Origin of the sequence: Paucibacter aquatile (assembly GCF_002885975.1) — a bacterium.
GTDB classification, from domain to species: domain Bacteria; phylum Pseudomonadota; class Gammaproteobacteria; order Burkholderiales; family Burkholderiaceae_C; genus Paucibacter_A; species Paucibacter_A aquatilis.
This window is the reverse complement of the sequence record NZ_POSP01000003.1, coordinates 3,686,615-3,801,957: the sequence shown is the minus strand read 5'-3', so window position 1 is coordinate 3,801,957 and position 115,343 is coordinate 3,686,615. Positions and strand designations below refer to the sequence as shown.

Below are 115,343 nucleotides of genomic sequence, written 5' to 3'. Positions count from 1 at the left end.
CGCCACGCTGGCACCGGCCCTGAACCTGGGCCTGCTGGCACTTGCCACCTGGTGCAGCCTCAAGTTCTTCCTGAGCCGCACCTTGCCCATGCCGCTGTGGCAAGACCTGCTGCTGCTGGGCCAGATGCTCTTGCTGCCGGCCCTGTCCAGCACCTTGCAGAACAGCCCCAGCCCGGCCACGGCAGCCTGGGCCGGCCCTTTGCACCAGTTCGCGCCGATCTGGCTGGCGCTGCAATCGCTGCTGGCCATGGCCAGCGGCTGGAAGCGGCGCGTGCGCCGGCCTGACGCTGAAGCCAAAGATGGCGGCAACGCTGCGGCCAGCCGTCGGCAGGAGGCCCGCTTCACACCGACTCTGCTGCTCGTCTGCGGCCTCGGTCTGCTGGCCGGCGCGGCGGCCGCAGCCCTGACCGGCGTGGCAGCCATCGAGCTTGGCTTGGCCCTGGGTCTGCTGCTGCCGCTGAGCCTGCTGGCCCTGGGCCTGCAGTACCTGCTGAGCTTCGCCCAGGACCGCCTGGAGGCCGAGAAGGAACATGCCCAGTTCGAGCACCGCATGCAGGAGCGGGTCACCGAAATGGAGCGCAATTTCGGTGCGCTGGCGGAGCAGCGTCTCGAGCAGGTCACCGAGCGCGAGCGCAAGCGCATTGCCGCCGACCTACACGACGACCTAGGCGCCAAGCTGCTGACCATCGTGCACACCAGCGAGTCGGACCGCATCTCCAGCCTGGCCCGGGAGGCGCTGGAAGAAATGCGCCTGTCGGTGCGCGGCCTGACCGGCAAGCCCGTGCATCTACTCGACGCTCTGGGCGACTGGCGCGCCGAGGTGGTGTCGCGCCTGGGTCAGGCCAATATCAATGCCGAGTGGAAGTCGCCGTCGGAAGACATCACCCACACCCTGCCGGCGCGTGCTTACGTGCAAACCACGCGCATCTTCCGCGAGGCGGTCAGCAACATCATCAAGCACAGCGGCGGCACCAACTGCACCATCAGCTGCAGCGTGCAGGACGGAGACTTCGTGGTGGTGATTCAGGACAATGGCCAGGGCATCCCGGCCGAGCTGGACGGCCGCCTGGACCGAGGCCACGGCATGGCCAGCATGAAGTCGCGGGCCAAGCAGATGCATGGCCAATGTCTGGTGGAGTCGGGCCCTGGCTGGGGAACCGTGATCCGCCTCACGATTCCCCTCTGACCCTTCAACCCCAAACCCGCGCATCATTCAGTTTGACGCTGCAATTGCCGAAATTGTCATACCGCTGGACCCATGTCCAGCCCAACCCTGAACGCCACCCTGCAGGCGCGCATACCGCGTGACCACAGGGCCGACCGAGAACGCCATGGACCACATCCTGCTGCTTGAAGACATTCCCGAGATCCGCGCCTGGTTGAAGGCGCTGGTGAAACAGGTGTTCGCCAATGCCCAGATCACCGAGTGCTCCCGCGTGCAGGATGCGCTGGCCTTGGTCAACAGCCAGCGTTTCAACCTCGCCCTGCTGGACCTGGGCCTGCCCGATGGCTCGGGCGTCGATGTGATTGCCGCGCTGCGCGAAAAGCAGCCCGAGGTGCAATCCGTCATCGTCACCATCCACGACGACGACGAGCACCTGTTCCCCGCCCTGCAGGCCGGCGCTTTCGGCTATCTGCTGAAAGAGCAATCGCGCGAGCTGCTGGTCGAGCAGTTGCAGCGCATGAGCCAGGGCGAGCCGCCGCTGTCGCCCTCGATCGCCCGCAAGGTGATCTCGCACTTCGCCAACCAGAAGCGCCCGCAAGCCGCCGCCGTGCTGCATGAAGTCTCCCTGACCGACCGCGAGACCGAGGTGCTGCTGCGTGTGGCCAAGGGCTTCACCCTGCCCGAGATCGGCGTGCAACTGGGCCTGTCGCGCCACACGATTGCCGATTACGTGAAGCAGATCTACCGCAAGCTCAATGTGTCTTCGCGCGCCGAAGCGGCACTGGAAGCGCAGCGCCTGGGTCTGTTCGGCCGGAACTGAGCTGCGAACCGCCGGCGACGGTGCGCTGCAAAATACTGGACGAACATCCAGCAGACGCGCGCCAAACGCGGATAATCCGCGCTCATGATTGGCAAGCTCAGCGGCGTCATCGCGGAAAAATCGCCCCCGCAGGTTCTCATCGATGTGCAAGGGGTCGGCTACGAGCTCGACGTACCCATGAGCACCTTCTACAACCTGCCCGCCCTGGGCGAGCGCACCAGCCTCCTGACGCACCTGAGCATCCGCGAGGATGCCCATGTGCTGTTCGGCTTCCTGACTGCCGAGGAGCGCGCCACCTTCCGGCAGCTGATCAAGATCAGCGGCGTGGGCCCCAAGATGGCCTTGTCCCTGCTGTCCGGCCTGTCGGTCGCGGAGTTGGCCCAAGCCGTGTCCAAGCAGGAGGCCGGCCGCCTGGTCAAGGTGCCCGGCATCGGCAAGAAGACCGCCGAACGCCTGCTGCTGGAACTCAAGGGCAAGCTGGGCCCCGATCTGGCCCTGCCGGCCAGCCTGGCCAACGACAACCAGGGCGACATCCTGCAAGCCCTGGTGGCCCTGGGCTACAGCGAGAAGGAAGCCACCGCCGCGCTCAAGCTGTTGCCGCCCGATGTGGGCGTCAGCGAGGGCATCAAGCAGGCGCTGAAGTCGCTGTCGCGTTGATGATCAAGGTGTTGATGGGCTGCGGCCGGAGACCTTTCGCATGAGCATTCAGACCGACGATTTCGCCAGCCAGGTCAGCCGCGTCATCAGCGCGGCGCCGGCCTCGCCGCGCGAGGAAGCCATCGAACGCGCCCTGCGGCCCAAGCTGCTGGACGAGTACGTGGGCCAGGCCAAGGCGCGCGAACAGCTGGAGATCTTCATCGGCGCCGCACGCAAACGCGACGAAGCGCTGGATCACGTGCTGCTCTTCGGCCCCCCGGGTCTGGGCAAGACCACGCTGTCCCACATCATCGCCGCCGAGCTGGGCGTGAACCTGCGCCAGACCTCGGGGCCGGTGTTGGAAAAGCCCAAGGATCTGGCCGCCATCCTGACCAATCTCGAGAAGAACGATGTGCTCTTCATCGACGAGATCCACCGGCTCTCGCCCGTGGTCGAGGAAATCCTCTACCCCGCACTGGAGGACTATCAGATCGACATCATGATCGGCGAGGGCCCGGCGGCCCGCTCCATCAAGCTGGACCTGCAGCCCTTCACCCTGGTCGGCGCCACCACCCGCGCCGGCATGCTGACCAACCCGCTGCGTGACCGCTTCGGCATCGTCGCCCGGCTGGAGTTTTACACCGCGGCCGAGCTGCAACGCATCGTCACCCGCTCCGCCGCCCTGCTCAACAGCGCCATCGATGCCGAGGGCGCGCTCGAGATCGCGCGCCGCTCACGTGGCACCCCGCGCATTGCCAACCGCCTGCTGCGCCGCGTGCGCGACTATGCAGAGGTGAAAGGCAATGGCCACATCGGCAAGGACATCGCCGACAAGGCCCTGGCCATGCTGGACGTGGACCCGCAGGGCTTTGACCTGATGGACCGCAAGCTGCTCGAAGCCATCGTCCACCGCTTCGACGGGGGCCCCGTCGGCCTGGACAATGTGGCCGCCGCCATCGGCGAAGAAAGCGGCACGATCGAAGACGTGATCGAGCCCTACCTGATCCAGCAGGGCTTTCTGCAACGCACCCCACGCGGCCGCATCGCCACGCTGGCCGCTTACCGCCATCTGGGCATGACCCCACCGAAAGCACACGGGCAGTTGTTCGGGGACGAATAACTTTGCGCTTGTCGCAAGGCTGGCGATGGCCGGACGACAACTTGCGGCATATCGCGGCCCCTCGTTGAGCCAATCGCTCACGCTGCGGTGGCACGGCCCGCCGCCGGGCTCATGGTTCCCGGGTCGGCTCTGCGAGCCGACTCCCCTCGGTGCTCACTGCGCGGCTCAGCGACGCCAAACTCCCTCCGTTCGCTGCGCTCACTGTGGTCAAACAGTGGCGCCGAGTCAGAGCTTGAAGCGCGCGATTACGCGCGCCAGAGCCGCTCCGCTGCGCCCTCGGCCGCGCACAAATCGCCCGTCGGCGGGCCGAACCACCTCCGGGGGTGGCGTGTTCCACCGTTGATGAGGCACATCGACCGCGATGCAAGCGCCCTGCAGCCCGTGCCGCTGCCGGGCGATTTGTGCCGGGCCGAGCAGCGCAGCGCCTCGGGGCGCGCACGTACTCGTGCGCTTCAAGTTCTGACTTGGCGCTTCTGTCTGAACGAAGCGAACGCAGTGAGCGAAGTGAGTTATGCGCCAGCCCCGAGGTGCGAGCAGCGCAGGGAAGTCGGCCCGCCAGGGCCGGCCCCGGAACCATGAGCCCGGTGGCGGCACGGGCTGCAGGGCCTCACGAGAAAATCGAGTCACTGCTTTATGAAGCAAGACACGCTCTAGCAAGCAAACACTCCAAAGCGTCGCGGATGTAAAAAAGCCGCCCGATCTCTCGATCGGGCGGCCTTTGTTTTGAATCCGGGCCCCTGTGGGCGCCCGGGTGTCAAACGCGGTGGATGGCTTACTCGGCAGCCGGCTCGGCGCCTGCGTCGACGCTGGCCATCTGTGCAGACGCCAATTCCTCGGCTTCTTGCTGAGCAATGGCGCGGCGCTCGGCGTCGTCCATCTTCTCCTTGGCATAACGGGCGCGGTGGAAAGCCATGCCGGTACCTGCGGGGATCAGGCGGCCGACGATGACGTTTTCCTTCAGGCCACGCAGCTCGTCGCGCTTGCCCATGATGGCAGCCTCGGTCAGCACGCGGGTCGTTTCCTGGAAGGAAGCGGCCGAGATGAAGGAGTCGGTCGACAGCGAAGCCTTGGTGATACCCATCAGCACGTCGGAATAGGTGGCCGGGACCTTGCCTTCCTTGCGCAGACGATCGTTGGTATCGAGCAGCTCCGAGCGTTCCACTTGCTCGTTGATGATGTAGCTGGAGTCACCGGCATTGGTGATCTGCACACGACGCAGCATCTGGCGAACGATCACCTCGATGTGCTTGTCGTTGATCTTCACACCTTGCAAACGATACACGTCCTGCACTTCGTCGACGATGTAGCGAGCCAGCTCTTCCATGCCCAGCAGGCGCAGGATGTCTTGCGGGTCGGCCGCGCCGTCCACAATCAATTCGCCGCGATTGACCACCTGGCCTTCGTGCACCAGGATGTTCTTTTCCTTGGGCACCAGCTCTTCGTGCTTCTTGCCATCGGGGTCGGTGATTTCCAGGCGGTTCTTGCCCTTGGTCTCCTTACCGAACGACACCGTACCGGTCAGTTCGGCCAGCACACCCACATCCTTGGGTGAACGGGCTTCGAACAGCTCGGCCACACGCGGCAGACCGCCGGTAATGTCACGGGTCTTCTGACCTTCCATCGGGATACGTGCCAGCACTTCACCCGGGGCCAGGTCTTGACCGTCACGCACCTGCACCAGCGCACCGACCGGGAAGCCAATGGTCACCGAGTGGTCGGTGCCAGGGATCTTCACTTCCTGGCCGTTGGCGTCCAGCAGCTTGACCTGCGGACGCACCACCTTGGCGGCACCGCGACGCTTGGGATCGATCACCACCAAGGTGGACAGACCGGTCACTTCGTCGACCTGCTTGGCCACCGTCACGCCTTCTTCCACATTCTCGAACTTCGCCTGACCGGCGAACTCGGTGATGATGGGGCGGGTCAGCGGGTCCCAATTGGCCAGGATGGTGCCGGCCTTGATGGCTTGATCCGGCTTGATGCTCAGGATCGCGCCGTACGGCACCTTGTGACGCTCACGCTCGCGACCGTGCTGGTCGGCGATGATGATTTCGCCGGAACGGGAAATCACCACCAACTCGCCCTTGCCGTTGGTCACATAACGCATGGTGGCGTTGAAGCCGATCAGACCGTCGGACTTGGCATCCACGCTGGAGGCCACAGCTGCACGCGAGGCCGCACCACCGATGTGGAAGGTACGCATGGTCAGCTGGGTACCCGGCTCACCGATCGACTGTGCAGCGATCACGCCCACCGCTTCGCCCACGTTCACCAGGCCACCGCGGCCCAGATCGCGGCCGTAGCACTTGGCGCACAGACCGTAGCGCGTGGCGCAGGTCAGCGGGGTGCGGACCTTGACTTCGTCGGCGCCGGCAGCTTCCAGCACGTCGAGGTTGTCTTCGTCCAGCATGGTGCCGGCAGTCAGCAGCACGGCCTGGGTTTCAGGGTGCAGCACGTCGGTGGCGGCAACACGACCCAGGATGCGGTCGCGCAGCGATTCGATCACTTCACCGCCTTCGACCAGGGCGCGCATGGCGATGCCGTTGTCGGTGCCGCAATCGTCCTCGATCACCACCAGATCCTGCGTCACGTCGACCAGACGACGGGTCAGGTAACCCGAGTTCGCAGTCTTCAGCGCCGTATCCGCCAGGCCCTTACGAGCACCGTGGGTGGAGATGAAGTACTGCAACACGTTCAGGCCTTCGCGGAAGTTCGCGGTAATCGGCGTCTCGATGATGGAGCCGTCCGGCTTGGCCATCAGACCCCGCATACCTGCCAACTGGCGAATCTGAGCGGCAGAACCCCGGGCGCCGGAGTCGGCCATCATGTAAATGGAATTGAACGATTCTTCGTCCACTTCCTTGCCATGACGGTCGATGGTCTTCTGCTTGGACAGCTGGCTCATCATGACCTTGCCGACTTCGTCGCCGGTCTTGCCCCAGATGTCCACGACCTTGTTGTAGCGCTCGCCCGCGGTCACCAGACCGGAGACATACTGCTGCTCGATCTCCTTGACTTCCTTCTCGGCGCGTTCGATCAGGCCCGGCTTCTGCGGCGGGACCAGCATGTCGTCCACAGCGATCGAGATGCCTGCGCGCGTGGCCAGCTTGAAACCGGACTGCAGCAGCTTGTCGGCCAGCACCACGGTTTCCTTCAGACCGCACTTGCGGAAGGAGGTGTTGATCAGGCGCGAGATTTCCTTCTTCTTCAGGGCCTTGTCGATGTTCGAGAACGGCAGGCCCTTGGGCAGGATTTCGCTCAGCAGCGCGCGACCGACGGTCGTGCTCACCAGCTTGGTCTCGGGGATCCATTCACCCGGGGTTGCGCCCTTGGTGTACTGGGTCATGCGGACATTGATCTTGGCCGTGATCTCGACGGCGCCGTTTTCCAGCGCACGGATCATTTCCGCGATGTCCGAGAACACCATGCCCTCGCCCTTGCCGTTGATGCGTTCGCGGGTCGCGTAGTACAGACCCAGCACCACGTCTTGCGACGGCACGATCGACGGTTCGCCCGAAGCAGGGAACAGCACGTTGTTGGAAGCCAGCATCAGGGTGCGGGCTTCCATCTGCGCTTCGATCGACAGCGGCACGTGAACCGCCATCTGGTCACCGTCGAAGTCGGCGTTGAAGGCCGAGCAGACGAGCGGGTGCAACTGGATGGCCTTGCCTTCGATCAGCACGGGCTCGAAAGCCTGAATGCCCAGGCGGTGCAGCGTCGGCGCACGGTTCAGCAGAACCGGGTGCTCCTTGATGACCTCTTCCAGGATGTCCCAGACCACGGGGGTGCCGGATTCGACTTCCTTCTTGGCGGCCTTGATCGTCGTCGCGATGCCCATGGCTTCCAGGCGCGAGAAGATGAAGGGCTTGAACAGTTCCAGCGCCATCAGCTTGGGCAGACCGCACTGATGCAGCTTCAGGGTCGGGCCCACGGTAATCACCGAACGACCGGAATAGTCGACGCGCTTACCCAGCAAGTTCTGACGGAAACGACCGCTCTTGCCCTTGATCATGTCGGCCAGAGACTTGAGCGCACGCTTGTTGGCGCCGGTCATGGCCTTGCCGCGACGGCCGTTGTCCAGCAGCGAGTCGACGGCTTCCTGCAGCATGCGCTTTTCGTTGCGCACGATGATCTCGGGGGCCTTCAGCTCCAGCAGGCGAGCCAGACGGTTGTTGCGGTTGATGACGCGGCGATACAGGTCGTTCAGGTCGGAGGTCGCGAAGCGGCCGCCGTCCAGCGGCACCAGCGGACGCAGGTCCGGCGGCAGCACGGGCAGGACTTCCAGCACCATCCAGCTCGGCTTGATGCCCGAACGCTTGAAGGCTTCCATGACCTTGAGGCGCTTGGAGTTCTTCTTGACCTTGAGCTCGGAGCCGGTCATGTCGTTGCGGAGCTTGTCGATCTCGATGTCGAGATCCATCTCTTCCAGCAACTTTTTGATGCCCTCGGCGCCCATCAGCGCGATGAATTCGTCGCCGAATTCCACGCGCTTCGCGTCGTAGTCGTCCTCGGTCATGATCGCGAATTTCTTCAGCGGGGTCATGCCCGGATCGACGATCACATACGCTTCAAAGTACAGCACGCGCTCGATGTCGCGCAGGGTCATGTCCAGCACCAGGCCCAGGCGCGAAGGCAGGGACTTCAGGAACCAGATGTGAGCGCAAGGCGCGGCCAGGTCGATGTGACCCATGCGGTCACGACGCACCTTGGTCTGGGTGACTTCAACGCCGCACTTCTCGCAGATGACGCCACGGTGCTTCAGGCGCTTGTACTTGCCGCACAGGCATTCGTAGTCCTTGATGGGACCGAAGATCTTGGCGCAGAACAGGCCGTCGCGTTCGGGCTTGAACGTGCGGTAGTTGATGGTCTCAGGTTTCTTCACCTCGCCGAAAGACCACGAGCGAATCTTCTCGGGCGATGCGAGCCCGATCTTGATTGCGTCGAAATGTTCGTCGGGTGTGAACTGCTTGAAAAGGTCCAGCAAGCCTTTCATGCATAACTCCTTGGTTTTTTAGTCGGATACGGAAACAGTCAGCTCAAGAGAAGGGGCCGCGCCGGGCGCTTCAAGCGCCGCGGCGGGCTGACCCCGCCCTGCCTCAGTTGCGCTCCAACTCAATATCGATACCGAGCGAACGGATTTCCTTGACCAGCACGTTGAACGATTCCGGCATGCCGGCTTCGATGGTGTGCTCGCCCTTGACGATGCTCTCGTAGACCTTGGTCCGGCCGTTCACGTCGTCGGACTTGACCGTCAGCATTTCCTGCAGGATGTAGGAGGCGCCATAAGCTTCCAGCGCCCACACTTCCATTTCACCGAAACGCTGGCCACCGAACTGGGCCTTGCCGCCCAGCGGCTGCTGGGTCACCAGGCTGTACGGGCCGGTCGAACGGGCGTGCATCTTGTCGTCCACCAAGTGGTGCAGCTTCAGCACGTGCATGTAGCCGACGGTGGTCGGGCGCTCGAAGCGCTCGCCGGTGCGGCCGTCCGACAGATAAGCCTGGGTGCGCGTGGCGGTCAGGCCCTTCTTGGCGGCGATGTCATCCGGGTAGGCCAGCTTCAGCATGGCGCGGATTTCATCTTCCTTGGCACCGTCGAACACCGGCGTGGCGAAAGGCACACCGTGGCGCAGATTGCGCGCCATTTCGATGACTTCGTCGTCGCTCAGCTGATCCAGGTCTTCAGGCTTGCCACCGGACTTGTTGTACAGCTCATCGAAGAACTGACGCAGCTCGGACACGCGGGCGTGTTCCTGCAGCATGTCGCCGATGCGCTGGCCAATGCCCTTGCCGGCCCAGCCCAGGTGAACTTCCAGGACCTGACCCACGTTCATCCGCGAGGGCACGCCCAGCGGGTTCAGCACGATGTCAGCCGGCGTACCGTCGGCCATGTAAGGCATGTCTTCGATCGGAGCGATCTTGGACACCACACCCTTGTTGCCGTGACGGCCGGCCATCTTGTCGCCAGGCTGCAGGCGGCGCTTGACGGCCAGGTAGACCTTGACCATCTTCAGCACGCCCGCCGGCAGCTCGTCGCCTTGCGTGAGCTTCTTGCGCTTTTCTTCAAAGCCCAAGTCGAAGCTGTGGCGGGTCTGCTCCAGGGAGTTCTTGATCGATTCCAGCTGGTTGGCGACTTCGTCCTCGGCGGGACGGATGTCGAACCAGTGGAACTTGTCGACGCCGGCCAGGTAGGCCTTGTCGATGACCGTACCCTTGGCGATCTTCTGCGGGCCGCCGTTGGCCACGCGGCCGATCAGCAGCTTTTCGATACGGTCAAAGGCGTCGGCCTCGACGATGCGCAGCTGGTCGTTCAGGTCCAGGCGGAAGCGCTTCAGTTCATCGTCGATGATCTGCTGGGCGCGCTTGTCACGCTGGATGCCTTCACGGGTGAAGACCTGCACGTCGATGACGGTGCCCGAGGTGCCTTGGTCGACACGCAGGGACGTGTCCTTCACGTCGGAGGCCTTCTCGCCGAAGATGGCGCGCAGCAGCTTCTCTTCCGGCGTCAGCGTGGTTTCGCCCTTGGGCGTGACCTTGCCCACCAGCACGTCGCCGGGGTTCACTTCGGCGCCGACGTAGACGATGCCCGACTCGTCCAGGCGAGCCAGTTGCTGCTCGGACAGGTTGGGAATGTCGCGGGTGATTTCTTCGCTGCCCAGCTTGGTGTCACGCGCGTTGACCACCAGTTCCTCGATGTGGATCGAGGTGTAGCGGTCTTCGGCGATCACGCGTTCGGAGATCAGGATCGAGTCTTCGAAGTTGTAGCCGTTCCAGGGCATGAAGGCGACCAGCATGTTCTGGCCCAGAGCCAGCTCACCGATGTCGGTGGAGGCGCCGTCCGCGATGATGTCTTCAGCCGCCACATGGTCACCGCGCTTGACGATCGGGCGCTGGTGGATGTTGGTGTTCTGGTTGGAACGCTGGTACTTGATCAGGTTGTAGATGTCGACGCCGACTTCACCGGCCACGGTCTCCGCGTCATTGACGCGAATCACGATACGGTTGGTGTCCACGTAGTCCACGATACCGCCGCGGCGAGCTGCCACCACGGTACCCGAGTCCTTGGCCGCCACGCGCTCGACACCGGTACCGACCAGGGCCTTTTCGGGGCGCAGGATGGGCACGGCTTGACGCTGCATATTGGCGCCCATCAGTGCACGGTTCGCATCGTCGTGCTCCAGGAAGGGCACGAGCGAGGCAGCGACCGACACGATCTGCGTAGGCGCCACGTCCATGTACTGGATGCGCTCGGGCGAGGTCAGCACCGATTCGCCGTTCTCACGGGCCGAGACCAGCTCGTCGATCAGCGCGCCTTCCTTGCTCAGCGAAGCATTGGCCTGAGCGATGACGTACTTGCCTTCCTCGATGGCGGACAGGTAGTCGATCTGCTTGGTGACCTTGCCTTCAACCACGCGGCGATACGGCGTTTCCAGGAAGCCGTACTCATTCAACTGAGCGTACAGCGCCAGGGAGTTGATCAGACCGATGTTCGGGCCTTCCGGCGTTTCGATCGGGCAGACACGGCCGTAATGGGTGGGGTGCACGTCCCGGACTTCGAAGCCGGCACGTTCGCGGGTCAGACCGCCCGGGCCCAGTGCGGAGACACGACGCTTGTGCGTGATTTCCGACAGCGGGTTGGTTTGGTCCATGAACTGCGACAGCTGCGAGGCACCGAAGAATTCCTTCAGTGCAGCCGAGATCGGCTTGCTGTTGATCAGGTCATGCGGCATCAGGGCTTCGGTCTCGGCCTGGCCCAGACGTTCCTTGACGGCCTTTTCGATACGAGCCAGACCCGAGCGGTACTGGTTTTCGGCCAGTTCGCCCACGCAGCGCACGCGACGGTTGCCCAGGTGGTCGATGTCATCGACTTCGCCGCGGCCATTGCGCAGCTCGACCAGGATCTTGACGACGTCCAGGATGTCCTCGTTGGACAGCGTCATCGCACCTTCGGGCGTGTCGCGGCCGGCACGGGCGTTGAACTTCATCCGGCCCACGCGCGACAGATCGTAGGTGTCGGCGTTGTAGAACAGGCGGTTGAACAGGGCCTCGACGGCGTCTTCCGTCGGCGGCTCGCCGGGGCGCATCATGCGGTAGATGGCGACGCGGGCAGCCAGCTGGTCGACGGTTTCGTCGGTGGCCAGGGTCTGGCTGATGTAGGCGCCTTCGTCCAGTTCATTGGTGAACAGGCACTGCACGTCCTTGATGCCGGCGGCGCGCAGCTTCTTCAGCAGCGCGTCGGTCAGCTCGTCATTGGCCTTGGCGATGATTTCACCGGTGTCGCCGTCGACCATGTTCTTGGCCAGCACGCGGCCGAGCAGGAAGTCTTCGGGCACGGTGACGTGCTGGGTGCCGGATTGCTCCAGCTGGCGGGTGTGGCGCGCGGTGATGCGCTTGTCCTTCTCGACGATGACGGCACCGCTCTTGTCGGTGATGTCAAAGCGAGCGACTTCGCCCTTCAGGCGATCGGCCACGAATTCCATCTGCGCACCCACGTCCATCAGACGGAAGTTGTCGAAGACGAAGAAGTGGGCCAGGATCTGCTCGGGGTTCAGGCCGATGGCCTTGAGCAGGATGGTGACCGGCATCTTGCGACGGCGGTCCACGCGGAAGAACAGGATGTCCTTGGCGTCGAATTCGAAGTCCAGCCACGAACCGCGGTAAGGGATGATGCGTGCCGAGAACAGCAGCTTGCCGGACGAGTGGGTCTTGCCCTTGTCGTGTTCGAAGAACACGCCGGGCGAACGGTGCAGCTGCGAGACGATGACACGCTCGGTGCCATTGACGATGAAGGAACCGTAGTCGGTCATCAGGGGCACTTCGCCCATGTAGACCTCTTGTTCCTTGATTTCCTTGACGGTCTTCGCCTGGGGCGATTCACGGTCGTAAATGATCATCTGCAGACGCGCGCGCACGGCGGCTGCATAGGTCAAGCCACGCTGCTGGCACTCACGGGTGTCGAACGGCGGCTTGGCAATGTTGTATTCGAGGAATTTCATTTCCACGAAACCGTTGTGCGAAACAATCGGGAACGCGGACAGGAAGGCTGCCTGCAGGCCTTCGGCCTTGCGCTTGGTGGGCGGCAGATCCTTCTGCAGGAAGGCGACATAGGCCTCCCGCTGCATGGTGAGCAAATAGGGAACGTTGAGAACGCTCTCACGCTTGCCGAAGCTCTTGCGAATCCGCTTGCGCTCGGTATAGCTATAGGGGGTTGCTTGCGCCATAAACACTCCGTGTCGAGAGCCCACCCCTGGCCGTGGGACGGGCTTCGTCGGCGACTGGCTACTCGAGCATTGCGCTCGCGCTTGGTGGTTGGCCACTACCAACCGCTGGCGGACAACCCCGGTCACATGCTCATGTGAACCGAAGTCCGACCAAACCGGCTCTCTGCAGTCGGATCAGAGAACACTTGAAAGAACCGCGCATCATACCTCGCGCGAAGCTTTCAACTATTCTCAACAGGACTAACCCCTAAAACAGCAAAAGGGGGAGGTCCTCAGACCTACCCCTTTCAGGCTCCAAGCCACCGTCTCGCGGTTCGCTGCCCTACCCCAATCCTCGTCAGGCAGGGGGCCAGCGCACATGCAAGACCCGCTTGCAGCCGGGTCGATGGGAGCGAAGCTGCCAGGCAGCTCACCCCCAAGCCAATTACTTGACTTCGACCTTGGCGCCAGCTTCTTCCAGCTTCTTCTTGGCGGCTTCGGCGTCGGCCTTGGCAACACCTTCCTTGACAGCCTTGGGAGCGCCGTCGACCAGGTCCTTGGCTTCCTTCAGACCCAGACCGGTGATTTCGCGCACGGCCTTGATGACGGACACCTTGTTGGCGCCAGCGTCGGTCAGCACGACGTTGAACTCGGTCTTTTCTTCAGCGGCAGCAGCGCCACCAGCAGCAGCGCCGCCAGCAGCAGGAGCAGCCATCGAAGCGGCGGACACGCCGAACTTCTCTTCAATTGCTTTGACCAGATCGTTCAGTTCCAGAACGGTCATGCTGTCCAGAGCGGCCAGGAATGCGTCTTTATCGAATGCCATGATAGTTTCCTAATAACAGATAGATTGCAGAGTACGGGGCTACGCGCTTCAGGCTGCAGCAGTTTCGGCCGGGGCTTCTGCGCCACCGCCCTTTTGCTGAGCCAGAGCTGCCAGCACGGCCGCGGTGCGTTGCACCGGCGACAGCAGCAGGCCAGCGATTTGCGACAGCAAGACTTCCTTGCTGGGCACGGATGCCAGGGCCTTGATGCCGTTGGCATCCAGAGCCTTGCCACCGTAGGCGCCACCCTTGACGACGAGCTTGTCGTTGGTCTTGGCGAAGTCAGCGATGACCTTCGCGGCAGCGACCGCGTCCTCGGAAAAACCGTAGATCAGCGGGCCGACCATGCTCTCCGCAGCAGCTTCGAACGGGGTGCCAGCGACAGCACGGCGAGCCAGGGTGTTCTTCAGCACGTGAAGATACACACCTTGGGCACGCGCGGTGACGCGCAGCTTGTTCAAGGCTTCAACGGTGAGGCCACGGTACTCGGCCAGCGCCAGGGTCTGCGACTTGGCTGCCTGGGCGGCCACTTCGGAGACGACGGTTGCCTTCTCGTTGCGATTGAGACTCAAGGTCTACTCCTCACAAAAACGTGTCTTCCGCCTTGCGGCATCCGACACACCGGGGTTCAGCGACCTTCTGTCAGGAAACCCAAGCCTTGCGGCTTTTCAATTCCTTTCAGCGGGACCGCCATCTGCGCTGGCCGTGAACCCGGGCTTGCACCCGAAATTCACCGATTAAGCAAAGCGCTGCAGCCACAAGGGCTCGCACTTCGCACCAGCGGTCTTGGATGACGCGCCAGCGAACCGGAATTCGCCGACGCCCCACCAATTCATCAATGCAGCGCCAGACCAGCGCCGCATTTCAATCGAATTCGCTTGCGACCGATCAGGCCGAAGCTTGTGCGTTGATGCTGGCCACATCCACGCGGGCGCCAACGCCCATCGTGGAGGAGATCGCCACCTTGCGCAGGTAGACGCCCTTGCTGCTGGCCGGCTTGGCCTTGTTCAGGGCTTCGATCAGAGCACGCAGATTGCCTTCCAGCTTGTCGTTCTCGAACGAGCGACGACCCAGGGTGCCGTGAATGATGCCGCCCTTGTCCACGCGGAACTGGACTTGACCCGCCTTGGCGTTCTTGACAGCGGTGGCCACATCGGGGGTGACGGTGCCGACCTTGGGGTTAGGCATCAGGCCACGGGGACCCAGCACTTGACCCAGGGTACCGACGATACGCATGGTGTCGGGCGAAGCGATCACCACATCGAAGGGCATGTCGCCCGCCTTGATGCGCTCGGCCAGGTCTTCCATGCCGACCACGTCCGCACCGGCGGCCTTGGCTTCTTCAGCCTTGGCGCCTTGGGCGAACACAGCGACGCGCTTGGTCTTGCCCAGACCGTGAGGCATCACGACCGCGCCGCGAACGACTTGGTCAGACTTCTTGGCGTCCACGCCCAGTTGCACGGCCACGTCGATGGACTCGTCAAACTTGGCAGTGGCCAGGCTCTTCACCAGGGCCAGCGCTTCACCCAGGGGGTACAGCTTGGTGGTTTCGACCTTGCCTTGCAGGGCCTTTTGGCGTTTAGTCAGCTTTGCCATTTCAGACACCCTCCACCAGCACGCCCATCGAGCGAGCGGAACCAGCAATCGTACGAACAGCGGCGTCCAGATCAGCAGCGGTCAAGTCCTTGACCTTGATCTTGGCGATTTCTTCCAGCTGGGCGCGGGTCAGCTTGCCAACCTTCTCGAGGTGGGCCTTTTGCGAACCCTTGTCGATCTTGGCAGCCTTCTTGATCAGGGCGGTCGCCGGGGGCGACTTGATCACGAAGGTGAAGCTCTTGTCTGCGAAGGCGGTGATCACCACCGGCAACTTCATACCCGGCTCGTGGCCTTGGGTCTGAGCGTTGAACGCCTTGCAGAATTCCATGATGTTCAGACCGCGCTGACCCAGCGCCGGACCGACCGGAGGCGAAGGATTGGCCTTGCCTGCCGCGACTTGCAGCTTGATAAAGCCGACAATTTTCTTGGCCATGATTTCTCCTGAAAGAGCCACAGCGGCCTCGCCGCAGCTCTTGAGTGCTAGCACAAGGGGCTGAAGGCATATCGCCTCTTACCCTTGCTCCTCTTGCCCGCGTCTCGTCGCAGGCTGACTACGGACAGGATGCGCTGCTCTTGCGAACGACGCGAGCCCTGTCAGGCTCTTGAACAGCAGATGTGGCTCAGACCTTCTCGACTTGCGAGAAGTCCAGCTCCACCGGCGTGGCGCGGCCGAAGATGGTGACCGACACACGAACCTTGGACTTGTCGTAGTTGACGTCCTCGATGGCGCCGTTGAAGTCCGTGAACGGGCCTTCCTTGACGCGCACGATTTCGCCGACCATCCACTCGACCTTGGGCCGGGGCTTTTCGACACCTTCCTGCATCTGGCTGACGATCTTCATCACCTCAGACTCAGAAATCGGCGCCGGGCGGTTCTTCGCACCACCCACAAAGCCCGTCACCTTCGAGGTGTGCTTGACCAAGTGCCAGGTGTCGTCTTCCATCACCATTTCCACCAGCACATAGCCGGGAAAGAAACGGCGCTCGGTCACGGCCTTCTTGCCGTTCTTCAGTTCTACCACTTCTTCGGTCGGCACCAGGATGCGACCGAACTTGTCTTGCATGCCGGCGCGATCAATACGCTCACGCAGATTGCGCTCGACGGCCTTCTCCATGCCTGAATAGGCGTGCACCACATACCAGCGCTTGGGAAGCCCGGCGGGGGCTGCAGCAGCCTCGGTCACGACAGTGCCTTGTTCTTCAGTCATTGCAATCCTTCAACGCTCTACAACGCTTGCCTTGCGGCTCAATTCCAGCGCGAAAGACGCCCGCAGGCGTCTGTTCACGATTCGGTCAACGCTTCCAACCCAGAATCAAGTCGTAAATCACCCATTCCAGGGTCTTGTCCGTGATCCAGAGGAACAAGGCCATCACCACGACAAAGGCAAACACATAGCCGGTCATCTGGCGCGCCTCTTTGTGCGTGGGCCACACGACCTTGCGCACTTCGCGACTCGAATCACGACCGTAAGCAATCAACGACTTGCCCGCTTCGGAGGTAAAAAACGCTGCCAACGCTGCCGCCAGCAAGACCAGCAAGGCACCCCACTGAACCCACTGCCCCTGCTTGGCCAGGTAGTAATACGCGAACAGCGCAGCAGCCAGCAACACGGCGGCGGCACCCAGCTTTGCCTTGTCGGCGCTGGTGGTCACGGTTTCGACTTGAGGATTCGACATTGATTCGGTTCCATGCCCAGCCTCACAGCTGCGCATTCAATTCTTCGGAAGTGTCGGTGGCGATACCCACCAGCAGCAAAGCCCGCCGGGATGAACTCCCGCGGGCCGATGCCTGGACCAACAAACCAGCTTCCGCGATCAACGGTGGCTGGCAGGGGCAGAGGGTCTCGAACCCCCAACCTTCGGTTTTGGAGACCGACGCTCTGCCAATTGAGCTATGCCCCTGTGGCCTTACAAATCTTAAGCGAGGATGGTGGCAACCACACCCGAACCCACGGTACGGCCACCTTCGCGGATCGCGAAGCGCAGACCGGTTTCCATGGCGATCGGAGCGATCAGCTTCACGGTGATGCCGACGTTGTCGCCGGGCATGACCATTTCCTTGTCGGCCGGCAGCTCCACAGCACCGGTCACGTCCGTCGTACGGAAGTAGAACTGGGGACGGTAGTTGTTGAAGAACGGGGTGTGACGGCCGCCTTCTTCCTTGCTCAGCACATACACCTCAGCGGTGAAGTGGGTGTGCGGCTTGATGGTGCCGGGCTTGGCCAGCACTTGGCCGCGCTCCACGTCTTCGCGCTTGGTGCCGCGCAGCAGGATACCGACGTTGTCGCCGGCTTGACCTTGGTCCAGCAGCTTGCGGAACATTTCCACGCCGGTGACGGTGGTCTTCTGCACGTCGCGGATACCGACGATTTCGATTTCTTCGCCGACCTTGATGATGCCACGCTCAACGCGACCGGTCACCACGGTGCCACGACCCGAGATCGAGAACACGTCTTCGACCGGCAGCAGGAAAGCACCGTCCACAGCGCGCTCAGGCGTGGGGATGTAGCTGTCCAGAGCGTCAGCCAGGCGCATGATGGCTTGCTCGCCCAGATCGCCGGTGTCGCCTTCCAGAGCCAGCTTGGCCGAACCCTTGATGATGGGGGTGTCGTCGCCGGGGAAGTCGTACTTGCTCAGCAGCTCGCGCACTTCCATTTCCACCAGTTCCAGCAGCTCGGCGTCATCCACCATGTCGCACTTGTTCAGGAACACGATGATGTACTTCACACCCACTTGGCGAGCCAGCAGGATGTGCTCGCGGGTCTGGGGCATCGGGCCGTCAGCGGCCGAGCACACCAGGATCGCGCCGTCCATCTGTGCGGCGCCGGTGATCATGTTCTTCACATAGTCAGCGTGGCCGGGGCAGTCCACGTGGGCGTAGTGACGGCCAGCGGTTTCGTACTCGACGTGAGCGGTGTTGATGGTGATGCCGCGAGCCTTTTCTTCAGGCGCAGCGTCGATCTGGTCGTAGGCCTTGGCCTCGCCGCCGAACTTCTTCGACAGCACGGTCGCGATCGCAGCCGTCAGGGTCGTCTTGCCATGGTCCACGTGACCGATGGTGCCGACGTTGACGTGCGGCTTGGTGCGTTCAAACTTGCTTTTTGCCATTTCTGCGCTCCTGAGAAGGACTCGATCAGACTAGAAGAAGAAAAGAGGTGGTGCCCATGACGCGGATCGAACGCGTGACCTCTCCCTTACCAAGGGAGTGCTCTACCACTGAGCCACATGGGCATCGGCACGGGTTTGCAGGCTGCTTGCAGAGAACCACAAACCCGTGACGACACAAACTGACACTGCTTCGCTTCTCACCCAACTCTGGAGCGGGAAACGGGAATCGAACCCGTGTCATTAGCTTGGAAGGCTAAGGTTCTACCATTGAACTACTCCCGCCCGGGAGCCCTGCCACTTGACTTGGGATCGAGCTGCCGGACCAGCCGACAGCTCGAATCAAGAAAAGCGTTTGCCTTGGTGGAGGAGGCTGGATTCGAACCAGCGTACGCGTAAGCGGGCAGATTTACAGTCTGCTGCCTTTAACCACTCGGCCACCCCTCCGAGGCAAGCCCGCTACTGTAGCACAGCATTTTTCCTGCGCCAACAAATTTTCTGAAAATCTTTCAGGGCCATGGCCGCGAGCGCTTGAACGCACCCAGACACCCATCCCGCAACGCCCCAGAACCCAGGGGGTTTACCGGTGGCGAACACGCTGAACAAAGGACCGTTGGTCGCAGCCGGCTCTTTTGGACACACTTCTCCGCACTAGCCTCCGCGACAGACCCCCCAATCAACTGAAGCCAAGCAGATTCACGAGCGAAAGATTCACGACCGAAGACAGGCACCACACACGCAGGCGTTTCGCGCAAACCCAAGCTCAAGCCCATGGCCAACCCTGTTCCAGCACAAAGCACACCGCCCGCCAAGCAATACCAATGTGCTACCAAGATTGCGTGACAGTGATCCGCAGTGCCAACTTCACCCCACTCCTCTCGACTCAGCACGGGCGGCATGAGCAAGTACCAAAAAACATGGTGGCACGCTCGCCACAGCAGGGAAAACACGAACCGAAAAGTGGTAGCAAAGTGGCACTAGCGGGCCGTATAGTGGCATGGCATTGGTTGCATTCGTACGTCAAAGGAGGCACCAGGCTCAGACCAATTTGCAGATTGGTCTGCTGCCGGTTCCGCGTCTTAACAGGCCGACTCATCCATACCGGCCATATCGAGGAGCAGTTATGAAGGTCAAGAAGAATCCCGTCGCCGCGGCGGTCACGCTGACGCTGTTGGGCGTGGCCATGTCGGCTTCTGCACAGCAGGCAGCGCCGAAGCAAGACACCGCTCAGCTGGAGCAAGTGGTGGTCACCGGTATCCGCGCTTCGCTGGAATCCGCGGTCAACATCAAGAAGAACGCCAGCGCCGTGGTTGACGCAGTGTCGGCAGAAGACGTGGGCAAGCTGCCCGATTCCGACGTGGGCGAATCGCTCGGTCGCCTGCCTGGTATCACTGTGGGCCGAGCCTTCGGCCAAGGTGCCTCGGTTTCGGTCCGCGGCTCTGACCCGCAGATGACCTACACCACCCTGAACGGCCAAACCGTGGCGTCGACCGGCTGGTACGACCAGGCCACCATCGACCGTTCGTTCAACTACTCGCTGCTGCCCTCCGAACTGATCGGCGGCATGGAGGTCTACAAGTCCTCCCAGGCCGACCTGACCGAAGGCGGCATTGGCGGCACCGTGATCGTCAAGACCCGCAAGCCCCTGGACCTGAAGGCCAACACCGTGTTCGGCAGCCTGAAGCTGGGCAAGGGCACCGTGAGCACCGATCTGTCCAAAGACGTGGCAGGCCTGTACAGCTGGCGCAACGACAGCAAGACCTTTGGTGTCTTGGTGGCTGGTGCCAAAGAAAAGAGCCAATACGTGCGCCGCGGCATTGAGTCCGACGCCGGCTGGGCGGGTGACGTGGCTCCCGCCACTTTCGTTCAGGACCGCAAGCGCGACGCCATCAACGTCACGCTGCAAGCCAAGCCTTCCGACGCCATCGAACTGGGCTTGAACTATGTGAACCTGAAGCTGACGGGCGACAACACCAACAGCAATCTGTATCTGTTCACCCGCCAGAACGATCCGAGCGCTGACAACCCGACTGCCATCTCGAACTGCACGCAGACGAATGCGGCCGGCCTGTGCGTCAAGGCCACCGCCGACGCCAAGAACCCGGTCAACACGTTCATGCAAACCTGGGGCCGTCAAGGCAAGATGTCCTCGGAAAGCTTGGTCCTGAATGGCACGCTGAAGACCGACATCGTCAAGGTGGACCTGGTCGCTGGCGAAACCAAGGCCAAGGGCGGCACCTCGCACACCATGAACTATCAAGTGGGCTGGTGGGATGCAGGTCAAAGCCTGCCCAAGTTCCAAGGCTCTATCGACGCCACCGGCAAGCAAGTCTCCATCTCGCCGAGCGTCAATATGGACGTCTCGCTTGCCAATATGCCCAAGCAGTTGGCACCGACTGGTTGGGCCACCGACCAACAACAACCCAACTCCGACAAGGAGCGCTTCGCTCAGGCAGACGCCACCATCGATCTGGACTGGAATGGCCTGACCTCGTTCAAGACCGGTCTGCGCGCAACCAGCCACAAGTACGAGCAAAGTGCCCTGCGCGGCACCTTCTCCAAGACCGTGGTGCTGGGCAACACCAGCGATCTGTACAGCGGCTCGATCAAGATGGGCCCGAACGGCTGGGCTTTCCCCGAAGCCAACCTCGGCGCCATGGCCGCGCTGTACGAAAAGAACACCGCTTCTTGGACCGTGCAGCGCTCCAGCTACGCAGCCATCGAAGAAGACAACCAAGCCGCGTACGGCATGTTTGAGTTCGAGAAGGCCGGCTGGCGCGGCAACTTCGGTCTGCGCTATGTGCACACCAAGGTGAACGGCAAGGGCTATCTGTTCGACGGCACGCCGCTGGCCGCCGGCGATGTGCCCAACAACGATGGCTGGAGCAACAAGATCCGCGAAGAGAAGTCGAGCTACAGCGACTGGCTGCCCAGCCTGAACGCAGCGTACAAGCTGGACAAGAACACCGTTCTGCGTGTGGCAGCCGCCAAGGCCATCACCCGCCCGAACTTCGAGTACATGTTCCTGACCAAGCAAGCCGGCTACAACGACGACCGCGCAGGCAACGAATCGCTGACATTCGGTACCGTGACCCTGAAGCCGCAATCGTCGAAGCAGTTCGACCTCGGCATCGAGTACTACTACGGTCGCGGCAATATGGTGTCGGCTGCCTTCTTCCACAAGTCGATCGACAACTTCGTGACCGCACAGGTCAAGACCAATCAAAAGGTCAACGTGATCGATCCGCTGAGCAAGGTGGACAGCTGGACCATCAACAACTACGTGAACGCCGGCGGTGGCAAGATCAACGGCCTGGAGACCCAGATCAACCACAGCCTGGACAACGGTTTCGGTGTGGCCGCCAGCTACACCTATGCGGACGCCAAGGCTCCGGCCTCCAGCTACCCCGATAACCTGGCTTTGTTCACGCAGTCCTCCAAGCACACGGTCAACCTGGTCGGCTTCTACGAGAACGCGAACTACTCGGCTCGCCTGGCTTACAACTGGCGCTCCAAGTACATGATTCGTGAGACCGGCTACTACAGCTATCGCATGCACGATCCCTACGGTTCGCTGGACTTCAGCGCTGGTTGGAACATCAACAAGAGCCTGCGCTTGACCTTTGAAGCCATCAACCTGCTGAAGCAAGACGATGTGCAGTACGGTGCGGCGGAAGCCACCAACACCAACGTCAAGCCCAGCATGCGGATCGGCTACCCGGCTTGGTCCTTCATGGGCGAGACCACCTATCGCCTGGGCGTCAGCGCCAAGTTCTGATCGAAAGCTTGGCCGCTCGTCGGCCCCAGCAAAAAGCCCGGCAGTGCCGGGCTTTTTTTATGGCCATCGCGTCGCTGCGCGGGCCCCACCCGCGAAGCCGCGCTCAGCCAGATTCACCGGTCCGGGACTGCCCCTCCACGGCCGCCCGCAAACCCTGCAACCAGGCACGGTGCCCAGGCAGATCCGCCATCAATTGACGTGTGAGCCCGTCGACACGCGCCAGCTGGCGCCGTGCCTCCGCATGCTCCTCGTCAGCGAGCTCGAAACCCCGGCAGGGATAACGCATGCCGTGGAGCACGTAGAGGTAGTTCTCGACGCTGAACAGATCGAAACGGCTGAAGAAGTCCGTCTGCTGCGGCGGCATGGCACGCCATTTGTCCAAGCGCAGGCGAAGCACATCAGACAGATGGTCGTTGTAGCGGTTGTCCCGCCAGAAGTCGGTGTCATCCCGGTCCGACAGGTGGTAGTGCAGTTGGACGAAATCGATGATGCGTTCCCAGGCATAGCGCACCGCCTGGTTGACATGCTCGCGCAGTGGCGGCGCATCCTCGCGCTGCCGCGGGAAGTTGCGCGCCAGCAAGCCGGCTGCAAAGTCGGTGAGCAAAATTGAAGTCGCCTCCAGAGGTTCAACAAAGCCTTGGGCCAAGCCCAGCGCCACGCAGTTGTGAGCCCACACCCGCTCGCGGTAGCCAATCTTCATGGCGATCTTGCGCGGAGAGAACTGATCCGGGTGGATGCCCAGATGGCGAGCAAATGCCAGCGTGGCTTGGTCCTGGGTCATGTACTGGCTGGCGTAGACAAAACCCGTGCCCCTGCGCTCCGTGACCGGAATGTCCCAGATCCAGCCGGCCTCATGGGCGCGCGCCAATGTGTACGGCGGAATTTCTGCGTCGGGTGCCAAAGGCACCTGCTGCACCAAAGCGGTGTCCGTCAGGATCTGATGCGACTTGTCGACAAAGGGAACTTTCAGGGACGTGTGTGTCAGCAAGGACGCAAAGCCGCTGCAGTCCACATAAAAATCAAAAGCGAGCCGTTCGCCTGATTTGCTGCGCAGCGCCAACACGTCGCCCGATTCGCCTCGGTCGGCGCCCACGATTGTGGCGATCAGATGCTTGACACCAAAACGCTGCCGGGCGTTGCGCGACAGCAGGGCCGCAAACTTGTGCGCATTGACGTGGTAGGCGTAATCCACCGCACCTGCATAGGCATCCGACTCGATATGTTTGGGTGACCGCCGGGCCTCGGCCAGGCGTGCGCTGCTGGACACATCGGCAAAGGGTCGCGCCTGCCCTTGACGCAACCAATGCGGCGTGACGTCCATACCCCCCGGAAACGGGGAGGAAAACGGGTGGTAATAGAAGTGTTCTGCCGCTCCCTGCGGCGCCGCCATCCAGTTTTGAAACTTGATGCCATGCTTGAACGTGGTTTCGCAGGACAGCAGCAGATCGGCCTCGCTGATACCGAACTTCTGCATCGACGTTTTGATGAAAGGCACCGTGCCCTCACCGACACCAATGACGGGCACCTCGTCCGATTCAATCAGGGTGATCTCAATTTCCGGATCCCCCTGCAACCCCCGGCCCAAATGGTTGGCCGCCAACCATCCGGCGGTCCCACCGCCAATGATGGCAATCTTCTTGGTTTTCATGATTAAGACCTTTTTCTTTCACTGCGATTGAATTCCAAGATTCAAGCGCACAAACCCCAGGCAAGCAATCCGACGCCGGTCACCAAGAGGCGCCAGAACCCGGCTTCCGACCTATCTTTTCAGGTGCTCATGATACGGCGGGAGCCCCAATCTCGCTGCACTGAAGCGCCTTGCCAAGGGGTTTCCCCGGGTATCGTGAAGCGCCAGCGCTGCGCTGAAGTCGGCGGCCAAGCGCCTCAGCGGGGCCCATGCTTCAAGCATTGAGAACGTCCCTTCTTCGGCTCCGGGCCAAGAATTCGTTCGCCATGCGCCCGGTGTACCTGCAGCGGGCGCATTTGGTTGCGGTTAAGTGAATTTGAACTGGTTTTCTCGAATATATTTTGGGCCCAGTTTGGGGCACAGTACTGAGCGTTGATTCCAAGCAATGGCCCCGCGGATGCGCACCAGAAACTAGAGTGAGTCCAGCCCGATACATTTTTCAATCTGGGTGTCCAGAGCGTTTCATGGAGTTTCAACACGGGGCTCGAAAGTTCAGGCGCTGGAGACCTGCCTGTGCCTTCGGTCGCACTTGCTGCTACTTCTTGAACAGTATCTGGCGGACTCAGAGAAACCATCGACCAATACCTATGATCTCCCGCCTGATCTCCGGCGCAAACCCCGCAACACCCCGCCATCAAAATATTTCCAGGGAGTCTCATGAAACAGTTATCCATGGTGACAGCACTGCTGGCATTGCTTTTGACATCGGCTTGTTCCAGCCTCAAATCGACCTCCAAGCATGGTTTGGGCGTCGAATCAGAGGAGATTGAAGCGTGCAAGGCCTACAGCCTGGACATGGTGAAACCCAATATGCGGGTGATCACGCCAGCGCTGACCATGCCGGACCGTACCGTTTGCACCACCGGTACTTCGCAGGGCTCGACTTATTGCACCCAGATTCCCGGAATCCGCTATCCCGCGGTCGAGGAAGACATCAACACCGACGCGCGCATTCAGGTGCTGGCCGAATGCCTGTTGGCGAAGCAGGAAACCGCCCGAATTGCGAGACTGGCCGCCCTGGGTGAGTCGATCAAGGCCGACAAGTCTCAATCCACGCCACAGGCGGTCACAGCGCGTTTCGCTGAAGCGGAGGCCCTGGCGCGACAGGTGCTCACGGCCAAGTCCGACGCCCCCGCCCATCTCAGGGCCAAATCAATGCCCGCACGCAAGGACTGCGACTACTGCCCAGCCCTGATGCTGATACCTGCGGGCAGCTTCAAGATGGGCAGCAACAGCCACCCGGCCGAGCAACCCGTTCGCGCGGTTTCCGTGCCCAGCTTTTTACTGGGCAAGTACGAGGTGACCCAAGGCGAGTGGAAGGCCGTCATGGGCAGCAATCCCAGCGCCAACACCGCCTGCGGCGACCACTGCCCTGTGGAACGCATCAGCTGGTACGAAGCCAAAACCTTTGTTCAAAGGCTCAATGAGAAAACCGGCCTGCACTATCGCCTGCCCAGCGAGGCCGAATGGGAGTACGCCGCACAGCTCGGCAGCAACGGCCCCTCCACCCCAGAGGCCGCGCTGGAGCGGCTCCACCGCAGCGCCTGGTTCAGTAGCAACAGCCAGGGCCAGGTTCACCCCGTGGGCCTGAAAGCACCGAATCGATTCGGCCTGCACGATATGCAAGGCAATGTCTGGGAATGGGTCGAAGACGCCTTCCACGAGAGCTATCAAGGCGCTGGCAACGACGGCCGCGCTCGCCCCGGCGGCAGTGAGCCGAGCAAGCGCGTGTTGCGCGGTGGCTCCTGGTTCAATGAGCAAAAGCTGCTGCGCCCCCAGCATCGCAATGCCGAAGTGCCCGAGGCCAGCTATGTGTTCTTCGGACTGCGCCTGGCACGCGACCTGAGCGCCGGCGAGTTGGCACAGACCGCGGAACCCAAGGCCGTCGCAGGGGAGTCCGGCGCGGCGCCAGGCGCGTCCGGCCTCGCGCCCTGAACAAGACGGCACGATAGGGTCTGTCAGGCACAGCTCACGCTCCCTTCCGCGGCGCAAGCTTGTGCGTGCGACCACCCTCGGTACCGCCCCGCGGCCACCCCGCCTGACCGCCTAGCGCAAGACCGGCACCATCTGCGGCTGCAGCTCGATCACCCGCCCCGCCATGGCGATGGTCTCCTGGCGATGGGCGATCACCACGCGCGTCAGCTGGAGTGCGCGGATGGCGTCATTGACCTGCTGCTCGCGCTGGGCATCGAGATGGCTGGTGGCCTCGTCGAGGAACAGGATTCGGGGCTGCTTGTACAGGGCTCGCGCCAGCAGCAGACGCTGTTTCTGCCCGCCGGAGATGGCTGCGCCCATATCGCCGATCAAGGTCTGCCAGGCCATGGGCATGGCCAGCACATCGTCCTCGACGGCGGCCATGCGGGCGCACAGGCGCACGCGATCGAGGTCCAGCTCGGCCGCGCCGAAGGCGATGTTCTCGGCAATCGAGCCGGCAAACAGCTGGTCGTCCTGCATGACCGCCCCCAGGCACTCGCGCCAGGCCTGCGGCCCCACCGCCGACAAGGGGCGGCCCATGACCAGGATCTCGCCCTCGGTCGGCACCAGCAGGCCCAGCATGATCTTCAGCAAGGTAGTCTTGCCGCAGCCCGAGGGGCCGACGATGGCCACCGATTCCCCGGCGGCTATGCGCAGGTTGACGCCGTCCAGCACCCAGGGCTCGTTGGCACCGTAGCGGAAGCGCACCTGGCGCAGCTCAATGTCAGGCACGGCCGCCTCCGGCAGGCCCACACCGCCCGAGGGCTCGGGCTCGCTGAGCACGATATCGGCCAGCCGCTCGCGCTGGATGCGCAGCATGCGCACCTGAAACGCCAGGTCAACCAGCGCGCTGATGCGACCGCTGAACTGCAGCTTGTAGGCCGCGTAGGCAAAGCTCATCCCGATCGACAGCTCACCGCGCATGACCAGCAAGGCGCCGAGATAGATCACCGCGATGTTCTCGACGCCGAACACCAGGGCGTTGGCCGATTGGTACAGCGTCGACAGGCGCTGGGTCGCCAGCTCCCGGTTGCTGGTGTTGACCAGGAGGTTGAGCCAATGCGCGCGGCGTTCGTCCTCACGGTTGAACAGCTTGATCGATTGCACCCCGCGCACCGATTCCAGCAAATGGCTGTCCTGGCGCGCGGCATGGACGATCTGCTCCTCGTTCGCACGCCGGAACGGCGCGTAGGACAGCACCCGGATCAAGACATAGATCACCAGGGCGGCCAGGGTGACCAAGGCCAGCTTGACGCTGTAAATCAGCATCATGGCAAAGGCCACGCCGGCCATCAGCCCGTCGAGCGCCGCGTTCAGTGCGGCCGAGGTCAAGGTCTGGCGGATGTTCTGGATGGCGCCGAAGCGTGACATCACATCGCCCAGATGCCGGCGCATGAAATAGTCCATGGGCAGGCGCAAGAGCTTGCTCAAGACCCCGGAGGCCCATTGCAGATTCAGCTGGGTCGAAAAATAGATCACCATCCAGCTGCGCAAGGTGCTGAGCAGCAGCTGCAAAAGCATCAGCATGAAGAAGCCCAGGGCGATGACCTGCAGCAGGTCGGTGTCCCGCTGCACGATCACGCCGTCCAGCACCCACTGCTGGAAAAACGGCGACACCACGGCCAGGATTTCAAGCGCCAGGGACAGCATCAAGACCTGGGCCAGGGAGCGTTTGAGCCCGCTGATCTGCCCGACCAGCTGGCCCAGCCCGACCGCCGGCCGGGGCTCGCTGCGCTCGAAGCTGGGCATGGGCGAAAGCTCCAGCGCCACGCCGGTGAAATGGCGTGAGGCTTCCGCCAGGCTCAGCTGGCGCACGCCGCTGGCCGGATCGTGCACGGTGATGTGGCGCGAGCCGGCCCGGCCCAGCACCACGAAATGATTCATGTCCCAGTGCAGGATGCAGGGCGTCTGCAGCTGCGGCAGATCTTCCAGCTCCAGCTGCACCGCTCGTGCCGCTAGGCCGATCTCGCCGGCAAAGCCCATCAGCTGCTTCAGCGTCACGCCCTTGGCGGAGGCCTGCAGCCGCTGGCGCAGATCGGCCAGCTCCAGCCATTGCCCGTGGTAGCTGCTGACCATGGCCAGGCAGGCCAGGCCGCACTCGGCCGTCTCGGTCTGCTGCACCAGGGGCAGGCGCGCCCCGAAGCCGAAACGAAGGCCTTGCAGCGCGCTCACAGCCGGCCTTTCAAGGCCAGCATGGGCTCGAAAATCCACTCGATCAAACGGCGCTCGCTGAGCATCACATCGGCCTCCACCTGCATATCGGCCTGCAAGGCCACCGGCTGGCCATAGGCCATCACGGTCTGACTCAAAGGGCGCACCAGCACCCGGTAGCTGCGCTCAGCCGCCGCGCCTGCCCCACCCGCCCCGCCTGCAGCAGGCGGTTGCACGGCGGCACGCGAGACCTCTTGCACCACACCCTCGTGCTGACCGAACTTCTGGTACGGAAAGGCGGCATAGCGCAGCGCCACTTTCTGGCCCGGCTGCACAAAAGCGGCCGCACTGGAGGGCAGCTGAAGCTGTGCCTGCAAGGCCGCCCCCGAGGGCAGCAGCAGGGCCAGCAACTGGCCGGCAGCTACGGTCTGCCCCGCATGGGCTTGCAGCGAGGTCAGCCGGCCATCGACAGGCGCTGTCAGCACCCACTCGTGGCGGCCCTGGGCCTCGGCAATCTCCTGCTGCAGGGCCGCCAGCTGGCGCTCGGCCTGGGCACGCGGGCTGCCGTCACGCAGGCCTTGTGCGCGCAGCTCGGGCACCAATGCGGCCAGCTGCGAACGGATGTCTCGCTCATTGCGCTCCAGAGCCGCCAGGCGCGCCTGCTGATCCAGCACCTCGTCCTGGCGCTGCTGAACCTGCAGTCGCGACGCGAAGCCCGTGCCCTGCAGCGCCTCGAAGCGGGCCAGAGCCTCCTGGGCGGATTGCAGGCGGCGACGCAGCAGTTGTTGCTCGGCCTGCGCCCGTGGCAGTTCGGCTTCCAGATCAAGGCGCTTCTGGAGCAGCGTCTCGGTCTGCGCAGCGGCAAAGGCATCCAGGCGCTGCAGCTCGGCCCGCCAATGGTCCCGTTGTTGCTCGAGGCTGCGCACCGCCCCCTGAGCCAGCTCGCCCGCCGCAGACGGCCGCTCAGCCCGCAGGCGAAACAGGGCCTGGCCCTGGCGCACCTTCGTGCCCTCGTGGACCAGAACCTCAGCCACCACGCCGGTTTGCAGCATGGCCAGGTTCACCAGCCCGCGATCCGGCACCAGATGGCCGCTGACGCGCGCACGCTGCGTGTAGCTGACCAGGAAGAGCATCAGCAACACCGCCAGACCCAGGCCCAAGGCCGCCACCGACATGAACCAGAAGCTGCGCGGGCTGCGCAGCAAGACATGGCCCTGCCCGTGGCCGCGGCGCAGATGATCCAGGGCAGCTTGACGAAACAGCATGGGAGCTTCTCCAGCAAAAGCACAGGCCCGAAAGGCCGAAGCCTCTCGGGCGCCTGTCAGGCGCGGACCGGGAACAGCCCGGGCCGAGCCCTCCAGTCGGCCATCACGCCATCAGCAGTAGGCGCTGGCACCGCCACCGCAGCGCGGGGTGCGCGAGGCCGGCGGGCAGGCGTTGGTGGCGCAGTTGCCGGTCGCCGGCGGGCAGCCCTGGGTCTGCGGCACACCGGTGGGGCAGCCGGTGGCTGCGTTGACGGTGATGCAGGGGCGGTTGGTGGGGTCGTCACCGCAGGCGGCGATCGAGGTGTAGCCACCGGCCACTTCGTTGAGCTCCGAGGGGCTGAGCTGGCGCACCGAGGTGGTCGCCAGGGAGAGCTTTCTGCTTTGCTTCATGATGATTCTTTCCGTTAGGGGAATGTGACCGCGAGGTCATGCGGGAACAGATCGACCGGTCCGCCCAGCTGCGGGCGGCACCGGTTCGGCGAGCCTTCAGAGGCTCAGATGCACCAACCCTTGGTCGCCCAGGGCGGAAGGGTGGTCGTCGGCTGCGGTGGGCAGCCGGTCGATTCCGGCGGCGGGCAGTTCCGGGTCTGGCAGGGGTTGTTCGAAGGACAGGGGCCGCAGTAGGCGTTGGACAGCGAGGTGTTGCCCGTGGGGCCACCATCGGCACCGACCACCTGGTCGACTTCGCTGGGCGACAGGCTGCGCACCGAGGTGGTGTTCAGCTTCAGTCGGTCTGACTTGTTCATGGAGATTCCTTGTCGAGTTGAAGGGCGGCCCGCAGGCCGCAAACGAAGGACGGGGCTGTTCACGGCAACCCCGTGTCGGCATCAACTTCGCGCCTGCGCTCCGTGCAGCACAGGTGACGGTCAACACCGCGATCGCTGCCATACCGTCCGGCCTGGCCGAGCCTTCGGGTACCGCAGTCGAATTCAAAGCAGCGCAGCCAGCGCGCCATGGGTTTCAGGACACGGGCGCCGGCTGGCCTTGCACCCGCAGGGCTCGGCGGCCGGCCAGGAAGGGCAGGCACCAGGGCAACGCCAGCGCACCGCGGCGGCGCTCCTCCAGCACCAAGGCCAGGCCGGCATAGCCCTCGAGCAAACTCAGATTGGCCGCTTCGGGCTGCGCCAGGAACTGAGCCAGCAAACCCGTCTCACCCGCCAGCGGATGGAACTGCTCGAATCGATGCACGAGCAGCGCCTGGTCCGGCGCCAGCTGATGCAACAACCAGGCCGAGCCCAGGCTGCCGTGGCAGAGCCAGGCATCCACAAAACCCAGCCCAAGGATCGGGCGCTGACCCAGGGACTGCAGCAGCCGCTGCGCCCAGACATCCAGCGCCGGGCGATCCAAGGCTGCCGCGGCCAGCTGCAGGGCGGCCGCGGTGCCCAGATCCCCGTAGCACCAGGCACAGCGGGTCGGGCCCGGGGCTTCGGCCGCCGCACCGAAGTGCCAATGGCCTTGTGGCGACTCATGCCGGCGCAGATGCGAGAGCGCGCCCTCCAGCAAACGGCGCCCGGGCGCCTGCCCGCTGTGGCCGCGAGCCAGGGCATAGGCCAGGGCGGCCAGAACGCCGGCCTGGCCATGGGCCAGGCCGAGATCGGCGCAGCCGGTTGGATGGGCGTCGCCCATGGGGAAGCCTCGAATCCAGGCCGGCGGCGTGAACCAGAAGAACTCCTCGCCGGCGTCGCCAGCCCGGATCTCGGCGCTGGCCTGCAAGCGCTCGACACAGGCCGCCACCAAGGGCAAGCAGCTGCCCTGCCTCTCCCGGTAGGCGGCATAGACCAGGAGGCCCGCCAGGCCGCTGATCACGTCAAAGTGCTGGTCCGACGGCTCGGGCTTGGCACGCAGATGGTCCAGGAGCAGTTCATCGGCCTCGCTGGCGGCCTCCTCCACCACGCCCAGCTGATAGCGCTGGTCCAGCTCCAGGGCCGCAAACAGCATCCCCTGCGCGCCCTGGAACAAGCCCTGCGGATAGCGGGGCAGCGGCTCCAGCACGCGCATCACCATCTCCTCCACCCAGCCGCTCGCCAGCGCGGCTTCGGGCGCCTCGCGGTGGTCCAGCGCGGCCAGGCAGAGCAGCTGGCCCGCGGCTCCGCAGGCATAGCTGGCATCCAGCCACGGGCCGTCCAGCTGGCGCCGCAGCTGCCGGCGTACGGCCGCGATCAGGCGGCCCGCCTCGTCGTCCTGCGTGCTCATGCCGCCCCCATCGGCGCGGCGGGCTTGCGTGCTTGCCGGGCCCGCTCCAGGCGCCGCGCAAAGTCATAGAGCAAGGTCTCGTGCCGGCGCGGCTCGCTCGGTGCGAGCCGGTTGCAGTGCATATGGAGCAGGCTGTGCAGCACCACCTCAGCCTGACGCGCCGGCAGGCTTGGCAAATGCGCGTGCAGCGCAGCCAACCATGGGGCGCGGCTGTGCTCGCTGCGCGCCAGCTGCTGCTGCCATTCGCCCAGGCTGCCAAGGCCTCGCTGCAAGGCGTCCAGCTCGCGGCGGAACTCGCGAAAACGCGAGCCGATGGCCACCAGGGCGGCCGATCGTCCCTGCGCCCCCGCCTGCTCATGCAGGAACTGGCGCGCCAGCTGCTCCAGCAACGCCTCTCTTTGCACGGGGTCCGGGCTCAGCTGGCGTGCATAGCTGTCCAGCGAGGCCAGGGCATACAGCCAACGGGGCGGCGCACTCTCAGCCTGGCCCTCGGTAGCGGCTTCGAGGTCGAGCAAGCAGAGCGCATCGTCCGAATCGATGCCGAACAGCTGTTCGCTGAGCGACAAGCCCACCCTGCCCCCATAACGGGCCAGTTCCGGGACATAGTCATCGCCTTGCACCCGCCACAGCAGGCCTTGCCTTTGCGCGTCCGCCAGGCCCGCCAGCAACTGCGCGTGCACCGCAATCAAGGCCGCCCGATCGCGCCCCTTCACGCGCAGGCGCAGATGCTCGAAGCTGTCCTGGTAGCGCACGAAGAACCAGCCGCTGAGCAGGCCCTCGGCGCGAGCCTGGCGAAGCCGTGGCGCCACCCACTCGCGCAAGACTCGGTCGGCATAGCCCGCGCCGGTGTAGAGGCGCAGATAGGCCCATTCTTCCAGCGCGGGATGGCGCTCCCCCTCGCCCTGCAGGTGGCAGCGCTCCGGGTTCCAGGGCACGGGCGATGGAGGGGAGGCAGGGGGCGCTGCCGCCGCAGACTCGGCGGCGGGTGCCGGCAAAGGCGGCGTGGGTCTGCGGCGCAAGGGCAGCACCCATTCCTGGCTGTGCTGGGCCATGCAGCCATGCTCTGACGCGGCGTTCAGCGCCAGGCACTCATGCAGGGTGGCCTGCGGCAGCTTGATGATGTCATCGAGCAGCAGGCCCACGGAGGCCGGGTTGTCGAGGTCCACCGGCAGGTGGTTGTCGTGCTGGTCCCAGGTGACATAACGCGGCAAGCCCATGGCTTGCCACCAGGCGCGCAAGCCATCGCTGACGGCGGCCTGGTTGAGCGCCGCGATCTGCGCCGCATCGAGCAGCCATCGGGCCCGCGCCAGCACCAGGCCATCGAGTTCCACCCGGGGCAGCTGCGGCAAGTGCTGCACGGCGGCCGGCCAGCTGAAGCCCAGCCAGGGCCCGTCGTCATCCTGCAAGCCGGCCAGGAACTCGTAGGCCCCAAGCTGGCGCGCGTGGTAGTTGTGCGCGCTGCTCAGGCGCGGAATGACCCGGCGGCCGCTGCGGCGCTCCCGCAGCACAAAGCGATCGCCGAGCAACTGGATGCTGAGGTCCGACAGCCACAGCTGCTGCTCGCGGGGCTTGTCGCTGCTCCCTGCGTAGACCAGCTCGTGCGTGGCCAGCGAGGGCCGGCGCAGGATGTTGAGCAAGCGGTCCTGCGGGTGGTGGATGATCTCCGCGTAGATGCAGTCGGGATGCTCGTCCCGGTGCTCGCGGGCGTAGTGCGCGGCGGCCTCGCTGAGCTCGGGGCTCAGGTGGCAGAAGCGGGCGATCAGCTCCAGGCCGTTGCGCCCGCCCAGGCCGCGCAGCTCGAACTTCGGTGCCACGCCCGGCGGACTGGGCAGCACCGACAGCTGGGCGAAGCCCCCTTCCGGCAGGGTCAGCGCGGGCGGCGACGGGAGCGCTTGAAGATCGGCCTCCGTCAGCGCGATGCAGGCACCCTGCGCGCCCTGTCCGAACAGGCGGCTCAGCAGCAGCCGCTCCAGGGGCAGCAGTCCGCCCGGTGCCCCCGAACTGTCGGCCTCAGCAGGCGCGCCCAGGCGCAGGCCGTCCAGCAGCGGGGAGACCAGGGGCCCGCGATTGGGATAGGCCAGGCCCAGCTCGGGATGCAAGGCATAGGCCAGATTGACTTCGCGATCCTCGAAACGCTCGCGGAACAGCCGCTTGTAGGACTGCAGCGCGCCCGCCGGCCGGGCCGTGTGCCGCATCAGCAGCTGGATCCGGCCGAGCAGCGCCTGCAGCTGCTGCGCATCGACCGGGGCCGGCCGCGCATCCAGGGTGTCGATCTGCAAGACGCCCCGGCTCAGATCCTCGGCGCCGATCTGTGCCTCGATGCGGGCACGCAAGACCTGGTACTGCGGCACCAGGGACTGGCGCTGATCCGCCGCGTGTCGCAGCGAATGCAGCTGCTGCTGGATCTCGCGAATCGGCGCCAGGACCGGATGGTCCGGTGACTGGGCCAACGCCAGATCCAGGCTGCAGGCCGTGCTCGCAGTGGGCGCCAGGCAGGGCAGCAAGAGCCGGCGATCGATCAGCTGATGCAGGTAGTCGCCGGCCTCTTCGGCTTCGACGTCCAGGCGGCGAACCAAGGCCTCGCACAGCTCGACAAAGGGCCGAGGCGATTGCGCCGCCTCGAGCACCAGGCTCAAGGCCTCGTCAAAGCTGACCTCCACGGCGCGGTAGCTGCGCTGGCGATTGGCCTGGTAGACCCAGTCCACGTAGTTCAGATGCGCACCGCTTTGAAAGGCGGTGTTGCTGATCTGCCATTTCAGCAGCTCGCGCCAGCTGCGGTCCTGGAGTGCGGTTTCGATCAGCCAGGCTTCGACGCCGCTGTCGAGATGGATGCCCCGGCGCAGCGCCGGAGCGGTTTCGCCCTCGGCCGGGGCCGTCGCGCCGACACGGCCCAGCTGAACCTGGGCAAACAGGCCGAAGGGCGTGCATCGATACGCCGCGCGGCTGAGAAAGCGCGCCAGGCTTGCGAGGAACTTGCGCCGCTCGCTCGGGTGTTCATGCAGCTCGCCCACGCCGGCGCGCAGCTCCTGCAGGCGCGCGTGCAGCGAGGGGCTGGACACATACAGCGCCTCGTCCAGCCAGGCCTGCTCGTACTGCGCGAGGATGTATTGCTCCCGGTCCGCGCTCTGACACCAGGCCTCGAACTGCTCCAGCGGCAGCAGCGGATGGCGCAGCAGCACAAAGTCAGGTGCGCTCACAAGATCACTCATTGCCCCTCCATCGCGCCCGCCCTGCGTTCCCGGGCGGGCTCGGTTCGCACCCGATGATTCACATCACCAGGCAAGCCATCGAAGGCCTTGGCGGCCGCGGTCTCGTCGCCTGGACGATCCGCCGCTCACACGATGGACGGGTTCCTCTACCCGAGACCACCACAATTCCTGTCGCCGTTATTGAGATACCAATTAAGTACCTAACAAATACCAATATACGGCGCTGGACTGAAGTTGTGGGCAGGTGCTGACGGCACCCTGTCAGACCTTACAGGATCGGGTAACGAGGGAGTTACACGGCATGCCGCAGCATGCGGCCGGGGTGAGAGGTCGGCTTCCGCCAGGCCCGCTCGGAGGGTCGGGCTTCGCGCGGGGCACGGGGCTTGGGGTGGGGCTGCATCGCGCCGTATCGGCTTGTACCGACAGCCCGGGCGGGTGCACGGTTGGCGCGGCACAAAAACGCACAGCTGACTGCGCGATGAAGTAGATCGTTAGGGGAGCCGACGGCCCGATCAGGGACGCACAGCGTCTGAGGCCCGCATCTGACGGGCCTTGGGCCTCACACCTTGAAGTAGATGCCGCGACGATCCAGCCATTTCACGATCACGGCCCAGACCGCGACAAAGGCAATGGCAAAGGCCAGGGAGGCGTTGAACGGCCCGGCCAGGCAATCGATCCAGCCGAAGGCGCCGGCATAGAGCGGCGCCATCAGGCCGAAGCCTTCGAGGATGACGGTGCACATCCAGGCGCCGGCATACGCGGCGATGGCGTTGACACCGAAGCTGCGGCCCAGGGCCGGCCAGCCGGCCTGGTCGATCAGGCGGTGAGCCAGGGCCAGGGCCAGGGCGCCGAGGCCGCCGGTCCAGAGCACAAAGCTCGGCGTCCAGAGCTGCTTGTTGAGCGGCTGGAATTCAGCCACCAGCAGGCCCAGACAGGCACTGCCCAGACCGAGCAGCCAGAGGTTTTGCCACTGGGCGCGGCGCAGGTACTGGCCGGCTTGCAGGCCCAGCAGGCTGGTGGCCAGCGCGCCCAGGGTGCTGACCAGGCCTTCCGGATCGTGGCCCAGGCCGGTGGCCGCATTCCACTCGTAGCCGAAACGGCCGAACAAGGCGGCGTCCCACCGCGAGGCGATGTTGCCGACCTTGTCGAGGCTGCCGCCCCAGGCCAGCAGCAGGCCGTAGCCCAGCAGCAGCAGCGCCAGCAAGCCCCATTGCTGGGCCGAGCGGCGCAAATGCAGGACCACCAGGCCGCTGAGCGCAAAACAGATCGCGATGCGCTGCAGCACACCTGGGATGCGCAGCTCGGGCTTGCCCATCAGCCACCAGGCCAGCAGGTGCAGCACCATGCCCAGGGCCAGGATGCGTGCCGCGCGGACCAGCACCGTGCGGCGCAAGGGCGCGACCGGCGCCTGCGCATCAAGCCGCGGCCCCAGGGCCAGGGCCAGCGAGACGCCGACGATGAACAGGAAGAAGGGGAAGATCAGGTCGGTCGGCGTGCAGCCATGCCAGGCCGAATGTTCCAGAGGCGCGTAGACATGGCCCCAATCGCCGGGGTTGTTGACCAGCAGCATGGCGGCCACGGCCAGACCTCGCAAAGCGTCCACCGACGCAAACCGTTGGCTAGCGCTCATCGCGGCCCGCCCTTTCCATCACACTCACACAAAAACACCCGGTCACCGCCCCGACCAGCTGGGGTGCGGGGTCGCTGCACCCGGAATCAGAAATCACACAGGCTGCTGAGCGCCGGCTCAGCCGCCGGCACGGTGTCCAGCTGCGCCACGCCGCCGGCGCGCAGGCGCTTGACCTCGGCATCGACCTCGGCCGGGCTCAGCACCTTGTTGCGAGCATGAAAGACCCAGTCCACATCCTGCTCGTACGCGCGCGCCTGGCTGCTGGCCGGCAGCAGGCCGCCGGGCGAGAACCAGAGGTTGAAGTTGATGGACATCAGCGAGACCGGGTAGTTGCGGCCGCCATGCGTGGCCAGCTGCCGGCCATCGAGGAAGAGCTTGACCTGGCCCCCTGACACCTGCATCAGCAGCTGGTGCCAGCCATTCAGGTTGGTGAACTCTTCGTGCGACTGGTTGTAGCTCTTCCAGGGCTCGAGCTGCACGGTCTGCCAGGCGATGCCATAGAGCCGCGTCTTCTCGCTGCCCCAGCCGCCGTTGGGCAGGTATTCCCAGTCGATCTCGCTGAACTCAGGATCGAAGTCATGGCGCAAGGGCGCCACCACATAAAAGGTCTGGATCACTGGGTCGCCATCGACACCGCGCACCGGCGCATCGCTGAAGCGCAGGCGCGCCGCATACGTGCCTTCCAGGTATTTGCGCTGGTGGCAGATCTGGGCCTGTGCCGTGCCGGCGCCGCTGCCGTCGGTCTGCGCGGCCAGGCGCAGCAGGCGGTTGCCGGCTTGCTGAGGATCATCGACCAGGCTCAGCTGCTCGGCGCTCCAGCGCGCACCGGTCACGCCGGGATGGCCGGCCTTGCTGCGCGGCGTCCAGCCCTGGGCCCAAAGGCCGCTCAGGTCGCGGTAGCTGAAGTCATCGAAGAACAGGCCGGCCGGTGCTGGCGCAGGACTCGTTGCCGGAGCCGCCACAACCGGCGCCAGCAGCGAGCTCAATCCCAGCGTGAGCGCGCCGATGCGCAAGCCCACGCGCACCGCAGAAACGGTCTTCATGCTTCGGGCGTGGGCTCAGCCGCTTCGTCCTCGCGAATCGGCAGCACCTTGAGCATCAGGAACACCGGAATCGCCGAGAGCACCACCCAGAGGAAAAAGTTCTGATAGCCCAGCAACTTCTGAACATCGCCGCTGATGGCCTTGAAGATCACATAGCCCAGGGCCATGAAGCCCGTGGCGATGGCGTAGTGCGCGGTCTGGTACTTGCTCTTGGCCACGAACTGCATCATGAACAGGATCACGGCAACGAAACCGAAGCCATAACCGAAGGTCTCCAGGCTCACGGCCAGGGAGATCCACCAGAGGTTGGTGGTCTGGCTCACCGCCAGCGCATAGAAAGCCAGATTGGGCAGATTCATCGCCAACAGCAGCCAGATCATGGCGCGGCGCAGACCCAACCAGGCGGTGAAGTAACCCGAGGCAATGCTGCCCGCCAGAAAGGCCAGGGTGCCTGCCGTGCCGTAGGACAGGCCCACCTCGGTGGTGGCCATGCCCAGGCCGCCGAGTTCGCGGGCGTCCTTCATGAACAGCGGGCCCATGGCCTGCACCTGGGCCTCGCCAGCGCGGAACAGGATGATGAAGGCGATGGCCACCCACACGCCTTCGAGCTTGAAAAAGCTGCGAATCACATCGCCCAGGGTGCCGGCCACTTCGATGCTGCCGCCGGCCTCGACGCTGCTGCGCGTGTCGGGCAAGGCCCAGACGTGGTAGGCCGCCAGCACCGCCATGGTCACGGCCGCGATGCCGAAGACCGTGGCCCAGGCCACCACCGGGCCGGCGCTCTTTTCCAGCGTGCCGGCGAGGATCACCAGGCCGCCCATGGCAAAGAGCTTGGAGCCATTGAAGCAGGTGCCCAGCCAGCCCGCCCACACGGCGCGTTGCTTGCCGCTCAGAGTGGCGATGTAGAGGCCGTCGCAGACGATGTCATGCGAGGCGGAAGCGATCGCGGCCACCGCCAGCAAGGCGATGCAGATGACAAAGAAGCTCGGCAGATTGAGCGAGAGCGCGATCAGGCCGAGCGCCGCCGCACCCAGGGCCTGGAAGCTGATCACCATCCACTTCTTGCTCGGGGCCAGTTCCAGCAGCGGGCTCCACAGGGGCTTGAACACCCAGGCCAGACCGAGCAGACCGGTCCAGCGCGTGATGTCCTCGTTGGACACACCCAGGCTCTTGAACATCAGGGCCGAGACCAGATTGACCATGAAGAAGGGCAAGCCCTGCAGGAAGTACAGGCTGAGCACCCAGGTGCCGGGCGCGCGGGCCTTGTTCTTCGTGTCGGCTGGGCTCATGGAGGTCTCGGTGCGCTCGGCGTTCAAGGTGGTGGTGTTCATGTCTCAACAAGCCCCAGGGTGGAGAGGGAAAGGGCGTCAGTCCAGACGCACAGGCGACTGCGCAGCGGCCACATGCTCGCCCTGCAACCATGCCTGCAGGCCGGCCAGAGCGCCATCGGCATAACCCCAGCTCACCACGGTCGGTCCCGGCACATCGAGGGCCTGGAAAGGGTTCCAGAGCACCAGATGCAGGTCAGGCGTCCAGGCGCGGGCGTTCTGGCCGTAACGCATGCGGTGGGTGGAGGCGACGATGTTCAGGCACCCATCCTGCGGCACCGTGGCCCAGTCCAGGGCCAGGATGTCCTCGACGAACTCAATCTGGGCATTCGGGAAGGCACGGAAGAGCTCGACGATTTGCGCGCCCGAGGGGCCGGCTTCCGAGACGCCATCGGTCGGCACCTCGGGCTGCACGAACACGCGCAGCGCCGCGTCGCGGACCGGCGGCGTGGCGCCGCGCAAGGCGGTCAGGCCGGCGGCCCAGGCTTGGCGCATCAGGCGGTCATCGGCGCCGCGCGGCTCGCCCTGGTAGTCGTCGTGACGCACCGGGTAGGCGGCGGCCAGCTTGTCCAGGCGGGCGGCGGCGATGCGGCCCTGCTCCAGGGTCAGCTCGCCGCGCTCGAAGGCGTCTTTCAAGGCCTGGATGGACTGGCCCTGCTCGTCCAGCGAACCCTGGGCCAGGATCATGTCGGCACCGGCCTGGATGGCCATCACGGCGGCGCGGGCGTAGCCGTAGCGCTCGAAGATGGCCTTCATCATCAGCGCGTCGGTGATGACCACGCCGTCGTAGCCCCACTCACGGCGCAGGATGTCGCCCAGGATCTTGGTCGACAAGGTGGCCGGGTGATCGGGGTCGATCTTCGGGTAGACGATGTGGGCCGTCATCACGGCGGGTGCCGCATCACGCAAGGCCTTGAAGGGGCGCAACTCCAGCGCATCCAGCTCGGCGCGGCTCTTGTCCACCGTCGGCAGGGCCAGGTGCGAGTCCACATGGGTGTCGCCGTGGCCGGGGAAATGCTTGACGCAGCAGGCCACGCCTTCGCGCAGCGAACCGGCCATCCAGGCGCCGGCCAAACGGGTCACATCATCGGCATCTTCGGAGAAGCTGCGCTCGGCGATCACCGGGTTGGCCGGGTTGTTGTTGATGTCCAGCACCGGTGCGAAGTTCCAGTTCACACCGATGGACGCCAGGCCGCGAGCGACCGCGGCGCCGACCTTCTCGGCCAGGGCGGCGTCATCGGCCGCGCCCAAGGCCATGGCCGAGGGCGCCTGCGGCAGAAAGGTGGCGCGCACCACCGAGCCGCCTTCCTGGTCGAGGCCGATCAGAGCGCCGGGGCCCATGACCTCGCGCAGATCGCGGGTCAGCTGGCGCACTTCGGCTTCGGTACCCAGGTTCTTGCGGAACAGGCAGACGGCGCGCACCTGGTTGGCGCGCAGGAACTCGGCGGTGGCCGCGTCCAGGGACTTGCCCTGGATGTCGACCATCACCAGCTGGCCGGGATGAAAAGCAGTCATGACAGCCGGCCCCGATCAGTTCGTCTTGGTGACCTTGGCCAGATGCGGCGGCGCATCCGGGTTGCGGCCGCGGGCGCGGGCCAGGGCTTCCACCATGGGGTAGAAGCTCTGCACCACGGCGATCGGGTCCAGGTCTTCATTGCCGGTGCAGGCCAGGGGCAGCTCGGCGCCGGGCGTGCCGGCCGGCGCAGCCAGCAGCACACGGGCACCACGGCCGCGCATTTCCTCGGCCAGGGCAATCAGGCCGGCCTGGGCCGGGCCACGCGGCGCGAACACCAGCATGGGGTAGCCCTCGTCCACCAGGGCCATGGGGCCATGCTTGACCTCGGCGCCCGAGAAGGCCTCGGCCTGGATGCCGCAGGTTTCCTTGAACTTCAGCGCCGCTTCCATGGCGATGGGCAGGCCCGTGCCACGGCCGATGACGAAGAGCTTGTCCGCGCCCTTGAGCACGTCCACCGCCACATCCCAGCGCTGCTTGGCTGCTTCTTCCAGGGCCGAGGGCAGCTGCTGCAGCGCGGCCTGCAGGTCTTCATCACCGCTCCAGGCGGCCACCACGCGGGCGCCGGCCACCAGCTGGGCGATATAGCTCTTGGTGGCGGCCACGCTCAGCTCGGGGCCCGAGCGCAGCGGGAACACGAATTGCGCGGCATCGGCCAGCGGCGAGCTCTCGGCATTGACGAAAGCCACGGTGCGGGCACCGCCTTCACGGAAGAACTTGGTCGGTGCGACCAGATCGGGGCTTTGGCCCGATTGCGAGAAGGCAAGGGACACCAGGCCGTCGCAGACGATCTTGCTCTGGTACAGCGTCACCAGCGACATCGGCAGCGAAGTCACCAGGCGGCCCATGCGCGCCATCATCAGATAGGCCATGTAGTGGGCGGCATGGTCCGAGCTGCCACGGGCCACGGTCAGCAGCGCCGTGGGCGGCTGCTCGCGCAGGGCCTCGCCCAGCTCGGCGTAGGCGTTCTGGTCATGGGCCAGCTGGTGTGCGACAGCGGCGGGGGCACTCAGGGCTTCTTGCAACATGCGCGAGGCATGCACCAACTCAGGCGAGGTCAATTTTTTCTCCTTCAACGACCACGCCTTGCAACTGCAAATCACGGTCCAGTACAACAAAATCCGCCCAAGCACCAGGCTGCAGGCGACCGCGATCTTCCAAACCCATGTAGTCGGCAGCAAAGGTCGACACGCGCCGCGAGGCGTCTTCAATCTCCAGGCCCAGACCGACCAGATTGCGCAAGGCCTGATCCATGGTCAGGGTGCTGCCGGCCAGGGTGCCGTCGGGCAGGCGCACGCCGCCCATGCACTTGGTCACGCGGTGGCGGCCCAGGCTGTACTCGCCATCGGGCATGCCGGCCGCGGCCGTGGAATCGGTGACGCAGAACATGCAGGGGATCGCGCGCATGGCCACGCGGATGGCGCCGGGGTGCACATGCAGCAGGTCCGGGATGATCTCGGCGTACTTGGCATGGGCCAGGGCCGCGCCCACCATGCCGGGCTCGCGGTGGTGCAGGCCGGACATGGCGTTGAACAAATGGGTGAAGCCACCGGCGCCGTGCTGCAGGGCCTGCACGCCGTCCTCGTAGGTGCCGGCCGTGTGGCCGATCTGCACCTGGAATCCTTCGGCGCGCAGCTCGGCGATCAGGTCCAGCGTGCCGGGCAGTTCCGGCGCCAGGGTGATCAGGCGGATGGGCGCCAAGGCATGCAGGGCATGGATCTCGGCCAGGGTCGCGGGCTTGGCAAAGTCGGGCTGGGCACCGAGCTTGCCGGGGTTGATGTAAGGGCCTTCCAGGTGCACGCCGAGCAGGCGGGCCGAGCCCGGCGCGCGCTGGGCGCAAAACGGGCCGAGGGCGCTGAGGGCCGAGCGGATCTCGTCCAGCGGCGCCGTCATGGTGGTGGCCAGCATGGAGGTGGTGCCGTGGCGCACATGCAATCGCCCGATCTGGCCCGCGGCGTCGCCGCCTTCCATGGTGTCGCGGCCACCGCCGCCGTGCACATGCACATCGATGAAACCAGGCAGCACGATCTGGCGCTCGCCGGCATCGTGCCGGACCTGGCTTTCCGTGACCGGGCTGCCGTGGATGGCGCTCACGCGCCCTTCAACATAGTCCAGTCGACCCCGTACAAAGCCTTGCGGCGTGAGGATGTCTGCGTCGATGTGCTGTACTGAGGTCATCCTTCGCCTATCCCTCGCGCCGCATCTCGGCGACAAAGTCGTAGTAATCGCTGCGGCAGTAGGAATGCGTCAGCTCGACGGCATGACCCGATTCCAGATAGCCCACACGGGTGATGAACAAAACGGCCTGGCCCACCGGCACTTCCAGCAGACTGGCGAGTTTGGTGTCGGCATTGATGGCCCGGATGTGCTGCAGCGCGCGCACCGGGGCGCCGCCGAGCTTGGCCAGGTGTTCGTACAAAGAGGCCTGCACGCTGGCCGGATCGGGCAGCACGGCCTCGGGCAGCACGCTGACCTCGTAGGCCATGACCACGGTGTCGGCCAGACGCAAGCGCTCCAGACGCGCCACGCGCTCGCCGGTGGACAGGCCCAGGCTCAGCTGCTCGTCCGGCGCGGCCGGCGTGAAGCTGCGGGTCAGCCAGCGCGAGCTGGGCTTGAAGCCGCGTTGCTGCAGCTCTTCCGAGAAGCTGGTCAGGCGCGACAGCGGCTGCTCCAGCTTGGGCGCGATGTAGTTGCCCGAACCGCGCTTGCGGATGATCAGGCCTTGCTCGACCAGGCGATCGATGGCCTTGCGCGCGGTCACGCGCGACAGGTCCAGCGATTCAGACAGCACCCGCTCCGAAGGCAGGGCCTCGTCGGCGTGGTACACGCCCTCACGGATGGCCTGGGCCAGCTTGTGGGCCAGCTGCATGTACAGCGGCGAGGCGGCGTCCGGATCGGGCTTGAATTGAAATGCGATGCTCATCACGAAATCCTCAGCGTTGCAGTGCGCTGCGCACCAGGTGCAGCGCACCTTCGGCGGAATCACCCCGAGGTGACACGCAGCGGGCACGAATGGTGCCTGAGAATTCGGAACTCAAACGCAAAGCGATGCTTCCGCACAGTGCCAGAGGCAGTTCAGCCTGGGGATCCAGGGCGTGGGCCAGGCGTTCCAGCTCGCTCACGGCATCGGCGACAAAGCCGGCCGCCACCGGATCGTTCGGCGCGTGGTCGAAGACCAGGGGCGCCAGGCTGGCATAACCATGCTGACCGGCGGCAGCGCACCAGGCCAGGATGGTGGCGCGGTCCTGGCCGGCCACGGCCCAGACAGCGCGGGCCAGCGCGCCGGCTTCAGCGCGGCCGTCCAGGGCCTGCTGGGCATGGCGCATGGCCTTCAGGCCCAGCCAGGCGCCGCTGCCCTCATCGCCGCAGACCCAGCCCCAACCGCTGATGTAGGCGCGCTCGCCATTGCGGCGCAGGCCTTCACCGATGGTGCCGGTGCCCGCCGCGACCACCGCGCCGGGCTCACCGCCATGGGCGCCCAGCAAGGTGGTGAAACCGTCGTTGTCCAGGGCCACCAGGGCATAGCCAGGCTGCAGGGCCGAGAAGGCCTCGACCTGCGCCTCGACGCCGGTGCCCGACAGGCCCAAGCCGATGGCGCAGCGCGACAGATCCAGCTCACCCAGGCCTGCTTGCGCAGCCGCGGCCTGCACGGCCTGCTGGATGTGGCGCCAGGCTTGCTCGGCGCCTTGACCCAGGGCCGAAGGGCCGGACTCGCCCTGCCCCAGCAGCACGCCGTCCCGGTCGCTCAAGCGCACGCGGGTGCCGGTGCCGCCACCGTCCACCCCGATCAGGTACTGCACCGCTGCCGAAAGATCGGAAGCCGTGGCGCCCTGCAGGGCTTGTGAACGAAGGATGACCGTTTTCATATTAATACCAGTTTAGTACCAAAAATGAAGACCCGTCAATGGCTGGTCTACCCTGGTTGCAGCCGTGCAGAAACGCCACATGGGCGCCTTGTCAGTGCCGAGTCAGAGGTACAGAACTGCACAGCACCCTGGGCAAACACCATACCAGTTTAGAACCAAGCTGGCGACTGGTAGCAGCCCGGAGTGCATGTGAATCTTGAGCAAACCTTGAGCAGGTCTTGAAGAGGTCTTTAGAGCAAAGCTCCATCGACCGGCAAAACGACAGATTGTCGTTGACGGCTCTTTCGTTTCCGGGTGCGCCGCCTCGGGGATAGCCCTGAGTCGGGCCGCCGCAACCCTCAGTCCAGCGACCAGTCCAGCGCGCGACCGTGTTGCGCCAAAAAGGCCGCCGCGGCGCTGAAATGCCCGCAGCCGATGAAAGGCACGGGCGGCCGCAAGGCCGAGAGCGGTGAGGGGTGGTTGGCCTGCAAGACGCAGTGCGACGCGGCGCCCGGGCCTTGAGCCGCCGCGATCAGTGGCGCCTTGGCCTGCGCGTACGCGCCCCAGAGCATGAAGACCTTGGGCGCGGGGTCGCGCGCGGCCGCGGCGATCAGGGCGTCGCTCAGGGCTTCCCAGCCCTGCTTGGCGTGGCTGGCGGGCGCGCCATCTTCCACCGTGAAACAGCTGTTGAGCAGCAGCACACCGCGCCGCGCCCAGGCACCCAGATGTGGCGACATGGGCGGCTGCTGGCCCAGATCGCGCTGCAGTTCCTTGAACACATTGCGCAGGCTGGGCGGCGGCGTCACCCCCTCGGGCACCGAGAACGCCAGACCCTCGGCCTGCCCCGGCCCGTGGTACGGATCCTGACCGAGGATGAGCACACGGGTCTCGGCCAGGGGCGTGAGGCGCAGGGCACGCAGCGGCTCGGGCGGGTAGATCCGCGCACCGGCTTCGCGGCGGCGCTGCAAGAAAACCAGCAGGCGCTGGCCCTCGGCGCTGGCCACCCAGGCATCGAGCACCGGCTGCCAGCCGGGGTCCACGGGGGCCAGCAGGTCCAGACTCACAGGCTCGCCCGGCAAGGCCTCAGGCGAACAAGGCGGCCAGCGCCTCACCCGGATCGGGCGCACGCATGAAGGCCTCGCCAACCAGGAAGGCATGCACGTTCGCGGCGCGCATGGTCTGCACATCGGCTGCCGCCAGAATGCCGGACTCGGTCACCAGCAGACGCTCGGCCGGCACACGGTCCAGCAGACCCAGGGTGGTGTCCAGCGTGACCTCGAAGCTGCGCAGATTGCGGTTGTTGATGCCGACCAGCGGGGTCTTGAGGCGCAGGGCGCGGTCCAACTCGGCACCGTCGTGCACCTCGACCAGCACGGCCAGGCCCAGGCTCTGCGCCACGGCCTCGAGATCGGCCATCTGCGCATCATCGAGGCAGGCGGCGATCAGCAGGATGCAGTCGGCCCCCATGGCCCGCGCTTCAAAGACCTGGTACTCGTCGACCATGAAGTCCTTGCGCAGCACCGGCAGCGCGCAGGCCGCGCGGGCCTGCTGCAGGTAGGCGACCGAGCCCTGGAAGAACTGCGCATCGGTCAGCACACTCAGGCAGGCGGCGCCGTGGCGGGCATAACTCTGCGCGATGGCGGCTGGCTCGAAGTTCGCGCGCAGCACGCCCTTGCTGGGGCTGGCCTTCTTGATCTCGGCGATCACGGCACTTCCCTTCAAGGGATTGCCAGCGGCGATCCGGGCGCGCAGCGCCGCTTCGAAGTCGCGCAGGTCGGCGCGGCGCTCGGCACTCTCGGCCTCCTCGCGCAGGCTGGCCAGCGAGCGCTGGCGGCGCAGCACGGCCAGCTCTTCATGTTTGACCGCAACGATGCGGCGGAGGATGTCGGACATGGTGGGACTCAGCAAAATGAAAGGACGTCCTGCCGGCTGCAAGCTCAAAGCTTGCGAATTTTTGTAGCGAGCGGCTGTCAGGCTAGGCGGACGGAGCGCAGGAACCGGAACGTACTTCCTGTACGTGAGGATTCCGAGCACCGGACCAACGACGCATGGCAGTCGCGCAGTAAAAAATTCACAAGCTCTCAGCCGCGGCCGAGAGCTTGTGTGGCGGCCACAAACTGGTCGAGCTTGGCGCGGGCCGCGCCGCTGGCAATGGCCGCGCGGGCGCGGGCGATGCCGTCGGCGATGGAGCTGGCCACATTGGCGGCGTACAGGGTGGCGCCGGCATTGAGCAGCACGATGTCACGCGCCGCGCCGTCCTCATTGGCCAGGGCGCCGAGCAGCATCACGCGCGACTCCTCGGGGCCGGCCACGCGCAGGCTGCGGTTGGACACCATGGCCAGGCCGAAGTCCTCGGGGTGGATCTCGTACTCGCGCACCTCGCCGTTCTTCAGCTCTCCCACCAGGGTGGCGGCGCCCAGCGAGATCTCGTCCATGCCGTCCTTGCCGTAGACCACCAGGGCATGCTCGGCGCCCAGGCGCTGCATCACACGCACCTGGATGCCGACCAGATCGGGGTGGAACACGCCCATCAGGATGTTGGGCGCGCCGGCCGGGTTGGTCAGCGGGCCCAGGATGTTGAAGATGGTGCGCACGCCCATCTCCTTGCGCACCGGGGCGATGTTCTTCATCGCCGGATGGTGGTTGGGCGCGAACATGAACCCGATGCCGGTCTGCGCCACGCTCTCGGCCACCTGGGCCGGGCTGAGCATGATGTTGGCGCCCAGCTGCTCCAGCACATCGGCGCTGCCGGTCTTGCTGGAGACACTGCGGTTGCCATGCTTGGCCACCTGCGCGCCGGCAGCGGCAGCCACGAACATCGAGCAGGTGGAGATGTTGAAAGTGTGGGCGCCATCGCCGCCCGTGCCCACCACATCGACCAGATGCGGATGCAGGGCCGGCTCCAGCGGCACCTTGTTGGACAGCTCGCGCATCACCTGCGCGGCGGCGGTGATCTCGCCGATGGTTTCCTTTTTCACCCGCAGGCCGGCCAGCAGGGCGGCGGCCATGACAGGCGACATCTCGCCGGCCATGATGCGACGCATCAGGGTCAGCATCTCGTCGTGGAAGATTTCCCGGTGTTCGATGACGCGGGTCAGGGCTTCGGTGTCGGTGATCGGCATCTCAATTTCCTCTCAAGCGAAGTACTCGCGCACGGTCGCCACAGCGTGGTCCACACCGGCCGCATCCACATCCAGATGGGTCACAAAACGCAGGCGATACAGGCCCGTGGCCAGCACGCCGCGCGATTTCAGATAAGGCAACAAGCCTGCAGCACGCTCTCCCTGAGCCACATCGACAAACACGATATTGGTCTGCGGCGCTTCCACGCTCAGGCCGGCAATGCCTTGCAGGCCCTGAGCCAGACGCTGAGCCAGGGCATGGTCGTCGGCCAGGCGATGAACGTGATGGTCCAGCGCATGGTGGGCTGCAGCCGCCAGCACACCGGCCTGACGCATGCCACCGCCCAGCATCTTGCGCCAGCGGTGGGCGCGCTGGATCACCGCCGCCGAGCCGCAGAGCACCGAACCGACCGGGGCGCCCAGGCCTTTGGAAAAACAGACCGAAACGCTGTCGAAATGGCTGCAGATGCGCCGCGCCGCAGCATACGGATCCGCGGCATCCACGGCTACCGCGGCATTGAACAGGCGCGCACCGTCCAGATGGCGCGTCAGCCCATGTTTCTGCGCCAGGGCCGAGGCGGCAGCCAGATAGTCCATGGGCAACACCTTGCCGCCGATGGTGTTCTCCAGCGTCAGCAAGCGGGTGCGCGCGAAATGGGCGTCATCGGGCTTGATATTGGCCTCGATATCGGCCAAGGACAGCGAGCCGTCGGCCTGATGCGGCAGCGGCTGGGGCTGGATGGAGCCGAGCACGGCCGCACCGCCGCCTTCCCAGCGGTAGGTGTGGGCGAACTGGCCGACGATGTACTCCTCGCCGCGCTGGCAATGCGCCATCAGCGCCGCCAGATTGCTTTGCGTGCCGGTGGGCATGAAGAGTGCCGCCTCAAAGCCGAGACGCTCGGCCAGGGCATGCTGCAAGGCATTGACCGAGGGGTCATCGGCAAACACATCGTCACCCAACGGAGCCGCCATCATGGCAGCCCGCATCGCGACCGTCGGCTGAGTCACCGTATCACTGCGAAGATCGACAACAGTGCTCATGGTGATCAAAGGGCCAGTTGGAGAAAGTTCTTGAGCATGGCGTGGCCATGCTCGCTGAGGATGGACTCGGGGTGGAACTGCACGCCCTCCATCGGTGTGGCCGTGCCGGCCAGTTCGCGGTGACGCACGCCCATGATCTCGCCGTCCTCGCTGCGGGCGGTGATGTCGAAGACCGCGGGCAGCGTGGCCTCCTCGATCACCAGCGAGTGATAACGGATGACGCTGAAATCACGCGGCAGGCCGTGGAACACGCCCTTCTGGTCGGTGCTGATGGTGCTGGCCTTGCCATGCATCTGGGTCTTGGCGCGAATGATCTTGCCGCCCATGGCCGCCCCCATGCTCTGGTGGCCCAGGCACACGCCCAGGATGGGCAGCTTGCCGGCGAAATGCTGGATGGCCGGCACGCAGATGCCGGCCTCTGCCGGCGAGCACGGCCCGGGCGAGAACACCAGGTGATCGGGACGCAAGGCCTCGATTTCGTTCAGGGTGATCTCGTCATTGCGAACGACTTTGACCTCAGCGCCGAGTTCGCCGAAGTACTGCACCAGGTTGAAGGTGAAGCTGTCGTAGTTGTCGATCATCAGCAGCATTTAGAAGCCCTCCTCAACCAGTTCAGCGGCGCGCAGCAGGGCGCGGGCTTTCGCTTCCGTTTCTTTCCACTCCAGCTCGGGCACCGAGTCGGCCACGATGCCGGCCGCGGCCGAGACGTACAAAGTCTGATCCTGCACGATGCCGGTGCGAATGGCGATGGCCAGGTCCATATCGCCGGCAAAACTCAGGTAGCCGCAGGCGCCGCCGTAGATGCCGCGCTTGACCGGTTCCAGCTCTTCGATGATCTGCATGGCGCGGATCTTGGGCGCGCCCGAGAGCGTGCCGGCCGGGAAGGCGGCGCGGAACACATCCATATTCGACAAGCCCTCGCGCAGCCGGCCTTCGACGTTGCTGACGATGTGCATCACATGCGAGTAGCGCTCCACCGCGTAGGCATCGGTCACCTTGACCGAGCCGATCTCGGCGATGCGGCCCAGGTCGTTGCGGGCCAGGTCAATCAGCATCAGGTGCTCGGCGCGCTCCTTGGGGTCGGCCTTGAGCTCGGCTTCCAGGGCCAGGTCTTGCTCGGGCGTGCCGCCGCGCGGCCGCGTGCCGGCCAAGGGGCGGATGGTGACCTGCTGGCCCTCGGCCACGCGCTCATGCCGCACCAGGATCTCGGGCGAGGCGCCGACGATCTGGAAGTCGCCCATATCGTAGAAATACATGTAAGGGCTGGGGTTGAGCGAGCGCAGGGCGCGGTACAGGCTCAGCGGTGACTCGGTGTAGCGCTTGGACAGGCGCTGGCCGAAGACGATCTGCATGCAGTCGCCGGCGGCGATGTAGTCCTTGGCCTTGAGCACGGCCGCTTCGAAATCAGCGCGTGCAAATTCGCGCTGCACCGGGTGCGCCTGGCCGCGCTTGACCTGCGGCGCGCTGACGCTGTAGCTGAGCTTGTCGCGCAGCTCGGTCAGGCGCTTCTTGGCCTTGTGGAAGGCTTCGGGCTGGGCCGGGTCGGCATAGACGATCAGGTAGAGCCGACCCGAGAGGTTGTCGATGACGGCCAGTTCCTCGCATTGCAGGAGCATCACATCGGGCGTGTCCAGGCCACCGGCCTTTTCGGTCTTGGCCAGCTTGGGCTCGATGTAGCGGACCGCGTCGTAGCCGAAGTAGCCCGCCAGGCCGCCGCAGAAGCGCGGCATGCCGGGGCGCAGGGCCACTTTGAAGCGCTGTTGATAGGCCTCGATGAAGGCCAGCGGATCGCCTTCATGCGTCTCGACCACGGCGCCGTCGCGGATCACCTCGGTCTTGCGCCCATGGCTCTTGAGCACGGTGCGGGCCGGCAGGCCGATGAAGGAGTAACGCCCGAAGCGCTCGCCACCGACCACGGATTCGAGCAGAAAGCTGTGCTTGCCCGAATTGCCACCGTAAGCGCCGGCGCCGGAGCAGAGTTTCAGGTACAGAGACAGCGGGGTCTCCAGGTCCGCGAAAGCCTCGCTGATCAGCGGGATGCGGTTGTAGCCCAGGCTGGCCAGGCTTTGAAATTCAAGTTCAGTGATCATCACGTCAAACCCTTGCAGGCAGGCGACGCGCACCGGGAATCAGGGGGTGGCGGTGGCGCGGCGCATCAACAAAGAAGAGACGACGGGCGCTGGGACCGGATCAACGACAGGCGACACCCAGGTTTGGGCGCACGTAGAGCAGCGTCGATTCAGGAGGCCATGGTCAGGCATGGTGTGACGAGCTGCGCGCGGGGCGGCTCGGACATCACGCCTGCGGCAAGCAGCAGGCCAAGCGGCGTCTTCTTCAGCGAAGGAAGGCGAGCGGGCGACGCCAGGGCCAGGCTCCCCGGTCGTGCGACCCCTTGATGTGCTTGCGCGTGATGAACATAGTGCGGGCGAGTGTAGCAGCCCCATTCAAACAGGCGTTGGCAGAGTCTTGAGCTTGCAGCCATACTGCCGCTTACTTTTGCTTACCTGGCGGATGCGCCGCGCAGAAGCATGACACCACAACAAAGACGACGGAGACAACACGCATGCGTGACGCAGCAGGATTTTCACTTCGCTCCCGGCGAGCCCTGGGCTTGAGCGCCCTGGCCGGCCTGTTCTTGTTCGCCATGGGCGGCAGCGCCCAGGCGCAGACCGTGGAGCTGGCCGGAGTGAAGTACGAGGGACAGGCCGACATCGGCGGGCAGAAGCTGCAGCTGAACGGCGCGGGCATCCGCTACAAGGCCGTGTTCAAGGTCTACACCGCCGGTCTGTATCTGGCCGAGAAGACCAGCAATGCCGAGGCCGCCTTGGCCGCCCCCGGCGCCAAGCGCATCCACCTGGTCATGCTGCGCGAGGTGGATGGCAACGAGCTCGGCAAGCTCTTCACCAAGGGCATGGAGCAGAACGCCTCGCGCGAGGAATTCGGCAAGGCCATCAACGGCGTGCTGCGCGTGGCCGAGATCTTCTCCACCCGCAAGAGCCTGACCTCGGGCGAATACTTCTGGATCGACTACGTGCCCGGCACCGGCTCCACCGTCTTCCTGAACGGCAAACCCATCGGCGCACCGATCAAGGAGCCCGAGTTCTTCAGCGCCCTGCTGCGCATCTGGCTGGGCAAATCGCCCGCCGACGATCAGCTGAAAGACGCCCTGCTGGGCGTCAAGCGCTCGCTGCGGGAGCGAGGCTGATCTGATCGAGCCGGTCCAGGTGCTGCAGCGCGGGCAGTGCCGTGATCGGCTCGCCATGGTTGTAGCCATAGCTGAGCAGCAGCACCGGGCAGCCGGCCGCCGCCGCGGCGCGCGCATCGTTGCTGCTGTCGCCGATCATCCAGGTTCGGGCCGGCGCCGTGCCCAGCGCTTCGCAGGTTTTGAGCAAGGGCAAGGGGTCGGGCTTTTTGCGCTCGAAGTCATCGCCTCCGAACACGAAATCGAAGAAGCCTGACAGCTGCTTGCGCGCCAGCAACTCGCGCGCAAAAGCCGCCGGCTTGTTGGTCAAACAGGCCATGGGCCGCCCGGTCGCACGCAACTGCACCAGACCCTCACGCACGCCGGGGTAGACCTTGGAAAACTGCCCGTTGAGCTCGCGGTAATGCGCCTGGTACAGCGCCCAGGCCGGTTCGTAGAGCTGGGCCGGGTCGGCGCCGACATGGTCCAGGGTGCTGCGGATCAAATGCTCGCTGCCCTGCCCGACCGTGCGCTCGACAAAGGCGCGCCGCACCTCGGGCAGCCCCAGTTCGTTCAGAACCCGGTTCAGAACCGCGACGAAATCACCGAGGGTGTCAACCAGGGTGCCGTCCAGGTCGAGGATGAAGGCATCGGGCATCAGGCTCATGGTGTCGGGCAGGTGTTGGGCGAACCGAGGTTCTGGCGGGCATTGAGGTGGGCGCCAAGCATATCGCCCGGCGGCACACCCGCCCCTCGCTGCGCGATGGCGGGAGCACATTCGCTGGCATGACGGACCCGCAGGTGCATCCCGCGGCACTCCTTACGTAACCCAGGGTCCGATGCCGCATCGCTGGCAGACTGGCCGACGTCCTGTTTGCTGACCCGACGCTGCCCCGCACTGACACGCCTGCCATGTTCACACCCGCCCCCACACCTGCGCCCCGCCTCACGACCCCGTCCGCGCTGCCGCGCCTGATCCTGGCCCTGTGCCTCTTGCCTCTCAGCGCCTGTGTGGCCATCGGCGAGCTGGCCTACGACACCCGGCTGGAACAGGAGCGGGAGCGCTGCCAGAGCCTGCTGCCCAGCAGCGAGCGCGGCGCCTGCCTGGAGCGTGTGCGGTCCACCGAGCGACAGGCCCAGCAGGTGCGCCAGCAGAACGAAGACCGCGACCGCGGCCAGGAGAAAAAGCGCCCGGGTGAAATCTGCATCACCCGCAGCAACGGCGAACGGGTGTGTTCCAACTGAGCATCTGCCCACCCGGCCCCAACCGGCTTGCGTGCCGCGCAGTTCGATGGGCCTGAGGCCCACCCTGTTGCCGTCCAGACAATAGTTTGCATTCTCGACATTTGTCTAGAATGCAGGCATGGACAGCAAAAAAGAGCTGCTGCTGGCATTGCTGCAGCAAGACCCCTTCATCGGCCAGCAGGCGCTGGGCGAGCGCCTGGGCCTGTCACGCTCGGCCGTGGCCGGGCATATCGCGGCGCTGACGCGCGAGGGCCGCATCCTCGGCCGGGCCTATGTGCTGCCGCAGCAGGCGCCGGTCCTGTGCATCGGTGGCGCCAACATCGACCGCAAGCTGCGCACCCTGGGCGCGCTGCAGATGGGCAGCTCCAACCCGGCCGTGATGAGCGAAAGCCTGGGCGGCGTGGCGCGCAATGTGGCCGAGAACCTGGCCCGCCTGGGCCTGCCCACCCAGCTGATCACCGCCGTGGGCGAGGACGCCGCTGGCCAGGCCTTGCTGGCGCAAGCGACGGCGGTGGGCATGTCCACCCAGGGCACGCTGCGCGCGGCGGACGCACCGACGGGCAGCTACACCGCCGTGCTCGATGCGGCCGGCGAAATGCAGCTGGCCCTCGCGGCCATGCCCCTGGCCGAGCGCCTGGACCCGGAGTTTCTGCGCCGCAGCTGCGCCCAGCGCCAGCAGGCGCGGATGATCGTGCTGGACCTCAATCTGCCGGCCGAGAGCATCGCCTTGCTGCTGCGCGAAGCGCAGGAAAACCCGGGCCGGCGCCTGCTGGCCGTGGCGGTCTCCGAGGCCAAGATGCGCCACCTGCCGGCCCAGCTGCAGGGCTTGACGACCTTGCTGCTGAACCGCGGCGAGCTGGCGGCCCTGCTCGGCCACGCCCTGCCCGCCCACGACCCGCAGCAGCCCCTGCCCGCCCTGGCCCCGGCCCTGGCCGAGCTCCATGCCCGTGGCCTGCCCCAGCTGGTGCTGAGCCTGGGCGAGGCCGGCTTGATCTGCAGCGAGGCCGGCCAGGCCCCGCAGCATCTGCGCGCCCCGGCCGTGCCGGTCTGCGATGTCACCGGCGCCGGTGATGCCCTGGCCGCCGGCGTCTGCGCCGGCCTGCTGCAGGCCGAAGCCAGCCTGGCCAGCGCCTGCCGCCTGGGCCTGCGCCTGGCGGCCTTGACCGTGCAAAGCCCCCACACCGTTCACCCCGAGCTCAGCCCCGCGCTGCTGCAAGAGCCAGAAGACTTCACGAAGCCACACGCATGAACCCCTCCCCCCGTACCGCCCGCACCACCCCCTCCGCCGATTTCCTGGTCTTCTCCGCCGAAGTGGCCGCCGCGCGCGCCGCCGGCCAGCCCGTGGTGGCCCTGGAGTCCACCATCATTTCGCACGGCATGCCTTACCCGCAGAACGTGCAGACCGCGCGCGAGGTGGAGGCCCTCATCCGCGCCGAGGGCGCCGTGCCGGCCACCATCGCCATCCTGGACGGCAAGATCCGCATCGGCCTCTCGGACGCCGAGCTGGAGCTGCTGGGCCGCTCACCCGAGGCGATGAAGGTCAGCCGCCGTGACCTGCCCTTTGTGCTGGCCAGCGGCCGCATCGGCGCCACCACCGTGGCGGCCACCATGATCTGCGCCGAGTTGGCCGGCATCGAGGTCTTCGTGACCGGCGGCATCGGCGGCGTGCACCGCGGCGCCGAGACCAGCTTCGACATCTCGGCTGATCTGCAGGAGCTGGCCCAGACCTCGGTGGCCGTGGTCTGTGCCGGCGCCAAGAGCATTCTGGACATCGGCCTGACCCTGGAATACCTGGAAACCCACGGCGTGCCCGTGCTCAGCGTGGGCCAGGACCACTTCGCCGCTTTCTACACGCCGGACAGCGGCTTCAAGGCCGACTTCCGCCTCGACAGCGCCGCCGAGCAGGCCCGCTTCCTGCGCTGCAAATGGGACCTCGGCCTGCGCGGCGGCGTGGTCGTGAGCAACCCGGTGCCAGCGGCCGAAGCCATGCCGCGCGAGGAAATCGACGCCATCACCGCCCAAGCCCTGCAGGAGGCCGAGGCGCAAGGCATCACGGGCAAAGCCGTCACGCCCTTCTTGCTGGCGCGCATCAAAGCCCTGACCGAAGGCCGCAGCCTGGCCACCAACATCGCCCTGGTGAAGAACAACGCCCGTGTCGGTGCGCAGCTCGCCCGCGCCATGCAAGCCCTGGCCTGAAGCCCGGGCCCGTTCACGGAGCAGCAATACAGGCCATTTCTTGATCGCTTAAGCTTCGGCACCCCTCCCACAGCGCACCCTGCCTGGGTGCCTGCGCCGAAAGCGAACAAGAAATGCGCCTCAAGCCCATCGCCCTGAGCACCGTCGTCCTGCTGAGCCTGGCCGGCGGCGGCTGGTACCTCCAGCAGCACAAGAAATCAAACCCAGGCGTCGACAGCGCGGCGCCTGCCAACCCCGCTTCCGCGGCCAGCGGCGCAGCCGGCAGCTCCAGCAGCAAGAGCCCGCCGCAAACCGTGGGCGTCATGGCCGCCCGCCTGCAGGACGTGCCGGTAACGGTGGAAGCCAGCGGCACCGTGGCCTCGCTCAAGACCGTGGACCTGCGCGCCCAGACCAGCAGCGTGGTGCGCGAGGTGCTGATCAAGGACGGCGACACGGTGCGCCGGGGTCAGGTCTTGTTCCGCTTCGACGACCGGCCGGACCGGGCCAATGTCGAGCGCGCCCGCGCCCAGCTGGCCCGCGACCGCGCCAGCCTGGCCGATGCCGAGCGCCAGTACAAGCGCGCCCAGGAGCTGCGCGCCCAGAACTTCATCGCCCCCAGCGCCCTGGACAGCAGCCAGGCCGCGGTGGAAGCGCAACGCGCCGCCGTGCAGGCCGACGAGGCCGCGCTGAGAACGGCTGAATTGAGCCTGGGCTACAACGAGCTGCGCGCACCCATGGACGGCCGCGTCGGCCTGATCAGCGTCAACCCCGGCAGCCTGGTGCAAGGCGGCAGTGCGGCGGCCACGCCCCTGCTCAGCATCGTGCAGATGAACCCCATCGGCGTGAGCTTCAACCTGCCGGAAACCCAGCTGGCACCCCTGCTGGCGGCCACGCGCGCCGCGCCGGGCGAGAAGAACCCGCCCGCACTGGATGCCCAGCTGCTGATGCCCAGCGCGCGCGGGGGCAGTGAGCAAGCGGCCAAGGAACAACCCCTGAAGGGCAAGCTCGGCTTTGTCGACAACCTCGTCGACAGCAGCACCGGCACGATCAAGGTACGGGCCGAGTTCGACAACAGCCAGCAGACGCTCTGGCCCGGCCAGTACGTGCGCATCCGCATGACGCTGCGCACGATCAAGGACGCGGTGGTGGTGCCGCAGGCGGCCATCATCCAGCGCGGCAACGAGCGCTCCGTCTACGTGGTGGGCGCCGACAAGAGCGCCGAGATGCGCCCGGTGCAGACCCGCTACCCCTTCGGTGACTGGGTGGTGGTCGAAGGACTGAAGGCCGGCGACAGCGTGGTGGTGGAAGGCAAGCAAAACCTGCGCCCCGGCACGCCGCTCAAGACCCAGCCGGCCCAGCTGAACCCGGCCCAGAGTGGAGGCGGCAAACGCGGGGCGGCGGCTTCTGCGGCCTCCGCTGCGTCCAGTGCATCCGCCGCCGGAGCCTGAGCATGCGCCTGACGGAAGCCTTCATCCGCCGGCCGGTCATGACCGTGCTGCTCAATCTCGCCCTGGTGATCGCCGGCCTGGCGGCCTGGAGCAAGATCCCAGTGGCCGCCCTGCCCTCCTACAACACGCCGGTCATCAATGTGCAGGCCAGCCTGCCCGGTGCCTCGCCCGAGACCATGGCCTCGTCGGTGGCCCTGCCGCTGGAAAAGCAGTTCTCCACCATCGCGGGCTTGAACGCGATCTCCTCCAGCAGCATCCTGGGTTCGACCTCGCTGACCCTGGAGTTCGACCCTTCGCGCAATATCGATGCGGCTGCGGTGGACGTGCAGGCGGCGCTGTTCCGCTCGCTGCGCGCCCTGCCCACCGAGATGAGCTCGCCGCCCAGCTACCGCAAGGTCAACCCGGCCGATGCGCCGGTGCTGCTGGTGGCGCTGACCTCGCCCTCGATCAACCTGTCCGAGCTGAACGATTTTGCCGAGAACCTGATCACCCCGGCCCTATCCACGCTGGACGGCGTGGCGCAAGTCTCCATCTTTGGACAGAAGCGCTATGCGGTGCGCATCAAGGTCAAGCCCGAGCTGCTGCAGCAGCGCAACCTGACGCTGGAAGAGCTGCAGACCGCGATCCGCGGCGCCAATGCCAACACCCCGGTGGGCGTGCTCGACGGCACGCGCCAGACCCTGACCATCCAGGCCAACAAGCAGCTCAAGAATGCGCGCGAGTTCGGCGCCATCGTCGTCGCCAGCCGCAACGGCGCACCGATCTTTCTGCGTGATGTGGCCGAGGTGCAGGACAGCTTCGAAACGGTCAAATCCTTCGCCAGCTTCAACGGCGAGCGCTCCATCACCCTGGCCGTGCAGCGCCAGCCCGATGCCAACACGGTCAAGGTGGTCGATGCGGTCAAGGCCATGCTGCCGCGCTTCCAGGCCCAGCTGCCGGCCTCGGTGCAGATGAGCACGCTGAACGACCGCTCGCTCTCGGTGCGCGAATCGCTGCACGATGTCTACTTCACCCTGGCCCTGACCGTGGCCCTGGTGGTGATGGTGATCTTCATCTTTCTGCGCAAGGCGGTGGCGACGCTGATCCCGACCCTGTCGCTGCCGATCTCGCTGATCGGCGCCCTGACCCTGCTCTACGCCCTGGGCTACAGCCTGAACAACATCTCGTTGCTGGGCATCACCCTGGCCGTGGGTCTGGTGGTTGACGACGCCATCGTCATGCTGGAGAACATCGTCCGCCATGTCGAGGACGGCATGGAGCCGTTTGCAGCCGCCGTGCGCGGCGCGCGCGAGATGGCCTTCACCATCGTCTCGATCTCGATATCGCTGGTGGCGGTGCTGATCCCCATCTTCTTCATGCCCGGCGTGATCGGCCTGCTCTTCCACGAGTTCGCGGTGGTGGTCAGCCTGTCCATCCTGGTCTCGGCCGTGGTCTCGCTGAGCCTGGTGCCCATGCTCTGCAGCCGATTCCTGCGCCACCACGAGCCGCAGGAGGAAGGCCGCTTCGGCCGCCTGTTCGAGCGCGGCTTCAACGCCGTGCTGGGCGCCTACACCCGCAGCCTGGACGCCGCCCTGCGCCACCGCCGCTGGGTGCTGGGCGTGGCCCTGCTGAGCTTTGCTGCCAGCGCCTGGCTGTACGACCGCATTCCCAAAGGCTTTTTCCCCGAGGAAGACATCGGCCAGATCCAGGCCAGCACCGAGGCCTCCGAGGACATCTCCTTCAACGCCATGCAGGTGCTGCAGGAGCAGGCCGCCGAGATCGTGCGCAAGGACCCGGCCGTGGCCAGCGTCTCGGCGGCGCTGGGCGCCGGCGGTGGCGGCGGCAATGCGGTCAACACCGGCCGCATGTTCATCAACTTGAAAGCACGCGGCGAGCGCCCGCCGATGAAAGAGGTGGTCGAGGGCCTGCGCAAGAAGCTGCGCGCCGTGCCCGGCCTAGCCGTCTACCTGCGCCCGGTGCAGAACCTGCAGCTGGGCGGGCGGCAAAGCAAGAGCCGCTACCAGTTCAGCTTGCAATCGGTGGCGACGGGTGAGCTGAACAGCTGGGCCAGCAAGCTGCAGGAGAAGCTGCGCGGCGACCCCATGTTCCGCGATGTGACCAGCGATTCCCAGCTGCGCGGCCTGCAGGCCAATCTCATCATCGACCGCGAACGCGCCGCCCTGCTGGGCGTGCAGATGCAGGACCTGCGCAGCGCGCTCTACGCCGCCTTCGGCGAGCGCCAGGTCAGCAGCATCTATGCCGAGAGCAACACCTTCCAGGTCATCATGGAGGCAGCCGACAGCGAGCGCCTGAACGAAGAGGCCTTTGGCAAGATCTATCTGCGCGGCAAGGGCGGCGCCTTGGTGCCGCTGACGGCCTTTGCCAGCGTGCAGCGCGGCCTGGGGCCCACCTCGGTCAACCACCAGGGGCAGCTGCAAGCCATCACCCTGTCCTTCAATCTGGCGCCCGATGTGCCCCTGGGCAATGCCACGGCCAAGCTGGATGGCTATGTCAAGGAGATCCAGCTGCCGGCCAGCATCATCACCAGCTACGGCGGTGATGCCGCGGTGTTCCAGGATTCGCAAGGTGGGCAGCTGCTGCTGATCGGCCTGGCGATTGCGGTGATCTATGTGCTGCTGGGCGTGCTCTACGAGAGCTACATCCACCCCATCACCATCCTGGCCGGCCTGCCCTCGGCGGCCGTGGGCGCGCTGATCACGCTGGAGCTGTTCGGCATGGACCTGACGCTGATCGCCACCATCGGCATCCTGATGCTGATCGGCATCGTCAAGAAGAACGCCATCATGATGATCGACTTCGCGCTGGAGGCGCAGCGCCACGGCGGCATGAGCCCGGCCCAGGCCATCCGCGAGGCCTGCATCCTGCGTTTCCGCCCCATCATGATGACCACCCTGGCCGCCTTGATGGGCGCCCTGCCCATCGCCCTGGGCCTGGGCGCCGGCGCCGAGCTGCGCCAGCCCCTGGGCCTGGCCGTGGTCGGCGGCCTGATCCTGTCGCAGGCGGTGACGCTCTACATCACGCCGGTGATCTACCTGGCCCTGGACCGTTTCAGCGGCAAAGGCCCGGACACCCGGGTCATCGAGGACAGCGCTGCAGCCTCCCATGTCCAGCCGAGCTGAAGCCGTTTGCGCTAGCGCAAATTCGGCGCGCGCGCTGCTGCAAGTTTTTTGCTGCGGTGCTAACTTCTCGCACTTGCTGTCCGGCGCAGCGCCAACCCACTGAACACAGCCATGCTTTTCTCTCCCCTCCAAGTCGGCGCCCTGCCCCTGCCCAACCGCATCCTGCTGGCCCCGCTGACGCGCACGCGCGCCGACGCCGGCCACATGCCCAATGCGCTGATGGCCGAGTACTACGCCCAGCGCGCCAGCGGTGGCCTCCTGATCACCGAATGCACCATGGTGGCCCCCAACACCTCGGCCTTCATCAATGAGCCCGGCATCTACAACGCCGAGCAGATCGAAGCCTGGAAGCAGGTCACCGCCGCCGTGCACGCCAAGGGCGGCCGCATCTTCATGCAGATCTGGCACGCCGGCCGCGCCGCTCACCCGGCCATGAACGAGGGCACCACGCCGGTGTCCTCAGGATCGGTCGCCATCGACGGCGAGGTGCACACGCCCAATGGCAAGGAGCCCAATGCCCAGCCGCGCGAGCTGCGCGCCGATGAGATTCCGGCCCTGGTCGAGGCCTATGCCCAGGGCGCGCGCAATGCCATCGCCGCTGGCTTTGACGGCGTCGAAGTGCACGGTGCCAACGGCTACCTGATCGACCAGTTCCTGCGCGATGGCGTCAACAAGCGCAGCGACGCCTACGGCGGCTCGCTGGAGAACCGCGCCCGCTTCCTGTTCGAGGTGCTGGATGCCGTGACGGCCGCCATCGGCGCTGATCGCGTGGGCCTGCGCCTGTCGCCGCTGAACAGCTACAACAGCATGGTCGACAGCGATCCCGTAGGCTGGATCGGCTTCCTGTCCGAGAAGGTCAGCGCCTACAAGCTGGCATACCTGCACGTCATGCGCGCCGACTTCTTCCAGGTGCAGAAAGCCGATGTGATGCCCGTGGCCCGCGCCAAGTACCAGGGCGTGCTGATCGGAAATATGGGCTACAGCGGTGAAGAAGCGAGCCAGGCCATCGAGGCGGGCCAGCTGGATGCGGTGGCCTTCGGCACCAGCTTCCTGGCCAACCCGGACCTGCCGGCCCGCCTCAAGGCCGGCGCCGCCCTCAATGCACCGGACCCCAGCACCTTCTACACCCCGGGCGCCAAGGGCTACACGGACTACCCGACGCTCTGAGTGAGGCTCCGGCGCTCGCGCTGAGCTGAGCCAAACTCCACACATTTGCGGGCAGCCTTCGGGCTGCCCGCTGTGTTTGGAGGCGGGCTCGTGTGCCACTGGGTAGGATGGCGGGACACGACGGAGGATGGCCCGGCATGGTCACGACGATCAAACGCGACGATTTCTGTTTTCTGGTGGTGGACGATTTCTCGACCATGCGCCGCATCATCTCGGGCCTGCTGCGCGAGCTGGGCTTTCGCAAGATCATGGAGGCCGAGGACGGCCAGGTCGCGCTGCGCACCCTGGAACTGGCGGCCGAATCGGGCGAACCGGTGCACTTTGTGCTCAGCGACATCAATATGCCGGTGATGAACGGCTTCCAGCTGCTGGAAGCCCTGCGCCAGAAACCCGAAGGTTCCGTGCTGCGCCAGGTGCCGGTGCTGCTGGTCACGGCCGAGGGCCGCAAGGAAGACATCATCCGCGCCGCCCAGCTGGGAGCCAGCGGCTATGTGGTCAAGCCTTTCAACAAGGACACCATCGGCGACAAGATTCATCTGGTCCTGAAGAACCGCCACGTCATGGTCGAGTAAGTTGCAGGCCCGACTCGGCCGGCCGCCTGCTCAGGCGCGCGGCAGCGCCCCTTTGCGCCAGGCCTGACCCAAGGTCACCAGGCCACGCTCCAGCAGCATCAACACCTGATCAAAACCGCTGGCCGGGCCAAAGTAAGGGTCGGGCACGTCCTGGCCGGCCATACCGGGCACCAGGTCCATGAACAGATGCAGGCGGTGCTGCAGCTCGGGCGGGCATTGCTTGCGCAGGGCCACCAGATGGTCGTTTTCCATTGCCAGGATCAGCTCATAACGCTGGAAATCCTCGGCCCGAATCCGGCGCGTGCGCCACTTCTTGTCGATCCCCAGGCGCACGCGCTCCAGCGCTGCGATCGCCCGCTTGTCGGCCGGCTCGCCGCGCGAGCCTGCATGCACGCCCGCCGAGGCCACATCGGCAAACGCCGCCTCGCCGCCCGGGCCAAAGCCGGCCCGGCGGGCCTTCAGCAGCGCCTCGGCCATGGGCGAGCGGCACAGATTGGCTGTGCAGACGAAGAGAACGGCGGGCACGGCGATCAGCGCGCGAGTTCGGCGCGCATGGCGTCGATCACGGCCTTGTAGTCGGGCTTGCCGAAGATGGCCGAGCCGGCGACAAAGGTGTCGGCGCCAGCATCGGCGATCTGGCGGATGTTGTCGACCTTGACGCCGCCGTCGATTTCCAGTCGGATGTCTCGGCCGCTCTTGTCGATGATCTTGCGCGCGGCCTCCAGCTTTCTGAGTGCGCTGGGGATGAAGCTCTGGCCGCCGAAGCCGGGGTTGACGCTCATGATCAGGATCAGATCGACCTTGTCGATCACCCACTCGAGCACATCCAGCGGCTCGGCCGGGTTGAAGACCAGACCGGCCTGCTTGCCCTCGGCCTTGATCAGTTGCAGGGTGCGGTCCACATGCTTGGAGGCATCGGGGTGGAAACTCACCAGATCGGCGCCGGCCTTGGCAAAGGCCACGGCCAGGGCATCGACCGGCTCGACCATCAGATGCACATCGATGGGCGCGGGCGTGCCATCGGGCTTGACCGAATGCTTGCGCAGCGCCTCGCAGACCATGGGCCCGAAGGTCAGATTGGGCACGTAATGGTTGTCCATCACGTCAAAGTGGATCCAGTCGGCACCGGCGGCCAGCACATGGCGGACCTCCTCGCCCAGGCGGGCGAAATCGGCGGACAGGATGCTCGGGGCGATGCGGTATTGGGGGGTGCTCATGGCTGGCTGCTGGCGCGCGGGCGCTCGGTGGGGCGGATGAGCGGCGATTTTAGAAGCCCCCGGCGCCTGGGCCGGTTTCAGCCCCGGACAGCACGCTGACGCGCCCGGCCCGCCGCCTCACTCGGGGCGGTGGCAGACCGCCTCGATATTGTTGCCCTCGGGGTCGATGACGAAGGCCCCGTAGTAGTTCGGGTGGTAATGCGGGCGCAGGCCCGGCGCGCCGTTGTCGCGGCCACCGGCGGCGATGGCGGCGGCGTAGAAGGCATCGACCTCGGCACGGCTGGCGGCGCGCCAGCAAAGGTGGCAGCCCATGGTCGCCTCCGGGCCGCCGTAGGGCGACGGGCCGTCGATGAACCAGACATCGGTGCGCTTGCCCTCGGGCTCGCTGGAATCCGGATGGCCGAAGCCGACGATGTTGGCGCCGAAATTGCCCTCCAGCGCCAGGGTGTAGCCCAGCGGCGCCAGCGCGGCGGCGTAAAAGGCTTTGGCTTGGGCGATGTCACGCACGCGGAAGGTCATGTGGTCCAGCATGGCTTGGCTCCTGGCAAAGGGTTTGGGGGGGCCTGGCTGCGCATCAGCCGGGTACTAGATACTGTATATTCATACAGCAAACCCAGCAATAGGCCTAACGGCCTGTGCCATGGACTCCGGGGCGATTGCCGACCCGGTCACGGGGCCGGCGAGCCGCCCCCCCTGCAATCGCTCAGGCCTTGCGCACCCGCTTGGTGGCGGCAGCCGCTTGCGCTTCCTGCCCGGTGGACAGGCCGCCGAAGCAGCTGAGCAGCAGGATGTCGATGATCTGCGCGTCGCTGTACTGGCCGGCGGCCTTGAGCAGGCCCAGCACTGGGTCGCAGGCGCGAGCAAACAAGGTGTAGAGCAGCACCTCGGGCGGCAGCTCGGCGCGCAGGCTGCCGTCGGCCTGGCCGGCTTCGATCCACTCGCCCAGCAGGTCGGACAGGCGCAGCAGCCGATCCATATAGCCCTTGTGCGCCACCAGGGCGGCGCGCAGCGTCGAGTTCTGCGAGGGCAGCGAGGGCATCTCGCCCGCCAGCTGCACCTGCATGGTCCAGCGGGCCACGGCGCGCAGCTGTTCCAACGGCGCCGCAGGCTGCTGGCGCAGGCGCTCCACCTCGGCCAGGGCCAGATCCAGCACGCGCACCATGGCGGCGGCGGCCAGTTCTTCCTTGGACGAGAAGTGCTTGTAGAGGCTGGCTTTGGCGATGCCGACATCGGCCACCACCTCGTCCACCGTCATCAGGTCAAACCCTTTTTCGGCCAGCAAGCGATTGACGGAGGCCACGATGGCGTCCTCACGCACTTGCAACACTTGTTCGCGAAAAGAGACTTTTGCCATGACGCGATTCTAGGCGCCATCGGCCGCGGAAACGACAGCGCCGTTTCCAAACATCCGAATTCGTAACTTTTTAAACGCAACGGTTGACTTTGTGAACTACCCAGTTCACATTTCATCCCAAGCGGTGCAGCACTCCCTGGCAACACGGGGCTCGCACCGAGCGCACTCGCCAAGACCTTCGCCCATTCCATCGTCAAGGCCGCCCAAGAGCCCAAGACAGCCCACGGAGATCCACCCATGTTGAACTGGCTCATCGATCCCACCCGCCTGGCACGCATGGCACGCAGCGAGCTGCTGCCCCGCGACAGCGCCTGCGTGTCGCCGCGCCCTTCGGCCCCGGTTGAGGCACCGCGCCTCGATCGCTGGCGCGCCGCGGTGCATCTGGCCGGCATGGAGCACGCGCTGGACCCGACTGCCAGCCAGGGCCAGCTCAGCCTGCTGGTGCCCGAGGACACCGCCTTTGCCGCCTTCGAGGCCGAGTTGGAGCAAAGCGGCAGCAACTGGGCCGCGTTCTGCGAAGACCGCGTCGCCCTGCGCCGCTGGCTGCTCGGTCATGTGTTGCCCCAGCCCTGCACAGCGCAAGCACTGCGCAGCCACCGCGGCGCGGCGCTGGACACCCTGGGCGCCCATGCCCTGCGCCTGGCCCCCGCCTCCGACAGCCTGGCAGCGCCTGCCCTGCTCGACGCCCGCGGCCGCCGCGCCCAGCTGCTGAGCAGCCGCCAAACCGGGCCGCAGCGCCATCTGCATGTGATCGACCGGGTGTTGCAGCCAGCGACGCAGGGCCTGCTGGATCTGCTCGCCCAGAACCCCGAGCACCGCGATTTCCTGGCCGCCCTGTGCAGCACTGGCCTGGACGCCCTGCTGGCCGGCAGCGGCCCCTTCACGGTGCTCGCGCCCAGCAACGCCGGCATGGCACGCCTGGCCCCGCGGCTGGGCCTGCGCGAGCGCGAGCTGGCGCGCCAGCCGGAGCTGCTGCGCCAGGTCTTGCTGCAACACCTGCTGCCGGGTGACTGCCCCGAGAGCGATTTGCCCTGGGGCGGCCAGTTGCGCACCGCGGCCGGCGAGGCCTTGAGTTTCAGTGCCCTGGGCCTGCTGGGCGAAGGCGAACAGCTCCAGCCCCTGCTGCCCAGCAGTGACCAGATTGCCCGCAACGGCCGCTTGCATCAGGTGGAGCAGCTGCTGATCCCGCCCTCGCTGCAGGACGAACACGAAGCCAGCGCTGCCGCCGACAAGCTGACGGCGATCCCGCTGCCGCTCTGGCGAGCGCCGCCTTGCGCGCCGCGCAGCCACGCGCACTGAGGCCGGCGCCACACCCGGTTCTCCTTCACTTTCCCTTTGTTCTCTCCAGCCGTGCCCTCCAGGCGCGGCCGGGTGGGCGTGAGCCTGCCTGTCTTGCTGCTTGTCTCTCGCACGGGCTTTGCCCTCGTTCCTCAACCTCTCTTTTGTTCAATTCAAGTCAGGAGCACAACGATGTCCCTCATCAATTGGCTGAAACCTTGGATCCTGCTGGGCTCTGCCGCCCTGATGCTGAGCGCCTGCGGCGGCGGCGATGACCCTGCACCGCCACCCAAGCCGGAACCGACCCTGGTCGACGTGGCCAAGGCCGATGCGCGCTTCAGCATCCTGGTCGAAGCGGTGGTCGCCGCCGACCTGGCCACCACCTTGTCGGGCGCCGGCCCCTTCACCGTCTTTGCGCCAACCAACGACGCCTTCGCCGCCCTGCTGGCCGAGCTGGGCGTCACCAAGGAACAGTTGCTGGCCAACAAAGACCTGCTCAAGACGGTGCTGACCTACCACGTGCTGCCCGCCCGCGTCGCCAAAGCCGCGGTGCCAGCCGGCAAGGCGATCACCACCGTGCAGGGCGGCATCTTCAAGGTCGATGCCGTGGCCAGTGACCTGGTGATCACCGACGGCCGCAACCGCAAGGCCAAGATCACCGCCACCGATGTGGCTGGCAGCAACGGCCTGATCCACGTGATCGACAAAGTGATCCTGCCCGCCAACAAGAACCTGGTGGAAACGGCGATCGCCACGCCCGATCTGAGCATACTGGTCGAAGCCGTGGTCGCCGCCGACCTGGGCGCCACCCTCAGCGGCACCGGACCCTTCACCGTCTTCGCACCGACCAACGCGGCCTTCGCCGCGCTGCTGACCGAGCTGGGCGTCACCAAGGCCGAACTGCTGGCCAACAAGCCGCTGCTCACCAAGGTGCTGACCTACCACGTGATTTCGGGCCGCGTGCTCAAGGCCGATGTGGCGATCGGTACCGCCGTCAACACCGTGCAAGGCGAGAGCCTGACGGTGGACGCCAACCTCGACATCACCGACCGCAACGGCCGCAAAGCCCGCATCACCGCCACCGACGTGATGACCAGCAACGGCGTCGTTCACCTGATCGACAAGGTCATCCTGCCCAAGCAGTGAGCCCCCGTTCACCAATTCACCCGTTCACCTGTTCACCCACCCATCAAGGAAACCCATGAAGCACTTCATCGCCATCACCGCCCTGAGCCTGAGCGCCCTGTCTGCCCAAGCCAAGGACATCGTCGACACCGCGGTCGCCGCCGGCAACTTCAAGACCCTGGCCACCGCCCTGCAAGCGGCCGGTCTGGTCGACACGCTCAAGGGCAAGGGCCCCTTCACCGTCTTCGCCCCGACCGACGAAGCCTTCGCCAAGGTGCCCAAGGCCGATCTGGAAGCCCTGCTGAAGGACAAGGCCAAGCTGACCGCCGTGCTGACCTACCACGTCGTGCCGGGCAAGGTCATGGCCAAGGACGTCAAGGCCGGCAAGGTCAAGACCGTGCAAGGCAGTGAGCTGACCATCGGCACCACGGGCGGCGTCACGGTCGACAAGGCCAAGGTCACCGCCACCGACATCGCCGCTGACAACGGCGTGATCCACGTCATCGACAGCGTGATCATGCCCAAGTAAGCGGGCAATTCGCCCGCCCAGCCGCCAGCGGTGCGAGAGCACCCTGGCGGCTTCTTGTTTTCTTGGCTCGCGCGCTGTGCTTTGACGTGAGGCTGGTTGCGGCACGAAGCAGCCCTTGGGTTTGCTCGGAAGGCCCTGCAGCCCGTGCCGCCACCGGGCTCATGGTTCCGGGGTCGGCCCTGTCGGGCCGACTTCCCTGCGCTGCTCGCGCCTCGGGGCTGGCGCATAACTCACTCCGCTCCCTGCGTTCGCTTCGTTCAGACAGAAGCGCCAAGTCAGAACTTGAAGCGCGCGGGTACGCGCGCGCCCCGAGGCGCTGTGCTGCTCGGCCCGGCACAAATCGCCCGGCAGCGGCACGGGCTGCAGGGCGCTTGCATCGCGGTCGATGTGCCTCATCAACGGTGGAACACGCCACCTCCGGAGGTGGCTCGACCCGCCGACGGGCGATTTGTGCGCGGCCGAGGGCGCAGCGGAGCGGATCAGGCGCGCGTACCCGCGCGCTTCAAGCGCTGACTCGGCGCCACTGTTTGACCACAGTGAGCGCAGCGAACGGAGGGAGTTTGGCGCCGCTGAGCCGCGCAGTGAGCAGCGAGGGGAGTCGGCTCGAAGAGCCGACCCGCGAACCATGAGCCCGGCGGCGGGCCGAGACACCGCAGCGAGAAAGATCCATCAAGACAGCGGAAGTCCGCAATGTGCCGCTTTCATCCACCCGCCGGCGAGCGAAACTTCGCCCTCGCCGCCGCCACCTTCTCGCGCGTGATGCATCCCGGCGCATGGTCGTTGATCAGACCCATGGATTGCAGGAAGGCGTACATGGTGGTCGGGCCGACAAACTTCCAGCCGCGTTTTTTCAAGTCCTTGGACAAGGCGCGTGAAGCGTCGGACTCGGTGGCGATTTCGCCCGGCACGGGCTCGGCATGGTGGCTGGGTTCGAAGCCCCAGATGTAGCGCGCGAGCGAGCCCTGCTCGGCCACCAGCTCCCGTGCGCGGGCGGCGTTATGGATCACCGCCTCAATCTTGCCGCGGTGGCGCACGATGCCGGCGTCCTGCAACAGACGCTCGACATCGGCCGGGCCGAAACGGGCCATGCGCTCGATCTCGAAGTTGGCAAAGGCGGCGCGAAAGGCCTCACGCTTGTTGAGGATGGTGCGCCAGGACAGGCCCGACTGAAAGCCCTCCAGGCAGAGCTTCTCGAACAGGCGGCGGTCATCGGCGACAGGAAAGCCCCACTCGCTGTCGTGGTACTCCAGATAGACGGCATCACCGGGCGCAGCGGCGCACCAGCGGCAGCGGGGCCAGCCATCGGCCGGCAGATACAGGGTTTGTTGCGGGGTCATGACGGTGGCGAAGAAGAGGCAAAAAGACCAAGGCCGCCCGAACACAAGGGCTTGGGTCGCAGCATAGCGCCCCGGCCAGAGGGACAACCTAGAATCGGCCGCATGCCCAAGCCTCAGTTCAAATGCTCCGCGCTCGTGCAAGTCCTGCCCGAACAGACCGATGTCGCGCAAGACCTGTACGCCTTCAGCTACACGATCACGATCGAGAACACCGGCGACATCAGCGCCCAGCTGATCGGCCGGCATTGGCACATCGTTGATGCCCGCGGCCATGAGCAGGAAGTCCATGGCCTGGCGGTCGTGGGCCACCAGCCCCTGCTGGCACCGGGCCAGAGCTTCCAGTACAGCTCCTGGGCGCAGATCGCCACGCCGCAAGGCAGCATGCGCGGCCGCTTCCTCTGCGCCACCGAGAACGCCGAAGTGTTCTACGCCGAGGTGCCCGAGTTCCTGCTCGCCGAAAGCGGCGCCCTGCATTGATGATGGGGGGCTCGCTGCGCCGCGCGCCGAGCTGGGACCTGACCGCCCTGCTCAACGCCGCCGATCCGCGCGCCGAACTGGCCGCACGCAATCTCTGGCTGGCCCGGCTGCTCGAATGGCTGCGCCACCCGCCCAGCCGCGAAGAAGAACGCGAGCGCAGCGGCAGCAGCCTGCTGCCCGTGCTGCGGCTCAAGCACCTGCTCAATGTGCTGGAGCGCAACCCCGAGCATGCTCAGGCGGTGCGCCTGCTGCTCAACTCGATCTGGCGCGACATCGACGCCAGCGGCCTGTTCGCCGACGTCGGCTTTGCGCCGCGTGTGGCGCTCTGGGCCGAGTTCCAGCACCGCCTGCAGCAGCGCCTGCTGCCGCGCACGGCCGACACCCGCGATCTGGCCGAGCTGTTCGGCCTGCTCTTCCCCGAAGACAGCGATGAGCAATGGCTGCTGGCCCTGGACGAGCCCCTGCTGCAGCGCCTGGCCGCCCTGCTGAACCCGGCCCTGCCCGCCGCCAGCGAGACCAGCGCCGCGCCCGACACCAAGCCGCAGTGGCGCGAAGCCATGCTGCGCGGCCTGACCGTTCTGGTAAGCAGCGTGCGCGCGGCCGGTCTCTCGGGCCCCTTGCGCAAGCGCATGAGCTCCGAGCTGCTGGCCGATCAACCGTTTGAACAACTGGCCGGCGCCTGCGACCAGCTGATCCAGGCCCTGCGCAGCGGCGACGCGGCGCGCAGCGGCCAGGCCCTGCAGCTGCTGCGCGCCCTGCTCGATGTCTGCCAGCGCGCTGCGGCCAGCGTGCCTGAGCATCTGGAGGCCTACGGCGTGTCGGTGGACATCGTCTTTGCCGTGGAGCAGATGCTGGCGCGCGTGCAGCGCATCGAGGCCTTGCTGGACTGCCTGGGCGCCGAGCAAAGCCCGCGCGAGCTGGCCCGGCTGCTGGCCGGCCTGGTGCGCGTGGGCCATGAGCGGCGCAGCATCCGCACCCTGTTCTCGCACCACTACTCGCTGCTGGCCCGCAAGGTGGCCGAGCGCAGCGCCGAGACCGGCGAGCACTACATCACCCGCAGCCGCGAGGACTACCGCCAGATGCTGCGCCACGCGGCCGGCGGCGGCGCCATCATCGCCGGCACCACCTTCGCCAAATTCATGGTCATGGCCCTGGGCCTGACCGCCTTCTGGGCCGGCTTCTGGTCGGGCGTGAACTACGCCGCCAGCTTCGTCATCATCCACCTGCTGCACTGGACGGTGGCCACCAAGCAGCCGGCCATGACGGCGCCGGCCATGGCCGCCAAGCTGCAGCACATCAACACGCCGGAGGGCCTGAGCAGCTTTGTCGATGAGGTAGCGCATCTGCTGCGCTCGCAGATCGCCGGCATCCTGGGCAATCTGGCCGTGGTGGCGCCGGTGGTGCTGGGCGTGCAGCTGCTCAGCGGCCTCGTGATGGGCGCGCCCCTGGTGGGCGAAAAGAATGCGCACTACGTGCTGCATTCGCTCAGCCTGCTCGGCCCCTCGCCCCTGTTCGCGGCCTTCACCGGCGTGCTGCTGTTCGCCAGCAGCCTGATCGCCGGCTGGGTGGAAAACTGGTTCGTGCTGCACCGCGTGGACGCCGCCATCGCCTGGAACCCAGGACTGATCGCCCGCCTGGGCCAGGCGCGTGCGCAGCGCTGGGCGGCCTGGTGGCGCGGCAATGTCTCGGGCCTGGCGGCCAATATCTCGCTGGGCCTGATGTTGGGCCTGGTGCCGGCCCTGCTGTCCTTCATCGGCCTGCCCATCGAGGTGCGCCACGTGACCCTGTCCACCGGCCAGCTGGCCGCGGCCGTGGGTGCGCTGGGATTTGAGGTGCTGCAGCAGCCGGCGTTCTGGTGGTGCGTGGCCGGCATCGCGCTGACCGGTGTGCTGAACCTGGGCGTCAGCTTCTACCTGGCCCTGCGTGTGGCGCTGCGCTCACGCGGCATTCAGCTGGCCGACCAGGCCTTGCTGCGCCGCTCGATCTGGCAGCGCTTCCGGGCGCAGCCGCGCAGCTTCTTCCTGCCGCCCAAGGACTGAGCGCCGACGACTTATTTTTCCTGCTCGTCCTGCTCCGGCAGGCGACGCTCGCCGCCCTTGCGACCGGAAAACATGGTCCACCAGATGATGAACACGAACAGCGCCAAGGCCCCCAAGGCCTCCAGCAAGATCAATCCCATGGCGTCGGCCTCGAATGCGTGGTGTGAGCGGCTGCAGCAGGGCACAGCCGCCGCGATTCTAGGGCTGCTGGCGGCCTGCTCGAGCACGCCGCTGCCACCGGCCACACCGCCCGTCCCCGGCAGCAAAACCTCCGCCCCCAGCGACCCGAGCGGAGCCAGCAGCGCCAGCAGCCCCGAGCGCGCGCGCCTGGTGCTGCAGCGCGAGCGCTCGCGCTGGGTCGCGGTGGACTGGAGCGAGCTGCCCGGCTGGGGCGAAGACCGCGCGGCCGAGCTCTGGCCGGCGCTGCTGCAGGGCTGCGCGCGGCCGGCGGCCGGCTGGGCCGAGCTCTGCGCCCGCGCCGCACTGGCCTCGCCGGGCGATGACCACGAGGTCACGCTGTGGCTGATGCAGCACCTGCAGGCCTTTCGCGTCGAATCGCCCGAGGGCGAGACGCAAGGCCTGCTGACCGGCTACTTTGAACCCATGCTGGACGCCACGCGCAAGCCGCTGGGCGGCTACCAGGTGCCCGTGCATGCCGCACCGCCCGATCTGCAGCAGCGGCGCCCCTACTTCAGCCGCCAGCAGCTCGAAGGCGAGCAGCGCCAGCGCCTGCGCGGCCTGGAGCTGGCTTATCTGGACGACCCGCTGGACCTGCTGGTCCTGCAGATCCAGGGCTCGGGCCGGCTGCGGGTAAAGAGCCACCTCAATGACGAGAACGGCAGCTGGGTGCGCCTGGCCTTCGCCGGCCACAACGACCACCCGTATCAATCGATCGGCAAGCTCTTGATCGAGCGCGGCGAGCTGCGCCCCGGCGAGGCGTCCTGGCCGGCCATCCGCGACTGGCTGCGGCGCAACCCGCAGCAGGCCCGCGAGGTGCTGTGGAGCAACCCGCGCTATGTCTTCTTCCGTGAGGAGCCCCTGGCCGACCCCAACATCGGCCCGCGCGGCGCCCAGGGCGTGCCGCTGACACCCGGCCGCTCGGTCGCGGTGGACCGCGGCAGCATCCCCTACGGCACCGCCCTCTGGCTGGAAGCCGGCGATCCGCTGCAAAGCGGCAACTCGCCGCTGCGCCGCCTGGTCATGGCCCAGGACACCGGCAGCGCCATCACCGGCGCTGTGCGCGCCGACTTCTTCTGGGGCTGGGGCCGCGACGCCGAAGCGCAAGCCGGCCGCATGAAGCAGCCGCTGCGCCTGTGGGCGCTGTGGCCGCGTAGGAGCTTAGGCCCTTGACTCGTTGAGACAAGATGCGCCTGCACCGGAACACCCAGCCAGGAATCCTCTCATTGCAGACCGATCACCAAACACAGTTGCCAGGAATCAACGGCCGCACCGGGATTCCGACGAACTAGGACTTACCAGGAGCCCAGGGGTTTTCCGCGCTGTTTGCTCGTTATCCCTCCTTTACGCTGTGAAAACAGAAATATGAGGGAGGCTTGCGATGAGGATCGCTACATTTCGGTACGCCTGGGCTTTGATGCTGGCATCAACGTTGTGCGCCTGCGGCGGCGGGGGAGGAGGTGGTGGTGAAAGCTCTGTTAGCCCTCCACCCGGCACACCCCAAACTCCACCTCCCGTAACGCCCCAACCCTCGCCGCTGCCCGAGTTGCCTGCCACCGGCAATGCCTTGCTCATCCTGAGCGAGCCCGGGGATCCTGTCGGTGACGGACGCGGTAAGGTGCTCAGCTATGACCCGCGCACGGCGGAATTCACGGTGACGGGCACTGAACGTCTGGTCCAGGTGAAGGTCCTTGGGGATCAGCCCTGGATTGGCGAGTTCCAATTGCCCACGAGTGGCGGCCCCCTCGTGCCAGGAACCTATGCCAACCTGACGTCAAGGGTGAATGAGGCCAACCCCAACGGCACGCAATCGTGGGGACCCGAGCCAGTTCTTCGCAACTGCACCTCACCAACAGGATTCATCAAGATCCTTGATGCCGGCTACAGCGGCGGGCAACTCACGCGCTTGAACCTGGAGTTCGAGCAGCGCTGCACCGCATTGACCGGATCCCTCAAGGGTCGACTGCGCTGGGATGCCAGCGATCGCACCGAACCTCCTGCACCTCCGCCTCCATCGGATGGCCTGTGGAGAGCGCCGGCAAGCAGCGTGCCGTCGGCTGGGAACTATGTCTACCTGGAAGGTGGAACGGGCAAGAACCTGAGCAGCGGTGCCAACTTTCTTTACACGCCTGAGAACGCCTTGATTCGGCTCAGTGCGGCCGGCCGCAATCTGCGCTTCTTGGTGGACGGGGACCTCCATTGGATCGGCGCCTTTTCCGGCATATCACCTCGCAATCAAGTTCAAATCGGGCACTATCCATATCTGCTCGAAGAACAGAGAAACAACCCAGCCAAGGGCGCACTGAAGTGGTACCAGCCCACCACTTCTTGCCCAGACAAGCTGGGAAGCTCCATAAACTCCAGCAACATCGAGGGCTGGGTGGCGGTGGATGCGCTCAAGTACGCAGGAGACCGCTTGCAGTTCATCGAAATGCGATTCGAGCAGCGCTGCGTCCACAGCCCCAACTCGCCAGCGCTGCGCGGACAGGTTCGTTGGACAGCTGCAGATGATCGACTCCCCCCCGCCCCCGCAATTGTTCCGGCTGGCCTGTGGACGCCACCCAGCTCCCAGTTGCCCACCACAGGCTCTTATGCCTACCTGACCAGCGAAGCTGGCGACTGGATCGGCGCTGGTGAAACGACGACGTTGACACCAGCGAACCATACCTTTGAGGTGTTTGAAAGCAACGGCCGAATTGAGGTTCACATCGGCGGCGCTGACGGTTGGCACGGCATCTTCGAAGGGCCTGCCTTCTGGGGCGCACCTCGTGCAGGCTACTACCCGAACCTCTTGAAGTTCACCTATGGGAATCCAGCCAAGGGCGGTCTGAGTTGGTCGTCGCCAGGCCGTGGCTGCCCCAGCAAAGGCTGGTTTGCCATCGATTCCATCAGCTACAGCCACAAGGTGTTGCGATCCTTGGATCTGCGCTTTGAGCATGGCTGCGAGGGATCCGCCGCAGTATCGCGTGGCAAGGTGAACTGGGTCAGCAATGACCCGGTGCTGCAGGCGGGTCGCGTCGATCCTGTTCCTGCTGCGCCGACGCGGCCACCCGCACCCGTTCCGCCCGCCCGCGGAAGCTACATCCTGCTCGAAGGCGGTGATGACGACTATGTGGGCGCCGGCAGGCGCTACCTCTACACGCAGGCCAATGCGCAACTGAAATTCCTCCGCAACAACAGGGAACTGTCGTTCTGGGTGAACGGCGACGATCGGTGGTCAGGGCAATTCTTGGTGCCTGTCAATCAGACGCTGAAGGAAGGCGCTGTTAGATTTGATCGCGTCGCCAGCGCCGCGGTTGAGCCCGATGTTGCGGGTCTGCATTGGAGCGGGGCAGGACGCGGCTGCACCTCTGTGGATCGCGGTTCTTGGTCAGTCGAGGGCCTCAAATGGTCAGGCGAGCAAGTGCTGTCTGCTGACCTGGCGTTTGTCCAGTATTGCGCAGGCGCTCAGTCGCCCCTCAAGGGCTGGATTCATTGGGAGACTCCTGAGCCTATCAAGCCAGACGATCCTGTGTATCCGCCACCGGCCGACCTCTGGCAATTGCCGGAGTCACTGCGCCCCGCGTCCGGCACCTACCTCTTCCTGCACAGCCCTAGCGGCGCCTTCATTGGAGACGGGCAGAACCGAGTGCTGACGCCCGACAACAGCAGCTTCAAGCTTCAACCCTACCTCACAGGCTTCGAGCTTCAAATGCAAGAAGGCTCGCGCTTTTGGATGTTGCGAGCTCTACCGATTGGATCTGGCCCCTTCAAACCCGGTCTGTACGCAGGAGTCTTGGGCTCGACGGATGCCAATCCTGCCCGTGGAGGCTTTGACTTCGGAGGCGACTCAAAAGCCTGCAACAGCCCTCAGGGCTGGTTCGTCATCGACTCAATCAGCTACGCGGGATCAGAGCCAAGCGCCATCGAAATGCGATTCGAAATGAGCTGTGAAATGCGATCCATGCCCGTTCACGGTCAACTCCGCTGGAGGCGTTGAGTCTATGCCTCGGCAAGCCCAGCACCCCGCATCGCTCGATCAATCTTGAATCTGCACGCCCTTCCAAAAGGCATAACGCCCGCGAATGGCGGCAGCCGATTCGGTCGGCTCGGCATAAAACCAGACCGCATCGGGGTTGAACTCGCCGTTGACGAACAGGCTCAGGTACTGGGCCTGGCCCTTGTCGCTGCTGCTGCGGTGGTTGCTGAAGCTGGTGTACTCGCGCTTCAGCGCCTCGGCGGGGAAGTAGTGGTTGCCGTCCATCAGCACCGTGTCATCGCTTTCGGCGATCACGACGCCGTTCCAGATTGCTTTGGTCATGCCTGCGGCCTCCCCGATTGGGTTCCATTCATCGAGCGGCGATTCTAGGAGGCCCGCGCGCATTCACCCGCCGACCCGCTGACCCGCTGACCATGTTGCGGCAGCGACAATGGCGCGGTGAAACGCTACCACTCCCACCAGAACAAAGACATCTTCGTCACGGCCGGTTCGGCCAAGACCTTGGCCCCGGGCAGCTTCGGGGTCTGCGCCATCGGCGGCGGCGCGGAGGGCTGGTCCGTCGTCCACATCGGGCCAGATGGCGATGTCGCCGACCTCGGCGGCGAGTACTACTTCGCCACGCCGGAAGAAGCCCTGGACTTCGTCAAGGAATTGATCGACTTGATGGTGGGCAAGGCCTGAGGGCAACGCAGCGCCCTGGGCGACACCTGTCTCTTCCGCGCTGCGCACAAATGCGCAGCAGCGCGGCAAAACCCTGAGCCGCAGCAGGGAGGGCCACCGCTATGCTCGGCGCGCCTCAGAGGCCCGGGCGGCTCCGAGGTGGGGCTGCTCCCTGAGTTGGAGCCTGGGGTTGCCCCGTCTGCCATGTCCTGTTTTTTGGTTTTTATTGAGGTCGACGCTGTGGCTGATCCAGCTGCAGCGGCGGCCCGGTTCCGACGGTCTCGTGTGAATCCTGTGCCCCGCCCTGCTGCTGCTCTCTCTTCTGCTGTTGATCGCGCGGCCCGCTGCCTTGGCTTCTTTGGCCGCCCTCGGTCTTTGACCACAAGCCCCACAGGCCTGTCGACCCTGATCTGCGCCCTGGGCTTCATGAGCCAGGCCGCAGTCGCCGCACCGCAAGCGGCCTCAGCCGCACGAAGCCCCGAGCCGGACGTCCATCAGATCACCTGGCTGATGCCCGACAGCAAGGTAGCCGGCCTCGGCACCGGGCGCAGCCTGGGGTTCTCCGATCGGCTGGTCGGCTATCTGAGCGAACACCTGCCCCACATCCAACACCGCAGCCTGGTGGCCAACAGCAAGCGCAGCTGGCAACTGCTGGCGCGTGGCGAGCCCGTGTGCATTCCCGCCGCGCTGCGCACCCCCGAGCGCGAAGCGCTGGCCTACTTCATCGACGCACAGTGGGTGCCCCCGCCCCAGCTGATCGTTCGGCGTGACCGGGTCGAACGGGTGCCGCGCAACGGCGCCGGCGAGGTGGATCTGGCCCGCTTGCTGAGCGACAGCAAGCTGCGCGGCGCCTTGTTCGAAGGGCGGAGCTACGGCCCCCACCTCGACTATCTGCTCAAGCAAGCCCAAGGCAGCAGCGCGATCGCGCTCTACGCCCACGCGGGCGCTTCCGACAAGCTGCTGAACATGGTGCTGGCGGATCGCGCCGACTACACCCTGGACTACAACTTCATGCTGCGTCTGCGCGCGCCGGACCACGAGGCCATCCAGCGCAGCCCGCCGCCAGCCAGCGGCCCGGGCGGCGATGCCGATCTACTGACCCTGCCGGTGCAGGGCGCCGACGAAGGCATGATTGGCGCCATGGCCTGCCCGCGCAATGCCTGGGGCATGGGCGCATTGCGCCAGGTGGACCGCGTGCTGGGCACACCTGCCGGTGCACGCTTTCTGCGCGAAGCCGTGGAGGGGCTGCTGAGCCCCGACATCCGGCGCCACTACGGCCCCAAGATCGACGCTTTCTACCGCGAACGCGCGCGGCCCTCCAAGCCGGGCTGAGGCCCGCCCGGCCAGTCCGCACGCGGCAGAGAAAGCAGCCCTTTCCGGCACACCCAGGCCAGGCTGGGCGGGCTATGCTGAGGGCCTGATCCGCTGCCCGCTTTGACTTGCCGTGTCTCGCTCCGACTCGCCGTGCTCGCGCGCCCTGCCCCTGAAGATTCAAATTCGTCGCTCAGCGGGCGGGTTGCGGCGCTTGCGTTTCTTGGGGACGCTCGTGCATGCGCTCATCGGCAGCGCGGCGCTTGCAGCGCCCTCGGACTCCGGCCCGCACGCCAACACCAGCGCGCCTCCGATGCGCTGGCTGCTTTCGCCCGAGCTGAAGGACGCGCAAGGCAAGGTGGTGGATGCATCGCCTCCCGAGCAGGTGGTTCGTTACCTGCAAGCTCACTGGCGCGACCAGGAGCACGAGATCCTGCGCGCCAACGGCTCGCGCAGCATGCAGATGCTGCGCGCCGGCGAGCCCTATTGCCACGGGGCCATGATCCGCAGCCCTGAACGCGAAGCCCTGCTGCTGTTCAGCACCACGGCCATGACCCCACCGCCCAGTCTGATCGTGGCGCGCCATCGGCTGGCCGCCTTGCCGCGCAACGCGGCCGGCGAGGTCGATCTGGTGACGCTGGTGCACCAGGGTCACTGGCGTGGCGCCCTGGTCAGCGGCCGCAGCTACGGCCCGGTGGTGGATGGACTGCTGCGTGCCCTCGGCCCCGAAAACAAGACCCCGGGCTTGAGCTTCTACTCACCGAGAGACTTCGGATCGCCCCTACTGGCCATGTTGCATCGGGGCCGTGCCGACTACACCATCGAGTACGAGTGGATCCTGCGCGCCCCCGGCACCGGCGACCGCGCCGCCGACGGCCTGGTGGCCGTGCCCATCCAGGGCGCCAGCCAACTCACGCGCAGCGGCATCGCCTGCCCACGCACCGACTGGGGCCGGGCCGCGATTGCACGCATCGATCGCATCCTGAGCACGCCCGAGGCCGTCGAAGCGCTCAAGCAGGCACATGAGGACCGCTATCCTGCGGAGGTCCGGCGCCGCTACGCCAACCAGCTCGATCAGTTTTACCGAAAGCGAGCCCAGCCAGGAGCATCACCATGAAGTCACCGAAGACCGCGTGCCAGCACGCGCTCGCGCTGGCCATCTGGTGGACCATCTGCGGGGCCGCTATCGAGCTGACCCCGGCGCACGCAGGCACCGACCGCAGCCCGGCAAGCGCGCCGCACGTGACGCACATCCTCTGGCTGCAAGGCAGCAGCGCGCGTCTCAACCCCATCGTGGCGTACTTGAAGGAACAACTCCCGGCCGTCCGCCACGAGGCCCTGGAAGTCAATGCAGTGCGCAGCTGGCAGATGGTCCAGCGCGGCGAGCCGGCCTGCCGGCCGAGCACGGTGCACACCCGGGCGCGCGAGGCCGAGGCCTATTTCGCCGACACCCTGCTGGCGCCGCCGCCCGAGCTGGTGCTGCGGCGCGACAAGCTGCATCTGCTGCCGCGCGACGCCGAGGGCGCGGCCGATCTGCGGGCGCTGCTGGCCCAGAAGCGTCTGCGCGGCGCCTTCGCGCGCGGGCGCAGCTTTGGTGACGCGGTGGACGCACTGCTGGTCGCCGAGCAGCAGAGCAAGAACCCCATGCTGGCCGACTACGCCACCGCCGCCTGGGGCGACCGCATGCGCGACATGCTGGCCCGGGACCGCACCGACTACCTGATCGACGCGCCCGGCGCGCTGCTCCAGCTGCAAAAGCTGGGCCTGGCGGCCGAGGACTACATCGCCCTGCCCATCCACGGCGCCACCGAACCCCTGGTGCTGGGCATCGCCTGCCCACGCAACGCCTGGGGTCGCGCGGCCATCCGGGCCATCGACCAGGCCCTGGGCACACCGGCTGGCGCCGCCCGCCTGCGCGAGATCGGCAAAGACTGGCTCAGCGCCGAGGCCCGCGAGCGCTACGCGCCGCAGATCGAGCAGTTCTTTCAGCGCCGCAGCAAGCCGCTGAACCCGGAATGATCCGCACTCAACCCTGGCCCAACAAAGCCGCGCCCAGTGCCTCGGCGACCTCGATGCCATCGACGCCGGCCGACATGATGCCGCCGGCATAACCAGCACCTTCACCGGCCGGGTAGAGACCCTTGATATTGAGGCTTTGGTAGTCGCGGCCGCGGGTGATGCGCAGGGGCGAGGAGGTGCGGGTCTCGACGCCGGTGAGCACAGCGTCGGGGCGCGAGAAGCCCTTGATCTGGCGCTCAAACGCGGGCAAGGCTTCGCGGATCGCGTCCAGGCAGTAGTCGGGCAGGCTGCCACGGCCTTTTTGCTGCAGATCGGTCAGGGTCACGCCGGGCTTGTAGCTGGGCTCGACATTGCCCAGCACCTTGGAGCGCTGGCGCTTGATGAAGTCACCGACCAGGGCACCGGGCGCCAGATAGCCGCCCTCGCCCAGCTCGTAAGCGCGGCTTTCCCAGATGCGCTGGAAGGCCATGCCGTCGAGCGGGCTGACCGGGCCTTCGTGCCTGCCGTCCTGGCGGTAGTCCTGCGGGTTGATGCCGACGACGATGCCGGCATTGGCATTGCGCTCATTGCGCGAGTACTGGCTCATGCCGTTGGTGACCACGCGCTCGGGCTCGCTGGTCGCGGCCACCACGGTGCCGCCGGGGCACATGCAGAAGCTGTAAACCGAGCGGCCGTTCTTGGCATGGTGCACCAGCTTGTAGTCTGCCGCGCCGAGGATGGGGTTGCCGGCGTTGGGCCCGAAGCGGGCCGCGTCGATCACGCTTTGCGGATGCTCGATGCGGTAGCCGATGGAGAAGGGCTTGGCTTCCATGAACACGCCGCGCTGATGCAGCATGGTGAAGGTGTCGCGGGCGCTGTGGCCCAGGGCCAGCACCACATGGTCGGTCCGGATTTGCTCGCCCGACTCCAGCGTCACGCCGCGGATGTGCTGGCTGCCATCGGCGCTCTTTTCGATCAGCACATCGCTGACCTTTTGCTCGAAGCGGATCTCGCCGCCCAGGGCCTCGATCTCGGCGCGCATCTTGATCACCATGCTGACCAGGCGGAAGGTGCCGATGTGCGGCTTGCTGACGAACAGGATCTCCTCCGGCGCGCCGGCCTTGACGAATTCGGTCAGCACTTTGCGGGTCAGGTGGCGCGGATCAGAGATCTGGCTCCAGAGCTTGCCGTCGGAGAAGGTGCCGGCCCCGCCCTCGCCGAACTGCACATTCGATTCAGGGTTCAGGCGCTGCTCGCGCCACAGGCCCCAGGTGTCCTTGGTGCGTTCGCGCACCTGCTTGCCGCGCTCCAGCACGATGGGGCGCAGGCCCATCTGGGCCAGGATCAGGGCGGCAAAGATGCCGCAGGGGCCGAAGCCGATGACCACCGGCCGGGGGCGCTCGCCGCCCTTGAAGAAATCCACCGGTGCATGGCCGACGAATTTGTACTGCGTGTCCGGTGAGGGCTTGATGTGCGGGTCGCCGGCGAACTGCTGCAGCACCGCCGCCTCGTCGCTGAGCTCGCAGTCCACCGTGTAGATCAGCTGGATTGCGGTCTTCTTGCGCGCGTCGTAGCTGCGCTTGAAGACGGCGAACCCCAGCAGCGCCGCATCGTCTTTCAGCCCCAGGCGCTGCAAAACCGCGGGGCGTAAGGCCTCCTCGGCGTGGTCCAGCGGCAAACGGAGTTCGGTGATGCGGAGCATGGCGTGTCGGAGTGGTTCAGGGTGAGCGAACAAGGGACGCGAGATGGGGCTGCGCATGGCCGCTGCGAGCGGCCGGCCCCCAAAAAAGCACAGGCCCTACCGCGAGGAAGGGCCTGTGATCAGCTCAGGCTGTGCCGGGTGTCCTTGCGTCGCAGGCCCGGGCACAGAAGGCTGGGAGGGATCAGCCGCCGCTGCTGGCGCGCTTGCCCGGGTTCTTCTTGCTGCGGGTGTGCGAGCCGCGCTCCAGGCTGATCTTTTGGCCGCGGGGAGCCGTGAAGGTCACGCCCTTGGGGGCGACGGGACGGGGGGTGGCGCGTGCAGCGGCTTCGGTGATGATCTTGTTGCCCATGATGGCTCCGGTACGGAAAAAGAAGTCGGAAAAAAACTGCAAAACCTGGGGTCCTGCGAACCAATCCACTGCCGCCGCCCGCACCGGCTTGGAGCGGCTGCGGCAGGGTGGGTCATGGATCGGACCTGGGATTTTACTGTGTTCTCGGCCAGCCTGGACCGGCCGCCCGCTCAGCCCCCTGCGCCGGGCGGCAAGAGCTGCTCCAGGGCCACCGGCCGATGCAGCAGAAAGCCCTGGCTGAAATCCACCCCCAGGCGGCCCAAGCGGGCCTGGGCGGCCTCGCTGTCGACACAGCCGGCCACCGTGCGCAGGCCCACCACCTGGGCCACATCCACAAAGGCGCGCACCGCGGCCTCGTCGAGCGGATCCTCGGCCAGATCGCGCACGAACTGGCCGGCGATCTTGAGGTAATCGAGCGGCAGGCTCTTGAGATAGCCGAAGCTCGATGCTCCGGCGCCGAACTCATCCAGCGCGGCACTGGCGCCCAGGGCCCGCACCTGTTCCAGAAACAGGGCCGCATCGGCCAAGCCGGCCAGGGCCGTGTGCTCGCTGATCTCGAAGCAGAGCTGGGCGCAGACCTCGGGGCCGGCCGCGCGCAGCAAGTCCAGGGCCCAGCGGTGAAACGCCCGGTCGCCGATGGCCTGCTCGGACAGATTGAGGCTCAGCAGCCCCACCTGGCGCGGCAGCCGCGCCTGCAGGCACTGCACCACCTCGGCCAGCACCCAGCGGTCGATCTGGGCCGCCATCTGAAAGCGGGCGGCCGCCGGCAAGAAGGCGGCAGGCAGCACCAGGCCCGGCGCAGCAGCAGCCGTCGCCGCCGCCTCGGCCTGGCCGCTGCCCGTGGGCGCCTCCTCGCGCATGCGCAGCAGCACCTCGGCCCGCAAAGCCCCCGGCGCCAGGGCGGTGCGCTGGCCGCGCAGCGAGCGGCGCCAGGCCTGGCCGACACCGGTTTCGCCGGCCTTGCCGGCCTCGGCCTGTTGGTTCGGGCCCGCCAAGGCCTCGATGCGCTGGCCGTGCAGGACAAAACGCCCCTCGCGGAGGGCCCGGGCGATGCGCGCCTGCCACTGCTGCTCGGCGCTGCGCGTGGCACGGTGGGCCGGGCTGTCCTGCCAGACCTGCACCCGGTTGCGCCCGGCCTGCTTGGCGGCGTAGCAAGCGCCATCGGCGGCCTGCAGCGCCAGCTCCAGATGGTGCCAGCGCCTATCGAGCGGCAGCAGGCCGATGCTGGCGCCGATCGGAAAGCGCCGGCCGTCGTGGCTGAACTGAAACGCCTCCATGCGCTCGCAGATCTGGCGCGCCACGCGCTCGGCCTGGGCCGGCGGGCAATGCTCCAGCAGCAGGGCGAACTCGTCGCCGCCCAGGCGCGCCAGGGTGTCGTGGCCGCGCACCACCCCGGCCAGCAGACGGGCCACCTGCTGCAGCAAGACATCGCCGACGGCGTGGCCACAGGCATCGTTGACGGCCTTGAACTGATCCAGGTCGATGTAGAGCAAGGCATGGCGGGCCGGGGTGGATTGGGCCTGATCCTCGGTGACATCTTCGGGCACGCCCTCGGCCGCCATGCGCTCCAGCAAGCCCCGCAGCCGGCTCTCGAACTCGCTGCGGTTGAACAGACCGGTCAGCGGATCGTGGCTGGCGCGGAAGCTCATTTCGCCGGCCAGGCGGCGCTGTTCGGTCACATCGTGGAACACCAGCACGGCGCCGAGCAGCTCGCCGCGCTCGTTGCGGATGGGCGCGGCCGAATCCTCCACGCCCAGGCGCCGGCCATCGGGCGTCAGCAGCAGGGCCTGGCTGGCCAGCCCCGCCGGCCGGCCCGTGGCCAGGCAGCGCGCAACCGGGTTCTCCAGGGTTTCGCCGCTGGTCTCGTGCACGACATGGAAGACCTGCTCTAGCGGCCGCCCAGCGGCGCTGACGGCGGGCCAGCCGCTCATGCGCTCGGCCGCGGGGTTGAGCCAACGCACCTGGCCGCGGGCATCGGTGGTGATGACGGCATCGCCGATCGAGCGCAGGGTCACGCGCAGCAGCTCATGCTGCTCGGCCAGTTCGGCCGCCAGCTGCTCGGCCAGCTCGGCCGCCAGGCGGCGCATCTCGGTCAGATCCCAGTTGCTGCCGACCAGGCGCAAGGCCCGGCCCTGCTCGTCGCGGATGACGCGGCCCGAGGCGCGCAGGTGATGCGTGCTGCCGTCCGGCCAGACCACCCGGAACTCGGTCAGAAAGGGCTGGCCGCTGTCGATGGCCTGCAGCATGGCCTGGTGCGAGGCCGCCAGATCCTGCGGGTGGACCTGGCGCGACCAGAGTTCGTAGGCGCTGGCCGGCGAACGCGCACCCAGGCCGGGTGCCGGCGGGATGAGGCCGTAGAGCCGGTACATCCAGCTGTCCCAGTGCATCTCGCCGCTGCCCAGGTCCCACTCCCAGATGCCGATCTGGCCGCTGTCGGCCGCCACCGAGAGGCGCTCTTCGCTGGCGCGCAGCCGGGCCTGCATCTGCACCTGTTCGCTGACATCCTCGACCGTGCCGACAAAGCCCAGCACCTGCTGCTGCGGCCCCAGCACCGGGCGGGCGCGCGAATGGACATGGCGCTCGCTGCGGTCGGGCCGACGCAGACGGAACTGCTGGTCGAACTCGCTGCGCAGGGCGGCACAGCGCTGCCATTCGGCCAGGACCCGCCCGGCATCGTCGGGGTGCAGGGTGGCCGGCCAGCCGCGGCCCAGGCTTTGCGCATGGCTGAGCCCGTAGATCGCCTGCCAGCGCGGGTTGGTGTAGGTGCATTCGCCCTCGGCATCGGTGGCAAAGATGCCCAGGGGCGAGGATTCGCTGAGGGTGCGCAGCCAGGCCTCGCGGGCCGCCAGCTCGCGCGCCATGCGCTGAGCCTCCAGCTCGGCGCGCCGGCCTTGCAAGGCCAGGGCGGCCGCCTGCGCCAGCTGGCGCAAAACCCCGGCCTGGCTGGCCGTGAGCCGGCGCGGCACATGGTCGAGCACACACAGCGTGCCCACCGCCTGCCCTTCACGCAGGCGCAGCGGCATGCCGGCATAAAAGCGCAGACCGGGCTGACCGGCCCGGCCGCGCACCAGCGGGCTGGCCGAAAACCGGGCATCGAGCGCCGCGTCGGGCACCTCAAAAAGATCCGTGCCCTGGATGGCGCTGTCGCAGCAGGTCAGCTCACGCGGCAGGGATTTGACCTCGCTGCAGCCCACCCCTGCTTTGAACCAGGCCCGCCGCGCATCCACCAAGGCCAGGCGGGCCACGGGCGCATCACAGGCCAGGGCGGCCGCCTGCACCAGGGCATCGAACTCGGCCTCGGGCTCGCTGTCCAGCACCTCCAGCGCGAGCAAGGCAGCCAGACGCTCGGTTTCCACCGAAGGCGGCAACATCTGCGACATGGGCCCCTCCTGCTGTGCGCCTGCCCAGCCATCCGGGCGGCGCGCTGCGATTCTTGCAATCGATTGTGCGGCGCCGCCGCCGGCGCCGCACCCGGGTTCGCCCTGATCCGCGAGCCCGCCGCGGGCCAGCTCAGCCGCGCGATTGCAAAAAGGCCTGCGCCAGGGCCCGGCCGCTACGCCAGGCGCCTTCGACCTTGCCGCCCATCAGCCAGTCGCCACACAGGCCAAGGCCGGCGGTGGCATCCCAGTCGCAGCCCAGGTCCAGCGGCGGCGCGCTGTCGGCATAGCGCCAGCGGTGCACGGCCAGCTGATCGGGCGCACGGCCGCCCAGCGCGGCAAAAGCAGCCAGCAAAGGCTCGCTGGCCTGCTCGGGCGTCAGCTCCAGATTCGCCTCGCTCCACTCGGCCTCGGCGTGCAGCAGCCAGGTCTCAGCCACGCCGGCCAGGGCGCGCCCGGGCTTGCTGCTGTCCCGTGCGACCCAGCGCAGCGGGCCCTGGTTGACGAAGGCGGCATCGAAATCCAGGCCCAGGGCCTGCTCGTAGTGCAGCATCAGCGCCCAGCTGCCGCGCATGCGGGCGGCGGCAGCGCGGGCACGTAGGGTCTCGCTGTGGCCCGCCAGCAGGGGCACGGCCTGCGGCGCGGGCACAGCCAGCAGCACCGCGGCAAACGCTTGGGTCGCCAGCGCCTGATGCTCGGCTTCAGCCAGCTGCAGCTGCCAGGCCCCATCGGCACGGCGCTGCAGGCCTTGCACCGTGGCCTGCAGCTGCACCGGCAGCGACTGGGCCAGCCAGCGCGCCGGCGCCGTCATCTGGGGCAGGCCGACAAAGCGCTCGGTCTCACCGGCGCCGCGCGCCTCGGGCTGTGGCCCGAAGACACGCAGGCGCGGCTGCCAGGGCGCGGCCACTCCGGCCGCCTGCCAGCGCGCCAGCTCGGCGCGGAACTCGGGGTCGCGGGCGGTGAAGTACTGGGCGCCGTGGTCGCATTGCCAGCCCTCGCCGCGGCGTGTGCTCATGCGGCCGGCCGGGCCGCGGCTCTTCTCGAACAGCTGCACCGGCACGCCAGCCGCTTGCAAAGCCTGGGCGCAGGACAGGCCGGCCAGGCCGGCGCCGACGATGGCCACGGGGGCGGCGGAGAAAACAGACATGGGCTGGGGCATCAGGATCGAACAGATTGCCGATTGTGCGGGCCCGCAGGCCTGCGGGTGGGTCGCTCGCCACAAGCGCCGCGGCCGGGCTCGGGCATTGCCGGCCGGCGCTGCGCGGCCCGCGGGCTTGGGCTAGGCTGCGCCCCATGAGTTCCTCACACCCAGCCCCGCCCCTGCACCCCAAGAAACTGCTGCACAGCAAATGGACCGCCTTGCAGCCGCAGCAGCGCGAGCGGCATTTCCTGGTCAGCCGGGTGATCGCACCCGAGATCGGCCCCAGCGGGCAGCCGGGCCCGATCGAGTGGATCGAGCTGGAGGCGGTGCTGTCCAAGCGGGTGCAGCGCCTGGCCTGGCGCGAGTTGCGCGACAGCGAGCGTTGGCGCCAGGGGTGGCTGGCATGAGTGAGGCCACCCCATTCCAGGGCATGGCCAGCTTGCCCGAGGGCTATCGCGCCCTGGTGATCGGCGCTTCGGGCGCCCTGGGCGCGGCCTTTGTGGAGCAGCTGCAGGCCGACCCGCGCTGTGCGGGCGTGACCGGCCTGCACCGGCACTCCGTCCCCGCCCTGGACTTTGCCGACGAAGCCAGCATCGCCGCGGCCGCACAAGCCCTGCGTGAGCAAGCGCCCTTCCACGTGCTCATCAACGCCGCCGGCCTGCTGCACAGCGCCGACTTCATGCCCGAGAAAAAGCTCGGCGAGCTCAGCTATGCCCAGCTGCAAGCCACCTTTCTGGTCAACACCTTCGGCCCGGCCCTGCTGCTGCGCCACTTGGTGCCGCTGATGGACAGGCAGCGCAGCGTGCTGGCCCTGCTCTCGGCCAAGGTGGGCAGCATCGAGGACAACCGCCTGGGCGGCTGGTACAGCTACCGGGCCTCCAAGGCGGCGCTGAACATGCTGATCAAGACCGCGGCGATCGAAACCAAACGCCAGCTGCCCGGCGCGGCCCTGATCGCTCTGCACCCGGGCACCGTCAACTCGGCCCTGTCGCGGCCTTTTCGGGGCGAGCAGATCGGCCGGCCGCCGGCCCTGGCCGCACGGGAAATGCTGGCCGTGCTGGACCGCGTGCAGGCCGAAGACAGCGGCAGTTTTCTGAGCTACCAGGGCGAGCGCCTGCCCTGGTGAACGCAGCCGGACCGGCTGTTGCCTGGGCAAGGGATGCCGCGCCCGGGCAATCGTGGCTATGCTGGGCGCTCCACGGAGCACGCCGATCAGGAGCCGATACATGCCCGGTTTGACGAAGAGCTGGAGATCGCGGGCCGCCGCGTTAGCGCTGGGCCTGGGGGGAATGTGGCTGTTGCTGCTGCTGAACGGCCCGGCCCAGGCAGCGCCCTGCAGCCGCCCGCTGCGCATCGCCATGATGGAATGGCCGCCCTACTTCTTCCCCAACGACAAGGGCGAGGCCGTGGGCGCCGACATCGAGCTGATCCGCGCGGTCTTCAAGGAAGCCGGCTGCAGCCTGGAGCTGGGCGAAGCCGTGCCGCGCAACCGCCGCTATGCCATGTTCAAGGCCGGCGAGCTCGACATCATCCCCGGCGCCTCAGACACAGCCGAGCGGCGCGAGTTCGCCTGGTTCGGCCGCGCCTACCGCATGGAGACGGTCAGCCTCTTCACCCTGCCCGCCAAGCTGGCGCTGTACCGCGATGTCAGCGGTTTTCAGGATGTGCTGGCCCGGCGCATTCCACTGCTGAGCCTGAACGCCGGTTGGTTCGGCGCCGACTACGAGGCCTACATCGGCCGCCTGCAGGAAGCGCGGCTGAGCTCCACCTTCGAGACCTTCGAGAAAGGCCTGCTGATGCTGGCCCGCGAGCGTGGCGAGCTGATCATGGCCGACCACGCCACCCTGCTCTTCGAAGCCGGGCGGCTGAAGATGGAGCTGGCGCCCCTGCCCTACCACCCCTCGAACGCGCCGGTGCACCTGATGTTCAGCAAGAAAACCGTCAGCGAGGACGAGGTGCAGCGCCTCAATGCCGCGCAGGAGCGGCTGGAGGCGCGCGGTGTGCTGCGCGCCATTCGGGCGCGCTACGGCGTGCAGTACTGAGAAGCAACCCGCCCTGGGCTCTTCACGGAAGGACTCGGTTGCCCACGCCGTGGTTCATGGCATTGAGCAAGTCGCCATTGTCCTGGGTCAGCTCCCAGGCGAACAGGCCGGCCAGGCCCTGCTTGACGGCGTACCGCCCCTTGGCGATGACGGCGCGCGGGTCGTCGTAACCCATCCAGAGCTTGTGCTTGGGGTGGAACAGGTTCCAGGCTTGGGTCTGGGCGTCGAACTGGGCCAGATAGCCGTTCAGGCCTTGGCCCTTGGGCCCGAGGTAGCGGGCGGCGATTTCGCGGTAGCCGGCCGAGCCATCGGCGCCGGGATAGCCGCCGGTCTTGCTGGCCCCGGTCTGCGCGCGGTCGACGCCGGCAAAGCCGCGGCCGTACATGGCCACGCCGCCCACCAGCTTGGCGCGCGGCACACCGGCGGCCTCGAGGTTGCGCACCGAGCGGTCGAGGCTGTCGTCGGCCTCGACCCCGGCGGTGTTGCGGCTGCTCATCAGCGTCGTGTGATTGCCCGCCGCGGCTGACCAGTTGCCGTAGAAGTCGTAGGTCATCATGAAGATGAGATCGAGCGCGGGGGCGGCCTGCTTGAAGTTGATACGCTTGACCACGGTCTCGCCGCTGTTGATGGCCGTGCTCAGCAGATAGGGCCGCCCGGTCTCGGCCTCCAGGCGCTGCAGGCCGCGGCGCAGGTCCACCATCAGGTCGGCATAGGCCTGGCCATCGGCCGGGCTGCCCAGAGGCACGCCGTTGGCGGAACCGTTGTCGCCTGGGTGCTCCCAGTCGATGTCAATGCCGTCAAAGCTCGGGTGATCGCGCAGGAACTGCAGAGACGACTCGACAAAGACGGCGCGCTTGGCCGCATCGGGCGCCATGTTGAAGAAGCCGTCCGAGCCGCCCCAGCCGCCGACCGAGGCCAGAACCTTGACCTGGGGCTCGCGCGCCTTCAAGCGCGCAAAGGCGGCGTCGAAAGTTTTCTCGGCGCCGCCGGTGCTGAGCTGGAAGTCCTTCTTGCCCTCGCAGCGCGCCGCGTCCTTGGCGATCTGACCCGGGCCGCACAGGCGCAGAAAGGAATACAGCAAGTGCGTCACGCTGCCGGCCGGGATGCGGTCGACATGGGCAGCGCTCTCCCACATGGGCACGTAGACCCCCACGACCTTGGCGCTGGTGCGCTCGACCGGCAAAGGCTTGCCGCCGAACAGGGGATAGGGCGTGGCCTCAGCCGCCTTGGCGGGCAGCGACAGCAAAGAGGCACACAGGGCGGAGGCGGCCAAGGCCAGACGGGAAGTGGACAGCGACAAGCACATCATCGAACAGCAAGCTCCAAACAAGGACGCTGGAGACTAGCAGGGCCCGCCCCGCGGCCGTCTCAAGATTGGCTTAAGCGCGGCACGAATGAGGGCGCAGGCCGCGCACGGCAGCCATCACTCACGGCGCCAGATCGACACGCAGCTGCAGCTCGCGCTGGGTCTGGGACTCGGCCGCCCGGGTGCTGAGCACGCCGCGCTCCTGCGCCTGCACGGCCGCGCCGGTGCGCGCCACTGTCAGCCACTCGCCCAGGCGCAGCTGCACGCTGCTGTCGAGCTGGGTTTGGCCTGCGGGCACACCGTTCGGGCCGGGCTCGCCCGAGGGGGTTTGCACCTTGATGTCCAGGCGCGCCGGCTGCTGGCCGCCGGGCCAGAACACGGCCACGGTGAAGCCGCGCGTCTGCTCGACAAAGCCGCTGCGTGGCACGGCGCGCACGCGCGCATCCGCCATGCCGGGCACGCCGCCGCCCGCCGCTGCGGCGCCGTCCATCTGCACCGAAACATCGACCCACTGCACCGGCACTTTCTCGTTGAGCTGGAACTGCGCCTGGCGGCCGTTCAGCACCAGCACACGCTGGGTCTGCTGGCCGCTCTGGCTGTGGCTGCTCGTGCTCAGGCTCACACCGGGCGTGGGCGAAACACTGCCGCCCGTGCCCACCACCACCGCGCCCTCACGCACGCCGGCGAGGCTGGCGCCGTCCATGCGGCTTTCCACCCAGCGCATCTCGACCCAGAGGTTGCGCGGGGGCAGCTTGGCCGCGGGCTGAGCGGCCGCGAGCAAGGGCATCAGGCCCAGTCCGGCAAGAAGCAGGCAGGCACGACGGGGAAGCAAGTGGGATGCGTTCATGCGCCCAGCATAGGCCGCCGCGACCTAGCACGCCAGCGCGGCCAGGGCCGGGATGCCGACCGGCGGCTGGGCTCATTGCATGTCAAGGGACAAGGTGCTGGCCGATTCGTCAACCACGAAGACGTGATGCTGAATCCCTGGCTTTGCAAAAGTGGCGCCCGGCGCAGGCGCCCGGCCGGCCGTGAGCGCGGGCTCTCGTGGCCGCGCCGAAGGCGACAAACAACAGTGGGGTGTCCAGCGGCATATCTCACCCTACGGCTGAATCTGTTTTGATCTGAACCGAACGCTCTCGCCTTGGCGGCTGCAGGCCTCAGAAGGCACCGTACCGTGCTGCGAGCCCTGCCCCCCGACAGCTGTGCACCAGGAGGAAGTTGCTTTGGAGGAATGTCAGCACGCGAACCGAACAAACCCGTCAGGCCAAAGCCTGCCCCCAGAACTGCTATGGCAAGAAACCAATCGCAAGGGGCGAGCGGAGTCCACCGGCGGCCTCAATGCCGACGCGCGCAAAGGCACCAGGGCTCCGCATCAAGCCACTCAAGAGTCAGAGCCAAACCAGGTAGCTATACAACTGCCCCGACGGACGAGCGCCGATGACTAGCACCTTGTTGCCCATCGGCATGAGATATCGGGGATATGAATCCTTGGTCAAGCCACGTCCCAGCAACTGCATGGGTGTCGCAGCAGGCTGGTTCACACCAGCCGGCACCCGGGAAACAAACCACTCGTTCTGTCCATAAATATTGACATTTTCCCCATAGGCCACGTACAGAAACGGGCTACCGCCGAGAACCATTCCCGAACTGAGATTCTTCAAGCCCAGCCCAACAGTACTCAGGGTCTGACCATCTAGATACGATGCAGTTGACTGTTCAAGAGAGTAAGTCCCTTCATTCAGGCGAACCGCTGCAACACCCCCAGCTTTATTGACAGTCCATAAACCCAGGCCAGCCTCCAGGGACAAAGCCTGCGGGTACCTCCAGGTATCAGTTTTCAGACCTGCCACCTCGTACTTCGCCAAGGCCTGCCCATTGGCAGTATCGTGCACCGAATAGAACCACGCAGGAAGATCCCCAAGAATTCCCCAGGAGACCAGCAATCGGTTTCCTTGAATCGCCAAACTTGCACCACTCAAACCAGCGACCGTAGCTGGACTTACATCTTGCACCGAAGTGATGGGATTCCCCGCCCCGTCAAAACCCCTCAAGCGGATAACTTGCTTGTAATTGCTCTCCGGCAAACGTAGAGTGGCATTCCAGGACAGCCATATTTGGTCACTGGTTGCAGCAAACGAAAACTTTTGACGCTCAGTGCTCCAGTCCGGCGAAGTTTCATTCGCGTCGTTGACATACTTCACCAATTGAACTGGCGACGCCCCCAGCACCTGCTGCCCTGTGCTCGAAAGGCGCCGCATCACAATGCCATCGCCGAAGGCAACAATTCGCAACTCATCGCCCATACGGACCAGGCGTGCAGTTTCATACCCAAACGCTGTTGCATTGGGACCGAACAATTCAGCAGATGTATAGGTGCGGCTCGCCACAACCTTTCCTACCGCATCAATATGAGTCAGCGCGATACCGTAACTCGGCAATTCCCCATTGACTTCGGAAGCCACCACCGCGTGGCTTTCAAAACCCACAACCCCCAGTACTGCACCGAGAGGCTTTGAACCAGAAGGCATCACCAAGTCTGTTGGCGGGGCGACCCCATAACCCCGATCAACCCCATCCCAATAGCGCAATTCTTCAATGATGTTTTTTCGTATACCCACCTGATTTTCAGCGGGCATATCAATTTGCCGCTTGACGATACCCACATTGGGCAAATACCACGTCGTCTGCTTGACTTCGTCTACATTCGCCACTTTCCCACTGCTGTAAACGGGGCGCAGCTGCATCGTGAGTATTGTCTTCAAGGTTTTGACCTGCGACCGGTCGGGCAAATCCAACACCTCCTCGCCTTCAACCCTCACCCAGATGGCCACATCAAAGCCGTCATTGCGTTTGTCACCATCCAGATCACGCCCGATATCCGCCAGGCGGCGGTCGTAGACGTTGTATTGCTCCCCTTGCCGGACAGGTGAGCGCAACTCAACAAAGTCCAGCAAATCCGTGGACACGCCTGGCAGGAGACTGGCACGCAAGCGCTGGCGTACCACGCCCGCCTCAATCACCAGGGGCTCAAGCCCTCCCGTGGAAACAGGCCCCATCCCGAACGGATTGCTGGCCTGCTCCTGAACGCCTGCCCCTGCGCCACGCTGAGTCACCAGATTGGTGTAGGGGGTATCGGGCGCATACAGACCGACCCACTTGACCAGCCCCTGGTAGGTCCAGCGGTACTGGTCCTTCATCGGGCGAAGGACGGCCGCGTCGGCATACAAGACGGCGCCGGCAGTCGGCGCACTGGGCATGAGCCCCGAGATCGGCACATCTGGCACGCTGGGCGTCCCGGATCCGGTGTCGCCTCCACCCCCTCCACCGCACGCCGCAGCAAGTGCCGCCGTAGACAACACAACGGCCAAGCGCAGGCTTTGTAAAACTCTCATGGACTCCTCCCTCATTCACGATTCTCGTCAGGCGTCTTTTGCAAACTGCCCGCGTCTACTTCAAACGAACCTATTTTGTCAGCTCTGTCTGCGTCTGCGCATTCTTCCATTGGCGCAGCGGCCACAACAGATTCAGCGCCAGGCCGGCCAGTACCAGGCCGGCGGCGATCAGCTTCCAGGCCGGCAGGCCTTCGCCCAGCACCAGGGCCGCGGTGCTCATGCCGAAGACGGGCACCAGCAAGGCCAAGGGCACGACGGTGGCCGGCGCATGGCGGGCCAGCAGCCAGCCCCAGGCGGCGTAGCCGAACAAGGTGTTGCCCAGGGCCTGCCAGAGCACCGCGGCCCAGGTGCCGAGATCCGCCTTGTGCAAGCCCGCGGCCATGGCCTGCGGCCCCTCGACCAGCAGGGACAGCAGCAGGAGCGGCGGCACGGCGAAGACGCTGGTCCAGACCATATAGGCCAGCATGTTCACGCGCCCGGCCTGCTTGCCCACCATGTTGGCGCAGGCCCAGCTGAAGGCCGCGGCCAGCACCATGGCCAGGCCCAGCGGCGTGGCGCTGCCGTCGGTGTGGCTGGCGATCAGGGCGATGCCGGAGGCGGCCAGGCCCAGGGCCAGCCATTGGTAGCCCTTGACCGGCTCGCGGGTCAGGCGCATGGACAGCATCAGGGTGAAGAAGACCTGGGTCTGGATCACCAGCGAAGCCAGGCCGGGCGAGATGGCCGGCTGCGGCCCACGCATGGCCAGAAACAGCAGGCCGAACTGGCCAACGCCGATCAAGAGCCCATAGCTGGCGAGATTGCGCCAAGGCAGATCGGGCCGTTGAATGAAGAACACCGCCGGCAGCACGGCCAGGCTGAAGCGCAGGGTGGCAAAGAGCAAGGGCGGCAGGGCGTCAAGTCCCAGCCGGATGACGACGAAATTGCTGCCCCAGATGGCCACCACGGCCAAGGCCAACAAAAAGTGCGCGAAGGGCAGGCGGTTGCTGGCGCTCATAGGGCTAGGCGTCGAGGGTGGGTGCGCCCAAGCCTAGCAGCTGCTTGCCCTCTGCCGGATCCGGCCGGGCGGCCACCGCCCATGAGCCCCATCAAGCCATCAGGCCCGGCGACGCCCCTGGCTGACCATCACACCAAGGGCCAGCAAACCCGCCAAGAGCAGAGCAGCGCTGGCGGGCTCCGGCACCGGCGACACCTGGCCAGCGCCATTGATCGTGTTGACGAAGCTGCCCATGTCCTTGTTCAGATAGCCACTGGTCACCAGCACATAACGGCTGCCGGCGCTCAGGTCGAGGCTCAGCTTGGCGGCACCAAAGCCAAGGCCGCTGGAGCCCTTGAGGATGTTGACCCGCGCATCGGCCGGATTGAAGGCGGTTTGGTAGAGGAATAGGTAGTTGTCCCACACACCACCTGTCGGGCTGGTGTCACCGGGCACCAAGCTTTCAAAACTGTAGCTGCCGGCTTGGCTGACGCTGAACTCGAAGGCATTGAAATGCACCGCATTGGCCACGGTGGACAGATTGGGACCGCTGCCGATCAGGCGCTGGAAGGTCGGGCTGCTGCTGATGTCGCCGCTGAACTGGTAGGTCTCAGCCTGGGCGGCGCCAGCGGTACTGAGCAGGCAGGCGGCGGCCAGGGCCGCAAGTCGGAACATATTGTGGGGCTTGGTATTCATGAGAAAGGTCTCCTCCTCGATCGATGTTGTGAGTGCGGGCCTGGCGCGCATGGCATTGAACTGGCCCGCGACGGCTCCGCCGCCTTACCGCCTAACGGTCGGTTCAGTCGGGGAGCGGAATATAGAGTTCTTTCCCCCAGCTTCGCACCAGGGAAAACCAGCCTACGCCAACGAAGAAGCAATCAGCGCCGCCGCGCCGCCCGATCGGCCGGGTAGATGACCACGCGCTGCAGCCAGAGCGCGAACTTGTGGCCGCGCGGCTGGGCCGTGCCCTGCAGGCCGGCCAGCAAAGCGTCCGCGCGCAGTTGCAGGCGGCGACCGCGCGCATCGAGGCGGCAGCGCGCCGGGTCCAGCCGGGCCTGCACAACCCAGGCTTGCGGCAGGTCCACGCCCGCGGCGCGCACCTCGTCGCAGGAGAGCCAGGGCTGGCCCTCGGCGTCGCGCTCGATGTGCAGGTAGGCACCCATGAAGCTGTAGCGCTGACCCTGGACATCGGCCCAGCGCGCCGGCGCGGCCCAGGCCCAGAGCTCGGGCAGCCCTTCCGCCAGGGCCGGCAGCAAAAAGAACCACAGCCCCGGCGCACAGAAGATCAGGCCCCAGAAGCCCAGCCCCCAGAGCGGCAGCAGGCACAGCAGCAGGCCGAACACCCCCTGGCCGAGCAGGCGCAGGCCCGACTGCTCGCCATTGCTGCGGCGCACCGCCGCACGCATGGCCCGCCGCAGCGCCTGGCTTTGGCGGGCGGCAATGGCGTCCAGATCGGCCCAGGCCATGGCAGTGGCAGCCCTTCAGCCGCCCCTCAGCCGCCGCGCAAATGTCGCAGCGGCACGCCGCCCCCGGCCTTCACCTCACCCAGCGAGAAGCTGGTGTGCACGTCCTTGACATTGGGCAGATGCAGCAGCGTGTCGATGGTGAAGCGGCTGAAGGCGTCGAGGTCGGTGGCCAGCACCTGCAACTCGAAGGTGCCGGCGCCCGAGATGTAGTGGCAGGAGATCACCTCGGGCAGCTGGCGCAGCGCGTCCTCCAGCGGCTTGGTCGAGGTGCCGGTGTTGCGGTCGGCGTCCACGCGCACAAAGGCGAGCACGCCCAGGCCGATCTTGCGGCGGTCGATCTCGGCGCGGTAGCCGGTGATGAAGCCCTGCTCCTCCAGCCAGCGCACGCGCCGCCAGGTGGGCGCGGTGGACAGGCCGATGCGGGCCGAGAGCTCGGCATTGGAGAGCCGCGCGTCGCGCTGCAGCTCGGCCAGGATGGCGATGTGATAGCGGTCGAGGGTGTCGCCCTGGGGCAGCAGATCCGCGGCGGCAGCGGCATCGGCGCCCGCGTCCGTGGCCGGGTCCGCGGCGCCGGCAAAAGACTGCGGGTTTTTACTAGGTCCGGGCTTTCTCGATGCCATTTCTTGCCCCAAAACAGATTGCTGGAAAGATTATTGCTCAGCGCCCGGGTTTCCAAGACCAAATAGAAAGCACCGCTCGCGACCCTTTCCCTACACTGGCGCCTGCCTTTTGAAGGGCAAATACCGTGCTGCGGCCCTGTACACAGGGCCTGCAGGCCGGACATACTGTGCCGCACCCAGTGCCGGCATCCAATGCACACGGGAGCATGGCCGCCACAAGCGGCAGCAGCCAGCCCGGTTCCACCCCGAGACAAGCCGAGATCCCCACCATGAATGCTCCCCTGCCCGATCACGTCCTGCGCGCGCTCGAAAAGGTCACGCTGGACGACAAATACGCGCTGGACAACGGCCGCGCCTTCATGAGCGGGGTGCAAGCCCTGGTGCGCCTGCCCATGCTGCAGCGCACGCGCGATGCCATCGCCGGGCTGAACACCGCCGGTTTCGTGTCGGGCTACCGCGGTTCGCCGCTGGGCGGCTACGACCAGGCGCTGATGGCGGCCAAGAAGCATCTGGCCAAGCAGAACATCGTCTTCCAGCCCGGCGTCAACGAAGAACTCGGCGCCACCGCCGTCTGGGGCACGCAGCAGCTGGACCTGTTCAAGGAAAAAGCCAAGTTCGACGGCGTGTTCGGCATCTGGTACGGCAAGGGCCCGGGCGTGGACCGCTGCATCGATGTGTTCAAGCACGCAAACATGGCCGGCACCTCCAAGCATGGCGGCGTGATCGCCATCGCCGGCGATGACCACATCGCCAAGAGCTCCACCGCCGCCCACCAGAGCGACCACGTCTTCAAGGCCGCCGGCTTCCCGGTCTTCTTCCCCAGCAGCGTGCAAGACATCCTGGACATGGGCTTGCACGCCTTTGCCATGAGCCGCTTCTCGGGCCTGTGGTCGGGCATGAAGACGATTCAGGAAATCGTCGAGTCGGGCGCCAGCGTCAGCGTCGATCCGGACCGCGTCAACATCATCACGCCGGACGACTTCCCCATGCCCCCGGGCGGCCTGCACATCCGCTGGCCCGACCCGCCGCTGGACCAGGAAGCGCGCATGCTCGACCACAAGTGGTACGCAGCCCTGGCCTATGTGCGCGCCAACAAGCTCAACTACAACGTCATCGCCACGCCGAAGGACCGCCTGGGCCTGATCGCCTCGGGCAAGGCCTGGAACGACACCCGCCAGGCCCTGCACGACCTCGGCCTGGACGACGACACCTGCCGCCGCCTCGGCATCCGCCTGCACAAGGTCAATGTGGTCTGGCCGCTGGAGGCCAATATCACGCGCGATTTCGCGACCGGCCTGCAGGAGATCCTGGTCATCGAGGAAAAGCGCCAGGTCATCGAATACCAGATCAAGGAGCAGCTCTACAACTGGCGCTCCGACGTGCGCCCGCATGTGCTGGGCAAGTTCGACGACGACGCCGAAGGCGGCATGGGTGGCGAGTGGGGCCTGCCCAACCCCAGCAAGAACTGGCTGCTGCGCCCGCAGGCCGACCTGACCCCGGCCATCATCGCCCGCGCGATCGCCAAGCGCCTGAAGAAGCTGGGCGTGGATGCCGATGTGGCCGCCCGCCTGGACGCCCGCGTGGCCCTGATCGACGGCAAGGAAAACGCCCTCAAGCAGGAAGAGAAAGCCGCCGGTGGCGCCGACCGCACCCCCTGGTTCTGCTCGGGCTGCCCGCACAACACCAGCACCCGCGTGCCCGAGGGCTCGCGCGCCGTGGGCGGCATCGGCTGCCACTACATGGTCACCTGGATGCCGGGCCGCAACACCGCCACCTTCACCCAGATGGGCGGCGAGGGCGTGCCCTGGGTCGGCCAGGCCGCCTTCACCAACGAGAAGCACATCTTCTCCAACCTCGGTGACGGCACCTACTTCCACAGCGGCATCCTGGCGATCCGCCAAAGCATCGCCGCCGGTGTGAACATCACCTACAAGGTGCTCTACAACGACGCCGTCGCCATGACCGGCGGCCAGCAGGTGGGCGAGCGCGCCGAGGGCCACACGGTGCTGCAGATCATGAACAGCCTGGTCTCGGAAGGCGTGGCCAAGCTGGTCATCGTCACCGACGAGCCGGACAAGTACATGGGCGTGGCCCTGGCCAGCGGCGTGACCGTGCACCACCGCGACGAGCTTGACGCCATCCAGCGCCAGTTCCGCGAGATCCCCGGCACCACGGCCATCATCTACGACCAGACCTGCGCCACCGAGAAGCGCCGCCGCCGCAAGCGCGGCAAGCTGGCCGATCCGGCCAAGCGCACGGTCATCAACGAGCTGGTCTGCGAAGGCTGCGGCGACTGCAGCATCCAGTCCAACTGCCTCTCCATCGAGCCGCTGGAGACCGATTTCGGCCGCAAGCGCCAGATCAACCAGAACACCTGCAACAAGGACTTCAGCTGCGTCAAGGGCTTCTGCCCCAGCTTCGTCACCATCGAGGGCGGCGAGCTGAAGAAGCCCAAGAAGGACAAGCGCATCTCGCCCTTTGATGCCAAGCTGGGCGCCCTGCCCGAGCCGAGCATTCCCAACGCGCAGGAAGCCTGGGGCATCGTCGTCGCCGGCGTCGGCGGCACCGGTGTCATCACCATCGGCCAGCTGCTGGGCATGGCCGCCCATCTGGAAGGCAAGGGCGTGATCACGCAGGACGCCGCCGGTCTGGCGCAAAAGGGTGGCGCCACCTGGAGCCACATCCAGATCGCCAACCGTGCCGAAGACATCCACTGCACCAAGGTCGGCACGGCCGAGGCGCAGCTGGTGATCGCCTGCGATTCCATCGTCGCCGCCAACAAGGCCACCTTGGCCGTGATGCGCGAGGGCCGCACCTTTGTGGCCTTGAACACCCACGGCTCGCCGACCGCGGCCCTGGTGAACAACGCCGACTGGTCCTTCCCCGGCGCCTCGTGCGAGGCCGCCGTGGCCAAGGCCGTGGGCGCCGATCACTTCCGCGCCTTCGATGCCGAGGACGTGGCCGTCAAGCTGCTGGGCGACTCGCTGTACACCAACCCGCTGATGCTGGGCTATGCCTGGCAGCAGGGTCGCATCCCGCTGTCCCACGCCGCGCTGATGCGCGCCATCGAGTTGAACGGCGTGCAGATCGACAACAACAAGGCCGCCTTCGAATGGGGCCGCCGCTGCGCCCATGATCTGGCCGGCGTGCAATCGCTGTTCGCCGCTCAGCAGGTGATCCAGATCGTCAAGCGCCCGGGCGTGGACGAGCTGGTGGCCAAGCGCGTGGACTTCCTGACCGGCTACCAGAGCGCGGCCTATGCCGCGCAGTACAAGGCCTTTGTCGAGAAGGTGCGCGCGGCCGAGGGCAGCCTGAACAGCACGGCGCTCACCGAGGCCGTGGCCAAGTACCTGTTCAAGCTCATGGCCTACAAGGACGAGTACGAAGTCGCCCGCCTGCACACCGACAAGAGCTTTGTCGAAAAAGTGGCCAGCCAGTTCGAAGGCAATTACAAGTTGGTGCACCACCTGGCCCCGCCGCTGCTGGCCAAGAAGAACGACAAGGGCGAGCTGGTCAAGCAGCAGATGGGCGCCTGGGTCCGCCCGGCCTTCGGCCTGCTGGCCAAGCTCAAGGGCTTGCGCGGCACGGCGCTGGACATCTTCGGCTACACGGCTGAGCGCAAGATGGAACGCGCCCTGATCGGCGAATACCGCGCCAGCATCGAAGCCATCCTGGCCAAGGGCCTGAGCGCCGATCGCCTCAAGCTGGCCACCGAGATCGCCCGCATCCCCGAAGAAATTCGCGGTTATGGCCATGTCAAGGAGCGCCATGTCCACGCGGCCAAGGCCAAGTGGGAATCGCTGATGCAGCAGTGGAAGCAGCTGGCCTGATCGTTAGGCACTTAGCTGGACACAAAAGCCCGCCCGGATACGGCGGGCTTTTTCTTTGGGCCTTTGCGCGATTGGGACTGCGTTTGAACAGCCGGAACAGACCACAGAGTCACGAAGACACAGAGGAATTCAGAGGCAATGCGGGGTTCGACTTCTTCTCCGCAGTGCGGGCGATGAGCGGCCTTGATCTCAGTGCATGTTTACGCTGAGCATGCGGCTGGTCATGACGGTGCGGCAGCTACGGCTCTGTAGCTGTTGCGATCCGCCAGCTTGCAAAACTCATCGCCTCTGAGCGGTCGTTCAACGTCGAGGCTCAGCGTACGGCGATACAGTCCGAGCGGAGAACACGGGAGGAACACATGTCCACTGAACGAACCGCGACTTATGACTCAGTCCTGCGCGTCCAACGCAAGATGCTCGCGCCGGAGCTTCAGGAGCTGAGGTTCAGTCGGCAGCTCCCCTGATCATCACGTCCGCCCCCAACTCGACGCTCCGGCCTAGCTGAAGGAGTCGTACTCCCTACCAGACCTCATGTCGCCGAATGACTTCGAGGCCGTACGACCGGACATGCTCAAACTACAGCGGAAGATGATGGAGTTACGCGCTAGACCTGCCTCGCCCGGAACCAGGTTTTTGATCAATGATCAGGCAGCGTACCGGGCTCCGTTTCCAGGACAATCACCTGAAAAAGGGAGGCATCGTGAACGATCACTTTGAGGGAATATCCGTCGGAACGACTGGTCAGTTTCAGGTGCACTTCATCCTGAGGGATGGGTCACACAACATGGATGCCCTGGTGCTCCATGGCTGTGAGGGAGAACTGCTCGGTCTTCTGAGAGAAATCGGCAAGCAGCTCGACATAGATTTTCACATCGACGCTACCGCCTACGCTGAGGGCGGCCTTTCGGTTCACCTCAGCCTTCTCGGCAAGCATGCCGTTGCGTTGACGCTGCTGGGTGCAGCCATCACAGCCATCTGCTCAGCCGGTGTCTGGATGACTTATCAGCGGGAGCTTCTGCAGCAGCAGATCCTGCAAAACGATTTCGCGCTGAACCGAGACCGCAAGCTTGCCGACCAACAGGTAGAGATGAACGATCTCGCGATCAAGAAGGCGAGGCTGGAGCTCAAGAAGATGGAGCAAGAGGCGACTGGCGAAGCCCCCAAAATGCCATCAACGGCAGCGACAAGACCATTGCCGCTTGAGCCTGTTCCAACAGCCGAGGATGTCGTCCCAGCCTTGCTCTCAAACCCGAAGATCATCAAGCTACGGTCGCAGTTCTATCAGCACCTCCTTCCCTATGAGAAGGTGTCATCCGTTGGCTTCAGCCCGAGTCACGACCCATCGCCACGCAATGAAATGATCGTTCACCGAGCTAGCTTCAGCACGTATGTGGTCGCTCTACGCGAGCTTGACCCGACGGTGATTCGGGATGCCGAGATCGAAATTGTCTCGCCGGTCTTCAAACGGGACGCCTTCAAGTGGAAGGGCGTCTTCGAAAAGCACGGCATCAGCTTCGACCTGATCGACGAAGACTTCCTCGCCAAGGTCACCGCGAAGAAGGTGAAGTTCCAAAGCGGCACCACCTTGGTCTGCGACTTAGAGATCTTTCTTCGCGAAACGGGTTCTGGCACGCCGGAGCCGTACAAATGGGTCGTCACGCATGTCAACCGGTACTACAACAAGAAGGGAACTATCGCTCCGAACCCGATGCAGTCCGTGATAACGACCGAGGTGCTTGAGCAGGGTATACAGAACATGCAATTCGCTGAATCACCCACGCCAGTACAGAACATCCTCCCACTGGAGCGGGAGTAGTCATCCGCAGGTTCGTAGAGCTCAGTCCTAAGTAAGTGCAGCTCCACTCCCCAAGGAATCCGACCGGGCGTTTGGCGGGCAGGTGCCCTCCGATCCTGACCGTCACTTAGGTAGCCCACTTCAGAAGGTCCTCCCCGTACAGGAGCTGTTCGGGCACGTCGATGCAAGTGCAGCAGGGGTCAAGAGCAGCAGGGGTCCAAGAGCAGCAGGGGTCACAAGAGCAGCAGGGGTCACAAGAGCAGCAGGGGTCAGGCCTTGAATTTGAAGGCTTTTGCTGACAGCAGAGCGAGAAGCGCTAGGTGACTTGGTTGCATAGTGGCGCAATCGCCATCGCGGGCATGTTGCACCTCGAAAAAGAAGGCCTGCTCCCGGCTGTGACCGCTACGGATGAGCGTCACGACACGCGCGTCCTCAAGCGCATGTATGGCGGCGAACGCAGCCGCCCCGCCCTGCCCGGCGACTCGTCAACCCTGCGGATGACAGGCGCGCCGCGCCAGCGCTACGGTCCTGGCTCCAAAGCTGAATCCCAGGAACTCATCGTCATGAAAGTTGCCTTTACTTCCTGCATGTCGGTACAGGTATATCCTCAGCAGCCGGTGTGGGACTGGATCGCCGCCGCCCAGCCGGATCGCCTACTGCTACTGGGCGACTCGGTCTACCTGGACGTCGAAGCCCCCAAGCCTCCCAGGCAGATGAGCAACAACGAGTTCGCGCAACATCTGCACCATCGCTGGAGCAGCCAGCTGGCGCAGAAGCAATTCCGTGCCTTGCTCGCCCAGCTGGGCCCGGGCCGCACCCATGCGATATGGGACGACCACGACTTTCTCTGGGACAACGCCTGCGGCGCGGCGATCCGCGCTCAGCCGCCGCAGAGCAGCAAGATCCCCCTCAGCAACGCCTTCTTCAAGGCCTTCCGCGCCGCGCTCGACGCCCCCGACGGTTTCCCGGTCGCCTACACCGATCCGGTGTTCTGGAACCCTCAGGAGCCCGCGCCCGCCACCCCCAGCCTGCAGCTTGAGGCGGATCTATGGCTACACCTCAGCGACGGACGCAGCTGGCGCACCGAAACCACCTTCGTGGCGCAAGACAAACGCCAGCTGCTGGGCGCGGCACAGCGCAACAAGTTCGGTAAGGCCATCGCGGCCAATCCGCAGGCCTTGCACCTGTTTGCCAATGGCTCCACCTCCAAGGATTGGAAGAACTACCCGAACGACTGGGAGTGGCTGAAGGCCCAGGCCGCGCAGCAGCGCACGCTGCTGCTGAGCGGCGATGTGCATCACAACGATGTTGACGCCTTCCACACCGGTGGCCTGCCGCTGCACGAGGTCACCTCCTCGGGCGCGGCGGTGCGCGATGCGGTAGTGGTGGGCAAGAAGGAGCAGAACCACGGCATGCTCGAGATCAGCGCCGACACCGTGGAAATCCGCCTCTTCCACAAGAACGTCGAACAGTCCGAGCTGCGGCGCGAGCTCTCGCGCCAGAGCTGGCTGCCGGTGGCCTGAAGCACCACGGGGGCGCGGCCGGGGTCACGGCCGGGGTCAGGCCTTGAAATTGAAGGCTTTTGCTGACTGCACAGCTAGCTGTGGTTTCCCAAGAAGTTGCTCCTACACAGGAATGGGCGCGCCGATTGATTGACATCGGACATCACCACGACTCGAAGCATCTCGCCCTTCTCGATGCAAGGTGCTCGAACAGCGCCGGCTTTCGCAACCCACGAGCCCAGTGAGGCAGCTCCGCGTCAAGACGCGAAGTCAGAAAGTCCATCACGCTGCTGCGCAGCAGTAGCTGCCGCCGCCTGATGGCGAGCAGGAACCTCAGCCGCCTGCATGCCCAAGCAAGGCCCGCCTCGTGGTCCCATTCCGCAGGCCTGGGTCGGTGTTTTTCCGGCGATGATGTCGGCCAGCCATCCCGGAGCCCTCGCATGAGCAGCAGCCACAGCAGCACCCCCGCCGCCCCCTTCGACCGCATCCACGCCCGCCGCACCGAGCTGGGCGAGGGCCTGACCATACGCCGCGCCCTGCCGACGGCGCAGCGGCGCCGCGTGGGTGCCTGGTGTTTTCTCGACCACATCGGGCCCGTGCAGTTTGAGGGTCAGGCGCTGGCGAACGGCGGCCTGCATGTCGGCGGCCACCCGCACATCGGCCTGCAGACCTTCACCTGGATGATCGAAGGCGAGATCCTGCACCGCGACAGCCTGGGCAGCGAGCAGCTGATCCGGCCTGGCGAGGTGAACCTGATGACGGCCGGCCACGGCATCGTCCACACCGAGGATGCGCCGGCCGGCACCGCGCGCATCCACGCCGCCCAGCTCTGGATCGCCCTGCCCCCGGGCGAGGAAGACCGGCCGCCGGCCTTCGAGCACCATGCCAGCCTGCCGCGCTGGCAGGAGCAGGGCGCGCAATGGACCCTGCTGGCCGGCAGCCACGCCGACCGCACGGCGCCGCCGCGGGTCTACACGCCGCTGCTGGGCCTGGAGATCCATGCACCGAACGAAGCCGTCGAGCTGCAGTTGGAGCTGCGCGGCGATTTCGAGCATGGCCTGCTGCCGCTGGAAGGCGAGCTGGGCCTGGCCGGCGAGACCCTGGGCACGGGCGAGCTGGCCTATCTGGCGCCGGGGCAGGCGCCCGCGTCCATTCGCCTCAGCGCCGGCGGCCGCCTTCTGCTGCTGGGCGGCGAGCCCTTCCCGGCCGAGATCGAAATGTGGTGGAACTTCGTCGGCCTCAGCCGCGAGGCGGTGGCCCAGGCGCAGGCCGATTGGGATGCGCAGCGCGAAGCCGGCGGCCCGCGCTTCGGCCTCGTACAAGGTGACGAGGGCCGGCGCCTGGTGGCCCCGCGCCTGCCGGCCAGCGGCTACTGAGGCCTGAGCAAAAAAAGGGACGCGGGTTTGCGACTAGCTAGCTAACGCTGGCTTGCAGCGGCCTCTTTTTTTCGAAGCGATTCAATCGCACCCGCGCTCACCCTTCAAGGCCGGCCACATCACGGCCACCCACTCACCGTGCATCGCCCCTTCGGGCGGCCGATGCTGGGCGCCGTGTTCAGCCGGCTCTAGCCGAGCTCAAGCGTCAAGCTGAAACGTCAAGCTCAGGCGCTGCGGCGGCGTGCAGCGAAGGCTGCAAACAGAGCCAGCCCGGCCAGTGCCCAGGACGAGGGCTCGGGCACTTGATTGCCCGAAGGGATGCGCGACAGCGTCACTTCGAAGCCAGCGCCCGCGTTGTCCCAGAAGGCCGAATCGCTCACACCCAGGTAGAGGCGGCCGCTGCGGGTCGCGGTGAACTGCACGTTCGTACCGAGAGCGAACAAGGAGCTTTGCGAGATACCGTTTGCCACGTCGGCGGCATCAAAGGCCTGGAAGTTGCCACTGTCGTCGCCAACAATGCTGCCGACCAAGGCGCCGAAGAGATTGTTCAGCCCCGTGAAGTGCGCCGTCCCGTTGCCAAGACCCTGCATCACTTGCCCGTTCGCGTCGCCACAGCCCGCATTGCCACTCAGGCACAGGGTGCCGCTTGCCGTGACCTGCACTTTGTCGCCGGCCTGGACTTGAAACCCGCTGTTGACGAAGCCCAGGGTCGAAGACAGGATGCCTTGCTGCGCGGTGTTGGCATTGCCATTGACGCCACCGAAGCCGCCGCCGTTCATCACGCCAACATGGACGGGTCCAGCGTGGGCGGCGCCTGCGAGGGCCAAGCCAAGGGTTGCGATGGCAAAGGAATGGATTGCGTTTTTCATCATCTTTCTGTCGCTCTTTCGAATTCATGGTGTTCCGCCCCCCTATCGCATGGACGGGCTCCCCCAAGTGGAGAGCAAACGTCACCACGCAAATGACATGCCAGCGCGAGTGCTGCGCCAAGTGGAGTCAGGCACAAGACGGGTCAAGGCAGCACTGTTTCCGAGCAGATGGCCGGATTTGAGAACGAGCAGGCGTGTCTTGCTTCACGGTCAGGGCCGCCCCCCCCCGAAACGCGGGGAACCTTGCAAGGCCAGGCGGTATGGCCACATCGGCAACGGCTCACGAAACAAGTTGTAAAGATTGGCGACAGTCTGCCGCGAAGCCCACCGAGTGCGCCGCAGCTTTGGCTGCCAAGGCCCACTCATGCAGGCCGCATGGGTGCCGCGTTACTCAGGCACCAGCACCGGCGGGCGGTCGGGCGAGCGACTCGCCTGGCCAAGCAGTGCGCCATCGCCGCGCTAACGCCCAAGCCCCAAGCGCCCGGCCACATGCGGCAGGGCACGGCGCTCCTCTTCATCGAGGCTGGCGGCAGACCATCTCCGGCGCCTGGTAGCCCCAGACAATGCGGGCTTCGCCCTGGTGCTCCCAGAAGCTCTCATTGCGGCCGACATAGCGGCTGCCGCTGGCGCTGCGCTCGGCAAACATCAGCGAGCTGCTGTCGCCGAACTCGGCCACCAGGGTCGGCGGCTCGGTGGCGAAGAAGCTCACCACCACCTCCTTGGCGGCATTGCCATCACAGGCCCAGCGGATCGGCCCCTGCGGCGGCAGCAGTCGGTAACGGGCCTGCAGCTCGGCGATGCGGCGGACATAACTGTCTTTCACGCAGGCCGGTTTGTCCTGGCTCTTCCAGCACTCGTCCCGGCCCTTGACCCAGCCGCGCTGCTCGGCCTTGAGCAGGGGCGGGCGCTCCTTGGCGGTCTTCTTCAGAGCCTGGCTGTAGACCTGGGCCAGTTGGCGGTCCAGTTTCACCAGGCCAGCATCGGCGCAAACCAAGGCCGCCATGCTGCCGGGCTGGACCTTGGCGCAGTCGAAGGCCGGCCCGGGCGCCGCCTGCAGCGCCGGTGCGGCGCCGCCGAGCAGGGCCAGCAGCAGGCCGAACAGGCCGGGCCGCATGCGGCTTGCGCTACGCTGCGCGAAAACCAGGGAGCGCGGAACGATGCAAGACATGGCAGGGACTCCAAAAGTTAGCAGCGATCAGAGATTAAGCGATCTTGCCGCGCTGCCCGCGCTGGGCCGGCGCCGCCTGGTTCTGGGCCTGGCCCAGGCCGGTCTGCTCAGCCTGCTGCCCACGGCGGTGCATTGCGCGCCGGAGCTGTGGGTGCACAACGTCACCCGTCTGTACAGCGTGCCGGTCGCCGGGATCGAGCACCCGCGCTCGGCCGCCGAGATCGCGGCCGCTTTGCGCGCCTGGCCAGGCCAGGTGGCTGTGGGCGGCGGGCATTTCAGCATGGGCGGCCAGGTGGCGATTGCCGGCGGCCTGCAGCTGGATTTGCGCGGCATGAGGGCCTTGGTCTGGCTGCGACCGGAACAGATGCGGGTGCGGGTGCAGGCGGGCATGAGCTGGCGGGATCTGCAAGACCATCTCGACCCGCTGGGTCTGGCCATCAAGACCATGCAGAGCTATGCCAACTTCAGCATCGGCGGTTCGGTCTCGGTCAACTGCCATGGCCGTTATGTCGGCCATGGGCCCGTGGGCCGCACCGTGCAGGCCTTGCAGCTGGTGCTGGCTGATGGCCGCATCGTCGAAGCCAGCCGCAGCGAGAACGCCGAGCTGTTCCGCGCGGCGCTGGGTGGCTACGGGGCGCTGGCGGTGATCAGCGAGGTGGAGCTGGATCTCGCGCGCAACTGCAAAATCCGCCGCGAGGTGAAAAGCCTGGCGCTGGCCGACTACCCGGCCTACTTCCAGCGCGAAGTGCTGGCGCGCGGGGACTGCGTGCTGCACAACGCCGATCTGCTGCCGCCACGCTTCGACCAGCCGGTCGCTGTGAGCTGGCGCCGCTGCCCGGATGGCACGGCGCTGACCGAGACCGCCCGCCTGGTGCCGCGCGGCGCCAGCTACCGGCTGGAGCAAAGCCTGATCTGGGCCATGAGCGAGTTGCCGGGTGGGGCGCTGTTGCGCAGCCAGGTCGTGCACCCCTTGCTCAGCGCTGGCAAGGCGGTGCAATGGCTGAACCACGAGGCCAGCCTTGATGTGGCCCAGCTGGAGCCGCGCCAGCGCAGGCACTCCAGCTATGTGCTGCAGGAGTACTTCATTCCGCCACGCCATTTCCTGAGCTTCACCCGAGCCATGGCGGCCCTGCTGCGCCAACGCCAGGTGATGGCGCTGAATGTGTCCATCCGCCACGCGCCGCCCGACAGCGACAGCCTTCTGCCCTGGGCCAAAGAGGAGGTCTTCTGTTTCGTGCTGTACTACAAGCAAGGCACGGACGAAAACGCCCAAGCCCTGGTGGCCGGCTGGACGCGCGAACTCATCGCCCTGGCCCTGGAACACGAGGGGCGCTACTACCTGCCCTACCAACTGCACGCCAGCCGCGCGCAGTTCGAGCGCGCCTACCCGGAGGTGAGCGAGCTGCGCCGGCTGAAGCAAGCGCACGACCCGGCCGGCAAGCTGAGCAACCAGCTCTGGGCGCGCTATCTGTAGGCCTCGGTCCTTTCACCCCCTTCTGGGGGTGTTGTCATTTGAATTCAGACGCATACACTGCCTCGCATCGGGTCGTTTCAGCCCCGCAGGAGCAGGACCATGACGCAAGCAACGAGCACGACGATGGAGCCGCTGTCGGCGCGCATCCCTAGCGACCTCTACCTCTGGCTGGCGCAGCTGAAGGTCGAGGGCGCCAGCACCAACAGCGACAAGCTGCGCGTGCTGCTCGGGCAGCTCAAGCGCCAGCATGACGGCGCTTTTGACTTCGTCACCGCTCTGGCCTGGTGCCGCGATCTGGCCGCCCGGCCGCGTGCCGCCCTGGCCCAGCTGGAGGCCAGCACTGGCCAACATTCCGAGGTGCTCAGCCAGGCGCTGGAGCACATCAGCCATGCCATGGCGCTGCTGATCAGCGCCGAGGTCGGCAATCTGGAACAGGCCAAGCAGTTGGAAGACAAGCTGCTGCGGCGCAGCTTTGCGCACACCGAATCCCTGCTGCGCCAAGCCACCACCCCCCAGGCTGCGGCCTTCGACCCCGACGGCGTGCAACGCCATATCGGCGCCACGCTGCAACTGGCGCAAGCCATCCAATGTCTGCAACAAGCCCGTCAACAAGGAGCGTGAAATGGCCGAAACCCTGAGATCCCGCGTCACCCGTGCCATGGCTGGCGGCGTGCACGCCTTGCTGGACCGCATCGAAGACCATGCGCCCGAGGCCATGATGGAGCAAGCCTTGCGCGAACTCGACCAGGTGGTGGACGAAGTGCGCCATGAGCTGGGCACGGTCACCGCCAACCGCCATCTGGCCCAGCAGCGCCATGCCGAGCTGAACCGCCAGCACGACACGCTGAAAGCGCAAATCGACACCGCCCTGGGCCAGGGCCGCGAAGACCTGGCGCGCGCCGCCGTGGGCCGCCAACTGGACATCGAAACCCAGCTGCCCTTGCTGGAGGCCAGCCTGGCCGAGCTGGCCCAGCAGGAAGGCGAGCACCGCGGCTACGTCGATGCCCTGCTGGCCAAGCGGCGCGAGATGGAAGCGGCGCTGAGCCAGTTCCGGCAAAGCCGGGCCAGCAGCGCCGGCACCGCGGCCAAGCCCGGCAGCAGCGCGGCCCAGATTGAACAGCGCATGGCGGGCGCCACCGACGCCTTTGACCGCATCTACGAACGCCAGACCGGCCTCTCGGGCGTGGCCCGCGCCGGCCGGCTGGACGACGCCAGCAAGCTGCAGACGCTGGAAGATCTGGTGCGGCAGACGCAGATCGACGCGCGCCTGGCCCAGCTGAAACAGTCCGGCGCTGACGGTCAAGCATGAGCCTGTTCACCACCCCGGAGAACCTGCCCTTCGGCATCGCCTTCGCCCTGATCGTCGGCATCGCCCTGCTGGAAGGCCTGGGCATGATGATCTCGATGAGCCCCAGCAACTGGCTGGACGACTGGCTGCCCGAAGCCGGCCACGACGGCGCGCTCGACCGGGTGCTGGGCTGGCTGCATCTGGGCCGGGTGCCGGCCCTGGTCTTGCTGCTGCTGTTCCTGACCGGCTACGCCTTGTTCGGCTACAGCCTGCAAATGGTCAGCCGAGGTCTGGTCGGCCACTACCTGCCGGCATGGATCGCCGGCCTGGTGGCCGTGCCCGCAGGCCTGACCACGGTGCGCGCGCTCGGCGCCCTGGTGGCCCATATCGTGCCGCGCGATGAGAGCTCGGCGGTCAGCGCCCAAACCCTGCTGGGCCGGGTTGCCACGGTCTATGCCGGCCACGCCCGCCAGGGCCTGGCCGCCCAGGCGCGGGTGCGCGACGAGCATGGCCGCGTGCACCACCTGCTGGTCGAGCCCGACCTGGCGGACGAGGTCTTCGAAGAGGGCAGCGAGCTGCTGCTGGTGCGCAAGAACGGCGCCATCTACCGCGCCATCCGCAACCCGCACCCGGGCCTGGTCGAGCGCTGAGGCGCCCCACTGATTCAAGGAGGAAGAAGAAAGCCATGGACAACAATCTGATTGAACTCGGCAGCATCGCCGGCATCGCCCTGCTGGGCCTTCTGGCCATCGGCCTGGTGTTCGCGCGCCTGTACAAGCGCTCGACCAAGGAAACCGCCTTTGTGCGCACCGGCCTGGGCGGGCAAAAGGTCATCATGGACGGCGGCGCCATCGTGCTGCCGGTGTTTCATGAGCGCGTGCTGGTCAATATGAACACGCTGAAGCTCGAGGTCATGCGCCGCGAGCGCGAGAGCCTGATCACCAAGGACCGCATGCGCGTGGACGTGACCGCCGCATTCTTCGTGCGCGTGCAGCAAACGGCCGAGGCCGTCAGCACCGCCGCCCAGACCCTGGGCACGCGCACCCTGGCACCGGAAGCGCTGAAAACCCTGGTGGAAGACAAGTTCGTTGACGCCCTGCGCGCCACCGCCGCCACCATGACCATCCAGGAGCTGCAAGACAAGCGCCGCGATTTCGTGCAGGCGGTGCAGAACGCGGTGGCCGAAGACCTGGAGAAGAACGGCCTGGAGCTGGAGTCGGTCTCGCTGACCAGCCTGGACCAGACCGACAAGCAGTTCTTCAACCCCAACAACGCCTTCGACGCCGAGGGCCTGACCCGCTTGACCGAACAGACCGAGGCGCGCCGCAAGCAGCGCAACGATGTCGAGCAGGAAACCGAGATGCAGGTGCGCACCAAGAACCTGGAAGCGCAGCGCCAGAAGCTGACCATCGAACAGGATCAGGAATTCGCCACCCTGGCCCAGCAGCGTCAGGTGGAAACCGCGCGCGCCGAGCAGGCTGCGCAGATCGCCACCCAGCAAGCCGAGCGCAGCCGCGAAGCCGAAGCCGCCAAGATCGAGGCCGAACGCCAGGTCAGCCAGAAGAAGATCGAAGCCGAGCGTGAGATCAAGTCGGCCGAGATCGACAAGAACCTGGTCGTGCAGACCCGCGAGATCGAGCTGGAGCGCAAGACCGAGATGCAGCGCGCCGAGCAGCGCAAGCAAGTGGAAATCGCTCGCCAGGACATGCAGATCGCGATTGCCAACAAGAGCAAGGAACAATCGGTGGCCGACGCCTTGGCCAACCAGGCGCGTGCCGATGCCGTCAAGGCCGAGGAAGGCGTGAACACCGCCCGTCAGGTGGCGGTGGCCGAGCGGGAGAAAAACATCCAGCTGATCGAAGCCAGCAAGGAAGCCGAACAGCTGGCGATTGCGGTCAAGGTCTCAGCCTCGGCTGAGAAGGAAGCCGCGCTGGACCGTGCCGAGGCCATCACCATCGAAGCACGTGCAAAACAGGCCGCCGCCCTGGCCGAAGCCGAAGGCAAGCGCGCCATCAACGAGGCGCTGAACACCTTGTCGGCCGCGCAGATCGACCTGCAGGTGCGCACCCTGCTGCTGCAGCAGCTGCCGCAGATCATCGAGCAGGCGGTGCGACCGATGGAGAAGATCGATTCGATCCGCATCTTCCAGGTCAATGGCATGAATGGGGGCACCAACGGGGGCGCACAGGACGGCGCCACCAGCGCGCCGGCCGGCACCTTCCCGGAGCAGGTCATGAACTCGGCCCTGCAGTACCAGATCGCCAAGCCCATCGTCGACGCGGTGATGAAGGACGCCGGCCTCAGCAACGAGGGCATCACCGGCATTGCCCACAATCTGGCTGGCCTGCTGCAGCCCGGATCGACCACGCCGACCCAACTCGCCAACTGAGCGGGGCCGCGCGGGCCAAGCAGCCCTTCAACCGCGCCGGGCCAACCACTCCAACAAATCCGGCAGCGGCATGGGCTTGGCGTGCAGATAGCCCTGGATCAGGTGGCAGCCGAGGTCGAGCAGGCGCTCTTGCTGCTCGAGGGTTTCGATGCCTTCGGCGATCACCTGCAGGCCCAGCTGCTCGGCCAGGGAGATGATGGAGCGGGCGATGCGGGCATCGCCCTGGCCCAGCATGACGACGAAGGAGCGGTCCAGCTTGAGGGTCGAGAAGGGCAGGCTCTGCAGGCGGTGCAGCGAGGAGTAGCCGGTGCCGAAATCGTCGAGATGCAGGTGGAAGCCGGCGGCGGCCAGGGCGTCGAGTTGTTGCTTGGCAAAGTCGGCATTGCTGGCCAGGGCTGATTCGGTCAGCTCGAAGTGGATGCTGTCGCGCGACAGGCCGGCGCCGTCGACCAGGCTGCACATCTGCTCGACCAGATGCCGGCTCATCAGCTGGCGCGGCGACAGGTTGACGTTGACCACATGGCGGGCATCGAGGGCCAGCAAGGCAGGCAAGGCAGCGATCACCTTGCGCGCCACCGCCGCGCCCAGCTCGTTGATCAGGCCGGTCTCCTCGGCCACTGGGATGAAGCGGGCCGGTGAGCAATAGCCGCCCTCCAGCGGCCAGCGGGCCAGCGCCTCGAACATGGCCACCTCGCCCGTGCGCACATCGAGGATGGGCTGGAACCAGACCTCGAGCTGATCCTGACGCAGGCACTCGCGCAGCTGCTGCTCGAGCAACATGCGCTCTTGCACATCACCGAGCAGGGCATCGTTGAAGAGGCTGTAGCGGCCCTTGCCTGCACGCTTGGCGGCGTACATGGCCAGCTCGGCATTGCGCAGCAGATCGTCCTTGTTGATCGCCTGGCCGGGCTTGGCGTGGAGGTAGGCGATGCCGATCGAGCCGGTGACCGTGACCTCCATGTCCTGGTAGCTGACCGGCTGGGCCAGGGCCTGCTGGAGCCGGCGCACAAAGCTCAGCACGCCCAGCTCGCCCTTCTCGGCCACATAGATCAGGGCGAACTCGTCGCCGCCCAAACGCGTCACCACATCGGAGGCGCGCACCAGCTTCTTCAGCGTCTGCCCGGTCTGCACCAGCAGGTGGTTGCCCAGCTCGTGGCCGAGCGAGTCGTTGAGCAGCTTGAAATCATCGAGGTCGATCAAAAGCAGGGCCAGGGTCAGCTCGCGGTGGCGCGCCTTCTGGCCCAGCAGCTGGTCGATCTGCTCGTAGAGCTGGCGGCGGTTGCCCAGGCCGGTCAGGGCATCGGTGCGGACATCCCGCTCCAGCTCGGCGCGCGCCTGGTCCAGGCTGCCCACCATGCCGTTCAGGGCCAGAGCCAGTTCATCCAGCTCATCCTGCCCTTGCACCGGCCAGCGCTGGGCCTGGGCCTGCCCGGGGCGCGCGCGGCCGGCGCTGCGGTGGCGTCGGGCCAAGCGGGCGAACTCCGCCAGGCGGCGCAGGATCAGCCGATCGAGCAGCAGAACCGCCGCCGCACCGGCCAGCAGCACCAGCACAAAGCTGTTCAGCAGCAGCACCAGCAAGCCGGTCTGACGCTGGCGCTCCAGGGCGGGCGGCAGGTCCACCTGCAGCAGCAGCTCGCTCTCGCCCAGGGCATCGCGCAGGGGCTGGGTGATCTGAGCCGCAGCCGTGGTCATGGCCGGGGAAGCAGGCGACAACTCGCCGCCGGCCGCCGGCAGCAGACGAAACGTTGACCCCGTGCTCAGCGACAGCTCGCGCAGATTGGCTTCGTCCATCACCTGCACCATGACCAACCAGCCGAGCTGCGGCGACAGGCGCTCGGTGCGCCGCACCGGGCTGAACACCATCAGCATGGGCCGCCCATCGACCCAGCGCTTGACATCGCCACCAATGCTGCGGCTCACCAGGGCCTGGTCCATGGCCAGCGCGCGCATGCGCTGCACCAGAGGACGGGTTTCATCGAGGGTTTCACGCTGGCCATCGCGCATCTCCACACCGGCGTGGAAATGGCCATCCAGGGCAAAGAAGGCAACCGCGCTGACCTGGGCATTGCGCAGGGACTCGGCGGTGAAGTTGACCGTCAGGAACTTCTCGTCCGGCTCGCTCATGAAAGCGGCGGCATCGTCCCAGAATCCGTAATCGCTGGCCACACGGATGCGTGCGCTGACGTCTTGCTGAATGGCTGCGGCCACGCGCGCCACGCGCTCCTGGGCCACTCTTTGCTCGAAATCACCGAGACTGCTGTCCAGCATCCAGGCGCTGGCCGCGAAACTGAGCGCCCCGACGGCGCACAGCAAGAGGCCCAGAATGCCCAGAGTCTTCAAACGCAGGCTGCGACGATTCCACATGCGCGTGCGGGGCCTGGATCAGGCCTTGGTCAACGTGGTCGCATCTTACGGGCTGCCCCCGGCTTCAAGGCGCGAGAACTGCCCGGGTTTTCGGATCAGTCGTCGCATCAACATTTCAACCGGGCCCTGTGGAAAGCGGCGAAGCCAGACCCAACAGCCCAGCAAGGCCAACGCACCGAAGCCCAGGCCCAAGGCCAGCACCTCGGCCAGGCTGCGCCCGGACAAGAGCCCAGCTGATTCCAGCAAGCCCATGCCGAGCAGGATGTGGGCCAGATAGACCGACAGGGTGCTGCGGCCCAGGGCCCGCAGGGCCGCCCAGTCGGGCAAGGCCAGCAAGGCCGCCCCGACCAGCGCCGTGGCCAGCGCCCCGGCGCTGAACATGTACAAAGGCCCCGGCGGCAAGGGCGTCGTGCCCCACAGTGGGGCCCAAGCGGGCAGCCACAGGGCCACACCCTCACGCACACCCAAGCAGATCAGAAACACCGACGCACCGCCCAGCATCAGTCGCCACTGCACGGGCCGCTGCTGCAAAGGCAAGCGGGCCAGGCCCATGCCCCAGAGGAAAAACGCCATCCAGGGCAGCACCGGATGGAAGCCGTTGAACAGCAGGTGACGGACAAAGCCCTGGGGCTGCCACAGATCGATGTAGCTGAGCGTCTGCCAGTCCCAGCCGCTGTCATAACTCCAGCGGAACAAAGCCGCCACATACAGCAGCGGCAAGAGCAGGGCCAGTGCCATGCACAAGCGACCCGAGCGCCCCAGGAAAAGGGCACCCAGGGCGAAGTAGCAGGCGTAGAAATGCAGGATGTCGGCCGGGAAGATCAGCAGATTCAACAGGCCCATCACAGCCAGCCAGAAAGCACGGCGCAACGCTTGCGAACGCGCCTGGGCCAGGGGCTGGCGGGCCGCCCCCATCACCAGGCCCATGCCGGCCAGGGTGACAAAAATGGCGGCCGTGCGCCCCTCCAGGGCCAGAAACAGCGAGCCCAAGCCCGCGTCGGCCGAGGCCTCGACGCCCATGGCCAGACGAAAGTTCACCAACACCATGCCCAGCATGCTGAGCCCGCGCAGGCCATCCAGCGCGGTCAGGCGCACGGCCGGCGGGGCCGAAGCGGTCGAAACGGTCGAAGGGGGCGAAGCTGCAGTCAAAGTTGAGGGGATCGGCATGGGGTGGCAGCGATGAGGGATCGATCACGCCAGGGCAGAGCCAGCCGCCACCGCCGCGCGGGTCCAAGAAAACGCTGGAGCGTAGTGCCAGCTCTCGGCAGCCAGTGTCACCACAGGAATCGTCGAAACCCAGGCCCCGCGTCGGTGCAAACGCCGAGATTCAGCGCATGGCATCCGCCATGCGCACGCCAGTTGAGCGGTCAGGCCGTACCGGCCAGCACCCGGCTGATCGGGCTGATGCCGCCAGCCTCGACCAGGGCCTGGTGGATGGCCGCGATCAGCTGCTCCTCCAACACGGGCTTGTGCAGCAGCACCAGACCGGCGGCATGGGCTTCGCGCAGGCGCTCGGGCGCCGTGTCGCCGGTGATCAGTACCGCGGGCAGGCCCGGCAGGGCATTGCGCAAGGTGTGGAGCGCGGAGATGCCGTCGTCGCCATCGCGCAGGCGGAAGTCGGTCAGCACAATGTCGGGGCGGCGCATCATGCACTTGAGCAAGGCTTCGCGCGTGCTGCCGGTGGTGGTGACCTCGCAGCCATGGCTGCTCAGCAGGGCACGCATGGCCTCGCGCACGGGCGCCTCGTCGTCCAGCACCAGCACATGCAGGCGGGGCAGGCGCGGCTGGGCGGCGGCTGAGGCTGCCGCACCATCACCCACTGGCGCGGCCGAGGCCGGGGCGCCGGCGATGCTCAGGCTGAAGGTGCTGCCCTGGCCCAGCTCGGATTGCAGCTGCAGCGGCAGGTCCAGCAGGTCGACCATGCGGCTGACGATGGACAGGCCCAGGCCCAGGCCCTTGGCCCGGTCGCGCTCGGCATTGCCGATCTGGTAGAACTCTTCAAAGATGCGGGCCTGTTCGGCCGGCGCGATGCCGCGGCCGGTGTCGATGACGCGGATGGTCCACATAGGCTCGTCATCACCGTCCTCATCGTCATCGCCGAATTCCGGCGACACGACGACCCGCACACCGCCACGCTCGGTGTATTTGATGGCGTTGTCGATCAGATTGCGCATCACCCGTTCGAGCAGCAGCGGGTCGCTCTCCACGAACACCGAATCCGGGCACTCGAACATCAGACTCAAGCCCTTGCCCTGGGCCGTGGCCTGCATCTCGAGGCAGATGCGGCGCA

The 115,343-nt window shown here is 66.2% G+C and carries 91 protein-coding genes and 4 tRNA genes (2 of these 95 running past the window's edge); 37 read left to right on the top strand and 58 right to left on the bottom strand.

Annotation, left to right across the window (positions count from 1 at the left end; translation table 11 throughout):
* From C1O66_RS24665 to ruvB, 4 genes are all read left to right on the top strand, one after another.
* Nucleotides 1-1,186: the 3' portion of a sensor histidine kinase gene (locus C1O66_RS24665; protein ID WP_279305048.1), read on the top strand. 140 nt of this gene lie to the left of the window's left edge; only the last 1,186 of its 1,326 coding nucleotides appear in the window; its start codon lies off the left edge, out of view; the stop codon is at nt 1,184-1,186.
* A 145-nt stretch (nt 1,187-1,331) separates the two neighbouring features.
* Nucleotides 1,332-1,985, top strand: coding sequence for a response regulator (locus C1O66_RS19500; RefSeq protein WP_102769750.1), 654 nt, complete (start codon nt 1,332-1,334; stop codon nt 1,983-1,985).
* Nucleotides 1,986-2,069: 84 nt separating this feature from the next.
* Nucleotides 2,070-2,642, top strand: a complete 573-nt coding sequence (ruvA, locus tag C1O66_RS19495) for a Holliday junction branch migration protein RuvA (protein ID WP_102769417.1) — start codon at nt 2,070-2,072, stop codon at nt 2,640-2,642.
* Between the two features lie 40 nt (nt 2,643-2,682).
* Nucleotides 2,683-3,741 (top strand): Holliday junction branch migration DNA helicase RuvB, encoded by a 1,059-nt coding sequence (gene ruvB / locus C1O66_RS19490; RefSeq protein WP_102769416.1) that lies wholly within the window; start codon nt 2,683-2,685, stop codon nt 3,739-3,741.
* Nucleotides 3,742-4,513: 772 nt separating this feature from the next.
* On the opposite strand, the gene rpoC is transcribed toward ruvB, so the two are convergent.
* The 13 genes from rpoC to C1O66_RS19425 all read right to left on the bottom strand — a co-directional run bounded on the left by rpoC (nt 4,514) and on the right by C1O66_RS19425 (nt 18,910).
* Entirely contained in the window at nt 4,514-8,734 is a 4,221-nt protein-coding gene (rpoC, locus tag C1O66_RS19485) for a DNA-directed RNA polymerase subunit beta' (RefSeq protein ID WP_102769415.1), read from the bottom strand.
* A 103-nt stretch (nt 8,735-8,837) separates the two neighbouring features.
* Nucleotides 8,838-12,959: a DNA-directed RNA polymerase subunit beta gene (gene rpoB, locus C1O66_RS19480; RefSeq protein ID WP_102769414.1), complete on the bottom strand. Its 4,122-nt coding sequence runs from the start codon at nt 12,957-12,959 to the stop codon at nt 8,838-8,840.
* Between the two features lie 424 nt (nt 12,960-13,383).
* The gene (gene rplL, locus C1O66_RS19475) at nt 13,384-13,764 is read right to left on the bottom strand and encodes a 50S ribosomal protein L7/L12 (RefSeq protein WP_102769413.1); all 381 of its coding nucleotides are present in this window, start codon (nt 13,762-13,764) and stop codon (nt 13,384-13,386) included.
* 48 nt (nt 13,765-13,812) lie between these two features.
* A complete protein-coding gene (gene rplJ / locus C1O66_RS19470; RefSeq protein WP_102769412.1) occupies nt 13,813-14,334 on the bottom strand; it encodes a 50S ribosomal protein L10 in 522 nt (173 codons plus the stop codon).
* 316 nt (nt 14,335-14,650) lie between these two features.
* Complete coding sequence (gene rplA / locus C1O66_RS19465) at nt 14,651-15,358, bottom strand: 50S ribosomal protein L1 (protein WP_102769411.1); 708 nt, start codon at nt 15,356-15,358, stop codon at nt 14,651-14,653.
* A 1-nt stretch (nt 15,359) separates the two neighbouring features.
* Nucleotides 15,360-15,791 carry a 50S ribosomal protein L11 gene (rplK, locus tag C1O66_RS19460; protein ID WP_102769410.1) on the bottom strand — a complete coding sequence of 144 codons (432 nt, stop codon included), beginning with the start codon at nt 15,789-15,791 and terminating at the stop codon, nt 15,360-15,362.
* A gap of 187 nt (nt 15,792-15,978) precedes the next feature.
* A complete protein-coding gene (nusG, locus tag C1O66_RS19455) occupies nt 15,979-16,566 on the bottom strand; it encodes a transcription termination/antitermination protein NusG (RefSeq protein ID WP_102769409.1) in 588 nt (195 codons plus the stop codon).
* Nucleotides 16,567-16,651: 85 nt separating this feature from the next.
* Nucleotides 16,652-17,035 carry a preprotein translocase subunit SecE gene (gene secE, locus C1O66_RS19450; RefSeq protein ID WP_102769408.1) on the bottom strand — a complete coding sequence of 128 codons (384 nt, stop codon included), beginning with the start codon at nt 17,033-17,035 and terminating at the stop codon, nt 16,652-16,654.
* 149 nt (nt 17,036-17,184) lie between these two features.
* Nucleotides 17,185-17,260: transfer RNA gene (locus C1O66_RS19445), tRNA-Trp, on the bottom strand.
* A gap of 15 nt (nt 17,261-17,275) precedes the next feature.
* Nucleotides 17,276-18,466, bottom strand: a complete 1,191-nt coding sequence (gene tuf, locus C1O66_RS19440; protein WP_102766014.1) for an elongation factor Tu — start codon at nt 18,464-18,466, stop codon at nt 17,276-17,278.
* A 48-nt stretch (nt 18,467-18,514) separates the two neighbouring features.
* Nucleotides 18,515-18,589 (bottom strand) — tRNA-Thr (locus C1O66_RS19435).
* Nucleotides 18,590-18,674: 85 nt separating this feature from the next.
* Nucleotides 18,675-18,748 (bottom strand) — tRNA-Gly (locus tag C1O66_RS19430).
* Between the two features lie 76 nt (nt 18,749-18,824).
* A tRNA-Tyr gene (locus tag C1O66_RS19425) sits at nt 18,825-18,910 on the bottom strand.
* 676 nt (nt 18,911-19,586) lie between these two features.
* Between C1O66_RS19425 and C1O66_RS19420 the strand changes: the two genes are divergently transcribed.
* Nucleotides 19,587-22,241: a TonB-dependent receptor gene (locus C1O66_RS19420; RefSeq protein WP_102769407.1), complete on the top strand. Its 2,655-nt coding sequence runs from the start codon at nt 19,587-19,589 to the stop codon at nt 22,239-22,241.
* Between the two features lie 103 nt (nt 22,242-22,344).
* Here the strand turns inward: C1O66_RS19420 and C1O66_RS19415 are convergent, their stop codons facing one another.
* On the bottom strand, nt 22,345-23,889 hold the full coding sequence (locus tag C1O66_RS19415; protein WP_102769406.1) for a tryptophan halogenase family protein: 1,545 nt from the start codon (nt 23,887-23,889) through the stop codon (nt 22,345-22,347).
* A gap of 696 nt (nt 23,890-24,585) precedes the next feature.
* Here C1O66_RS19415 and C1O66_RS19410 point away from each other — a divergent pair.
* On the top strand, nt 24,586-25,863 hold the full coding sequence (locus tag C1O66_RS19410; RefSeq protein ID WP_102769405.1) for a formylglycine-generating enzyme family protein: 1,278 nt from the start codon (nt 24,586-24,588) through the stop codon (nt 25,861-25,863).
* Nucleotides 25,864-25,974: 111 nt separating this feature from the next.
* Here the strand turns inward: C1O66_RS19410 and C1O66_RS19405 are convergent, their stop codons facing one another.
* From C1O66_RS19405 to trpE, 20 genes are all read right to left on the bottom strand, one after another.
* The gene (locus C1O66_RS19405; RefSeq protein ID WP_102769404.1) at nt 25,975-28,074 is read right to left on the bottom strand and encodes a peptidase domain-containing ABC transporter; all 2,100 of its coding nucleotides are present in this window, start codon (nt 28,072-28,074) and stop codon (nt 25,975-25,977) included.
* A complete protein-coding gene (locus C1O66_RS19400; RefSeq protein WP_102769403.1) occupies nt 28,071-29,318 on the bottom strand; it encodes an HlyD family secretion protein in 1,248 nt (415 codons plus the stop codon). Before C1O66_RS19400 ends, C1O66_RS19405 begins: the two co-directional genes overlap by 4 nt.
* Nucleotides 29,319-29,429: 111 nt before the next feature.
* A complete protein-coding gene (locus C1O66_RS19395) occupies nt 29,430-29,708 on the bottom strand; it encodes a hypothetical protein (protein WP_102769402.1) in 279 nt (92 codons plus the stop codon).
* Nucleotides 29,709-29,812: 104 nt separating this feature from the next.
* Entirely contained in the window at nt 29,813-30,064 is a 252-nt protein-coding gene (locus C1O66_RS19390) for a hypothetical protein (RefSeq protein ID WP_102769401.1), read from the bottom strand.
* Nucleotides 30,065-30,278: 214 nt separating this feature from the next.
* Nucleotides 30,279-31,511: a lanthionine synthetase LanC family protein gene (locus C1O66_RS19385; RefSeq protein WP_102769400.1), complete on the bottom strand. Its 1,233-nt coding sequence runs from the start codon at nt 31,509-31,511 to the stop codon at nt 30,279-30,281.
* Nucleotides 31,508-34,720, bottom strand: a complete 3,213-nt coding sequence (locus C1O66_RS19380; protein WP_102769399.1) for a lantibiotic dehydratase — start codon at nt 34,718-34,720, stop codon at nt 31,508-31,510. The genes C1O66_RS19385 and C1O66_RS19380 overlap by 4 nt, the downstream gene beginning before the upstream one ends.
* A gap of 559 nt (nt 34,721-35,279) precedes the next feature.
* On the bottom strand, nt 35,280-36,350 hold the full coding sequence (locus tag C1O66_RS19375; protein WP_102769398.1) for an acyltransferase family protein: 1,071 nt from the start codon (nt 36,348-36,350) through the stop codon (nt 35,280-35,282).
* 86 nt (nt 36,351-36,436) lie between these two features.
* On the bottom strand, nt 36,437-37,393 hold the full coding sequence (locus C1O66_RS19370; RefSeq protein WP_207795989.1) for a glycoside hydrolase family 16 protein: 957 nt from the start codon (nt 37,391-37,393) through the stop codon (nt 36,437-36,439).
* Nucleotides 37,390-38,724 carry an MFS transporter gene (locus C1O66_RS19365; protein ID WP_243392847.1) on the bottom strand — a complete coding sequence of 445 codons (1,335 nt, stop codon included), beginning with the start codon at nt 38,722-38,724 and terminating at the stop codon, nt 37,390-37,392. Before C1O66_RS19365 ends, C1O66_RS19370 begins: the two co-directional genes overlap by 4 nt.
* A 36-nt stretch (nt 38,725-38,760) precedes the next feature.
* On the bottom strand, nt 38,761-40,236 hold the full coding sequence (gene nagZ / locus C1O66_RS19360) for a beta-N-acetylhexosaminidase (protein WP_102769397.1): 1,476 nt from the start codon (nt 40,234-40,236) through the stop codon (nt 38,761-38,763).
* A gap of 15 nt (nt 40,237-40,251) precedes the next feature.
* Complete coding sequence (locus C1O66_RS19355; protein WP_102769748.1) at nt 40,252-41,262, bottom strand: SIS domain-containing protein; 1,011 nt, start codon at nt 41,260-41,262, stop codon at nt 40,252-40,254.
* A 19-nt stretch (nt 41,263-41,281) separates the two neighbouring features.
* The gene (nagA, locus tag C1O66_RS19350) at nt 41,282-42,412 is read right to left on the bottom strand and encodes an N-acetylglucosamine-6-phosphate deacetylase (RefSeq protein ID WP_102769396.1); all 1,131 of its coding nucleotides are present in this window, start codon (nt 42,410-42,412) and stop codon (nt 41,282-41,284) included.
* A 7-nt stretch (nt 42,413-42,419) separates the two neighbouring features.
* Entirely contained in the window at nt 42,420-43,157 is a 738-nt protein-coding gene (locus C1O66_RS19345) for a GntR family transcriptional regulator (RefSeq protein WP_171829049.1), read from the bottom strand.
* Nucleotides 43,158-43,167: 10 nt separating this feature from the next.
* Nucleotides 43,168-44,100 carry a glucosamine kinase nucleotide-binding domain-containing protein gene (locus C1O66_RS19340; RefSeq protein ID WP_102769395.1) on the bottom strand — a complete coding sequence of 311 codons (933 nt, stop codon included), beginning with the start codon at nt 44,098-44,100 and terminating at the stop codon, nt 43,168-43,170.
* Nucleotides 44,101-44,438: 338 nt separating this feature from the next.
* On the bottom strand, nt 44,439-45,143 hold the full coding sequence (locus C1O66_RS19335; RefSeq protein WP_243392846.1) for a uracil-DNA glycosylase: 705 nt from the start codon (nt 45,141-45,143) through the stop codon (nt 44,439-44,441).
* A gap of 19 nt (nt 45,144-45,162) precedes the next feature.
* Nucleotides 45,163-45,972, bottom strand: coding sequence for an indole-3-glycerol phosphate synthase TrpC (gene trpC, locus C1O66_RS19330; protein ID WP_102769393.1), 810 nt, complete (start codon nt 45,970-45,972; stop codon nt 45,163-45,165).
* 188 nt (nt 45,973-46,160) lie between these two features.
* Nucleotides 46,161-47,201 (bottom strand): anthranilate phosphoribosyltransferase, encoded by a 1,041-nt coding sequence (trpD, locus tag C1O66_RS19325; protein WP_102769392.1) that lies wholly within the window; start codon nt 47,199-47,201, stop codon nt 46,161-46,163.
* Between the two features lie 12 nt (nt 47,202-47,213).
* Complete coding sequence (gene ltaE / locus C1O66_RS19320) at nt 47,214-48,242, bottom strand: low-specificity L-threonine aldolase (protein ID WP_207795988.1); 1,029 nt, start codon at nt 48,240-48,242, stop codon at nt 47,214-47,216.
* A gap of 5 nt (nt 48,243-48,247) precedes the next feature.
* Nucleotides 48,248-48,832, bottom strand: a complete 585-nt coding sequence (locus tag C1O66_RS19315; RefSeq protein WP_102769390.1) for an anthranilate synthase component II — start codon at nt 48,830-48,832, stop codon at nt 48,248-48,250.
* Nucleotides 48,833-50,332 carry an anthranilate synthase component I gene (gene trpE, locus C1O66_RS19310; RefSeq protein ID WP_102769389.1) on the bottom strand — a complete coding sequence of 500 codons (1,500 nt, stop codon included), beginning with the start codon at nt 50,330-50,332 and terminating at the stop codon, nt 48,833-48,835.
* Between the two features lie 473 nt (nt 50,333-50,805).
* Here trpE and C1O66_RS19305 point away from each other — a divergent pair, with 473 nt between their 5' ends.
* Nucleotides 50,806-51,447 (top strand): chalcone isomerase family protein, encoded by a 642-nt coding sequence (locus C1O66_RS19305; RefSeq protein WP_102769388.1) that lies wholly within the window; start codon nt 50,806-50,808, stop codon nt 51,445-51,447.
* Here the strand turns inward: C1O66_RS19305 and gph are convergent.
* Complete coding sequence (gene gph, locus C1O66_RS19300; protein WP_102769387.1) at nt 51,419-52,090, bottom strand: phosphoglycolate phosphatase; 672 nt, start codon at nt 52,088-52,090, stop codon at nt 51,419-51,421. The two genes, C1O66_RS19305 and gph, sit on opposite strands and share 29 nt — an antisense overlap.
* Before the next feature lie 245 nt (nt 52,091-52,335).
* Between gph and C1O66_RS19295 the strand changes: the two genes are divergently transcribed.
* From C1O66_RS19295 to C1O66_RS19265, 7 genes are all read left to right on the top strand, one after another.
* Complete coding sequence (locus C1O66_RS19295) at nt 52,336-52,668, top strand: hypothetical protein (RefSeq protein WP_102769386.1); 333 nt, start codon at nt 52,336-52,338, stop codon at nt 52,666-52,668.
* Nucleotides 52,669-52,786: 118 nt separating this feature from the next.
* On the top strand, nt 52,787-53,917 hold the full coding sequence (locus C1O66_RS19290) for a PfkB family carbohydrate kinase (protein ID WP_102769385.1): 1,131 nt from the start codon (nt 52,787-52,789) through the stop codon (nt 53,915-53,917).
* A complete protein-coding gene (locus tag C1O66_RS19285; RefSeq protein ID WP_102769384.1) occupies nt 53,914-54,864 on the top strand; it encodes a pseudouridine-5'-phosphate glycosidase in 951 nt (316 codons plus the stop codon). Before C1O66_RS19290 ends, C1O66_RS19285 begins: the two co-directional genes overlap by 4 nt.
* A gap of 113 nt (nt 54,865-54,977) precedes the next feature.
* Entirely contained in the window at nt 54,978-56,291 is a 1,314-nt protein-coding gene (locus C1O66_RS19280) for an efflux RND transporter periplasmic adaptor subunit (protein WP_102769383.1), read from the top strand.
* A 2-nt stretch (nt 56,292-56,293) separates the two neighbouring features.
* Nucleotides 56,294-59,410 carry an efflux RND transporter permease subunit gene (locus C1O66_RS19275; protein ID WP_102769382.1) on the top strand — a complete coding sequence of 1,039 codons (3,117 nt, stop codon included), beginning with the start codon at nt 56,294-56,296 and terminating at the stop codon, nt 59,408-59,410.
* Between the two features lie 111 nt (nt 59,411-59,521).
* On the top strand, nt 59,522-60,577 hold the full coding sequence (locus C1O66_RS19270; RefSeq protein WP_102769381.1) for an alkene reductase: 1,056 nt from the start codon (nt 59,522-59,524) through the stop codon (nt 60,575-60,577).
* Nucleotides 60,578-60,714: 137 nt separating this feature from the next.
* Nucleotides 60,715-61,149: a response regulator gene (locus tag C1O66_RS19265; protein WP_102769380.1), complete on the top strand. Its 435-nt coding sequence runs from the start codon at nt 60,715-60,717 to the stop codon at nt 61,147-61,149.
* 30 nt (nt 61,150-61,179) lie between these two features.
* Here the strand turns inward: C1O66_RS19265 and C1O66_RS19260 are convergent, their stop codons facing one another.
* From C1O66_RS19260 to C1O66_RS19245, 4 genes are all read right to left on the bottom strand, one after another.
* Nucleotides 61,180-61,674, bottom strand: a complete 495-nt coding sequence (locus C1O66_RS19260; protein ID WP_102769379.1) for a low molecular weight protein-tyrosine-phosphatase — start codon at nt 61,672-61,674, stop codon at nt 61,180-61,182.
* Between the two features lie 5 nt (nt 61,675-61,679).
* Nucleotides 61,680-62,366, bottom strand: coding sequence for a ribulose-phosphate 3-epimerase (gene rpe / locus C1O66_RS19255; RefSeq protein ID WP_102769378.1), 687 nt, complete (start codon nt 62,364-62,366; stop codon nt 61,680-61,682).
* 117 nt (nt 62,367-62,483) lie between these two features.
* Nucleotides 62,484-62,897 carry a VOC family protein gene (locus tag C1O66_RS19250; RefSeq protein WP_102769377.1) on the bottom strand — a complete coding sequence of 138 codons (414 nt, stop codon included), beginning with the start codon at nt 62,895-62,897 and terminating at the stop codon, nt 62,484-62,486.
* Nucleotides 62,898-63,069: 172 nt separating this feature from the next.
* Nucleotides 63,070-63,720, bottom strand: a complete 651-nt coding sequence (locus C1O66_RS19245) for a TetR/AcrR family transcriptional regulator (protein WP_102769376.1) — start codon at nt 63,718-63,720, stop codon at nt 63,070-63,072.
* A gap of 237 nt (nt 63,721-63,957) precedes the next feature.
* Here C1O66_RS19245 and C1O66_RS19240 point away from each other — a divergent pair, with 237 nt between their 5' ends.
* From C1O66_RS19240 to C1O66_RS19230, 3 genes are all read left to right on the top strand, one after another.
* Nucleotides 63,958-65,019: a fasciclin domain-containing protein gene (locus tag C1O66_RS19240; RefSeq protein WP_102769375.1), complete on the top strand. Its 1,062-nt coding sequence runs from the start codon at nt 63,958-63,960 to the stop codon at nt 65,017-65,019.
* Nucleotides 65,020-65,190: 171 nt separating this feature from the next.
* Nucleotides 65,191-66,144 carry a fasciclin domain-containing protein gene (locus tag C1O66_RS19235; protein ID WP_102769374.1) on the top strand — a complete coding sequence of 318 codons (954 nt, stop codon included), beginning with the start codon at nt 65,191-65,193 and terminating at the stop codon, nt 66,142-66,144.
* Nucleotides 66,145-66,199: 55 nt separating this feature from the next.
* Nucleotides 66,200-66,652, top strand: coding sequence for a fasciclin domain-containing protein (locus C1O66_RS19230; protein ID WP_102769373.1), 453 nt, complete (start codon nt 66,200-66,202; stop codon nt 66,650-66,652).
* Between the two features lie 701 nt (nt 66,653-67,353).
* Here C1O66_RS19230 and C1O66_RS19225 read toward each other — a convergent pair.
* Nucleotides 67,354-67,989 carry a DNA-3-methyladenine glycosylase I gene (locus C1O66_RS19225; protein WP_102769372.1) on the bottom strand — a complete coding sequence of 212 codons (636 nt, stop codon included), beginning with the start codon at nt 67,987-67,989 and terminating at the stop codon, nt 67,354-67,356.
* A 102-nt stretch (nt 67,990-68,091) separates the two neighbouring features.
* On the opposite strand from C1O66_RS19225, the gene apaG reads away from it, so the two are divergent.
* Nucleotides 68,092-68,466: a Co2+/Mg2+ efflux protein ApaG gene (gene apaG, locus C1O66_RS19220; protein WP_102769371.1), complete on the top strand. Its 375-nt coding sequence runs from the start codon at nt 68,092-68,094 to the stop codon at nt 68,464-68,466.
* Entirely contained in the window at nt 68,466-70,505 is a 2,040-nt protein-coding gene (locus C1O66_RS19215) for a site-specific recombinase (RefSeq protein ID WP_341476787.1), read from the top strand. Before apaG ends, C1O66_RS19215 begins: the two co-directional genes overlap by 1 nt.
* Before the next feature lie 11 nt (nt 70,506-70,516).
* On the opposite strand, the gene C1O66_RS24660 is transcribed toward C1O66_RS19215, so the two are convergent.
* Nucleotides 70,517-70,645, bottom strand: coding sequence for a hypothetical protein (locus C1O66_RS24660; protein ID WP_263300076.1), 129 nt, complete (start codon nt 70,643-70,645; stop codon nt 70,517-70,519).
* Here C1O66_RS24660 and mltA point away from each other — a divergent pair.
* Entirely contained in the window at nt 70,644-71,855 is a 1,212-nt protein-coding gene (gene mltA, locus C1O66_RS19210; protein WP_243392845.1) for a murein transglycosylase A, read from the top strand. The genes C1O66_RS24660 and mltA overlap by 2 nt on opposite strands.
* A 373-nt stretch (nt 71,856-72,228) precedes the next feature.
* The gene (locus C1O66_RS19205; RefSeq protein ID WP_165794693.1) at nt 72,229-74,661 is read left to right on the top strand and encodes a protein kinase family protein; all 2,433 of its coding nucleotides are present in this window, start codon (nt 72,229-72,231) and stop codon (nt 74,659-74,661) included.
* A gap of 39 nt (nt 74,662-74,700) precedes the next feature.
* On the opposite strand, the gene C1O66_RS19200 is transcribed toward C1O66_RS19205, so the two are convergent.
* Nucleotides 74,701-74,982, bottom strand: coding sequence for a DUF427 domain-containing protein (locus C1O66_RS19200; RefSeq protein ID WP_102769367.1), 282 nt, complete (start codon nt 74,980-74,982; stop codon nt 74,701-74,703).
* 117 nt (nt 74,983-75,099) lie between these two features.
* Here C1O66_RS19200 and C1O66_RS19195 point away from each other — a divergent pair, with 117 nt between their 5' ends.
* The 4 genes from C1O66_RS19195 to C1O66_RS19180 all read left to right on the top strand — a co-directional run bounded on the left by C1O66_RS19195 (nt 75,100) and on the right by C1O66_RS19180 (nt 78,651).
* Nucleotides 75,100-75,342 carry a hypothetical protein gene (locus C1O66_RS19195; protein WP_102769366.1) on the top strand — a complete coding sequence of 81 codons (243 nt, stop codon included), beginning with the start codon at nt 75,100-75,102 and terminating at the stop codon, nt 75,340-75,342.
* Between the two features lie 354 nt (nt 75,343-75,696).
* A complete protein-coding gene (locus C1O66_RS19190) occupies nt 75,697-76,653 on the top strand; it encodes a hypothetical protein (protein WP_102769365.1) in 957 nt (318 codons plus the stop codon).
* A 214-nt stretch (nt 76,654-76,867) separates the two neighbouring features.
* Complete coding sequence (locus C1O66_RS19185; RefSeq protein WP_133155301.1) at nt 76,868-77,749, top strand: hypothetical protein; 882 nt, start codon at nt 76,868-76,870, stop codon at nt 77,747-77,749.
* The gene (locus C1O66_RS19180; protein ID WP_102769363.1) at nt 77,746-78,651 is read left to right on the top strand and encodes a hypothetical protein; all 906 of its coding nucleotides are present in this window, start codon (nt 77,746-77,748) and stop codon (nt 78,649-78,651) included. The genes C1O66_RS19185 and C1O66_RS19180 overlap by 4 nt, the downstream gene beginning before the upstream one ends.
* Nucleotides 78,652-78,658: 7 nt before the next feature.
* On the opposite strand, the gene C1O66_RS19175 is transcribed toward C1O66_RS19180, so the two are convergent.
* From C1O66_RS19175 to C1O66_RS19160, 4 genes are all read right to left on the bottom strand, one after another.
* On the bottom strand, nt 78,659-80,332 hold the full coding sequence (locus C1O66_RS19175; RefSeq protein ID WP_102769362.1) for an NAD(P)/FAD-dependent oxidoreductase: 1,674 nt from the start codon (nt 80,330-80,332) through the stop codon (nt 78,659-78,661).
* A gap of 181 nt (nt 80,333-80,513) precedes the next feature.
* On the bottom strand, nt 80,514-80,681 hold the full coding sequence (locus tag C1O66_RS23990) for a hypothetical protein (RefSeq protein ID WP_165794692.1): 168 nt from the start codon (nt 80,679-80,681) through the stop codon (nt 80,514-80,516).
* A gap of 170 nt (nt 80,682-80,851) precedes the next feature.
* Entirely contained in the window at nt 80,852-84,061 is a 3,210-nt protein-coding gene (locus tag C1O66_RS19165) for an EAL domain-containing protein (protein WP_102769360.1), read from the bottom strand.
* A 130-nt stretch (nt 84,062-84,191) separates the two neighbouring features.
* Nucleotides 84,192-85,205, bottom strand: coding sequence for an NAD(P)/FAD-dependent oxidoreductase (locus C1O66_RS19160; RefSeq protein ID WP_102769746.1), 1,014 nt, complete (start codon nt 85,203-85,205; stop codon nt 84,192-84,194).
* A gap of 146 nt (nt 85,206-85,351) precedes the next feature.
* Between C1O66_RS19160 and C1O66_RS19155 the strand changes: the two genes are divergently transcribed.
* From C1O66_RS19155 to C1O66_RS19145, 3 genes are all read left to right on the top strand, one after another.
* Nucleotides 85,352-85,606 (top strand): TIGR02450 family Trp-rich protein, encoded by a 255-nt coding sequence (locus C1O66_RS19155; RefSeq protein WP_102769359.1) that lies wholly within the window; start codon nt 85,352-85,354, stop codon nt 85,604-85,606.
* Nucleotides 85,603-86,325 carry an SDR family NAD(P)-dependent oxidoreductase gene (locus tag C1O66_RS19150; protein ID WP_102769358.1) on the top strand — a complete coding sequence of 241 codons (723 nt, stop codon included), beginning with the start codon at nt 85,603-85,605 and terminating at the stop codon, nt 86,323-86,325. The genes C1O66_RS19155 and C1O66_RS19150 overlap by 4 nt, the downstream gene beginning before the upstream one ends.
* Nucleotides 86,326-86,425: 100 nt before the next feature.
* On the top strand, nt 86,426-87,241 hold the full coding sequence (locus tag C1O66_RS19145; RefSeq protein WP_165794691.1) for a substrate-binding periplasmic protein: 816 nt from the start codon (nt 86,426-86,428) through the stop codon (nt 87,239-87,241).
* 22 nt (nt 87,242-87,263) lie between these two features.
* On the opposite strand, the gene C1O66_RS19140 is transcribed toward C1O66_RS19145, so the two are convergent.
* From C1O66_RS19140 to C1O66_RS19110, 7 genes are all read right to left on the bottom strand, one after another.
* Nucleotides 87,264-88,550: a glycoside hydrolase family 18 protein gene (locus C1O66_RS19140; protein ID WP_102769356.1), complete on the bottom strand. Its 1,287-nt coding sequence runs from the start codon at nt 88,548-88,550 to the stop codon at nt 87,264-87,266.
* Between the two features lie 118 nt (nt 88,551-88,668).
* Nucleotides 88,669-89,394 (bottom strand): hypothetical protein, encoded by a 726-nt coding sequence (locus C1O66_RS19135; protein ID WP_133155300.1) that lies wholly within the window; start codon nt 89,392-89,394, stop codon nt 88,669-88,671.
* Nucleotides 89,395-89,935: 541 nt separating this feature from the next.
* Nucleotides 89,936-91,939, bottom strand: coding sequence for a hypothetical protein (locus C1O66_RS19130; protein ID WP_165794690.1), 2,004 nt, complete (start codon nt 91,937-91,939; stop codon nt 89,936-89,938).
* A gap of 70 nt (nt 91,940-92,009) precedes the next feature.
* Entirely contained in the window at nt 92,010-92,915 is a 906-nt protein-coding gene (locus tag C1O66_RS19125; protein ID WP_207796037.1) for an EamA family transporter, read from the bottom strand.
* Between the two features lie 117 nt (nt 92,916-93,032).
* Nucleotides 93,033-93,608 carry a PEP-CTERM sorting domain-containing protein gene (locus C1O66_RS19120; RefSeq protein ID WP_102769352.1) on the bottom strand — a complete coding sequence of 192 codons (576 nt, stop codon included), beginning with the start codon at nt 93,606-93,608 and terminating at the stop codon, nt 93,033-93,035.
* 182 nt (nt 93,609-93,790) lie between these two features.
* Entirely contained in the window at nt 93,791-94,378 is a 588-nt protein-coding gene (locus C1O66_RS19115) for a hypothetical protein (RefSeq protein WP_102769351.1), read from the bottom strand.
* A gap of 26 nt (nt 94,379-94,404) precedes the next feature.
* On the bottom strand, nt 94,405-94,998 hold the full coding sequence (locus tag C1O66_RS19110; RefSeq protein ID WP_102769350.1) for an Lrp/AsnC family transcriptional regulator: 594 nt from the start codon (nt 94,996-94,998) through the stop codon (nt 94,405-94,407).
* A gap of 269 nt (nt 94,999-95,267) precedes the next feature.
* Here C1O66_RS19110 and C1O66_RS19105 point away from each other — a divergent pair, with 269 nt between their 5' ends.
* The 4 genes from C1O66_RS19105 (at nt 95,268) to C1O66_RS19090 (ending at nt 103,501) form a co-directional block, all read left to right on the top strand.
* Entirely contained in the window at nt 95,268-98,828 is a 3,561-nt protein-coding gene (locus C1O66_RS19105) for an indolepyruvate ferredoxin oxidoreductase family protein (protein WP_102769745.1), read from the top strand.
* A 700-nt stretch (nt 98,829-99,528) separates the two neighbouring features.
* Nucleotides 99,529-100,644, top strand: a complete 1,116-nt coding sequence (locus C1O66_RS19100) for a hypothetical protein (RefSeq protein WP_133155298.1) — start codon at nt 99,529-99,531, stop codon at nt 100,642-100,644.
* 542 nt (nt 100,645-101,186) lie between these two features.
* On the top strand, nt 101,187-102,146 hold the full coding sequence (locus C1O66_RS19095; protein WP_102769744.1) for a metallophosphoesterase family protein: 960 nt from the start codon (nt 101,187-101,189) through the stop codon (nt 102,144-102,146).
* Between the two features lie 419 nt (nt 102,147-102,565).
* On the top strand, nt 102,566-103,501 hold the full coding sequence (locus C1O66_RS19090) for a pirin family protein (RefSeq protein WP_102769348.1): 936 nt from the start codon (nt 102,566-102,568) through the stop codon (nt 103,499-103,501).
* Between the two features lie 224 nt (nt 103,502-103,725).
* On the opposite strand, the gene C1O66_RS19085 is transcribed toward C1O66_RS19090, so the two are convergent.
* Nucleotides 103,726-104,280 (bottom strand): PEP-CTERM sorting domain-containing protein, encoded by a 555-nt coding sequence (locus C1O66_RS19085; RefSeq protein WP_165794689.1) that lies wholly within the window; start codon nt 104,278-104,280, stop codon nt 103,726-103,728.
* Between the two features lie 604 nt (nt 104,281-104,884).
* On the bottom strand, nt 104,885-105,538 hold the full coding sequence (locus C1O66_RS19080; protein ID WP_207795987.1) for an MliC family protein: 654 nt from the start codon (nt 105,536-105,538) through the stop codon (nt 104,885-104,887).
* Here C1O66_RS19080 and C1O66_RS19075 point away from each other — a divergent pair.
* From C1O66_RS19075 to C1O66_RS19055, 5 genes are all read left to right on the top strand, one after another.
* Nucleotides 105,537-107,012: an FAD-binding oxidoreductase gene (locus C1O66_RS19075; protein ID WP_102769743.1), complete on the top strand. Its 1,476-nt coding sequence runs from the start codon at nt 105,537-105,539 to the stop codon at nt 107,010-107,012. The two genes, C1O66_RS19080 and C1O66_RS19075, sit on opposite strands and share 2 nt — an antisense overlap.
* A gap of 99 nt (nt 107,013-107,111) precedes the next feature.
* Nucleotides 107,112-107,633 (top strand): hypothetical protein, encoded by a 522-nt coding sequence (locus C1O66_RS19070; RefSeq protein WP_102769345.1) that lies wholly within the window; start codon nt 107,112-107,114, stop codon nt 107,631-107,633.
* A gap of 1 nt (nt 107,634) precedes the next feature.
* Nucleotides 107,635-108,321 (top strand): PspA/IM30 family protein, encoded by a 687-nt coding sequence (locus tag C1O66_RS19065; protein WP_102769344.1) that lies wholly within the window; start codon nt 107,635-107,637, stop codon nt 108,319-108,321.
* Complete coding sequence (locus C1O66_RS19060) at nt 108,318-108,950, top strand: YqiJ family protein (RefSeq protein ID WP_102769343.1); 633 nt, start codon at nt 108,318-108,320, stop codon at nt 108,948-108,950. Before C1O66_RS19065 ends, C1O66_RS19060 begins: the two co-directional genes overlap by 4 nt.
* A gap of 35 nt (nt 108,951-108,985) precedes the next feature.
* Entirely contained in the window at nt 108,986-110,689 is a 1,704-nt protein-coding gene (locus C1O66_RS19055; protein ID WP_102769342.1) for a flotillin family protein, read from the top strand.
* Nucleotides 110,690-110,716: 27 nt separating this feature from the next.
* Here the strand turns inward: C1O66_RS19055 and C1O66_RS19050 are convergent, their stop codons facing one another.
* The 3 genes from C1O66_RS19050 to C1O66_RS19040 form a co-directional block, all read right to left on the bottom strand.
* The gene (locus tag C1O66_RS19050) at nt 110,717-113,053 is read right to left on the bottom strand and encodes a putative bifunctional diguanylate cyclase/phosphodiesterase (protein ID WP_102769341.1); all 2,337 of its coding nucleotides are present in this window, start codon (nt 113,051-113,053) and stop codon (nt 110,717-110,719) included.
* Nucleotides 113,054-113,098: 45 nt separating this feature from the next.
* Nucleotides 113,099-114,220 carry a DUF418 domain-containing protein gene (locus C1O66_RS19045; protein ID WP_102769340.1) on the bottom strand — a complete coding sequence of 374 codons (1,122 nt, stop codon included), beginning with the start codon at nt 114,218-114,220 and terminating at the stop codon, nt 113,099-113,101.
* Between the two features lie 200 nt (nt 114,221-114,420).
* On the bottom strand, nt 114,421-115,343 hold the 3' portion of the coding sequence (locus tag C1O66_RS19040) for an ATP-binding response regulator (RefSeq protein WP_102769339.1). 904 nt of this gene lie beyond the right edge of the window; the window shows 923 of its 1,827 coding nt (coding positions 905-1,827); the start codon falls outside the window, past its right edge — the gene reads right to left on this strand; its stop codon occupies nt 114,421-114,423.

What these genes read in the sequence shown, in the direction of transcription:
- C1O66_RS19500 (WP_102769750.1), top strand. Translation starts at nt 1,332, where the DNA reads ATGGACCACATCCTGCTGCTTGAAGACATTCCCGAGATCCGCGCCTGG.
- ruvA (WP_102769417.1), top strand. Translation starts at nt 2,070, where the DNA reads ATGATTGGCAAGCTCAGCGGCGTCATCGCGGAAAAATCGCCCCCGCAG.
- ruvB (WP_102769416.1), top strand. Translation starts at nt 2,683, where the DNA reads ATGAGCATTCAGACCGACGATTTCGCCAGCCAGGTCAGCCGCGTCATC.
- rpoC (WP_102769415.1), bottom strand. Translation starts at nt 8,734, where the DNA reads ATGAAAGGCTTGCTGGACCTTTTCAAGCAGTTCACACCCGACGAACAT.
- rpoB (WP_102769414.1), bottom strand. Translation starts at nt 12,959, where the DNA reads ATGGCGCAAGCAACCCCCTATAGCTATACCGAGCGCAAGCGGATTCGC.
- rplL (WP_102769413.1), bottom strand. Translation starts at nt 13,764, where the DNA reads ATGGCATTCGATAAAGACGCATTCCTGGCCGCTCTGGACAGCATGACC.
- rplA (WP_102769411.1), bottom strand. Translation starts at nt 15,358, where the DNA reads ATGGCAAAGCTGACTAAACGCCAAAAGGCCCTGCAAGGCAAGGTCGAA.
- rplK (WP_102769410.1), bottom strand. Translation starts at nt 15,791, where the DNA reads ATGGCCAAGAAAATTGTCGGCTTTATCAAGCTGCAAGTCGCGGCAGGC.
- nusG (WP_102769409.1), bottom strand. Translation starts at nt 16,566, where the DNA reads ATGACTGAAGAACAAGGCACTGTCGTGACCGAGGCTGCTGCAGCCCCC.
- secE (WP_102769408.1), bottom strand. Translation starts at nt 17,035, where the DNA reads ATGTCGAATCCTCAAGTCGAAACCGTGACCACCAGCGCCGACAAGGCA.
- tuf (WP_102766014.1), bottom strand. Translation starts at nt 18,466, where the DNA reads ATGGCAAAAAGCAAGTTTGAACGCACCAAGCCGCACGTCAACGTCGGC.
- C1O66_RS19420 (WP_102769407.1), top strand. Translation starts at nt 19,587, where the DNA reads ATGAAGGTCAAGAAGAATCCCGTCGCCGCGGCGGTCACGCTGACGCTG.
- C1O66_RS19415 (WP_102769406.1), bottom strand. Translation starts at nt 23,889, where the DNA reads ATGAAAACCAAGAAGATTGCCATCATTGGCGGTGGGACCGCCGGATGG.
- C1O66_RS19410 (WP_102769405.1), top strand. Translation starts at nt 24,586, where the DNA reads ATGAAACAGTTATCCATGGTGACAGCACTGCTGGCATTGCTTTTGACA.
- C1O66_RS19400 (WP_102769403.1), bottom strand. Translation starts at nt 29,318, where the DNA reads ATGCTGTTTCGTCAAGCTGCCCTGGATCATCTGCGCCGCGGCCACGGG.
- C1O66_RS19395 (WP_102769402.1), bottom strand. Translation starts at nt 29,708, where the DNA reads ATGAAGCAAAGCAGAAAGCTCTCCCTGGCGACCACCTCGGTGCGCCAG.
- C1O66_RS19390 (WP_102769401.1), bottom strand. Translation starts at nt 30,064, where the DNA reads ATGAACAAGTCAGACCGACTGAAGCTGAACACCACCTCGGTGCGCAGC.
- C1O66_RS19385 (WP_102769400.1), bottom strand. Translation starts at nt 31,511, where the DNA reads ATGAGCACGCAGGACGACGAGGCGGGCCGCCTGATCGCGGCCGTACGC.
- C1O66_RS19380 (WP_102769399.1), bottom strand. Translation starts at nt 34,720, where the DNA reads ATGAGTGATCTTGTGAGCGCACCTGACTTTGTGCTGCTGCGCCATCCG.
- C1O66_RS19375 (WP_102769398.1), bottom strand. Translation starts at nt 36,350, where the DNA reads ATGAGCGCTAGCCAACGGTTTGCGTCGGTGGACGCTTTGCGAGGTCTG.
- C1O66_RS19370 (WP_207795989.1), bottom strand. Translation starts at nt 37,393, where the DNA reads ATGAAGACCGTTTCTGCGGTGCGCGTGGGCTTGCGCATCGGCGCGCTC.
- C1O66_RS19365 (WP_243392847.1), bottom strand. Translation starts at nt 38,724, where the DNA reads ATGAACACCACCACCTTGAACGCCGAGCGCACCGAGACCTCCATGAGC.
- nagZ (WP_102769397.1), bottom strand. Translation starts at nt 40,236, where the DNA reads ATGACTGCTTTTCATCCCGGCCAGCTGGTGATGGTCGACATCCAGGGC.
- C1O66_RS19355 (WP_102769748.1), bottom strand. Translation starts at nt 41,262, where the DNA reads ATGTTGCAAGAAGCCCTGAGTGCCCCCGCCGCTGTCGCACACCAGCTG.
- nagA (WP_102769396.1), bottom strand. Translation starts at nt 42,412, where the DNA reads ATGACCTCAGTACAGCACATCGACGCAGACATCCTCACGCCGCAAGGC.
- C1O66_RS19345 (WP_171829049.1), bottom strand. Translation starts at nt 43,157, where the DNA reads ATGAGCATCGCATTTCAATTCAAGCCCGATCCGGACGCCGCCTCGCCG.
- C1O66_RS19340 (WP_102769395.1), bottom strand. Translation starts at nt 44,100, where the DNA reads ATGAAAACGGTCATCCTTCGTTCACAAGCCCTGCAGGGCGCCACGGCT.
- trpC (WP_102769393.1), bottom strand. Translation starts at nt 45,972, where the DNA reads ATGTCCGACATCCTCCGCCGCATCGTTGCGGTCAAACATGAAGAGCTG.
- trpD (WP_102769392.1), bottom strand. Translation starts at nt 47,201, where the DNA reads ATGCCGATCACCGACACCGAAGCCCTGACCCGCGTCATCGAACACCGG.
- ltaE (WP_207795988.1), bottom strand. Translation starts at nt 48,242, where the DNA reads ATGAGCACTGTTGTCGATCTTCGCAGTGATACGGTGACTCAGCCGACG.
- C1O66_RS19315 (WP_102769390.1), bottom strand. Translation starts at nt 48,832, where the DNA reads ATGCTGCTGATGATCGACAACTACGACAGCTTCACCTTCAACCTGGTG.
- trpE (WP_102769389.1), bottom strand. Translation starts at nt 50,332, where the DNA reads ATGATCACTGAACTTGAATTTCAAAGCCTGGCCAGCCTGGGCTACAAC.
- C1O66_RS19305 (WP_102769388.1), top strand. Translation starts at nt 50,806, where the DNA reads ATGCGTGACGCAGCAGGATTTTCACTTCGCTCCCGGCGAGCCCTGGGC.
- gph (WP_102769387.1), bottom strand. Translation starts at nt 52,090, where the DNA reads ATGAGCCTGATGCCCGATGCCTTCATCCTCGACCTGGACGGCACCCTG.
- C1O66_RS19295 (WP_102769386.1), top strand. Translation starts at nt 52,336, where the DNA reads ATGTTCACACCCGCCCCCACACCTGCGCCCCGCCTCACGACCCCGTCC.
- C1O66_RS19290 (WP_102769385.1), top strand. Translation starts at nt 52,787, where the DNA reads ATGGACAGCAAAAAAGAGCTGCTGCTGGCATTGCTGCAGCAAGACCCC.
- C1O66_RS19285 (WP_102769384.1), top strand. Translation starts at nt 53,914, where the DNA reads ATGAACCCCTCCCCCCGTACCGCCCGCACCACCCCCTCCGCCGATTTC.
- C1O66_RS19280 (WP_102769383.1), top strand. Translation starts at nt 54,978, where the DNA reads ATGCGCCTCAAGCCCATCGCCCTGAGCACCGTCGTCCTGCTGAGCCTG.
- C1O66_RS19275 (WP_102769382.1), top strand. Translation starts at nt 56,294, where the DNA reads ATGCGCCTGACGGAAGCCTTCATCCGCCGGCCGGTCATGACCGTGCTG.
- C1O66_RS19270 (WP_102769381.1), top strand. Translation starts at nt 59,522, where the DNA reads ATGCTTTTCTCTCCCCTCCAAGTCGGCGCCCTGCCCCTGCCCAACCGC.
- C1O66_RS19265 (WP_102769380.1), top strand. Translation starts at nt 60,715, where the DNA reads ATGGTCACGACGATCAAACGCGACGATTTCTGTTTTCTGGTGGTGGAC.
- rpe (WP_102769378.1), bottom strand. Translation starts at nt 62,366, where the DNA reads ATGAGCACCCCCCAATACCGCATCGCCCCGAGCATCCTGTCCGCCGAT.
- C1O66_RS19250 (WP_102769377.1), bottom strand. Translation starts at nt 62,897, where the DNA reads ATGCTGGACCACATGACCTTCCGCGTGCGTGACATCGCCCAAGCCAAA.
- C1O66_RS19245 (WP_102769376.1), bottom strand. Translation starts at nt 63,720, where the DNA reads ATGGCAAAAGTCTCTTTTCGCGAACAAGTGTTGCAAGTGCGTGAGGAC.
- C1O66_RS19240 (WP_102769375.1), top strand. Translation starts at nt 63,958, where the DNA reads ATGTTGAACTGGCTCATCGATCCCACCCGCCTGGCACGCATGGCACGC.
- C1O66_RS19235 (WP_102769374.1), top strand. Translation starts at nt 65,191, where the DNA reads ATGTCCCTCATCAATTGGCTGAAACCTTGGATCCTGCTGGGCTCTGCC.
- C1O66_RS19230 (WP_102769373.1), top strand. Translation starts at nt 66,200, where the DNA reads ATGAAGCACTTCATCGCCATCACCGCCCTGAGCCTGAGCGCCCTGTCT.
- C1O66_RS19225 (WP_102769372.1), bottom strand. Translation starts at nt 67,989, where the DNA reads ATGACCCCGCAACAAACCCTGTATCTGCCGGCCGATGGCTGGCCCCGC.
- apaG (WP_102769371.1), top strand. Translation starts at nt 68,092, where the DNA reads ATGCCCAAGCCTCAGTTCAAATGCTCCGCGCTCGTGCAAGTCCTGCCC.
- C1O66_RS19215 (WP_341476787.1), top strand. Translation starts at nt 68,466, where the DNA reads ATGATGGGGGGCTCGCTGCGCCGCGCGCCGAGCTGGGACCTGACCGCC.
- mltA (WP_243392845.1), top strand. Translation starts at nt 70,644, where the DNA reads ATGGCGTCGGCCTCGAATGCGTGGTGTGAGCGGCTGCAGCAGGGCACA.
- C1O66_RS24660 (WP_263300076.1), bottom strand. Translation starts at nt 70,645, where the DNA reads ATGGGATTGATCTTGCTGGAGGCCTTGGGGGCCTTGGCGCTGTTCGTG.
- C1O66_RS19200 (WP_102769367.1), bottom strand. Translation starts at nt 74,982, where the DNA reads ATGACCAAAGCAATCTGGAACGGCGTCGTGATCGCCGAAAGCGATGAC.
- C1O66_RS19180 (WP_102769363.1), top strand. Translation starts at nt 77,746, where the DNA reads ATGAAGTCACCGAAGACCGCGTGCCAGCACGCGCTCGCGCTGGCCATC.
- C1O66_RS19175 (WP_102769362.1), bottom strand. Translation starts at nt 80,332, where the DNA reads ATGCTCCGCATCACCGAACTCCGTTTGCCGCTGGACCACGCCGAGGAG.
- C1O66_RS23990 (WP_165794692.1), bottom strand. Translation starts at nt 80,681, where the DNA reads ATGGGCAACAAGATCATCACCGAAGCCGCTGCACGCGCCACCCCCCGT.
- C1O66_RS19165 (WP_102769360.1), bottom strand. Translation starts at nt 84,061, where the DNA reads ATGTCGCAGATGTTGCCGCCTTCGGTGGAAACCGAGCGTCTGGCTGCC.
- C1O66_RS19160 (WP_102769746.1), bottom strand. Translation starts at nt 85,205, where the DNA reads ATGTCTGTTTTCTCCGCCGCCCCCGTGGCCATCGTCGGCGCCGGCCTG.
- C1O66_RS19155 (WP_102769359.1), top strand. Translation starts at nt 85,352, where the DNA reads ATGAGTTCCTCACACCCAGCCCCGCCCCTGCACCCCAAGAAACTGCTG.
- C1O66_RS19150 (WP_102769358.1), top strand. Translation starts at nt 85,603, where the DNA reads ATGAGTGAGGCCACCCCATTCCAGGGCATGGCCAGCTTGCCCGAGGGC.
- C1O66_RS19145 (WP_165794691.1), top strand. Translation starts at nt 86,426, where the DNA reads ATGCCCGGTTTGACGAAGAGCTGGAGATCGCGGGCCGCCGCGTTAGCG.
- C1O66_RS19140 (WP_102769356.1), bottom strand. Translation starts at nt 88,550, where the DNA reads ATGATGTGCTTGTCGCTGTCCACTTCCCGTCTGGCCTTGGCCGCCTCC.
- C1O66_RS19135 (WP_133155300.1), bottom strand. Translation starts at nt 89,394, where the DNA reads ATGAACGCATCCCACTTGCTTCCCCGTCGTGCCTGCCTGCTTCTTGCC.
- C1O66_RS19130 (WP_165794690.1), bottom strand. Translation starts at nt 91,939, where the DNA reads ATGAGAGTTTTACAAAGCCTGCGCTTGGCCGTTGTGTTGTCTACGGCG.
- C1O66_RS19120 (WP_102769352.1), bottom strand. Translation starts at nt 93,608, where the DNA reads ATGAATACCAAGCCCCACAATATGTTCCGACTTGCGGCCCTGGCCGCC.
- C1O66_RS19115 (WP_102769351.1), bottom strand. Translation starts at nt 94,378, where the DNA reads ATGGCCTGGGCCGATCTGGACGCCATTGCCGCCCGCCAAAGCCAGGCG.
- C1O66_RS19110 (WP_102769350.1), bottom strand. Translation starts at nt 94,998, where the DNA reads ATGGCATCGAGAAAGCCCGGACCTAGTAAAAACCCGCAGTCTTTTGCC.
- C1O66_RS19105 (WP_102769745.1), top strand. Translation starts at nt 95,268, where the DNA reads ATGAATGCTCCCCTGCCCGATCACGTCCTGCGCGCGCTCGAAAAGGTC.
- C1O66_RS19095 (WP_102769744.1), top strand. Translation starts at nt 101,187, where the DNA reads ATGAAAGTTGCCTTTACTTCCTGCATGTCGGTACAGGTATATCCTCAG.
- C1O66_RS19090 (WP_102769348.1), top strand. Translation starts at nt 102,566, where the DNA reads ATGAGCAGCAGCCACAGCAGCACCCCCGCCGCCCCCTTCGACCGCATC.
- C1O66_RS19085 (WP_165794689.1), bottom strand. Translation starts at nt 104,280, where the DNA reads ATGAACGGCGGCGGCTTCGGTGGCGTCAATGGCAATGCCAACACCGCG.
- C1O66_RS19075 (WP_102769743.1), top strand. Translation starts at nt 105,537, where the DNA reads ATGGCAGGGACTCCAAAAGTTAGCAGCGATCAGAGATTAAGCGATCTT.
- C1O66_RS19080 (WP_207795987.1), bottom strand. Translation starts at nt 105,538, where the DNA reads ATGTCTTGCATCGTTCCGCGCTCCCTGGTTTTCGCGCAGCGTAGCGCA.
- C1O66_RS19070 (WP_102769345.1), top strand. Translation starts at nt 107,112, where the DNA reads ATGACGCAAGCAACGAGCACGACGATGGAGCCGCTGTCGGCGCGCATC.
- C1O66_RS19065 (WP_102769344.1), top strand. Translation starts at nt 107,635, where the DNA reads ATGGCCGAAACCCTGAGATCCCGCGTCACCCGTGCCATGGCTGGCGGC.
- C1O66_RS19060 (WP_102769343.1), top strand. Translation starts at nt 108,318, where the DNA reads ATGAGCCTGTTCACCACCCCGGAGAACCTGCCCTTCGGCATCGCCTTC.
- C1O66_RS19055 (WP_102769342.1), top strand. Translation starts at nt 108,986, where the DNA reads ATGGACAACAATCTGATTGAACTCGGCAGCATCGCCGGCATCGCCCTG.
- C1O66_RS19050 (WP_102769341.1), bottom strand. Translation starts at nt 113,053, where the DNA reads ATGTGGAATCGTCGCAGCCTGCGTTTGAAGACTCTGGGCATTCTGGGC.
- C1O66_RS19045 (WP_102769340.1), bottom strand. Translation starts at nt 114,220, where the DNA reads ATGCCGATCCCCTCAACTTTGACTGCAGCTTCGCCCCCTTCGACCGTT.